The 115,343-nt window shown below is 35.9% G+C and carries 100 protein-coding genes, 15 tRNA genes and 1 pseudogene (1 of these 116 running past the window's edge); 30 read left to right on the forward strand and 86 right to left on the reverse strand.

The window, feature by feature from the left end:
* The 5 genes and pseudogenes from C1631_RS20115 to C1631_RS20135 all read right to left on the reverse strand — a co-directional run.
* Positions 1 to 1,018, reverse strand: a pseudogene (locus C1631_RS20115) (T9SS type A sorting domain-containing protein); the annotation flags it as partial.
* A 453-nt stretch (positions 1,019 to 1,471) separates the two neighbouring features.
* Positions 1,472 to 2,929, reverse strand: a complete 1,458-nt coding sequence (locus C1631_RS20120; protein WP_109713860.1) for a TolC family protein — start codon at positions 2,927 to 2,929, stop codon at positions 1,472 to 1,474.
* Positions 2,901 to 6,092, reverse strand: coding sequence for an efflux RND transporter permease subunit (locus C1631_RS20125; protein WP_109713862.1), 3,192 nt, complete (start codon positions 6,090 to 6,092; stop codon positions 2,901 to 2,903). The genes C1631_RS20120 and C1631_RS20125 overlap by 29 nt, the downstream gene beginning before the upstream one ends.
* Before the next feature lie 21 nt (positions 6,093 to 6,113).
* Positions 6,114 to 7,196: an efflux RND transporter periplasmic adaptor subunit gene (locus C1631_RS20130; protein ID WP_109713864.1), complete on the reverse strand. Its 1,083-nt coding sequence runs from the start codon at positions 7,194 to 7,196 to the stop codon at positions 6,114 to 6,116.
* 152 nt (positions 7,197 to 7,348) lie between these two features.
* The gene (locus tag C1631_RS20135; protein WP_103249340.1) at positions 7,349 to 7,735 is read right to left on the reverse strand and encodes a hypothetical protein; all 387 of its coding nucleotides are present in this window, start codon (positions 7,733 to 7,735) and stop codon (positions 7,349 to 7,351) included.
* 634 nt (positions 7,736 to 8,369) lie between these two features.
* Here C1631_RS20135 and C1631_RS20140 point away from each other — a divergent pair.
* Together C1631_RS20140 and C1631_RS20145 are read left to right on the forward strand one after the other, a co-directional pair.
* A complete protein-coding gene (locus C1631_RS20140) occupies positions 8,370 to 8,762 on the forward strand; it encodes a hypothetical protein (RefSeq protein WP_103249339.1) in 393 nt (130 codons plus the stop codon).
* Between the two features lie 32 nt (positions 8,763 to 8,794).
* Entirely contained in the window at positions 8,795 to 9,226 is a 432-nt protein-coding gene (locus C1631_RS20145; protein WP_109714080.1) for an META domain-containing protein, read from the forward strand.
* A gap of 64 nt (positions 9,227 to 9,290) precedes the next feature.
* Here C1631_RS20145 and C1631_RS20150 read toward each other — a convergent pair whose 3' ends face one another.
* The 9 genes from C1631_RS20150 to C1631_RS20190 all read right to left on the reverse strand — a co-directional run bounded on the left by C1631_RS20150 (position 9,291) and on the right by C1631_RS20190 (position 19,947).
* Positions 9,291 to 9,551, reverse strand: coding sequence for a SemiSWEET transporter (locus C1631_RS20150; RefSeq protein WP_109713866.1), 261 nt, complete (start codon positions 9,549 to 9,551; stop codon positions 9,291 to 9,293).
* A gap of 35 nt (positions 9,552 to 9,586) precedes the next feature.
* Positions 9,587 to 10,621, reverse strand: a complete 1,035-nt coding sequence (locus C1631_RS20155; protein ID WP_103249337.1) for an NAD(P)/FAD-dependent oxidoreductase — start codon at positions 10,619 to 10,621, stop codon at positions 9,587 to 9,589.
* Between the two features lie 137 nt (positions 10,622 to 10,758).
* Complete coding sequence (gene porN, locus C1631_RS20160) at positions 10,759 to 11,697, reverse strand: type IX secretion system ring subunit PorN/GldN (RefSeq protein WP_103247269.1); 939 nt, start codon at positions 11,695 to 11,697, stop codon at positions 10,759 to 10,761.
* A gap of 20 nt (positions 11,698 to 11,717) precedes the next feature.
* Positions 11,718 to 13,310, reverse strand: a complete 1,593-nt coding sequence (porM, locus tag C1631_RS20165; RefSeq protein WP_109713868.1) for a type IX secretion system motor protein PorM/GldM — start codon at positions 13,308 to 13,310, stop codon at positions 11,718 to 11,720.
* A 52-nt stretch (positions 13,311 to 13,362) separates the two neighbouring features.
* Complete coding sequence (porL, locus tag C1631_RS20170) at positions 13,363 to 14,061, reverse strand: type IX secretion system motor protein PorL/GldL (RefSeq protein WP_047489234.1); 699 nt, start codon at positions 14,059 to 14,061, stop codon at positions 13,363 to 13,365.
* Positions 14,062 to 14,115: 54 nt separating this feature from the next.
* On the reverse strand, positions 14,116 to 15,540 hold the full coding sequence (gene porK / locus C1631_RS20175; protein ID WP_103247267.1) for a T9SS ring complex lipoprotein PorK/GldK: 1,425 nt from the start codon (positions 15,538 to 15,540) through the stop codon (positions 14,116 to 14,118).
* Between the two features lie 108 nt (positions 15,541 to 15,648).
* Complete coding sequence (gene glmS, locus C1631_RS20180; RefSeq protein ID WP_109713870.1) at positions 15,649 to 17,502, reverse strand: glutamine--fructose-6-phosphate transaminase (isomerizing); 1,854 nt, start codon at positions 17,500 to 17,502, stop codon at positions 15,649 to 15,651.
* Positions 17,503 to 17,534: 32 nt separating this feature from the next.
* On the reverse strand, positions 17,535 to 19,163 hold the full coding sequence (locus C1631_RS20185; RefSeq protein ID WP_109713871.1) for a DUF4270 family protein: 1,629 nt from the start codon (positions 19,161 to 19,163) through the stop codon (positions 17,535 to 17,537).
* 13 nt (positions 19,164 to 19,176) lie between these two features.
* Entirely contained in the window at positions 19,177 to 19,947 is a 771-nt protein-coding gene (locus C1631_RS20190) for a glycogen/starch synthase (protein ID WP_103247264.1), read from the reverse strand.
* Positions 19,948 to 20,118: 171 nt separating this feature from the next.
* Here C1631_RS20190 and panC point away from each other — a divergent pair, with 171 nt between their 5' ends.
* Positions 20,119 to 20,967 carry a pantoate--beta-alanine ligase gene (panC, locus tag C1631_RS20195; protein ID WP_109713873.1) on the forward strand — a complete coding sequence of 283 codons (849 nt, stop codon included), beginning with the start codon at positions 20,119 to 20,121 and terminating at the stop codon, positions 20,965 to 20,967.
* A 311-nt stretch (positions 20,968 to 21,278) separates the two neighbouring features.
* Here the strand turns inward: panC and C1631_RS20200 are convergent.
* The 3 genes from C1631_RS20200 to C1631_RS20210 all read right to left on the reverse strand — a co-directional run bounded on the left by C1631_RS20200 (position 21,279) and on the right by C1631_RS20210 (position 21,600).
* Positions 21,279 to 21,351: transfer RNA gene (locus C1631_RS20200), tRNA-Lys, on the reverse strand.
* 55 nt (positions 21,352 to 21,406) lie between these two features.
* Positions 21,407 to 21,489: transfer RNA gene (locus C1631_RS20205), tRNA-Leu, on the reverse strand.
* Positions 21,490 to 21,527: 38 nt separating this feature from the next.
* A tRNA-Lys gene (locus C1631_RS20210) sits at positions 21,528 to 21,600 on the reverse strand.
* Positions 21,601 to 21,714: 114 nt separating this feature from the next.
* On the opposite strand from C1631_RS20210, the gene C1631_RS20215 reads away from it, so the two are divergent.
* Positions 21,715 to 22,230: a shikimate kinase gene (locus tag C1631_RS20215; protein ID WP_103247262.1), complete on the forward strand. Its 516-nt coding sequence runs from the start codon at positions 21,715 to 21,717 to the stop codon at positions 22,228 to 22,230.
* Between the two features lie 21 nt (positions 22,231 to 22,251).
* Here C1631_RS20215 and C1631_RS20220 read toward each other — a convergent pair whose 3' ends face one another.
* Positions 22,252 to 22,689: an RNA-binding S4 domain-containing protein gene (locus C1631_RS20220; protein WP_103247261.1), complete on the reverse strand. Its 438-nt coding sequence runs from the start codon at positions 22,687 to 22,689 to the stop codon at positions 22,252 to 22,254.
* A 56-nt stretch (positions 22,690 to 22,745) separates the two neighbouring features.
* Between C1631_RS20220 and C1631_RS20225 the strand changes: the two genes are divergently transcribed.
* On the forward strand, positions 22,746 to 23,510 hold the full coding sequence (locus C1631_RS20225) for a hypothetical protein (RefSeq protein WP_109713875.1): 765 nt from the start codon (positions 22,746 to 22,748) through the stop codon (positions 23,508 to 23,510).
* A gap of 47 nt (positions 23,511 to 23,557) precedes the next feature.
* Here C1631_RS20225 and C1631_RS20230 read toward each other — a convergent pair whose 3' ends face one another.
* The 5 genes from C1631_RS20230 to C1631_RS20250 form a co-directional block, all read right to left on the reverse strand.
* Positions 23,558 to 25,075, reverse strand: coding sequence for an FMN-binding glutamate synthase family protein (locus C1631_RS20230; protein ID WP_103247259.1), 1,518 nt, complete (start codon positions 25,073 to 25,075; stop codon positions 23,558 to 23,560).
* Between the two features lie 54 nt (positions 25,076 to 25,129).
* On the reverse strand, positions 25,130 to 26,476 hold the full coding sequence (gene mtaB / locus C1631_RS20235; protein ID WP_103247258.1) for a tRNA (N(6)-L-threonylcarbamoyladenosine(37)-C(2))-methylthiotransferase MtaB: 1,347 nt from the start codon (positions 26,474 to 26,476) through the stop codon (positions 25,130 to 25,132).
* 66 nt (positions 26,477 to 26,542) lie between these two features.
* Positions 26,543 to 27,133, reverse strand: a complete 591-nt coding sequence (locus C1631_RS20240; protein ID WP_103247257.1) for a DUF1572 family protein — start codon at positions 27,131 to 27,133, stop codon at positions 26,543 to 26,545.
* 87 nt (positions 27,134 to 27,220) lie between these two features.
* A complete protein-coding gene (locus C1631_RS20245) occupies positions 27,221 to 29,323 on the reverse strand; it encodes an FIDD domain-containing protein (protein WP_109713877.1) in 2,103 nt (700 codons plus the stop codon).
* Positions 29,324 to 29,482: 159 nt separating this feature from the next.
* Complete coding sequence (locus C1631_RS20250) at positions 29,483 to 30,280, reverse strand: hypothetical protein (RefSeq protein ID WP_109713879.1); 798 nt, start codon at positions 30,278 to 30,280, stop codon at positions 29,483 to 29,485.
* Positions 30,281 to 30,481: 201 nt separating this feature from the next.
* Here C1631_RS20250 and glgP point away from each other — a divergent pair, with 201 nt between their 5' ends.
* A complete protein-coding gene (gene glgP / locus C1631_RS20255) occupies positions 30,482 to 32,149 on the forward strand; it encodes an alpha-glucan family phosphorylase (protein WP_103247254.1) in 1,668 nt (555 codons plus the stop codon).
* A gap of 74 nt (positions 32,150 to 32,223) precedes the next feature.
* On the opposite strand, the gene C1631_RS20260 is transcribed toward glgP, so the two are convergent.
* Complete coding sequence (locus C1631_RS20260; protein ID WP_103247253.1) at positions 32,224 to 32,412, reverse strand: DUF6496 domain-containing protein; 189 nt, start codon at positions 32,410 to 32,412, stop codon at positions 32,224 to 32,226.
* 13 nt (positions 32,413 to 32,425) lie between these two features.
* A complete protein-coding gene (locus C1631_RS20265) occupies positions 32,426 to 32,899 on the reverse strand; it encodes a hypothetical protein (RefSeq protein WP_109713881.1) in 474 nt (157 codons plus the stop codon).
* Positions 32,900 to 33,020: 121 nt separating this feature from the next.
* Here C1631_RS20265 and C1631_RS20270 point away from each other — a divergent pair, with 121 nt between their 5' ends.
* On the forward strand, positions 33,021 to 35,150 hold the full coding sequence (locus C1631_RS20270) for a S9 family peptidase (protein ID WP_109713883.1): 2,130 nt from the start codon (positions 33,021 to 33,023) through the stop codon (positions 35,148 to 35,150).
* A gap of 70 nt (positions 35,151 to 35,220) precedes the next feature.
* Here the strand turns inward: C1631_RS20270 and C1631_RS20275 are convergent, their stop codons facing one another.
* The 5 genes from C1631_RS20275 to C1631_RS23865 form a co-directional block, all read right to left on the reverse strand.
* Positions 35,221 to 36,039, reverse strand: a complete 819-nt coding sequence (locus tag C1631_RS20275) for a GLPGLI family protein (RefSeq protein ID WP_109713885.1) — start codon at positions 36,037 to 36,039, stop codon at positions 35,221 to 35,223.
* Between the two features lie 8 nt (positions 36,040 to 36,047).
* On the reverse strand, positions 36,048 to 37,610 hold the full coding sequence (locus C1631_RS20280; RefSeq protein ID WP_103247898.1) for a vitamin K epoxide reductase family protein: 1,563 nt from the start codon (positions 37,608 to 37,610) through the stop codon (positions 36,048 to 36,050).
* Positions 37,611 to 37,682: 72 nt separating this feature from the next.
* Positions 37,683 to 37,871 carry a hypothetical protein gene (locus tag C1631_RS20285; protein WP_103247897.1) on the reverse strand — a complete coding sequence of 63 codons (189 nt, stop codon included), beginning with the start codon at positions 37,869 to 37,871 and terminating at the stop codon, positions 37,683 to 37,685.
* A gap of 193 nt (positions 37,872 to 38,064) precedes the next feature.
* Complete coding sequence (locus C1631_RS20290) at positions 38,065 to 38,892, reverse strand: GLPGLI family protein (protein WP_109713888.1); 828 nt, start codon at positions 38,890 to 38,892, stop codon at positions 38,065 to 38,067.
* Positions 38,893 to 38,964: 72 nt separating this feature from the next.
* Entirely contained in the window at positions 38,965 to 39,147 is a 183-nt protein-coding gene (locus C1631_RS23865) for a bacteriocin-like protein (protein WP_123966747.1), read from the reverse strand.
* Between the two features lie 249 nt (positions 39,148 to 39,396).
* On the opposite strand from C1631_RS23865, the gene C1631_RS20295 reads away from it, so the two are divergent.
* The 6 genes from C1631_RS20295 to recG all read left to right on the forward strand — a co-directional run bounded on the left by C1631_RS20295 (position 39,397) and on the right by recG (position 47,803).
* Positions 39,397 to 41,052 (forward strand): peptide MFS transporter, encoded by a 1,656-nt coding sequence (locus C1631_RS20295; RefSeq protein WP_109713890.1) that lies wholly within the window; start codon positions 39,397 to 39,399, stop codon positions 41,050 to 41,052.
* 133 nt (positions 41,053 to 41,185) lie between these two features.
* A complete protein-coding gene (locus C1631_RS20300) occupies positions 41,186 to 42,940 on the forward strand; it encodes a peptide MFS transporter (protein WP_109713892.1) in 1,755 nt (584 codons plus the stop codon).
* Positions 42,941 to 42,998: 58 nt separating this feature from the next.
* Positions 42,999 to 43,346 (forward strand): DUF1016 N-terminal domain-containing protein, encoded by a 348-nt coding sequence (locus tag C1631_RS20305; protein ID WP_228441395.1) that lies wholly within the window; start codon positions 42,999 to 43,001, stop codon positions 43,344 to 43,346.
* 184 nt (positions 43,347 to 43,530) lie between these two features.
* The gene (locus C1631_RS20315) at positions 43,531 to 45,006 is read left to right on the forward strand and encodes a peptide MFS transporter (protein WP_109713896.1); all 1,476 of its coding nucleotides are present in this window, start codon (positions 43,531 to 43,533) and stop codon (positions 45,004 to 45,006) included.
* Between the two features lie 41 nt (positions 45,007 to 45,047).
* Positions 45,048 to 45,581, forward strand: coding sequence for a thioredoxin family protein (locus C1631_RS20320; protein WP_109713898.1), 534 nt, complete (start codon positions 45,048 to 45,050; stop codon positions 45,579 to 45,581).
* A gap of 134 nt (positions 45,582 to 45,715) precedes the next feature.
* Positions 45,716 to 47,803 carry an ATP-dependent DNA helicase RecG gene (gene recG / locus C1631_RS20325; RefSeq protein WP_109713900.1) on the forward strand — a complete coding sequence of 696 codons (2,088 nt, stop codon included), beginning with the start codon at positions 45,716 to 45,718 and terminating at the stop codon, positions 47,801 to 47,803.
* A gap of 605 nt (positions 47,804 to 48,408) precedes the next feature.
* On the opposite strand, the gene C1631_RS20330 is transcribed toward recG, so the two are convergent.
* The 4 genes from C1631_RS20330 to dapA form a co-directional block, all read right to left on the reverse strand.
* Complete coding sequence (locus C1631_RS20330; RefSeq protein WP_103249570.1) at positions 48,409 to 48,855, reverse strand: response regulator; 447 nt, start codon at positions 48,853 to 48,855, stop codon at positions 48,409 to 48,411.
* Complete coding sequence (locus tag C1631_RS20335) at positions 48,848 to 49,429, reverse strand: helix-turn-helix domain-containing protein (protein ID WP_109713902.1); 582 nt, start codon at positions 49,427 to 49,429, stop codon at positions 48,848 to 48,850. The genes C1631_RS20330 and C1631_RS20335 overlap by 8 nt, the downstream gene beginning before the upstream one ends.
* Positions 49,430 to 49,725: 296 nt before the next feature.
* On the reverse strand, positions 49,726 to 50,229 hold the full coding sequence (locus C1631_RS20340; RefSeq protein ID WP_109713904.1) for a GNAT family N-acetyltransferase: 504 nt from the start codon (positions 50,227 to 50,229) through the stop codon (positions 49,726 to 49,728).
* A 129-nt stretch (positions 50,230 to 50,358) separates the two neighbouring features.
* Positions 50,359 to 51,231 carry a 4-hydroxy-tetrahydrodipicolinate synthase gene (gene dapA / locus C1631_RS20345; RefSeq protein ID WP_103248627.1) on the reverse strand — a complete coding sequence of 291 codons (873 nt, stop codon included), beginning with the start codon at positions 51,229 to 51,231 and terminating at the stop codon, positions 50,359 to 50,361.
* A 194-nt stretch (positions 51,232 to 51,425) separates the two neighbouring features.
* Here dapA and C1631_RS20350 point away from each other — a divergent pair, with 194 nt between their 5' ends.
* The 4 genes from C1631_RS20350 to recO are packed head-to-tail and all read left to right on the forward strand — an operon-like array spanning position 51,426 to position 56,083.
* Positions 51,426 to 52,184, forward strand: coding sequence for a 5'-nucleotidase C-terminal domain-containing protein (locus tag C1631_RS20350; RefSeq protein ID WP_103248626.1), 759 nt, complete (start codon positions 51,426 to 51,428; stop codon positions 52,182 to 52,184).
* On the forward strand, positions 52,184 to 53,134 hold the full coding sequence (locus C1631_RS20355) for a bifunctional metallophosphatase/5'-nucleotidase (RefSeq protein ID WP_103248625.1): 951 nt from the start codon (positions 52,184 to 52,186) through the stop codon (positions 53,132 to 53,134). The genes C1631_RS20350 and C1631_RS20355 overlap by 1 nt, the downstream gene beginning before the upstream one ends.
* A 1-nt stretch (position 53,135) precedes the next feature.
* A complete protein-coding gene (porZ, locus tag C1631_RS20360; RefSeq protein WP_185144685.1) occupies positions 53,136 to 55,397 on the forward strand; it encodes a type IX secretion system anionic LPS delivery protein PorZ in 2,262 nt (753 codons plus the stop codon).
* A complete protein-coding gene (gene recO, locus C1631_RS20365; protein ID WP_109713906.1) occupies positions 55,397 to 56,083 on the forward strand; it encodes a DNA repair protein RecO in 687 nt (228 codons plus the stop codon). Before porZ ends, recO begins: the two co-directional genes overlap by 1 nt.
* Before the next feature lie 87 nt (positions 56,084 to 56,170).
* On the opposite strand, the gene C1631_RS20370 is transcribed toward recO, so the two are convergent.
* The 4 genes from C1631_RS20370 to C1631_RS20385 form a co-directional block, all read right to left on the reverse strand.
* Positions 56,171 to 58,837, reverse strand: coding sequence for an MGH1-like glycoside hydrolase domain-containing protein (locus C1631_RS20370; RefSeq protein ID WP_109713908.1), 2,667 nt, complete (start codon positions 58,835 to 58,837; stop codon positions 56,171 to 56,173).
* A 36-nt stretch (positions 58,838 to 58,873) separates the two neighbouring features.
* A complete protein-coding gene (locus tag C1631_RS20375; protein ID WP_109713910.1) occupies positions 58,874 to 59,683 on the reverse strand; it encodes a glucose 1-dehydrogenase in 810 nt (269 codons plus the stop codon).
* A gap of 73 nt (positions 59,684 to 59,756) precedes the next feature.
* Positions 59,757 to 60,230 (reverse strand): GNAT family N-acetyltransferase, encoded by a 474-nt coding sequence (locus C1631_RS20380; RefSeq protein WP_103248828.1) that lies wholly within the window; start codon positions 60,228 to 60,230, stop codon positions 59,757 to 59,759.
* 2 nt (positions 60,231 to 60,232) lie between these two features.
* Entirely contained in the window at positions 60,233 to 60,850 is a 618-nt protein-coding gene (locus C1631_RS20385; protein WP_109713912.1) for a DUF1684 domain-containing protein, read from the reverse strand.
* Positions 60,851 to 60,982: 132 nt separating this feature from the next.
* On the opposite strand from C1631_RS20385, the gene C1631_RS20390 reads away from it, so the two are divergent.
* Complete coding sequence (locus tag C1631_RS20390; protein ID WP_109713914.1) at positions 60,983 to 62,563, forward strand: GMC family oxidoreductase N-terminal domain-containing protein; 1,581 nt, start codon at positions 60,983 to 60,985, stop codon at positions 62,561 to 62,563.
* A 2-nt stretch (positions 62,564 to 62,565) separates the two neighbouring features.
* On the opposite strand, the gene C1631_RS20395 is transcribed toward C1631_RS20390, so the two are convergent.
* From C1631_RS20395 to mqo, 3 genes are all read right to left on the reverse strand, one after another.
* The gene (locus C1631_RS20395) at positions 62,566 to 63,432 is read right to left on the reverse strand and encodes an AadS family aminoglycoside 6-adenylyltransferase (RefSeq protein WP_103246867.1); all 867 of its coding nucleotides are present in this window, start codon (positions 63,430 to 63,432) and stop codon (positions 62,566 to 62,568) included.
* A gap of 6 nt (positions 63,433 to 63,438) precedes the next feature.
* Positions 63,439 to 63,840, reverse strand: coding sequence for a hypothetical protein (locus C1631_RS20400; RefSeq protein ID WP_103246866.1), 402 nt, complete (start codon positions 63,838 to 63,840; stop codon positions 63,439 to 63,441).
* A 74-nt stretch (positions 63,841 to 63,914) separates the two neighbouring features.
* A complete protein-coding gene (mqo, locus tag C1631_RS20405) occupies positions 63,915 to 65,420 on the reverse strand; it encodes a malate dehydrogenase (quinone) (RefSeq protein WP_109714084.1) in 1,506 nt (501 codons plus the stop codon).
* 512 nt (positions 65,421 to 65,932) lie between these two features.
* Between mqo and C1631_RS20410 the strand changes: the two genes are divergently transcribed.
* Genes C1631_RS20410 through C1631_RS20420 form a run of 3 tightly spaced genes read left to right on the forward strand, consistent with a single transcriptional unit; the run spans position 65,933 to position 68,661 of the window.
* A complete protein-coding gene (locus tag C1631_RS20410; protein ID WP_109713916.1) occupies positions 65,933 to 67,039 on the forward strand; it encodes a phage tail-like protein in 1,107 nt (368 codons plus the stop codon).
* A 12-nt stretch (positions 67,040 to 67,051) separates the two neighbouring features.
* Positions 67,052 to 67,873 (forward strand): phage tail-like protein, encoded by an 822-nt coding sequence (locus C1631_RS20415; protein WP_103248171.1) that lies wholly within the window; start codon positions 67,052 to 67,054, stop codon positions 67,871 to 67,873.
* Between the two features lie 11 nt (positions 67,874 to 67,884).
* Positions 67,885 to 68,661: a phage tail-like protein gene (locus C1631_RS20420; RefSeq protein ID WP_103248172.1), complete on the forward strand. Its 777-nt coding sequence runs from the start codon at positions 67,885 to 67,887 to the stop codon at positions 68,659 to 68,661.
* A gap of 82 nt (positions 68,662 to 68,743) precedes the next feature.
* Here C1631_RS20420 and C1631_RS20425 read toward each other — a convergent pair whose 3' ends face one another.
* Positions 68,744 to 69,775, reverse strand: coding sequence for an NAD(P)H-dependent glycerol-3-phosphate dehydrogenase (locus tag C1631_RS20425; RefSeq protein WP_103248173.1), 1,032 nt, complete (start codon positions 69,773 to 69,775; stop codon positions 68,744 to 68,746).
* Positions 69,776 to 69,997: 222 nt separating this feature from the next.
* Here C1631_RS20425 and C1631_RS20430 point away from each other — a divergent pair, with 222 nt between their 5' ends.
* A complete protein-coding gene (locus C1631_RS20430) occupies positions 69,998 to 71,032 on the forward strand; it encodes a M23 family metallopeptidase (RefSeq protein ID WP_103248174.1) in 1,035 nt (344 codons plus the stop codon).
* A gap of 366 nt (positions 71,033 to 71,398) precedes the next feature.
* Here C1631_RS20430 and C1631_RS20435 read toward each other — a convergent pair whose 3' ends face one another.
* The 5 genes from C1631_RS20435 to bamJ all read right to left on the reverse strand — a co-directional run bounded on the left by C1631_RS20435 (position 71,399) and on the right by bamJ (position 75,327).
* Positions 71,399 to 72,574 (reverse strand): MBL fold metallo-hydrolase, encoded by a 1,176-nt coding sequence (locus tag C1631_RS20435; protein WP_109713921.1) that lies wholly within the window; start codon positions 72,572 to 72,574, stop codon positions 71,399 to 71,401.
* 22 nt (positions 72,575 to 72,596) lie between these two features.
* Positions 72,597 to 73,250: an NAD(P)-dependent oxidoreductase gene (locus tag C1631_RS20440; protein WP_109713923.1), complete on the reverse strand. Its 654-nt coding sequence runs from the start codon at positions 73,248 to 73,250 to the stop codon at positions 72,597 to 72,599.
* A gap of 59 nt (positions 73,251 to 73,309) precedes the next feature.
* Positions 73,310 to 73,720, reverse strand: a complete 411-nt coding sequence (locus tag C1631_RS20445) for an Rrf2 family transcriptional regulator (protein WP_103248176.1) — start codon at positions 73,718 to 73,720, stop codon at positions 73,310 to 73,312.
* Positions 73,721 to 73,786: 66 nt separating this feature from the next.
* Positions 73,787 to 74,737 carry a hypothetical protein gene (locus tag C1631_RS20450; RefSeq protein ID WP_109713925.1) on the reverse strand — a complete coding sequence of 317 codons (951 nt, stop codon included), beginning with the start codon at positions 74,735 to 74,737 and terminating at the stop codon, positions 73,787 to 73,789.
* A 155-nt stretch (positions 74,738 to 74,892) separates the two neighbouring features.
* Entirely contained in the window at positions 74,893 to 75,327 is a 435-nt protein-coding gene (bamJ, locus tag C1631_RS20455) for a BamJ family beta-barrel-assembly machinery protein (RefSeq protein WP_103247308.1), read from the reverse strand.
* A 261-nt stretch (positions 75,328 to 75,588) separates the two neighbouring features.
* Here bamJ and C1631_RS20460 point away from each other — a divergent pair, with 261 nt between their 5' ends.
* Entirely contained in the window at positions 75,589 to 76,602 is a 1,014-nt protein-coding gene (locus C1631_RS20460; protein ID WP_109713927.1) for a catalase family protein, read from the forward strand.
* 133 nt (positions 76,603 to 76,735) lie between these two features.
* Here the strand turns inward: C1631_RS20460 and C1631_RS20465 are convergent, their stop codons facing one another.
* The 10 genes from C1631_RS20465 to C1631_RS20510 form a co-directional block, all read right to left on the reverse strand.
* Complete coding sequence (locus C1631_RS20465) at positions 76,736 to 77,149, reverse strand: nuclear transport factor 2 family protein (protein WP_103247310.1); 414 nt, start codon at positions 77,147 to 77,149, stop codon at positions 76,736 to 76,738.
* A 4-nt stretch (positions 77,150 to 77,153) separates the two neighbouring features.
* A complete protein-coding gene (locus C1631_RS20470) occupies positions 77,154 to 77,681 on the reverse strand; it encodes a TetR/AcrR family transcriptional regulator (protein WP_103247311.1) in 528 nt (175 codons plus the stop codon).
* Between the two features lie 163 nt (positions 77,682 to 77,844).
* The gene (locus tag C1631_RS20475) at positions 77,845 to 78,876 is read right to left on the reverse strand and encodes a TerC/Alx family metal homeostasis membrane protein (RefSeq protein WP_109713929.1); all 1,032 of its coding nucleotides are present in this window, start codon (positions 78,874 to 78,876) and stop codon (positions 77,845 to 77,847) included.
* 89 nt (positions 78,877 to 78,965) lie between these two features.
* Positions 78,966 to 79,574 carry a TerD family protein gene (locus tag C1631_RS20480; RefSeq protein WP_103247313.1) on the reverse strand — a complete coding sequence of 203 codons (609 nt, stop codon included), beginning with the start codon at positions 79,572 to 79,574 and terminating at the stop codon, positions 78,966 to 78,968.
* A 134-nt stretch (positions 79,575 to 79,708) separates the two neighbouring features.
* Positions 79,709 to 80,509 (reverse strand): hypothetical protein, encoded by an 801-nt coding sequence (locus C1631_RS20485; protein WP_123966749.1) that lies wholly within the window; start codon positions 80,507 to 80,509, stop codon positions 79,709 to 79,711.
* A gap of 166 nt (positions 80,510 to 80,675) precedes the next feature.
* Positions 80,676 to 81,851: a toxic anion resistance protein gene (locus C1631_RS20490; RefSeq protein ID WP_185144686.1), complete on the reverse strand. Its 1,176-nt coding sequence runs from the start codon at positions 81,849 to 81,851 to the stop codon at positions 80,676 to 80,678.
* A 2-nt stretch (positions 81,852 to 81,853) separates the two neighbouring features.
* Positions 81,854 to 82,411, reverse strand: coding sequence for a TerD family protein (locus C1631_RS20495; RefSeq protein WP_103247315.1), 558 nt, complete (start codon positions 82,409 to 82,411; stop codon positions 81,854 to 81,856).
* Positions 82,401 to 83,225, reverse strand: coding sequence for a phosphoribosyltransferase family protein (locus C1631_RS20500; RefSeq protein WP_103247316.1), 825 nt, complete (start codon positions 83,223 to 83,225; stop codon positions 82,401 to 82,403). The genes C1631_RS20495 and C1631_RS20500 overlap by 11 nt, the downstream gene beginning before the upstream one ends.
* 6 nt (positions 83,226 to 83,231) lie before the next feature.
* Positions 83,232 to 83,900, reverse strand: a complete 669-nt coding sequence (locus tag C1631_RS20505; protein ID WP_103247317.1) for an HAD family hydrolase — start codon at positions 83,898 to 83,900, stop codon at positions 83,232 to 83,234.
* Between the two features lie 291 nt (positions 83,901 to 84,191).
* A complete protein-coding gene (locus C1631_RS20510) occupies positions 84,192 to 85,730 on the reverse strand; it encodes a SulP family inorganic anion transporter (protein ID WP_109713934.1) in 1,539 nt (512 codons plus the stop codon).
* Between the two features lie 631 nt (positions 85,731 to 86,361).
* Between C1631_RS20510 and C1631_RS20515 the strand changes: the two genes are divergently transcribed.
* Positions 86,362 to 86,790, forward strand: a complete 429-nt coding sequence (locus C1631_RS20515) for a transposase (protein WP_109713935.1) — start codon at positions 86,362 to 86,364, stop codon at positions 86,788 to 86,790.
* Positions 86,791 to 86,799: 9 nt separating this feature from the next.
* A complete protein-coding gene (locus tag C1631_RS20520; protein WP_103247320.1) occupies positions 86,800 to 87,138 on the forward strand; it encodes a hypothetical protein in 339 nt (112 codons plus the stop codon).
* A 1,517-nt stretch (positions 87,139 to 88,655) separates the two neighbouring features.
* On the opposite strand, the gene C1631_RS20525 is transcribed toward C1631_RS20520, so the two are convergent.
* Positions 88,656 to 90,173: a TROVE domain-containing protein gene (locus tag C1631_RS20525; protein WP_103247321.1), complete on the reverse strand. Its 1,518-nt coding sequence runs from the start codon at positions 90,171 to 90,173 to the stop codon at positions 88,656 to 88,658.
* A gap of 502 nt (positions 90,174 to 90,675) precedes the next feature.
* On the opposite strand from C1631_RS20525, the gene C1631_RS20530 reads away from it, so the two are divergent.
* Positions 90,676 to 91,122: a VOC family protein gene (locus C1631_RS20530; RefSeq protein ID WP_109713937.1), complete on the forward strand. Its 447-nt coding sequence runs from the start codon at positions 90,676 to 90,678 to the stop codon at positions 91,120 to 91,122.
* A 152-nt stretch (positions 91,123 to 91,274) separates the two neighbouring features.
* Here the strand turns inward: C1631_RS20530 and C1631_RS20535 are convergent, their stop codons facing one another.
* From C1631_RS20535 to C1631_RS20545, 3 genes are read right to left on the reverse strand one after another with little or no spacing between them, the layout of a single operon-like run.
* Complete coding sequence (locus C1631_RS20535; protein ID WP_109713939.1) at positions 91,275 to 92,621, reverse strand: SWIM zinc finger family protein; 1,347 nt, start codon at positions 92,619 to 92,621, stop codon at positions 91,275 to 91,277.
* A 3-nt stretch (positions 92,622 to 92,624) separates the two neighbouring features.
* Positions 92,625 to 95,321: a DUF6493 family protein gene (locus C1631_RS20540; protein WP_109713941.1), complete on the reverse strand. Its 2,697-nt coding sequence runs from the start codon at positions 95,319 to 95,321 to the stop codon at positions 92,625 to 92,627.
* Positions 95,302 to 97,833: a DUF6493 family protein gene (locus C1631_RS20545; protein ID WP_109713944.1), complete on the reverse strand. Its 2,532-nt coding sequence runs from the start codon at positions 97,831 to 97,833 to the stop codon at positions 95,302 to 95,304. Before C1631_RS20545 ends, C1631_RS20540 begins: the two co-directional genes overlap by 20 nt.
* Before the next feature lie 307 nt (positions 97,834 to 98,140).
* Between C1631_RS20545 and C1631_RS20550 the strand changes: the two genes are divergently transcribed.
* The 4 genes from C1631_RS20550 to C1631_RS20565 are packed head-to-tail and all read left to right on the forward strand — an operon-like array spanning position 98,141 to position 100,256.
* The gene (locus C1631_RS20550) at positions 98,141 to 98,566 is read left to right on the forward strand and encodes a MarR family winged helix-turn-helix transcriptional regulator (RefSeq protein ID WP_103249276.1); all 426 of its coding nucleotides are present in this window, start codon (positions 98,141 to 98,143) and stop codon (positions 98,564 to 98,566) included.
* A gap of 12 nt (positions 98,567 to 98,578) precedes the next feature.
* Positions 98,579 to 98,917: a GIY-YIG nuclease family protein gene (locus C1631_RS20555; protein WP_109713946.1), complete on the forward strand. Its 339-nt coding sequence runs from the start codon at positions 98,579 to 98,581 to the stop codon at positions 98,915 to 98,917.
* 4 nt (positions 98,918 to 98,921) lie between these two features.
* Positions 98,922 to 99,359, forward strand: a complete 438-nt coding sequence (locus tag C1631_RS20560; RefSeq protein ID WP_103249274.1) for a DUF1330 domain-containing protein — start codon at positions 98,922 to 98,924, stop codon at positions 99,357 to 99,359.
* Positions 99,360 to 100,256, forward strand: a complete 897-nt coding sequence (locus tag C1631_RS20565) for an alpha/beta fold hydrolase (RefSeq protein ID WP_109713948.1) — start codon at positions 99,360 to 99,362, stop codon at positions 100,254 to 100,256.
* Between the two features lie 18 nt (positions 100,257 to 100,274).
* On the opposite strand, the gene C1631_RS20570 is transcribed toward C1631_RS20565, so the two are convergent.
* The 25 genes from C1631_RS20570 to C1631_RS20680 all read right to left on the reverse strand — a co-directional run.
* A complete protein-coding gene (locus tag C1631_RS20570; protein ID WP_103248092.1) occupies positions 100,275 to 102,248 on the reverse strand; it encodes an AAA family ATPase in 1,974 nt (657 codons plus the stop codon).
* A gap of 120 nt (positions 102,249 to 102,368) precedes the next feature.
* Positions 102,369 to 102,920 (reverse strand): 3'-5' exonuclease, encoded by a 552-nt coding sequence (locus C1631_RS20575; protein WP_109713950.1) that lies wholly within the window; start codon positions 102,918 to 102,920, stop codon positions 102,369 to 102,371.
* Positions 102,921 to 103,009: 89 nt separating this feature from the next.
* Complete coding sequence (locus C1631_RS20580) at positions 103,010 to 103,558, reverse strand: 3'-5' exonuclease (protein ID WP_109713952.1); 549 nt, start codon at positions 103,556 to 103,558, stop codon at positions 103,010 to 103,012.
* A 68-nt stretch (positions 103,559 to 103,626) separates the two neighbouring features.
* Positions 103,627 to 104,190: a metallophosphoesterase family protein gene (locus C1631_RS20585; RefSeq protein ID WP_103248094.1), complete on the reverse strand. Its 564-nt coding sequence runs from the start codon at positions 104,188 to 104,190 to the stop codon at positions 103,627 to 103,629.
* Positions 104,191 to 104,352: 162 nt separating this feature from the next.
* Positions 104,353 to 105,366 carry an RNA ligase, Rnl2 family gene (locus tag C1631_RS20590; protein ID WP_103248095.1) on the reverse strand — a complete coding sequence of 338 codons (1,014 nt, stop codon included), beginning with the start codon at positions 105,364 to 105,366 and terminating at the stop codon, positions 104,353 to 104,355.
* Between the two features lie 4 nt (positions 105,367 to 105,370).
* A complete protein-coding gene (locus C1631_RS20595; protein WP_109713954.1) occupies positions 105,371 to 105,934 on the reverse strand; it encodes a DinB family protein in 564 nt (187 codons plus the stop codon).
* Positions 105,934 to 106,296 (reverse strand): cyclic-phosphate processing receiver domain-containing protein, encoded by a 363-nt coding sequence (locus C1631_RS20600; protein WP_103248097.1) that lies wholly within the window; start codon positions 106,294 to 106,296, stop codon positions 105,934 to 105,936. Before C1631_RS20600 ends, C1631_RS20595 begins: the two co-directional genes overlap by 1 nt.
* An 11-nt stretch (positions 106,297 to 106,307) precedes the next feature.
* A complete protein-coding gene (locus C1631_RS20605) occupies positions 106,308 to 107,084 on the reverse strand; it encodes an ATP-grasp domain-containing protein (protein WP_109713956.1) in 777 nt (258 codons plus the stop codon).
* A gap of 121 nt (positions 107,085 to 107,205) precedes the next feature.
* Complete coding sequence (locus C1631_RS20610; protein ID WP_103248099.1) at positions 107,206 to 107,691, reverse strand: ribonuclease H-like YkuK family protein; 486 nt, start codon at positions 107,689 to 107,691, stop codon at positions 107,206 to 107,208.
* 90 nt (positions 107,692 to 107,781) lie between these two features.
* Positions 107,782 to 107,852 (reverse strand) — tRNA-Trp (locus C1631_RS20615).
* A gap of 8 nt (positions 107,853 to 107,860) precedes the next feature.
* Positions 107,861 to 107,933: transfer RNA gene (locus C1631_RS20620), tRNA-Gln, on the reverse strand.
* An 87-nt stretch (positions 107,934 to 108,020) separates the two neighbouring features.
* A tRNA-Phe gene (locus C1631_RS20625) sits at positions 108,021 to 108,093 on the reverse strand.
* Between the two features lie 73 nt (positions 108,094 to 108,166).
* A tRNA-Leu gene (locus tag C1631_RS20630) sits at positions 108,167 to 108,242 on the reverse strand.
* A gap of 245 nt (positions 108,243 to 108,487) precedes the next feature.
* Positions 108,488 to 108,559 (reverse strand) — tRNA-Glu (locus C1631_RS20635).
* 725 nt (positions 108,560 to 109,284) lie between these two features.
* Positions 109,285 to 109,356 (reverse strand) — tRNA-Asn (locus C1631_RS20640).
* Between the two features lie 97 nt (positions 109,357 to 109,453).
* Positions 109,454 to 109,525 (reverse strand) — tRNA-Pro (locus C1631_RS24215).
* Positions 109,526 to 109,593: 68 nt separating this feature from the next.
* Positions 109,594 to 109,665 (reverse strand) — tRNA-Asp (locus C1631_RS24220).
* Positions 109,666 to 109,671: 6 nt separating this feature from the next.
* Positions 109,672 to 109,745, reverse strand: a tRNA-Arg gene (locus tag C1631_RS20645).
* Positions 109,746 to 109,747: 2 nt separating this feature from the next.
* A tRNA-Lys gene (locus C1631_RS20650) sits at positions 109,748 to 109,824 on the reverse strand.
* A 5-nt stretch (positions 109,825 to 109,829) separates the two neighbouring features.
* Positions 109,830 to 109,903 (reverse strand) — tRNA-Ile (locus C1631_RS20655).
* Positions 109,904 to 109,914: 11 nt separating this feature from the next.
* A tRNA-His gene (locus C1631_RS20660) sits at positions 109,915 to 109,987 on the reverse strand.
* Between the two features lie 571 nt (positions 109,988 to 110,558).
* A complete protein-coding gene (locus C1631_RS20665; RefSeq protein WP_047382249.1) occupies positions 110,559 to 110,687 on the reverse strand; it encodes a hypothetical protein in 129 nt (42 codons plus the stop codon).
* Between the two features lie 413 nt (positions 110,688 to 111,100).
* Positions 111,101 to 112,123 carry a soluble NSF attachment family protein gene (locus C1631_RS20670; protein WP_228441398.1) on the reverse strand — a complete coding sequence of 341 codons (1,023 nt, stop codon included), beginning with the start codon at positions 112,121 to 112,123 and terminating at the stop codon, positions 111,101 to 111,103.
* A complete protein-coding gene (locus C1631_RS20675; RefSeq protein WP_109713960.1) occupies positions 112,113 to 113,810 on the reverse strand; it encodes a hypothetical protein in 1,698 nt (565 codons plus the stop codon). The genes C1631_RS20670 and C1631_RS20675 overlap by 11 nt, the downstream gene beginning before the upstream one ends.
* Positions 113,800 to 115,343, reverse strand: the 3' portion of a protein-coding gene (locus C1631_RS20680) for a hypothetical protein (protein ID WP_103246696.1). It continues 832 nt past the right edge of the window; only the last 1,544 of its 2,376 coding nucleotides appear in the window; the start codon falls outside the window, past its right edge; its stop codon occupies positions 113,800 to 113,802. Before C1631_RS20680 ends, C1631_RS20675 begins: the two co-directional genes overlap by 11 nt.

The raw sequence follows: 115,343 nt of genomic DNA on the forward strand, positions 1-115,343 counted from the left end.
CGTTTAGGGCAATCAACCATAGATCAGTTCCTTCTTCGATGCCTACGGATTTGTTTCCTGATCTTTCCGATCTGGATTCACCACCAATGACAAATCCTGTAGAAGTTAGAGCCAATGTCCTGATATGATCATCGCCTTTCCCTCCAAAGTTCTTTTCCCATTCTACTTTTCCGTTTTTGTCAAGCTTTATAATCCAGTAATCACCTTCCCCGAAATTGCTGCTGGATTTTGAGTAACGGGATTCGGGATTCGGGGTTTTGATATTCAGGTCTGAAGTAACAGACTTCGCATCACGCACCCCGGAACCCGAATCACGAACCTCTGAACTCCTCGAATACATTCCCAATAACGCTCCTCCATCTCTGGTTGGAATCATCTTTTCAACTTCGTCCAGACCTTTCCCGCCTAAAATCAATTGAGAAAGTTCTTTTCCGTCTTTGTCGAGTCTGGTGATCCAGACGTCTTTTGAACCATAGCCTTTGGATGAGTTTTGGATATTTCCGGCCACAAAGAATCCTAAATCTGTGGTTTGAATCACTGCTCTGGCTTCTTCATCGGACGTACTTCCCAATGTTTTTTGCCATAATTCATCCCCAAATTCGTTGATTCTGATCAGCCAGATATCAGCTCCGCCTTTGGAATCATCTTTTTTGTCTAATCCCTTTCCGGAATAAGAGGTTCCCGCTAGTAAAAAACCACCATCCTGAGTGGTCACGGTAGCTGATAAATAGTCATGGTTGGTTCCCGAGAAATATTTCTCCCAGGCCTGTTCACCTTGTTGGTTCAGTTTTACCAGATGAAAATCATAGCCGTTGTTGGACGGTCTTCCAGCCTCCAGCTTCCCGCTTCCGGCCTGAATAGAACTCCCTGTAATAAGATACTGTTGATCAATGGTAGTGGTCACCTGGCTTAGAAAATCCTGGGTAGAGGATTTGATGTCTTTTTGCCAGAGGACTTCCTGTGCCGACATCTTTACAACTGCACATACTATAGATGCACCGAGATAAATTTTTTTCATATGTTTTGTTTTTTGAAAAAATAGGATTAATTACGATTTTAAACAATAATCTACTGTGTATTTTTATTGTAATTTTTATATGCAATAGTATACAATAACCGGATTTTGCTTTCAGAAAGTCCGGAAACCTCGTTGAGTATACAAGTTTACACCGTTGTTTTTATACTAAGTAAGCTGGAAAAATACATCCCAAAGGGATATCTTAAAGTGTTTTTTCATTCGTCTGTTATTTTTGAGAGGCATTCAATTATTAATTTTCCGCAAATTTACTCATTTTTGTGGTACAAAACATACTGACAAATCTCACAATCAATAGCTTAGTACTCATCATCATATTCTTAATCAAAAATACTCCCCGAAGACGACAAAACGTGACGCAATAAAAAAAAGAGGGCAACTCCAAAGAATTACCCCCTCAAAACATTAACTGTTTATTGACTGAATTATGATGTTTTATTTCCAGCCACCTCCCAAGCCTTTGTAGATATCCACTACCGTACTCAGTTGCTTTTGTTTGGCTTCTATCAGATCCATTTTAGCATCCAGCGCATCCCTTTGGTTCAACAGAACTTCAAGGTAATCTGCTCTGGAGTTTCGGAACAATTGGTTCGCAATATCAATAGACTGATCCAGGGCTTTTGTTTCCTGAGATTTCAATTGATAATACTGATCAATATTTTTAATTTTCGACATTAAGTTGGCTACATCCAGATAAGCATTCAAAATCGTCTTGTCATATTCATACAATGCCTGAACCTGTTTTGCATCTGCCGTTTGAAAATTGGCTTTGATCGCACTTTTGTTAATCAGTGGCCCGGCCAGTTCTCCAACAAGGTTATAGGCAATAGACTCAGGCATTTTAACCAAATAAGAAGGTTTAAATGCTTCAAGTCCTAATGTCGCAGAAATTTCCAGAGAAGGATAAAATTCTTTTCTTGCTGCTTCCACATCCAGCTTCGAGGCTTTTAATTCCAGTTCTGCCTGCTTAATATCCGGACGGTTTGCCAGAAGTTGAGACGGAATTCCGGTATAAATAGTTTGTGGAATGGTCGACATAAAGCTTTCCTTTGTTCTGACAATCGGTTGCGGATACCTTCCCAGCAATGCGTTGATCTCATTCTCTTTCTCTGTAATCTGCTGACGGATGGTATATTCTGCTGCTTTTGACTTGGCAAGCTCGGCTTCAAATTTCTTTACGGCTAACTCCGTGGCTGCAGCTGCTTCTTTCTGAATTCTGGAAATTTCCAACGCTTTTTGCTGAAGCTTGATATACTGCTGTATAATGTCCAGCTGATTATCCAGAGCCAGTAATTCATAGTAATCATCAGCAACCTCTTCAATAAGATTAGACAGTACAAAGTTTTTTCCTTCTACAGTAGAAAGATAATGAGCTACGGCCGATTCTTTTTCATTTCTGAGTTTTTTCCAGATATCTATTTCCCAGTTGGCCATTAAGCCTCCTCCGAAGTTCCCCAGCGGATCCGGCATTTCTCTTCCCGGTTCAATTTCTGTAGTCGCATCACCGGCTCCTTCACTGGTATAACGACCTGCTTTCTTCAATCCCGCACCTACAGAAGCCGAAACCGTAGGGCTCAGTTTCCCTTTTTTAGCTAAAACACCACTCTTGGCAATTTCAATTTCCTGAAGGGTAATCAACAAGTCCTGATTATTCTTTAAAGCCGTTTCGATAAGACTTACGAGATTAGGATCGGTAAAAAACTGTCTCCAGGGTGTTGTTCCGCTGTTTTGGCTGGCATCCTGCTGTTCTTCCTGATTGAAGTTTTGAGGTATTGTTTCTTTTACCTCGTCTTTTATGACTGTCGCCATGGGGGCTTTACAACTTGCCAGAACAAGAGATAAAGCAATGGTGGTGATTATATTTTTAGTCTTCGAATTTTCCATCATGTTCATAAGGTTCAGTTTGTTCTGTTAAAGGATTTTCTTCCTCATATCTTGCCAGTCTCGATTTGTCTGCAATGGTTCCGAAAATATAATACAATCCCGGAATAACCATAAGCCCGAAAATAGTTCCGATCAGCATTCCTCCCGCTGCAGCGGTCCCAATCGTCCTGTTCCCGACAGCTCCCGGTCCTGTAGCAACCACCAAAGGAATAAGCCCGGCAATGAATGCAAAAGAGGTCATCAGAATCGGACGGAAACGGATGGCAGCTCCTTCAATAGCAGCTTGTGCTACAGGGATACCTTCTTCTGCCTTCTTCTGTACGGCAAATTCTACAATCAATACGGCATTTTTCCCTAAAAGCCCGATCAGCATAACCATTGCCACCTGCGCATAGATATTGTTTTCCAGTCCTAAAAGTTTCAAGCATAAAAAGGCTCCGAAAATACCTACCGGAAGTGATAAAATAACCGGAAGCGGAAGAATAAAACTTTCATATTGTGCGGAAAGAATCAAATACACGAAGCCCAGACATACAAGGAAAATAAAAACGGCTTCATTTCCACGGCTTACTTCATCTTTTGAAATCCCTGCCCAGTCTATTCCAAAGCCTCTCGGAAGGGTTTTATCAGCAACCTCCTGAATGGCTTTAATCGCCTGACCACTGCTATACCCCAATGCCGGAGTACCACTCACTTCAGCAGAGTTATACATATTATGTCTCGTGATTTCCGATAATCCATATACTTTTTCAAGCCTCATAAAATCTGAATAAGGAACCATCTGATCTTTATCATTTTTCACATACAACTTCAATAAATCTGTTGGCAAGGCACGATACTGAGGTCCCGCCTGTACAATCACCTTATAAGGTCTGTCAAACCGAATAAAACTCGTCTCATAGTTTGAACCGATAAGGGTAGATAGATTATCCATAGCTTTCGCAATCGTTACCCCTTTTTGTTCTGCGAGATCATTATCTACTTTAAGCATATATTGTGGAAAACTTGCAGAATAGAATGTAAATGCTGATCCCAGCTCAGGACGTTTTTTCAACTCTTTTACAAAATCATTACTCACCTGTTCCATCTTGTGGTAGTCTCCACTTCCCGCTTTATCCAGTAAACGAAGCTCAAAACCTCCGGCAGCTCCATATCCCGGAACTGATGGCGGTTGAAAAAATTCAATATTGGCTCCCGGAATATTCTTCGCTTTCTTTTCCAGCTGTTCGATGATCTCTGCTGCAGATTCCTTGCGATCTTCCCAACTTTTAAGGTTAATCAGACAGGTTCCTGAATTCGATCCGGTTCCTTCTGTTAAAATTTCATATCCTGCCAGTGAAGAAACAGATTGAACCCCGTCAATGTCCTCAGATTCTTTCAAAAGTTCCCTGGCAATCTGATTTGTTCTTTCCAGAGTAGATCCCGGAGGCGTTTGAATAATGGCATAAATCATCCCCTGGTCTTCTGCAGGAATAAATCCTGAAGGAAGGGAGTTGCTCAGGAAGAAGGTACAGGCACAAAATGCCAGTAACAAAGGAAGCGTGATGGTTTTCTTCGTCACTGTTTTATTCAGTATCTTCTCATATTTCCCTGCTCCTTTTGTGAAAATAGTATTGAATTTATCAAGGAAAATGGTCACCGGAGTTTTCTTCTTGGCTTTTCCGTGATTATTTTTTAAGATTAAAGCACATAAAGCCGGAGTCAGCGTTAAAGCTACAACTCCCGATAAAATAATCGCAGAGGCCATAGTAATAGAGAACTGACGGTAAAATACTCCCACAGGCCCGGACATAAATGCAATCGGAATGAATACGGAGGCCATCACCAATGTAATGGCAATAATAGCCCCGCTGATCTCATGCATGGCTTCTTCCGTCGCTTTCAAAGGAGAGAGATGTTTCTCTTCCATCTTGGCATGCACAGCCTCAATTACTACAATAGCATCATCCACAACCACCCCGATCGCCATTACCAGAGCAAAGAGCGAGATCATATTCAAGGTAATTCCAAATGCGGACATGACGGCAAAAGTTCCTACCAGTGAAACCGGAACCGCCAGTGCAGGAATCAAGGTTGAGCGCCAGTCTCCCAGGAATAGGAATACGACAATCGCCACCAATATAAAGGCCTCAAATAAAGTATGTATTACCTTCTCCATGGAAGCATCCAGGAATCTGGAAACATCATAACTGATATCATAATGCATCCCTTTCGGAAAATTATTCTTTTCAAGATCTGCCATCAGGGCTTTCACATTCTTAATAACATCACTTGCATTGGATCCATAAGATTGTTTTACTGTAATCGCAGCAGATGGTTTACCATTCAATGTGGAATAAATATCATACATTGAACTTCCAAATTCAATATCTGCAACATCTTTCAGTCGTACAGACTCACCATCAGGTTTTGCTTTTAAAATAATATTTCCATAATCCTTTTCATTGTTGAAACGCCCCGGATATTTTAAAACATATTCAAAAGACTGGGACCGTTTTCCGGAGCTTTCTCCTGTTTTTCCCGGAGAAGCTTCCAAACTCTGCTCATTCAATGACTCCATCACTTCATCAGCTGAAATATTGTAGGCGGTAAGTCTGTCCGGCTTAAGCCAGATACGCATTGCATATTCTCTGGTTCCGAGGATATCGGCAAATCCGACACCACTTACCCTTCTCAACTCAGACATTACGTTGATATCCGCATAGTTGAAAAGGAATTTCTGATCTGCTTTAGGATCATCACTGTACAGGTTAATGTACATCAACATATTAGGCTCTTCACGGGTAATTTTCACTCCTTCACGTACGACCAGTGGTGGTAGTTTGTTCACTACTGAAGAGACACGGTTTTGTACGTTTACTGCCGCTACATTGGGATCCGTCCCTAAATCAAATACCATCTGAATGGAAGCTTCTCCATCGTTTCCGGCGTCCGAAGTCATATACTTCATACCCGGTACGCCATTCAGCCCTCTTTCCAGGGGAATCACCACAGATTTAATCAAGAGTTCATTGTTGGCCCCCGGATATTCGGCAGTAATATTTACTTTAGGAGGAGAAATAGACGGGAACTGAGTCACGGGTAGTTTTACTAATGACAAAATCCCTAAAAATACGATAATCAATGAGATTACGATAGACAGAACAGGTCTGCGAATGAATTTTTTAAACATACTTCTTCATTTTAGAGTCTACTACTCTGCTTTTAATTTCAATGATTGAAGAACCTTTTTGGGATCCTGGAATTTTGTTTTTACTTTTTGGTCATCTTTCACTTTCTGTACCCCTTCCAACAAAATCTGATCTCCTTTTGAAAGTCCTGCCCCTACTACATACAGATCCGGAAGTTCATATGCTACTTTGATGTTTCTGGATTTTGCCGTTCCATTTTTATCAATTATAAATACATATTTCTGATCCTGAATTTCATACGTTGCTTTTTGCGGGATAATCAAAGCATTATGAACAGGCATGGTCATCTGTACTTTTCCTGTTTCACCATTTCTTAAAAGGTTATTGGGATTGGGAAACTTTGCTCTGAAAGCAATATTTCCTGTTTCATTATCAAATTCACCTTCTATGGTTTGAATTAATCCTTTTTCAGGATAGATTTCACCATTGGCAGTGATCAATGATACCTGATCCGTACCTCTGTCAGCTACATGCGTCTGATAGCTTAAATATTCAGGTTCTGAAACATTAAAATAAGTATAGATATTGGTATTGTCAGACAATGAAGTCAACAAATCTCCCTCATCCACCAGGCTTCCCAATTTCAGAGGAAGTCGATTGATAATCCCGGAGAACGGAGCTTTAATATCCGTAAATGATAAGTGAATCTGAGCCAGCTTCATCTCTGCATTGGCAGCATCCAGTTTTGCTTTAGCCATTGCTTTTTCATTTTTGGAAACAATATTATTTCCGGCCAATGTAGTGGCGTTTTTCAATTCTATGGAAGCCTGTTCTACCTCTGCTTTTGCCTTCAATAATTCTGCCTGATACAGTTTAGGCATAATTCTGAATAATGTTTGTCCTGCATGTACATACTGTCCTTCATCGACAAATATTTTTTCAAGGAATCCTTTTTCCTGAGCCCGTACTTCAATATTCTTTACCGACTGGATCTGGGCTACATATTCCTTATGGATTACGGTATCCATCACTACAGGAGCAGTCACGGGATATACCGAAGCTTCTTCTTTTTCTTCTTTTTTCTTGTTGCAGCTAACCACCAATAGGAGAATACTTAGTGCAATGCCTGAGGCAACTCTTTTCATCATAATTCTAGAGTTTGTATAAATCGTTAATGTTTTGAATAGAAATAAAAAATGGTAATAAAAGAGAGGGACGAAGTGATGATTACCTGCATACACAACGCAAAATATTTCCACCTTGCAACAGGTAGAAAATCAATAGAAAAATTGAAAATTTAAATTCTTATAGAGCGGATCAGAATAAACCTTTTGGTTGTAAAACCAAAAACGAAACCATGAATATCCTGTCTAAAGCGCTTATAGCTTTTTAAACCAAAAATGTAAATAAGGTTAAAAACACCTGCAAATACAGCGATTGTTTGTAATATATCAGATAACTGAAAATCATTTTCAACAAGCTCCAGCGAAGAATTATCTACATTATCTGCTACCTGCTGAATGGAAAGCTTTTCAAAGGTCTGGTTAAGGCGGTTGGCCCTTTTGGGTAAATGATGAGAAACCTGACCGGAATAATCATTACGAAGTGTTTTAACATTAAGCCTGCTTTCTACTACAAAGAGCAGAAAAAGACCTGTTAAAAAATATACGATGTAGTTTCTCATTTTGAAGTTGCAAATGTACATTTACATTATCATATAATCATAATAGATTAACAAAATTTAACGAATATTTAAATAACCTGAACCAGATAATTTAATAAAAATCAAACATTGCTTATATATATTTTAAAACAAAAAATGAAAACAGATCCGGAAAACAAAGCCCCTATTTTTATCTTCGTCATTGTATCGATCAACAATAATTAAGTAATTTATTTTGTCGTTTTAAAAGAATTTTATTCCAAACTAATCACTTATTAAAGAACGACATAACGACTAGAAACTAACTTTTATCATGATTTCAATTTATTAACATACAGCTATTGTTATTCTCTTATTTTTGAATTATTTTTGCCGCAAGTACAACAACAAATGAACAATGAAAAAACAACTACTTATGCGATTGAAAAATAACTTCCCTCATACATACTCCTAACTGTTTCAATCCCGAATTCTTAACAATTATTATTATTTTTTCGATTTCATGAAAAGCGTTTTATGATGGGCATTACACAGCCATACAATAAAAGCACTTTGTTAGTTTATCTAAAATTAACATATTTTTATTAAAAATATTCGTATTTTTATATAGCATTAACACTGTAATTCATGAAACACTTTAAAATCACTTATCACTATGAAAAATTTATTAACCCCTATCCTTATCGGATTGGCAGTCTTTTCCTCAACAGCGTGTAAACATCCGAGCAAGGAAGCGGAAAGTATAACAGCATCTGCTCCTGAAAATACGGATAACATTTCCAAAAACGTATATGTCGACAGCTATGGTGAAAAAATAGAAGTCACCATCAACCAAACCAAAAATACAGCGACAATACACTTAAACGGCAAAACTTATGATCTTAAAAAAAGTGATGCTTTACCTGAGTATACTGCTTCCAATGAAGAGTACCAATACTCTGAAATTAAAGGCAATATCACTTTTTTAAAGAAAAATGTCGACATGGTTCTGTTTCATCTTAAACAGGCAAAAAAAGAATCGGGCCCCGCTAAAATGGCATCATATTAGCATATATTAAACAAATGTTTAAAATTAAAATTATGAAAAGCTTGTATTATTATTTATCAGCTCTTTTCCTTGCTGTATTCCTTGTTTCTTGTAACACACAGACTGCGCAGAAACCCACTACAGATATTACAGGAAAGACCTGGAAGCTTACAGAGCTTAACGGGAAACCTATTGAATTGAAAAATCCAAAAAACAATCCTCATTTCAAACTTGATTTGAACGGAATGAGATATGAAGGTCATGCCGGTTGTAATGGATTAGGAGGTACTTTTGAGATCAAACAGGATGTGATGAGAATTAAATTCAATCAGGGGATGTCTACGATGATGGCTTGTGAGGATCTGGATATTGAAAATCAATTCACAAAAGCTTTACTTTCAGCAGATAATTACTCTGTCAATGGAAATACACTCACTTTAAATAAAGCAAGAATGGCTCCTTTAGCTAAATTTGTTCTTCAATAATCGTATTTCAATTAAATAAAAAAAAGACGCTTCAATTCTGAGGCGTCTTTTTTTGTGTTAAACTTTAGTTCTTTTTATTGTAAATAAAATAGCAGATCAGTAGGCTGATATTGACCAGAACAGCAAATCCATTGGATAAAATAATAGGCATTTCGTCTTTTTTTATCCCGTACCAGACCCACAGCGAAAGTCCTGAAATAAGAACCAGAAGCATGACCAGAGAAATATCTTCCACATTCTTCTCTTTGATAACCTTCACAAGCTGCGGAATCATCGAAACCGAAGTAAGAAAACCGGCAATGATACCTAATACATTTACGTCCATAAGTTTTATGGTTTTGAATCTCTAACTAAGATATGCTATTGAAACCTTTTTGATGACACTTCTTCATGCAAAGGGATATCGTTTTCAATGAAACGGAATAAATCGCGTGAGAAATAGCATCCATTCAGGATACCACGGGCCCCCATTCCATTAAAGACATACAAATTATTTAATGTTGCATGTCTTCCAATAATTGGCCTTCTGTCTTTTACAGTAGGGCGGAAGCCAAAATGCACTTCTTCCACTTCAAAATCATAGGGATAGAACTCAGAAAGTCCGTTGACCAGTTGATTGACCGCTGAATCATCGATATGGTGATGAAGCTGATCTCTGTCGTAGGTTCCACCATAAAAATAAAGTCCGTTTCCGGTGGGAAATAAGAAGTGCTTCTTTTTAATAGTGATGTTTTCCGGAATCGGCTGGGAAAGCTTCGCTTTTATATGATGCCCTTTATTGGGAACCACAGCAATTTCTGAAAAGTAGGGATTATCTTTCACTCCCATTCCTTCGCAAAAAATAATATTTTTAAAATTCAAATCTTTATATGATGATCCGGTGGGATCCAACTGAGTATAATCAAACTTTTCTTTGATTAAAAAATTGTTATTTTCCAAATACTCAAATAAACCCTTGAAAAATCCATTTACATCAAGCCTGGCAGACTGAGTAACCTTTCCCGCCTGAAAATCGTTTTTTACGATATCTAAATGCTCGAAATTTTCATCAAGAAAACCTGACAATTCTTCGGTACCTGATTTTTTCAGCCATAGTTTCTGTTCATTTTCATCATGGAAAATTCTATGAATGGAAGCCTCAATAAGATAATTCTTCCTTGTATATGCTTCTATTTCTTTGAGACTGTCTTTAAGGAAATCGATCTGTTCCTGTGCTTTCCAGAATGTGGTAAATTTCTTAAGAACAACAGGGTTAATAATTCCTGCTGAAACCTGAGAAGCACTTTTTCTTCCTTCAGAAAAGATCACAAATGATTTCTTATTCTTAATGAGCTGATGGGCAAAAAAAAGCCCCGCATAGCCATCTCCTACAATAATATAATCTACATTCTTCATATGAGAAATTTCATTTATTTAAAGGTCATACGCTATCGCCTATGTCATTGATTACTGATGGGTAATAAACAAAAAACGATTTCATAAAAAAAACCTGAGTAAAAATACTCAGGTTTTGTATAAATATCAAGTGAAATCTAGTAATTCCACATATCATTTTCCATTTCAAGAATCTGCTTTTTGATTCTGTCACTCTCATCGATCTGATCATCAGCATCTTTAGGGATATAATCCTTAATAGTACCGTCTCCTAAACCGCTTGAAGATTTATAGATTACCGAAGAGAATCTTCTAGCATTGATGATATCATCGAAAGACAAATCTGCAGAAGAGTTCTTTCTGTTGAACACATAATTGTTTGCTAAGATATCTCTTGCATTAGGGTAGAAAATCCAGAATAAGTCAATAAGTTCGTCATTTCCGGCGATAGGCTTTCCATCAGGTCCGATAACTCCCTGTACTGCAGGATCTGGTCCCATAGCTGCAATCCCAAGAGGTCTGTATTTCATCTGCCCATCTCTCTTATCAACAAACCACATTCCCATAATTTTAAGAACTTTTACTTTATCAGTAGTCGTCTTAAATACGTCTGTATATTGTTTTTTCTCCTGTTCGGTTAATTGTCTTCCTGAGTTCAGGATATCAATAGCCGCATCATTGATGATTACTTTTTCCAATCTTTTCTGAATTCCTTCAGGAGAAAGTTTGATGGTAAAATTCTCATCATCATACACCTGCTCTATTTTACCAGTTAATGCTGCATCCAGCAATAACTGATATAAAGATCTTGTAGGAGTAGAAAGAAGACCGTCCGGATTGTCATAATAGAATGGTTGATTGATTTTGTCATTCATATCTATGATTTCCCAAACAAACATGCTTTTAAGGATATCTTTATCTTCAACAAATCCATATTCAAGAGGCTTTACTGTTTTATCTATAATAGTATCACCAACTTTTTGTTTGTTCTCCTCTCTCATCTTTCTAAACTCTTCTGGAGAAGAAGCGTTCAGAATAGTCTGGGAAAAAGCAAATCCCGAAACTAATACTAAAAGGGTACTAATATATTTTTTCATAATAAATTACAATTTTAGTCCTATTGAACATTAATTAATATAGGAGTAATATTTTTAATCTGTTGTCCTTCTAAACCTTGAGCTGTTGCTTTAATATCAAAGATTGAAACCACATCTCCGGTTCTCAGATTCTTCACTAATCCTGCTGCATCATTTAATGAGTTACCGTGGATTAATAATGCTGCCCTACCTGGTACTCTTACCATAAATTGCGTTACAGTAAATGAAACAGGGAAATCAAAGTCAGGAATAGCTGCCTGTACAGACTGATTCGGGATAGAAGTTGCCGGCATCGACAATACATTCTGACCTCTCATCTGCCCCTGAGGTGGCGGTACATTCTTAATTCTGTATTCAAATACCTGAGATACTGATTTTCCATAAGGATCGATTCCTGATAATGTTAACTTAACAGTTGTACCTGTTGTAGGTTTTACAATCCATTTACCTGGTCCGGTATTTCTTACAGAAGCTCCCGGAGCTGATAATGAAAGTTTAGAATTGTCTGCACCCAAGATTGATCCTGAAACAGGGTTCTCAAGTCCTCTATACATTACATTCATTTTATCAGCAGAAAGCAATAAGCCTTTTTCAAGCTTTACTTCTCTAGGTCCTGCAATTACATTATAAGTATGCGTCCAAGGGAAACTTTGTGGCTTACCTGAAGCATCTGTTAAAGTAATAGTTCCTCCCAATTTATGTTCTCCGATTCCGGCACCTGATATTGGAATAATACCTTTACCATTTTCTTGTCTGCTAACTCCTGAAATGTTAATCTTATTACTATTAGAATAAGTACCCAACATTACCTTCACTTCAGCCTGCTTACCAGCCTGAATATCTGTAGGTCCGGAAATGATTGGTTCATAGCTGGAGAATTTGATATTCGCATCTACTTTTTCCTGAAGTAATAAAGCTAATGCATCTGACTGCACATTTCTGGCATCATTTTGGATAATCTCCAGATTAGAAATTGCAGCAATCAGAGGTTGGTGATAAAATTTATTTTGAAACCAAGTCTTTTCATTTGGAGATTTTCCTTTAGGATACTCTGCAATAAGAGACTTATTGGCTCTTTCTACTAAATCTTTAAGCTGTGGATTACTACCAAAAGTTGCATTGATATAATTTCTTACATCATCAATTTTACGTTTTAATTCTAATGCATTATTTGAAGGTGAGTTTTCATCTCCTTCTTTAAAGAAGTATTCAGTAGTTGCTTCATTGTTATTCAATGCCGCAAAATTTTCACTTACATCAACATCTTTTCCTGTTTTAGGATCTTTGTCGTGAAACTCAGATTGTTTATTTAATAAAACTTTAATATCCTGAGCTGATTTTACTAAAATATCAATTTTATTCTTTAATACTTTGTAATCCTCCCAAGGTTTTGCATAAGTATCCGGAACTTGCTGCGCTTTAGCTTCAAGTGTTTTTTCAAAGATCTTTTCGTTTTTCTTCTCTGTTAAAGTTCTTGTTTCATTTAATGCTCTGGTAGAGTCATAATATGATCTGATGATTTCTGCATCAATATTGAGGGCCATCATCGCGATGAACACCAGATACATCAGGTTGATCATCTTCTGACGAGGGGTCTGTTTTCCTTGTGCCATTCTCTTTTCTTTGTTTTTTGATTAAGTAGTTAAATTTAGAAATGGTTAGGAATTAAGACTTCATAGCGGTTAACATACCACCATAAACTCTGTTTAAGTTATTCAGATTAGAAGTTAAACCTTGCAGCTCTTGGTTGAATTTTTCAGATTGCTCTGCGGATTTCTGCATATCAGCAACATACTTGTTTGCGTATTCAGATTGCTTTTTACCATTCTCAAGTTGCATTGTATATAAAGCATTCATGCTTTCCATATGCTGGGCAGCTTTATTAAGCTGATCATTATATTTATGAGTTGAAGCTGATACATCCACAGTTTGGTTGATTTGATCTACTGAATTTGAAAATTTATCAATTCCAGTTCTTAATCTATCAAATAACTGAACATCTAATTTAGCATCCTCAAGCATCTTATCTAATTTCTTAGAAAGAGAGTTTTCCAATTCAGCAAACTGAGCTGCAGCATTGTTATTTCTGGAAGAGACATTAGAATGTAAAGGGTTTGGGTTAGCATGCTTATCTAATAGTTCAGGGTAAACATTTTCCCATGCATAAGATTCTTCAGATTTTGGAGGGTCGAATGCAAAAATGATAAAGATAATTGCCTCTGTAATAAGCCCCACTGTAAGAGCAATATTACCATTAATAGGTCCCAGGGTAATGTGAGTAATTTTAAGCCAAGCTCCAAGAATTACAATTGCAGCACCGAATGAATAGAAGAAATTCATCCAAGCATCTTTCGTCTTAAACATATTGAGTTAGTTTTTTTAATGTTAAATAAAATTGTATTGAAAATAATTGTCTGGTTAATTTCTGTTAACTCTTCTTGGTTTAACAGCTGCTTCAGGAATATCCTGTACAGTTCTGAATCCGATATAGCTTCTTGCAGAATCTTTTCTCTCCCAATCTCTTGCTCCTGTCATTAGCGCATATCCTATATCTTTCCAAGATCCTCCTCTTACCGATTTTTTCAAATCCTTTTTATCTTTTGTAGAAGGATTTAATGTAGAAGAGAATCCGTATGAAGAATTGTTATAAGCAGATTCTGTCCATTCAGAAACATTTCCAGCCATGTCAAATAACCCAAATCCATTTTTCTTAAACTTCTTAACTGGAGCTGTATATGTATAAGTACCTTTTTTCTCGTCTTCCATGTAATTACCTCTCTTAGGTTTGAAGTTTGCCAGGTAGCAACCTCTGTCATCCATTAAATATGGACCTCCCCAAGGGTAAGTAGCATTTTGCATTCCACCTCTTGCAGCATATTCCCATTCGAATTCTGTAGGAAGACGAAACTGCAATGGTCTTTGTTTTTTTCTTTTTAAACTTTCGTTGTAGTCAGTTTTCAATTTAGATCTGAAGTTACAATAAGCTCTTGCCTGATCCCAGGTTACCCCTACTACAGGATAATTTTTGTACGCTTTATGCCAGAAATATTGTTCAAATAATGGCTCATTGTAAGCAAAGTGGAAATCTTTTACCCAAACCGTAGTATCGGGATATACCGCGATACTTTGGCTTTTAAGGTAATTTGCTCCTCTTTCGTTATCTGCAAGTGCAGCATCCATATCTCCCCAACGGTAAGTATATTTAAGCTTACTTACATCTAAAATTCTTTCGTTTCCTATTCTGGAAGAAGCCGGCAAATACATAGACTCTAAAACTTCTGCATATTCTACATCCGGATATTTTGTTGTACTCCAGTGTAAAGGAATTTTCCAGTCTAATCTTTTGCTTGCGTCATAACTTCCGTCATCCCGGCCACCCTGGCCTTCCATATATTCCTGATAAGGCGTTAAATTTTCTTCTTTTTTAGCAAGGTATGCATAATCTCCTATAGCAGCACCTTTACGTCCGCCTTCGTCACCACCTTCTCCGGCAGCTTCAGCAAGTAAAGTTCTCGCGATAGAATCTCTTACATAATTGATAAATACCCTGTATTCTGCATTGGTAGTTTCTGCTTCATCCATGAAGAAAGAAGAAACAGTAACAGTCTTCAATGATGCTTTTTCAGGTGTATTTGTTGGATCCTGGTCTGCTAAACCAGCAACAAATGAACCTGCAGGAATTGCGACCATTCCGTATGGTCTTTCCGCAACAAATGATTTAGTTTTTTCTCTTGGTATCAATTCTCCTTTTGTTCCAGGCTTCCCTACAGAAGAGCTGCCACCACCTGAACAAGATACCGATGCTACCGACGCAGACAATAATAAAAGAAATATCCTTTTCATGTTAATTTTTATAATTAAGCCGTAAATATATAATTTTTTTAAGAAACTTTTAAGATTTTTTTTGAAATAACGGAAGAAATCTAAATTTATTTTATTTACAACATTTTTTTATTCCACAGTTACAGATTTTGCCAGGTTTCTCGGTTGATCTACGTTCGCACCTCTATATACTGCAATGTAGTATGCAAGCAGCTGTAAAGGCACAGAAGCCACAATCGGAGAGAAGCATTCTGAGGTTTCCGGAATTTCAATTACATAATCTGCCATTTCGCTGACCTGACGGTCACCTTTATTAACAACAGCAATGATTTTTCCTTTTCTTGCTTTAATTTCCTGAACATTACTCACAATTTTATCATAGTGTCCTTTTTTAGGAGCTATGATAACGATCGGCATGTTTTCGTCTATCAATGCAATTGGGCCATGTTTCATTTCTGCTGCCGGATATCCTTCTGCATGGATGTAGGAAATTTCTTTTAATTTTAAAGCACCTTCCAAAGCTGCAGGATAGTTATATCCTCTTCCTAAATAAAGGAAATTCGAAGTACTTACAAAATCTTTTGCAATCTGCTGAATTTGCTCGTGAGTGGAGCTTAATACTTCTTCTACACGCTTAGGAATAGCATCAAGTTCAGCAATAAGACTCATAAAGTCTGCATTCCCTAAATTACCGTTATGTTTTCCTAATTTAAATGCTATAAGCGTGAGAATGGTAAGCTGTGCAGTGAAAGCTTTTGTAGAAGCTACCCCAATTTCAGGACCTGCGTGAGTATACGAACCCGCATCTGTAATTCTTGCAATAGAAGAATCTACTACATTGCAAATACCGTATATAAATGCTCCTTTTTCTTTTGCTAATTTCAAAGCAGCCATTGTATCTGCAGTTTCTCCTGACTGAGAAATAGCGATCACAACGTCTTTATCTGTAATAATAGGATTTCTATATCTGAACTCGGAAGCATATTCTACTTCAACAGGAATTCTCGCATATTCTTCAATAAGATATTCTCCGATAAGCCCCGCATGCCATGAAGTTCCACAAGCTATAATAATAATTCTGTTGGCATTTTTGAATCTTTCAACATGATCCCAGATTCCCGCCATTTTAATAACCCCTTCCTCTACAAGAAGTCTACCTCTCATCGTATCATGAATAGACTTAGGTTGTTCGAAAATTTCTTTCAACATGAAATGTTCGTAACCTCCTTTTTCTATTTGCTCCAAACTTAATTTAAGCTGCTGGATTTCAGGTTCGATTTTTGAGTTATCATTAATTGTTCTGATATCTACTCCATTTTCAAGAGAAATTGTTGCCATATGCCCTTCTTCTAGGTAAATGGCTTCTTTTGTAAATTCTACAAAAGGAGAGGCATCAGAAGCAATAAAGTATTCTTTATCACCAATCCCGATTGCCAAAGGAGATCCTAATCTTCCAACCACCAAGACCCCCGGATAATCTTCGTGAAGTACTGTGATTGCATAGGCACCATATACTTCATTCAATGCATATCTTACAGCAGTCGGGAAGTCAATTTCAGGGTTCAGCTCCATAAAATACTGGATTAAATTCACCAGTACTTCAGTATCTGTTTCTGACTTGAAAGTATAACCTTTTTCAGTAAGCATTGTTTTGATGGTATCATAATTTTCAATGATCCCATTATGTACAATTGCTATTTTACCATTATTTGACAAATGTGGATGGGAGTTTCTGTCACTTGGTACTCCGTGAGTTGCCCAACGTGTATGTCCCATTCCAATGTTAAATTTCCCTTTTAAATCTTTCGAAATATTCACCAAATCATCAACTTTGCCTTTTGTTTTTTCTACCTCCAATTTATTGTCTGGACCTTCTAAAACAATTCCGGCACTGTCATATCCTCTGTATTCCAGTCTTCTAAGCCCATTGATTACAATATCATAAGCATCCTGAAAACCTGTATATCCTACTATTCCGCACATATTTATTTTTGTCTAGTGTTGTTTATTGTGTTCTATTTTTTCTTCGCGTACGTAACCGTCAACTGAATTTTGTTAGGATTCGCATCTTTAGTTGTACCCGTCAGCACAGCTCTGCTCATATCAAATGCTCTGGACGTATACTTAGCACCAACAGCGGTTCCTGAAGCATTTCTTACAAATGCACCTAGATTGATAAGGAAAGGTTTGTTTACCTTATCATCGTCTGAACCTGTTCCTTCAATAATATTTTTAAGGGTCTTTGTAATCACAAAGTCATAATACTCAGGGGACTTGTTATAAGTATAAACATTAAATCCGTTTAATGCATCTGATGTGAACTGAGTAAGATCTATTTTTCCATCTTTTGTAATCATCGGAACAAGGGTAAACTTACGATCTCCGGTTATCGGATTAGCAAGATTGGTCCAGCTTTGAGGTTGTGGATCTACATATACTCTGATTCGCGCTCCTACAATACCGATTTTATCTTTTGCAAATGAAGCTTTAAGATCTGCAATTCTTTCATCAGGAATCTTCACATTTATAGATGGTCCACCCATTCCTTGTACATAAAGCTTGGCATCACCACCCACAGGGTCACTACTTGACAAAGCTGTAGAAACACTGGATCCCGTTCTGTCATATTCATATTGTCCCACATGGGCATTAGGGCTACCCATACTAAACTTCAATGTCGTCTGCGGATGAGTTACTACTCCATTGTTGGTTACATCATATTTATAATACATAATCAATTCCATATCATCCGGTGCAAACTGGAAAAGATAGCCGTCATTATTTTCTGTAGAAATTCTAAGCCCTTTGATGTATCGTACAAAGTTTGAGGCATCCTGAAGCTCAGGCTTCCCTTTTTTAGCAATGATACGGTTTTGGAAGAAGGCTGTATTATCAAGCTTTATTCTATATCCTAAATTACCTGTAAATACATTGGTATTATCAGATTTTTTCGTAACGGTAACAGTACTTACATTTCCATCAAAAGTACCTGATCCCAACAATTCACCAAGACCAACACTCAGATTGGAACGTGTAAGGCTTTCTGTATTGGTATCCAGGAAGGTGGTAATTTCATGTACGTTTATTTTCATTGATTTAATGGTTTTGTAGTTACCATATTTACGTACAGGATATGATTTTTTCTCAATTGAAACGGCTACTTTTTCGTCACCTACCGGGAAGTCATTTTTATCATATGCTCCCGGTGCTTTGATTGAATCACTAATATAATAGGTATCATCAGCCGTATTAGCAGGAGTTCTTAATACCAATACCACAGAATCTACTTTTGCATTTGGACCGTTAAAATCAAAATTATCGGTAGGCATTCTGAACTGTGTAACATAAGAAGCTCTCTGCATTCCAAACTGAGATTCCTTAAAAGCGCCCAATACTCCAACAGAGATTCCACCACCTGTTGTGTTCAGTGAGTTGATAAGCTTGGATGCATCACTTCTGATTGAATCGTTATTGTTGACATTGTATGCTATAACAGGATATGAAACTTCCGCACCGTTTGCTGCATCATTATTAAACAGCTGCTCTCCAAGAGAGTCAGGATCCGGTTCACAGTTATAAAGGATTGTACTTCCGAAAATCGCCAGTAAAAGCATGGCAAAGGTCCTTTTAAGAGTATGAGTCATTAAAAATGTGTTTTTAATAAAGTTGGTTTATAGAATCTACATCAAGATACTCAGATTTTTGAGTAGCAGTTTCTTTGAAAGCCTCATCCAGGTCTTCATCCAGAAACTCATCTCCTTTCACTACAGTATTTACATAGTTCATACTTTCGATAACAAAACTTTTAATTGTTGGGTTATCTAACGCTTTTAATCCTGAAATATTATCAAATTTCAACTTTTCATCGATCTTTTTATCAAGATCTGCATCTTTCTCATTGTACAGAGAAAGAACAATTTTCGCATCCTTGAAGTAAGTATCTGATTCGTAATAAGTTTTAAGATAAATCGGAACAAAAGAAGACATCCATCCGTTCAGATGAATTACATCAGGAACCCAGTTCAGCTTCTTGATGGTTTCAATAACTCCCCTTGCAAAGAAAATAGCTCTCTCATCATTGTCATCGAAAGGATTTCCTTCGTCGTCAACATAGTATTGTTTTCTTTTGAAGTATTCTTCATTGTCAATAAAGTATACCTGAAGTCTTTCCCCCGGAAGAGACGCTACTTTAATGATTAAGGGTTGATCCAGGTCATTGATAATAATGTTCATTCCTGAAAGACGGATCACTTCATGAAGTTGGAATTTCCTTTCACTTATTTGTCCAAATCTTGGCATAAAAACTCTTACATCATTGCCTTCATTGTGCATCTTAAGTGCCATTTTGTTTACCACTGCAGCCATATTTGTATCTTCCTGATATGGATACATCTCTGTAGTAATGTACAGTATTTTTTGATTCGGCATAAACTTTCTATCTAATTTTTGTAAAAATGCTTTAATGTGCAAAATTACAAAAAAACATCCAACATTATTTTAATTAACATTTTTTTACGAAATTTTCGTTTTTCAAATTATTAAAAACACATATTATTATGTGATATTTTTAGTAATTTTGAATTAGTATTAAAATAAACTATGGAAGTTATTAAAAACAGTAAAGTCCTTAAGGATTTCATTGAAAGACAGAAGGAAATGGGAAAAAGAATCGGCTTTGCTCCTACGATGGGCGCGCTTCATAAGGGCCATCTTTCTCTCTATGAGGAAGCCCGGAAAGAAAATGACCTTGTTGTTTCTTCAATTTTTGTAAATCCCACTCAATTCAACAATCCTGAGGATCTTGAGAAATATCCGAGAGATATCAACAGAGATATTTTAATTCTTGAAAATTCAGGACTGGTAGATGCAGTTTATATTCCGGAAGTAACGGATATATATCCTGAAAAAGCAGAAAGCAAGCATTATGATTTTGATGGACTGGAAAATGAAATGGAAGGAAAATCAAGACCGGGGCATTTTGACGGAGTAGGAACTGTCGTAGAAGAACTTTTCAGACAAGTACAACCTGACAATGCGTATTTTGGGGAAAAAGATTTTCAACAGCTTGCTATTATCAAGAAAATGGTTGAGAAAACACAACTTCCGGTCAAAATAAAAGGAGTTTCTATCTACAGAGCAGACAACGGACTGGCTTTGAGCTCCAGAAACCAAAGATTACATGAGAACCGCAGGGAAGCCTCAAAAATCATTTATGAAACTTTAGAAAAGGTAAATGACTGGTTCAGAACAATCAGTATTCCTGAAATCAAAGAAAGAGTTACAGATATTTTTGATAATCAGCAGGGGATGAAACTGGAATATTTTTTAATAGCAGATGAAAAAACGCTACAGGAAACTGATTTTTTCTATAAAGACAGAAATTTCAGAGCTTTTATCGTAGTCGTTGTGGATGGGGTAAGATTAATTGACAATATGCATTTAGACTAAGACCTTACCATATGTATATTTTATAAAATACAAACTCTGATGGTGACTGTCAGAGTTTTTTTTGATTGATAATAATAAGAGCAACCGGCCCAATAACCAATGGAGAGAAAAACAGTACTGCAGAGCATATTCCCGTTGCAATATCACCACTACTATCATGCGTGCTCATCCTTACCGGTTATACGAATATCGCTCATATTTTTATGTTCTTTCAGTTTGAATACAAAAATCAAAGGCCTCCGGAAGGAAGCCTTTGAAACACCAAATCACAAAATATTAATATGAAAAAAATTTACTTTTCAGTAAACTTGTGACCCGGCTGGGATTCGAACCCAGGACCCATACATTAAAAGTGTATTGCTCTACCAGCTGAGCTACCGAGTCGGCCACAATTAAAATGAAATAAATTTCACTATTAATTATTAAATTTTCTTTGCAGTGCCTGCGACTGGACTCGAACCAGCACATCCTTAGGAAACCACCCCCTCAAGATGGCGTGTCTACCAATTTCACCACGCAGGCAATAAAAATTACAAAAATCCAGTAATTTTTTTTGCTTGTGACCCGGCTGGGATTCGAACCCAGGACCCATACATTAAAAGTGTATTGCTCTACCAGCTGAGCTACCGAGTCGGTCACTTACTCATCAAGTTTCATTGAAGTAATGTCCCTTGTTTTAAGTGGTGCAAAGATATGACTTTTTTCTTTATCTCAAAACTTTTTCGCAAATTTGTTTAAAAAAAATTCATGATAGTTTCACTGATCGGATACATGGGGAGTGGCAAATCTCACATTTCCAAAATATTAAGCGAAAGAATCAATTTTAAATTAATTGACCTCGATAAAGAGATTGCCCGAAAGAATAAATTAACGATCCCCGAGATCTTCGAAAAAAAGGGAGAAATTTATTTTAGAAAGCTGGAAAGAGAAGCCCTTGAAGAGATACTGGCTTCTGAAGAAAATGTAATATTAAGCCTGGGCGGAGGAACTCCTGTTTATTATAATAACATGGAGATTATTAACCATAATTCAAAAAGTGTTTTTTTAAGAACTTCAGTGGGTACTTTAACGGAAAGACTGTCTAAGCAGAAAGAAAAAAGACCATTAATTGCCAATATATCTGATGAAGATCTTCCGGAGTTCATTGCTAAACACCTGTTTGAAAGAAATCAGTTTTATAGTAAAGCTCAATTTACGGTAGGAACAGATTCCCGCGAACCGGAAGATATTGTCAACGAAATAATAGAAAAGCTCTATCCCTAGAGCTTTTCTATTATTTCGGTTTTAATCTTCAACTTCTGTATCATCATCTGTTTCTCCAAAAAAATCATCCCAATCTGTAAAATCTGAAGCAATATCATTACCTACATAATCATCCATTTCTCTTCTGTCTTTTTTGGTAGGCCTTCCCTCCCCTTTATTTCGATAGTAATCCTGTGACATTTTACGAAGTTTCAGTAATTCGTACTGTTCTTTATCGGTCACATCCTGAATGTGAAGAGGAACCAATTTTGCTCCTATTCTGCTTTTAGGAATCTGAATAACCTTTATTTTGTAATCGATTTGATTTTTACGAATCCTGATAACATCCCCCTCTTTTACCTCTTTAGATGACTTTACGGCAGAGGTTCCGATAGAAACTCTATTTTTTTTAATCTCCTCTGTTGCAATACTTCTTGTTTTATAAAAACGAATGCTCCATAAAAATTTATCTATTCTCATAATTTTTTATACTTTTGCCGTTATATTATTTGTAAAGTAATTAAAAGTTTTTTGAAATGAAAAAAATATTTTTATATACCCTTGTAGGATCTTTATGCTTTTCTGCATGTAAAAAAGATGATGAAGTGGTAGGCTATCAGGAACCTGCGGACATTGCTACTCAGGATAGCTATGATGATCAGTCTATTAAGAAATTTATGGACGAAAACTATCTTGATGTACAAGGGAATATAAAACCTTTCAGTGCGACTGATACTGCCGACGATAAAGAGAAAAAATTATCTGCATTACCGTATGAGACATTACCTTCAGGAACTATCTACATCATGAGAGAGGGTGCACAGCCAACTACTTCCCCTCAGACAATTAAAACGGATGATGTTATTAAAATCATGGGTAGAGGGTATTCTTATCTGGCTGCTCAAACGGACGGAAAAGTAGCATTTGCCTCTCAGGCTGTTTTTTTTAATACAATAGACGGATATGCCATTCCTTCTATTGATCCTATGTATTACTATGTGAAGAAAAAAGTAATGGACGATGCAACATTGGCAGATGCAAAAAAAGCAAAGTACTACCAGATACCGGGATTCAGAGAAGCATTACAAAAGTTTAGTGCTTTCAATAATTTACCAAGTGAAACTCCCTATAATCTACAAGGTGTCATCATTGTACCTTCCAGAGCTGCTTTTGCAAGAAACCCACATTATCCTTATTTAACAATGTCTTACAGAAACAGATCGTTTGTGTTCAACTTCCAGATTTACGGAAGATCAGACAGACCAGCTGATCAAGCTCAAACACCAGAACAACAGCAATAAAAACATACAATAAAAAAACCGTCTCACGACGGTTTTTTTATGCTTTCTTAAGATCTGGCTTTTTGTTTGACATTTCCTAAAATATCAGGGAAGTATAAATCTGCAAGATGATCAAATTCATCTCCTCTCATAAACATAGTGGCATCTACTTCTTCATAAGAACTTCTTCCTGCAGCTGCAATAAGTTCATTGCAGGTGTGAAGGGTATTTTTATGGAAGTGATATACTCTTTCGCTTTTATCCGTTACATCAAGTCCTTTGATCAACATTTTATCCTGTGTTGCCACTCCTGTAGGGCAATTGTTGGAATTACATCTCAAAGCCTGAATACACCCTAAAGAGAACATAAATCCTCTTGCGTTGTTGCACATATCTGCCCCCATTGCAATGGCTCTTAAAATGTCGAGACTGGTAAGAACTTTACCACTGGCTATAACTCTTAATTTATTTCTTACGTTATAATTATTCAAAGTTCTGTTCACAAATATCAGGGCTGGCTCCAAAGGCATTCCTACCCCATCTGAAAACTCCGGCGGAGCAGCTCCTGTTCCCCCTTCTGCACCGTCAATGGTGATAAAGTCAGGATAGATTTTCAGAACATTCATCTGTACACAGATATCTTCAAATTCTTTAGTATCTCCTATACAAAGCTTAAAGCCTACCGGTTTACCTCCTGAAAGTTCTCTTAACTCCTGTACAAACTTTAATAAGCCGGCAGCATTGGAGAAAGAAGTATGTGATGGCGGCGAAATCACGGTCATTCCGGGTGTCACGTGACGGATAGCAGCAATCTCCGGAGTATTTTTAACTCCCGGAAGCACCCCTCCGTGTCCTGGCTTCGCTCCCTGTGACAATTTTATCTCAATCATTTTCACATTGGGAAGAGTTGAGTATTTTTTAAATAATTCAGGGTTAAATTTACCTTCTTCATCTCGGCATCCGAAGTATCCGGTTCCAATCTGCCAGCATAAATCACCTCCTTCCAAATGATAGGGAGAAATCCCTCCTTCTCCGGTATTATGATAAAAATTCCCTTTTTTTGCTCCTCTGTTCAGTGAAATCTGAGCCCTGTCACTTAATGCACCAAAGCTCATTGCTGAAATATTCAACAGAGAAGCATGATACGGTTGTGTGCACTGCTCTCCTCCTACCCAAACTCTTGGAAGTTCTTCTGAAGGTGACTTCGCATAAATAGAATGTTTGATCCCTTCATATTTTCTTTGATTCACTTCCAATTGTGTACCAAAAGCTACTGTATCACTTAAGTTTTTAGCTCGTCTGTATACTGCAGAACGCTGGTTTCTTGGAAAAGGTTTTCCGTCTGTTTCCCTTTCAATAAAGTATTGCTGCATTTCCGGTGAAATACTTTCGAAAAAGTACCTGAAGTACCCCAGAACCGGGAAGTTCCTCAAAATAGCATGTTTCGATTGGTAAGCATTATATACTCCCAATGCATAGATAGCGGATAACAGCGTCGGTATCCAATAATGCGCTCTGATCAGTATTGCTATAATCCATGTAGCAATGACTAATACAATTCCCCAAGATAAAAACTTATCTCTCATGAATGTAGTATTTTAAAGTTTAAAAATAAATTTAGTGGAAATTTTGCAAAGAGCCTATGCTTTTGCTAAAAAATTTTGGTAAGAAGATTGCACTGAAACCGTGCCATCTGACAGGATTTTTTCTAAATTTAGAAATTCAATTTGATTAACGGAGCCAAGATCAAAGTCTTTCTGAACTCTCACATAATTTTCTGTGAAGCCAAACATTTTTCCGTCTTTATTCTCATGCTCCCAAAGTACAGGAAGTGTTTTTCCGAGTTGGGTCTGATAAAATGCCATTTTCTTCTTTTCAGAAAGAATTCTCAGCATTTTATTACGTTTTTTTCTTTCTGCTACCGGAACTACACCATCCATAGTAGTTGCTTCTGTATTTTCTCTTTCAGAATAAGTAAATACGTGCAGATAAGTGATGGGAAGTTCGTTAAGGAAATTATACGTTTCCATGAACCTTTCTTCTGTTTCTCCCGGGAATCCGACAATAACATCTACCCCAATAGCAGCGTCAGGCATCACCGTACGGATCTTGTTTACCCTGTCATTGTAAAGTTTAGTCAGGTAACGACGTTTCATTTTTTTCAATAAATCATCGCTTCCGGATTGTAACGGAATATGGAAATGAGGAACAAAGCTTCTGCTTTTGGAAACCAGCTCAATACTTTCATCCTTCAACAGGTTGGGTTCAATGGATGAAATACGGATTCTCTCAATCCCTTCTACTTTATCAAGCTCCGAGATCAGATCAAGGAAAGTATGCTCATGTCTCTTGTTTCCAAATTCTCCTTTTCCATAATCTCCAATATTGACTCCTGTAAGAACAATTTCTTTAATATCTTTTGCTGCAATTTCTGTGGCATTCCGAAGAACATTTTCTATAGTATCGGAACGTGAAATCCCTCTTGCCAGCGGAATGGTACAGTACGTACATTTATAATCACAGCCATCCTGAACTTTCAGAAAAGCTCTGGTTCTGTCCCCGATTGAGTAACTACCGATAAAGAAATCTGTTTCTTCAATCTCACATGAATGAACAATCCCTTCATGTTCTGTCTTTTCCAGATCATCAAGATAGCTTAGAATATTGAATTTTTCTTTAGCTCCCAATACAAGATCTACACCTTCAATTTGTGAAATCTCTTCAGGTTTCAACTGAGCATAGCAACCAACAATCACTACTAAACCTTCAGGATTGGCTTTCATTGCTCTTTTTACGTGAAGTTTACATTCACGGTCAGCATTTTCAGTTACCGAGCATGTATTGATAACATATACATTTGCTTTATCATCAAAACTTACCTTATCATAACCTGCATCTGTTAATTGACGGGCAATAGTAGATGTTTCTGCAAAGTTTAATTTGCAGCCAAGTGTATGATACGCGGCAGTTCTTTGAAAAGTAGACATGTGTTACTCCTGAATTTTATGGGTGCAAAGATAGTAATTTTAATAAGAACTCAAGATTGATTCAGTCTATTGCTTGTATTCATCCCTTACTTCGGGGCTGTTTTGAAAACATACAGGGGAAGAATTAACATCCGTTACATCTTTTGAAATTTTATTTTTCATCTCATTATTAAACTCCTGAGATTTATTCCTGGCAATGGAAAGTGTTTTCCACTCTTCATTTTTCATCATTTTGGCAATATAAACAATCTGACCAGTATGATAAGGGTAATGAGCTAACTGTCTGAAGACTGCATCAATAACAGAATGCGCTTCTCCTCTTATATAAATTGTTGAATATATATTTTCGTCATTAATTTGGCTCAAAGCTTCAAATAAACATTTCCATCCTTTTTCCCAATAGTCCAGAACTTCTTCTTTTGTTTTAAAAGTGTTGAGAAATTCTTCATCGCGATGACGCCAGGATTTTTCACCATCTTCTGTAAGGAAGTTTGTCCATCTTGAGAGCATATTTCCGGCAATATGTTTTACAATAACTGCAATTGAGTTGCTTTCTTCATTATATTGCCAGAATATTTGTTCATCAGACAGCTGTTTAAATGCTTTATCACCAAGCGATTTATAATATTCAAAACGTTTTACAAACAGGTCTTTCATTTTCTCTATTTTAACCACTAATGTAAAATTTAAAAAAGACAAAAACCACCTCTTAGAAGTGGTTTTATCTATGTATTTTATTGACAATTATTCTCTGTTTTTAACCAGTATCCAACCTGTGAATTTAATGGCTGTACTATTTTTATCATTTTCGCTCCACGTTACGGAATACCAATAAGTTCCTGTAGGCACTTTTCTTCCTCTCTGGGTACCATCCCATTTATATCCGCTCAACTTGTCCAACTGGTGAATTTTGGTTCCATATCTGTCAAAAATATTCATCACAAGATTCTGCTTACCTGCCAATGCTGAATAATCAATTACATCGTTGATGCCATCAGCATTCGGGGTAATGACGTTGACAAGATTTGGCACTACAACTCCGATTACTACAGGATCACAATTATAGGAATCTTTTACATATATTTTATGATCACCTCTTGCCACATTATTGAAAATATTAGAATCCTGCCAGATTATATTGTCCATTGAATATTGATAAGGTGGTGTTCCTCCGATTGCAGTTATCGTAACCGTCGTACTTCCAATATCAACCATAGAAATAACCGGTTGTTCAGAAGCGTATACTTTTACCGGTTGCGTGATCACGCATTCCCCGGTTTTAAGCTTTACCCAATAGTTCCCTATTCCTACAGTAATGGTTTGCGTTGTTGCTCCGGTACTCCACTCATAGCTTTTAAATCCAGGACCTGCGTCTAACGTAGTTTTAGCTTCTGCACAGATGATTTTATCTTTAAGAATCTCTGAATACACAGGCGCAATAACCACCAATGTGATCTTTGCCACATTATAACATCCCTGAGCATTGGAGACTCTTACATACACTACCCCATTGGGAGCAATATAATTGTTAAAATTTAAAATTTCATTAGTTTGATTGATGGCATCTGTTATGGATGGATAATATTTTTTGATCGGATTTGTCTGACCTGTTACAGAGGCATTTCCAAGATTAAAAATTCCTGTGGAAAGGTTGGTTTCCAGAGCACAGGATCTCAGTACGGAATCATTAACAACCACAGCGGGATGGAATTTTAAATTGATCTGAGCGATAGCTTTACATCCAAACTCGGAAGTTACTTTCACATAAATAATTCCTTCCGCTGATACAAAAGCAGTAGGATTTGTAATCTCATTTGTATTAGCGTTAAGATCAGTCATACTCGGAAAGTATCTTACTATTGCATTTGGATTTGTTCCCAGATCAGCCGTTGTGAGATTAAAAATTGCAGTTCCTGCATTATTATTGTTACATTCAGTCAATATCGCATTTTTAGCTGTGATAGCTCCGTTTTTAAATTTAAAGGCTCCCACCTGCTTACATTTGTTGAGGGGGTTATTAGGATTAGTTGCATCTGTATAACTGATACTATAATAATACACCGTGGTTGTATTGACTGTTTGTGGCGTAGTAATAGGATTATTACCTGTTAAAGCATCATTTTGACTTGCATGATAACTTACTCCAAAATGTTGATTCCCATTGAGAATCCCGGAAGTAAGTAAAGAAAAATCGAATAGCTCTGTAGGACCACAAATCACTACTTCTCTGGGGTCAGCAGGGTTTGCAGCAGGAATTCCGGGAGGCATAAACGGATACAGCTGAATATTTGGATCTGTAAACGGAGAAGCAAGTGTTGCCGTTCCTCCCCACGTCAAAGAAAACGGAGCTGTTATGCTACTCGTAGCACTTACCCAGTTGTCTATAAATAAATAATAGGTTTCACCGGGCAAAACATCCATATACTTACAATAAGGTGTAGGAGAACCTCCGAGAGCATTGGTAATTGTACTTGTCATATTGAGCCCGGTGGCTGCTCCCACTCCCACCACTGTAGCGGCATTACAGCGTATCGGAGATCCTAAACTGCCACAATTTACATTAGGTCCGAAAATAGCCCAATCGTAGTCTGCACCGGGATTATTGGGAACAAGGTCGAATGTAAGTGTTCCTCCGGTCGCAATGGTTATTTTATACCAAATCGAATTATGCTCCCCTGAAGAGTCTATGCAACTTCCGGAGTTTTCCAATTCTTTAATATTCCCATATCCTGAGGGGCTATACGTAATATTTGAATTTCCACATACAGCCAATGCTGTGGCACAATCTTGCTGAGAATAAAAAGTATGGAATACCGAAAAAAAGATAAAAAGTAAAAGTTTTCTCATAGATATATGTTTTTATGGTTGAATTAGTTGTGATCTGATTGACTGCCAACATATACCAAATATACCTATAATTTAATTACAAATAATATATTTCAAAATTATTTGAAGTATTCTAAATATAAAGCTTGATTCATTACATAATACACCTTTTAAACAGGCTTATTTTATACTTGTAATATTCCCACATAGATTTTCAAGGTGAAAAATTTTATGAAATGGACTTTTTACCTCTTTTAAGTGTTCCTTATCCTGAATAAAGGTATATCTTGAAGCAATAGAATTCATATCAGACACAATGACCAGCCAACATTCATCAACAGATGTATCATAATAAGGAAACTTTTCATTTTTCTTTTCGATCAACTCGAGAATTTTTTCGGAACATAATTCATCAAAAAGATTCATACTATATTCATGAGTGATAAATACATTTCTTCTGTGGAAGGATTTTCTAACGCTTTTCACACATCCAACAGGTTTATTTTTTTTGATACTTTTATAAATATTAATGATATTTTCCTGCTGTACTTCCAGATTATCAAATTTTACATTTGGATGGAATTCTAAAAAATAAACACCACGATATTTCGTAGTGTCCTCTTGTTCTAATAATATTTCTGCCTGACGGAATATTTTATTTAAAGTACTTTCCACCTTTTTCATTTCCAGATGGTTAATCACTTCGGTAAGTTCTATTCCGATTTTTTTGTCGTTTAGTTTAGCGATAAAGTCAGGGCTTTCGCAAGTAAGGTTTTCAAATTTTACTTCGGGAAAATGATGCATAAAAGAGTTGAGAAGAAGAATCTCCGACTTCTTTCTGTATTTTTCACGATCATGAAGCGGGGATTCATCTATAGTACGGTGATACTTTTCTATAGGCTTTTTTTTCAAATGCCTGTTCAGATAATATAAACTTAGGTTTTTAATCAGATCTTCATCAGAAAATGTCTTTTTCATGTGTGATTTTTTTATTTAATTAAGAACACATGTAGCCATTGGCTTTCACCATTAAAAGTTTTTGATAATCAAAAATTTACCTATTAAAGGTAAGTAAAAAAACAATCCAATATTCAGTTTTACTATTTATTTATCAATTAATTAATGTAAAGTTTATTTTCATTATTGATACCTTTGTTGTTTCTAACACAAATCAACATTATGGATTTTAGGAATTTTAAAATACCTTACAACATCAATCCCCAATTTTCAAAAAAAACAGTATACTTTTCTATGGAATTTGCTATAGAGCAAGTACTTAAAATATACTCTGGTGGTCTCGGGTTTCTGGCAGGGTCTCATATGAGAAGTGCTTATAATCTGAAACAAGATCTTATAGGAATCGGCATTCTTTGGAAGTTTGGTTATTATGATCAGGCAAGAAACCATGATCAGACTTTACAGCCGGTCTGGACAAAGAAAATGTATAGTTTTCTGGAAGATACCGGCATAAAATTTCAAATCGAAATTCACAGTGCACCAGTTTGGGTAAAAGTTTGGTACCTGAATCCGGAAACGTTTAATACGGCTCCTATGTTTTTACTTTCTACTGATGTCCCGGAAAACGATCATGTTTCCAAAACCATCTGTCACAAATTGTATGATGCCAATGAGTCCACAAAACTTGCACAATATATTTTATTAGGAAAGGGAGGTGCTAAGTTATTGGATGAAATGAATATTGAAAGGGAGGTTTACCATCTCAATGAAGCCCATGGACTTCCCGCTGCCTTTTATTTATTAAAAAAATACAACGGTGATTTGGGCAAAGTGAGAGAAAAACTGGTTTTTACTACCCACACCCCGGAAGAAGCAGGAAACGAAAAGCATAATCTGAAATTATGCTATGATATGTCCTATTTCTCAGGATATAGCATGGAGGAAATTAAAAGCATTGAAGGATCTGGTGATGATCGTTTCAACCACTCCCTGTGTGCCCTGAAGATGGCAAGAATAGCTAACGGAGTCTCTCAGCTTCATGGCGAAGTCTCTCGAACGATGTGGAGCAAATATCCGGGACTCTGTGAAATCACCTCTATTACGAATGCCCAGGAATTCAAATATTGGGCAGATAAACCTCTTTACAATGCAAAAGATGAAAATGACGAAACCGTTTTTGATTACCGTAAAAAGCATTTAAAGAAAAAGTTATTCAGTATTGTCGCTGATCAGACAGGAAATTTATTTAATCCCAATATTTTTACCATTGTGTGGGCCAGAAGATTTGCAGGCTATAAACGCGCTGACCTTCTTCTGCATGATAAGGAAAGATTGTACAGACTTTTAAATCATCCAAAATATCCGATACAGATTATCTGGGCAGGAAAGCCTTATCCAATGGATTATTCTGCTATTTCTACATTTAATACATTGGTTGAAGAAAGCAAAAATCACAAAAACATGGCTGTTCTTACAGGGTATGAATTGTCATTAAGTAAATCTCTAAAACAAGGCTCAGATCTGTGGCTCAATAATCCAAGAGTACCACGGGAAGCCTCAGGAACTTCCGGAATGACGGCCGCTATGAATGGTTCAGTAAATCTATCTACAGATGACGGCTGGATACCTGAATTCGCAAAACATGGAGAAAACTCTTTTGTAGTCCCTAAGGCAGATTATATGAATATGAGTATTTATGAACAGGACAATTATGATCTAAATACATTATATGAAATCCTTGAACATGAAATTCTTCCAACCTATTATGATCATCCGGATCAATGGAGAAAGATTCAGTATAATGCCATGAATGATGTAAAAGATCATTTTAACAGTGACAGGATGGCTGATGAATATTACAGACTACTTTATCATGAACTGAAGCAGTAAAATTTTCACTTGTATGACGATCAACAAAACCGCCTGATGAAAGCTTTCATCAGGCGGTTTTTATTGAGAATTAATTATTTACTTTTTTTCTTTGCAGGCACTTTTAAGCCTTTTTCTCTTGCTTCAGAAATACCAATGGCTACAGCCTGTTTTCTGCTTGTCACTTTTTTACCGGAAGAAGATTTCAATTTCCCCTCCTTGAATTCGTGCATCACTTTTCCTACTTTGTCCTGAGCTTTGTCTGAATATTTCGTTTTGCTCATGATCAGATTTTTTTTAAGATTTTGGCAGGGATACCCCTAGTTCATAAACTCTGGCGTGCTTCAAATATTTTGAACGCTCTCTCGAAGTTACCGATTGGAAATGATCGTTTTTGAGAACAATAATCGGGTCTTCTATGTTTTCAATTTCGAAATTAGCAAAATACCGTTCATCCGGGCTTGTTTTATCATTTTTGGCTTTTATTTTTTGCAGCTCTTCAGCATACTTTCTAAATCCCGGATCGGAAGAATGGATAAATTTATATTCTTCCCCTGCATACACATAATAATGAAGTTTTTTTTCAATTAAACCTGCTTCATCTGTGATTTCGGGGTTGTCATTTCCATCCTTAAAGCCCACTTCCACTAATGTTCCACCTTTTTTATGGGCACATTCTTCAGCATCCTTAAAGCTGGAAAAACCAGTATAAACAATGTGATCGTTCAATACGTAACGGTTCAATTTTTGGTTATAGGCATTCGTTTCCATAATTATTATTTGATTTGATTATACTTAATTATATTCAATTTTTTTGCCAAAAATTATATTTGAAAAGCTTTTTTACACATTTTAATAAAATTATTATCTTTGAAATTGATTAATGCTAGAAATGAAAAAACTACTCTTAACTCTTACTATAGCGGCTGCATTTCATAATGTATCGGCTCAGGAAATCACTTTAGACAAAATATATTCAGGATACTACCGTGGCAAAGGCATTGCAGGGATCACATCCATGAAAAACGGTGAGAACTACCTTGTCATAGAACCCACAGGAATTGCTAAATACAACTACAAAACTTCCCAGAAAGATGGAAATCTTGTGGATGGAAAATTTGAAAGTTATATTTTTTCTGATGACGAGTCTAAAATACTTTTACAGGTAGGAAAACAACCTATTTACAGACATTCATTCCTTGGAAAATTTGATGTAAAGGATTTAAAATCAGGAAAAACAATGAGTCTGAATGACGGAAAACCTGTACAGGAGCCTAGTTTTTCGCCAGACGCTACTAAAGTGGCTTTCATTGTTGATAACAATTTGTTTTATCAGGATCTGACTTCAGGAAAAATTACACAGATTAGTAATGATGGTAAAAAAAATGCCATTCTGAACGGATTGGCAGACTGGGTGTATGAAGAGGAATTCGGACACGCAAAACAATATGAGTGGACTAAAAACTCGGATGCAATTGTTTTTGTAAAATCTGATGAAAGCCAGGTACCGGAAATCTATATTCCTATCTATGGTAAAAACCTTTATCCGGTTGAAATGCGCTATAAGTATCCTAAAGCAGGAGAAAAAAACTCTGTGGTTTCAGCACAGTTATATCGTCTTGATAGTGGAAAAACAATACAACTGAACTTAGGTTCTTTCAAAAACTATTATATTCCTAATGTTTTCCAAACGGCAAAACCTGACGAAATGGTTCTGATTACTTCTGAAAGGATCCAGAACGCATCTGACATTTTGAAAGTCAATACTAAAACAGGAACCGTTCAGAAACTCTTTACTGAAACGGATGAAAAGTGGATTGATACCGACAGTCCTACTTTAGAGTTCCTGGAAGACAATTCCTTTCTTTGGTCTTCTGAAAGAGATGGAAACCGTCATTTATATTGGTATGACAAAGATGGCAAGCTTAAAAAGCAAGTTACTAAAGGAAACTGGGAGGTAACTGATTATTATGGTTTTAATCCAAAGTCCAAAGAAATTTATATTCAGACTACTGAGAAAGGAAGTATTAATAAAGTGGTTTCTAAGGTAAATATCGAAAGCGGAAAGTCTCAATTGATATCGAATGCTGAAGGAAATAATGCTGCCAACTTCAGCAAAAATTATAATTATTTTATTGAAACCTCTTCTACAGCCTCAAAACCATACACTTATGTATTGAAAGACGGAAATGGTAAGACCGTAAAAGAGCTTCAGAATAATAATGATCAGTTACAGAAATTAAAAGCTGATAATTTTACTGAAAAAGAATTCATTACTATTCCTAATGCTGCCGGTGATCAAATGAACGCCTGGGTAATGAAACCTAAAAACTTTGATCCTAATAAGAAATATCCATTATTCATGTTTCAATATTCCGGACCGGGATCTCAACAGGTTGCCAATTCGTGGGATAACGGGAATGCCATGTGGTTTAATCACCTAGTACAAAAAGGATATATTGTTGCTTGTGTAGATGGGCGTGGAACAGGTTACAAAGGAGCAAAGTACAAGAAAGTAACGTACATGAACCTTGGTAAATACGAAATTGAAGATCAGATTACCGCTGCAAAATGGTTCGGAAATCAGTCCTATATTGACAAGACCAGAATTGGTATGTTCGGATGGAGTTTCGGAGGATATATGACAAGTTTAGCAATGACAAAAGGAGCCGACGTTTTCAAAGTAGGAATTGCGGTAGCACCGGTAACCAACTGGAGATATTACGATTCTGTATATACTGAAAGATTTATGAGAACACCTCAGGAAAACCCTGATGGTTATGATAAAAACTCACCTACAGAATATGCTAATTTATTGAAAGGAAAGTTCCTTTTAATTCATGGAACGGCTGATGACAATGTTCATTTCCAAAACTCTATGGAATTATCTGAAGCGTTGATTCAAAACAAAAAGCAATTTGACTTCATGGCTTATCCGGATAAAAACCACGGTATCTTTGGAGGACAGACAAGACCACAATTGTATCAAAAGATGACTGATTTCATCTTGAATAACTTATAATATTACCCGTTAATATAAATTACAAATCCCTTTCAGAACTTCTGAAAGGGATTCTTTATAAACACATTCATTAAGGATATTTAACCGCCTTATCCAATTCTACAGGGTTATTAAAGGATTTTATTTTTTTCCGCTCCCTATCTTCTGCAGGTTTTAATTCTTCTTTGGATAAAACGGTTCCATCATCCAACAACAATTTCTGCCCTTCGCGCATGGTCAAATTTCCATTCAATACATATTTAAAGGGATTGGAATAAAGATCTAGTTTCAGTTTATTCAATTCTTTCAGGGTCACAGGAATTGCCCTGGATATGGAAGCATTTAATGAATTACGTTTATAATCATCAGAAATCTTTTCACTTTTAATGACATTAAAACGGTAATTCTTTTTGGTATCATATAATTCCATAATTAATCCTGGTAATCCGTTAAATTTATAGGGTCCGTAAGGGATTGGAATATCTTTAGTAAACCATGCTTCCCAATTCCGGCCTCCAAATGTAGTCGTTGCTTTTTGAAGCCGGAGATTATTGGAAACTTTTACACTATCCGTAATATTCCATTGTTGTTGGGATTCTTCAGATATTTTATAAAAGTTTACATCCCCGATATATTCATAGTTTTGATAGACATTGCTATTGTTCTTTTTGATAAGAAAAGAAGTCAGCCTACCAGGTGTATATTGCCCGGTAGCACTAAATATTGAATCATTAATATAATTCAGTCTGTTATAATAAGCTATATCTTCTTTTGTGACATCCAGATAATAATTCTCTATGGTAATATCTTTTAACGTTGAATCTTTTTTGTATTTCATTTCATAAATGAACCTGTTGTTCTGGGAAAAAAACATCACCGTTCCCAGCAATATAAATAATAGGCTTTTCATAGTTGATTTTAATTTTCAGATAAAAATTCAGGAATAAAGTATTCCAGATCTGCTCTTTCGTACTGGAGCGGATATTCCATATCATTGAGGAAAAGGTTGGGAGTAAAATGTACCCCATTACTTCTCACCCATTTTTCATGGCCTTTTAATAGGTTAAGAGCTGCTTTTGAACTTTCGAAGTATTTAGAGTATTTCTTATACCATCCGTTTTTGTTTTTACTATACCCCTGCACGTCGTACCAATTACTAAGAGCTTCTAAAAACTCTGTTTTATCCTCACTATTTATGTATATATTGGTAAGATTAATATGAACGGCTCTATTATCCTGATCATCTCTGCTAAGATCGATATCAAAGAAGATATTAATTCTCAGTTCGTCAGCATACCTCTTAACCAACTTGAGGAAGACAGGATAAAATTCTTTACAATGCTTACAAAATGGATTGGTAACAAACGTCAGATTTCGATCCGCCCTGTCATTTCCATAGACAAAAGCACCGGAGAAATCAGTATTAACCAACCTTTTCTGCAAAGACAAATTGTTTTTGAAAAACAAATAGTTTCGTCTGAATTTCAAATTTCGTTTAATGATATTTTCGTTTTTCTGGGCATTCTCATTTTTCATTCTCAAATTCAACAGTAGTATTAATGAGCTGAAAAACCCGATTAAAAATAAGGTTGTAGTACCTATACCAATATTTTTACGATCAAAAGAAATGATATTAGAAGCTATTAATTGAATAATTACACAAATTATAATGATCATACATACCGGGCAATATTTTTTAACAACAAATACCTGATAAAATAAGGATAAAAATCCTATTGGTATAAAAGCAAATAATCCATATTGATAGACACTAAAAAAGAATTCTATATTTTTTGAAAGAGAGAATAAAACAAAACAAGCGAGTTGGCTGGTAAAAAAAAGCAATGAAATTTCAGATAAGTCTATTGTGTTAAAAATCTTCCATTTTTTTGAATTAAAAACCATATCACAATCTGTATTCAGGTACTCACTTTTGCATACGCCAACCGGAATAAATGTTCCTTTTCCATGAGTTTTTCTGTAGGCTTCATAGGCAAATATGAACCCAATTAAAGAAGTGACTACAAAGATTAATTTTAAAGTCAAATCAGAAGAGTCATATGCCAAGAGAAATAGAAATAACACTATAAAAACTCCCCAATTAATATAGGTATAATCAAATTTTGGTTTTGCACCCGGGAATTCTCTATCTTTTTCTACAACAAGTATTATATTCTCCCATTTTCCAAAAAAATCATGTGCAGGAGAACCATTGATTGTAAGTTGATTATTTTTATTATTTACAAGAGCCAGTTCTCCTTCTACCAAAGCCAAAAAATCTTCAGGTAAAATATCTTTTTCATCATTATCTATTCTGTAACTATAATTTTCAATATTAAAGAAGCTTAGTGCATCAGAAAATGCCAAAAGACTAGGAAAGTCAGGATGTCCTTCAAGTTGAAGTCCAAATTCATCACGGTCAATATATATCCTATTATAGTCCAGGTAATTGATAACAGCAGTATAACTTTTGAGTGTCATAGTAATACATTTTTTACGTTTCAAAAAAATAGCAACAGTTTCCTGTTGCCATTTTTAAAGGATTCTCATTTATTATCCACAACAAAAAGTACCATTGCAATACGAATCTCCATTACCATTATGGGTATTTGCACATGCTGCATTCGTACAGGCACATCCCATACTTCCGCCATTATCGGGCTTTATATAGCCTCCTTTAATCATTCTCTGCTCATCTCTGGACAAGCTTCCTTTCAATTTTTTTAAATCAATTTTTTTCATGATGTTTTTTTAAATAATTATTTGCCATTATTGACATCACCGAAACTAGACAACAAATGTCACAATAAAGAGAATTAAAATTGCGTATTTTGTGTACAAATAGCTATTTGCAATATGTATTAAAATTGTACACGTTAATTTTAATAAGGGAAAGTTCGGTTTGAATTAAAACTTTATACTTATTTCAGAAGATTTATTTGTATTCCAACAAGTCGATCTCAATAATGTTATTATCTTTTTTAATTCTTTCCTTTGCTTGTATATCTACTTCCCTTACAATTTCCAAACCTGTCCGAGAATTCCCAGAAGTATCTTTCTGGTCCGGAATCCTACCCATCATATATAACCTTCTGGTTTCAGCAGCCGGATCTTTTCTGTATTTTTTAAACAATTCAATAAATTTTTCCTGTGTTAAGTATAGCTCGTCAGATCTTGCAGATAACTCAGGATATTGAATATCTTTTTCAATATTTTTGATACCAACTAACTCAAATTTATGGCTATTCGTAGAGTCTTCAATCTTCACGATTAAGCCAGGAAGTCCATTAAATTTATAAGGACCATCCTGAATTGGAAGATCAACAGTAAACCATGCTGTCCATTTTCTTCCACCAAAACTACATTTTGCTTTCTGCGCTGTAAATTTTCCTATCTTTTCTTTGTCAGGAAGAATTTCCCAATTTATTTTTCGATTATCTTCTACTTTTATTTTTCCAATGCCATAATCAATCGTTTTAAAAAAAACTTTACTTGCTTTTTTTTCTATTTTATACATTATATCTGCTTTTGGAATATAAAATTTTCCTTTTTTTGCTTCTGCAATTGATATAGAATCTTCACTATACTTATATTGACTGTAAAACAATGATTCGTGATTTGTTATATCCAAAAACATCAGATCTCTAAGTATATTTGCTTTATCCGTTGAATCCGGAACATATTTATATTCATAAATAAATCTTTTACTCTGAGCGTGTAAAACATGTGTAAAAATGAACATGTATAGTATAATATTTTTCATATTTATGACTGTAGAAATAAAAAATACAGCCAATAAAAATTATTAGCTGTATAGATTAACATTCATTCAAAATTAAACTGCTACTAAATGTGATCCTGAAGAGCAAGAAACACTCCCCGATTGTTCTATAGGAACCGTCACTGAACCGCTGCATATTTGAGGGTTTCTATCCGAGCAGCATTTATAAGAACATCCCTCATCACCACCCTTTACATTTCCAAGTCTTTTTCTCGAAAGTTTTTTTAAATTTTTCATAACAATGTTTTTTATTATTTGCACTATTGACACCACCGAAAATAGACGACAAATATCACATCAAAGAGAATTAAACATGTACATTTTATGCATCTTATTTATTTGCAAATTGTACACGTTAATTTTAACACGCAAAAAGTTAATCTGACTTTATATTTTTATTCATTTCATTAATCGTTTACGAAAGAATTATTTATTTTATCAATTGAAATTAAAAACCTATTTTTGGGAAATTTGAAAATTGATTATATGAAGACTAAACATCCTAAAGGGCTGCCCTTTCTCTTTTTCACAGAGATGTGGGAGCGTTTCGGGTACTACCTGATTCTTGGAATCTTTGTTTTGTATGTTATTGAGCCAACTGGTATGAAAGGAGGGCTTGGACTACCTGACAAAACAGCTGATGACATTTTCGGAACTTATATTGCGCTGACTTACCTCACTCCTTTCATCGGAGGATTTTTGGCAGACAGAATTTTAGGATATATCAAATCTATTTATCTGGGCGGTTTTTTAATGGCAGCAGGATATATAGGTATGGGAATTTTTAAGGATTTGCCATTATTTTACTCTTCTTTGGCGTTAATTATTATAGGAAACGGTTTCTTTAAACCCACTATTTCAACTCTTTTAGGAAACCTCTACTCTGAGGAGCCTTACAAAGCCAATAAAGATTCCGGATATAATATTTTCTATATGGGGATCAATATCGGAGCATTTATCTGTAACATTATTGCTGCTTTTATGCGTAATAAATTCGGATGGGGTGAAGCGTTCATCACTGCCGGAGTAGGGATGCTGATTGGAATGGTAATTTTCACAATCGGAAGGAAGCATTATATTCATGCTGCACAGATGAAACCTGTACAGGAAGGAGATACCAAGCTTTCTGAAATTCTGATCAAAGTATTCGTTCCTGCTATCGCTGCCGGGGCAATTGGTTGGTTTATTCCTAACAATATTTTCGGAAGTGATAGTACAGACGCCTTTATTTTTGCGTGTATTCCTGTTATTTATTTTTATGCTTCTCTTTATTTTAAAGCCAAACCAGATGAAAAAGCATCTATTGGCGCATTGCTATCTGTATTTTTGATCAGTATGTTCTTCTGGGCGGTTTTCAAACAAAATGGTACTGCATTAACGAGATGGGCAAATTATTATACAGACAGAAGTGTTCCTGCTTCCCTGGAAAAACCATTGGAAGGAATTTATATGGTGGACGGCAAGAGCTATGAAGATAAAGAAACACCTGTTTATGACAATCAGTTCAGATCTCAAAAGGATGACAACGGAGATACAAAAAAGGAAACAGGTAAAGATGTTTATTTTAAAAATATATCTGCTGAACAACGTGCTGCCTTAGAAAAAAATCCGGAAAGTAAGGTATACCTGTATAATACTGAACTTTTCCAGTCTATTAATCCGTTCTGGGTAATTGCACTGACTCCAGTGATTGTCGGATTCTGGGCACTTTTACGAAGAAAAGGAAAAGAACCTTTAACACCTACAAAAATTGTGTTAGGTTTATTTATTTCAGGTTTATCCTGTCTGGTAATGGTGTTGGCAGTAATAGCCGGAGACAATGGTGCTGTAAAAGTTTCTCCATTGTGGCTGGTTGCCAGTTATGGAGTAATCACCATTGGGGAACTATGCCTTTCACCAATGGGGCTTTCTTTTGTTTCCAAACTTTCACCTGCAAGAATTACCGCATTGATGATGGGAGGTTTCTTCCTTGCCAATTCTGTAGGAAACAAGCTTTCAGGAATTCTGGCAAGTACATGGTATAATTATGAAAGCAAAACGAATTATTTCCTTGTAAATTTCGGTTTGTTAATATTTGCTACGCTATTAGGTCTTTCTATGTTAAAAAGATTAAATAAAATCATGAAGGAAAAAGGGCATTAATCCTTTATATTGATAACAAATATCGAGCTGCGGACTGGTTCCGTGGCTTTTTTGTTTAAAAATAAAATTAAAAACTTGTCAAAAACCCAAAATAAACTATATTTGTCAGTCTTAACAAAAATTAACAATAGAAATGGATAATATTGAAGCATTAAGTCCGAAACCGGATGAATTTGTGGAGAATAAGAATTCCAGACATCCAAAGGGATTATGGGTTCTTTTCGGAACGGAAATGTGGGAGCGTTTCAACTTTTATGGAATGAGAGCGCTTTTGACGCTTTTTATGGTAAATTCCTTATTAATAAAAGAAGCTGATGCTGCAATCATCTATGGTGGATTTTTAGCTTTATGTTATCTGACCCCGCTTTTGGGAGGTTTTATTGCTGATAAATATATCGGAAACAGATTTGCAATTATTGTAGGGGGATCCCTTATGGCAATTGGACAGTTTTTATTATTCATCAGTGCCTCTACGTTCTCTGCGGATCTTGGAAGTGCTAAGCTTATTATGTGGTTGGCTTTATTTGTTATCATTTTTGGTAATGGATTCTTCAAACCAAACATTTCCTCAATGGTGGGAAGCCTTTATCCAAAACAGGAAAAGTCTAAACTGGACTCTGCATTTACCATTTTCTATATGGGGATCAACATCGGAGCATTCCTTGGGCAGTTTATCTGTCCTTATGTAGGTGATGTAAAAGATGCAACAACGGGCGTAAGAGATATTTTCGCCTTCAAGTGGGGCTTCTTAGCGGCTTCTATTGCAATGGTAATCGGAACTATAACATTCTTTATTCTTAAAAATAAATATGTAGTAACCCCTGAAGGAAGACCTATCGGAGGATTACCTAAAAATAATACCAGTGCGGATTTTGAAGAGGGAGAATCCCAGACAGCAAAATTCTCAGGAATATCTTTAGGAGTTACCGGAGCTATATTTATTATTTTATTCTTCGCTTTCCGATATTTATTGGTAGGAGAAATTGGATTTAAGGCTGTAGAAATGGGGCAACTGATCAAAGGAATTATTTATCCTTTTATTTATGCAGCGGGTATTGCCCTAGCCTTCCTTATTATGAGTTCTGCTGAGAACAAAATTGAAAGACAAAGAATCTGGGTAATTTATATTGTTTCATTCTTTATTATCTTTTTCTGGGCCGCTTTCGAACAGGCAGGTTCTTCATTAACATTTATTGCAGATAACCAAACCGATAGAAATATTTTCGGATGGAATATGCCTCCTTCAATGGTTCAGATCTTTAACGGAATTTTCGTAGTTCTGCTGGCAGTTCCTTTCAGTTTATGTTGGGATAAGCTAAGAGCAAAAGGAAAAGAGCCTGTATCTCCTTTCAAACAGGCAATGGGACTTGCATTAATAGCTTTAAGTTATTTTATTATAGCACATAATGTAAAAGATTTAGGAAACTCAGGTCTATTGGCTATAAAATGGTTAATGCTTTTATACTTTATCCAAACGTGTGGGGAACTTTGTTTATCTCCAATCGGATTATCACTGGTAGGTAAATTAGCTCCAAAAAGATTCGCTTCATTATTATATGGTGTTTTCTTCATTTCCAATGCCGCAGGATATGCTTTGGCAGGTTCATTAGGAGCTTTGATCCCTGCAACAGGTGATAAATTTACTAAAGCACAGGAGTTAGGAGTGAATCTTCAGGATGTTTTGGATAAAAAAGTAACCTTAACAGCAGATCAGATAGCAGCTTTCGACAAAGCTCAATTGCCATTACATAACCCTACTTTTGCCGGGTTTGAAATTCATAATCTATTTGATTTCTTCATGGTATTCGTTGTACTTTGTGGTATTGCTTCTGTAATCTTAGGTTTACTTTCACCTGTTTTAAAGAAAATGATGCACGGTGTCAACTAATAGCATTAACAAAATATGAAAAAACCTCTGCTAAGTCAGAGGTTTTTTTTACTTTCGTATGATGGAAATTTCCGAAGATTTTTTATTCCAATCCGTAAAGGAAATTATTAAGCAGTCGTGCGAAAAAGTTTTTCGGATAGCGAATTCTACCCTACTGCTTACCTACTGGAAAATTATTGGACAGTTTATTGTTGAAGATGAACAACAAGGCAAAGAACGTGCTGAATACGGAGAATATATGTTAAAGAATCTTTCTCAAAAACTTACCTTAGAATTTGGAAAAGAGTTTGATGAAAGTAATCTAAGGAATATGCGTTCTTTTTCAATATGTGATGCAGTGCGTCACGAATTAAGCTGGACTCATTATAGATTATTAATAAGGCACCGGAATTCTCTTATACTCTGAAAAAAACAAGACTATTGTAAAATACTCAGCACTCAATGATAAAAATAATTTATTCACCGGCAAATACCTGCTGTACCTCCCGAAAGAAGAAGAACTAAAACAAATTACTGATCAGGACAGAATTCGTTTTGAACTGGATCAGGAAAATAAAAACCCTTAATTAAAAACTTAATCATACAGTGCTATGAGCTTAACTTTAGAAGAAATACAAGACTTTAAAGGCAAATATCCAAAGCAACTTTGGACCTTATTCACAATAGAAATGTGGGAACGTTTCTGTTTTTATGGGATGCGCGGCGTCCTTACTATTTTTATGGTAGATCAATTGGGATTGTTGGAAGACAAAGCCAATTTACAATATGGAGCCATACAGGCTTTCATTTATGCCTTTACATTTATTGGAGGAATTTTTGCCGATAAAATTTTAGGATTTAAAAAGTCTCTTGTTTTTGGAGGAATTATTATGGCTGTCGGGAATCTGATTATCGCACTTTCTCCACATGACTTCTTCTACTTGGGAATTACTTGTTCTATTATTGGCACAGGGTTCTTCAAACCTAATATTTCTTCTATGGTAGGTGAACTTTACAAAGAGGATGACCCTAGAAGAGATGCAGGATACGGCCTTTTCTATGCTGGAATTAATATTGGCGGACTTCTAGGTGGCGCTTTATGTGTTTATCTGGGAAAATATCATTCGTGGTCATGGTGTTTCCTGGCTGCTGCCATTGTAATGGTTTTAGGTTTAATTACTTTTTTTGCCACCAGAAAGACGTTAGGCCCTATTGGTGATTCTCCGTTACAATTCATTCCCAAATCAAAGAGAACATTACGCGAAGTTCTGGTATACATTGGTGCATTATTAAGCATGCCCCTTATTTTCATCATGGTTAAAAATACAAGCTTTACAGACTATTTCATGTACCTGATTGGTATTGCAGCTGTAGGCTATTTCATAATGGAAACTTTAAAGCAAACTTCTTCATATCAAAAGAAACTGATTGCAGCATTTATATTTATATTCATGTATTTTGTTTTCAATTCTATTTATGAACAAAGTGGCGGATCTCTATCTTTATTTGCAAAAGATAACCTTGTACACAATTTACTAGGATTTGGCATGGATCCTAATGTAATTAATAATAGTGCCAATTCGTTCTTTATCATCATCTTCAGTCCTCTTATCGGATTAGCTTGGGTAGGTTTAAACAAAAAGAAGCTTGAACCTAATACAATCAATAAATTTGGGATTGGATTTTTATTTCTGGCAGCGGGATTCTTCTTGTTCTATAGTTTAAGATATTTTGCCGGTGCTGACGGAAAATCCTCACTTAATTTATTTACCTTCACATGGCTTGTCATTACTTTTGGAGAATTATGTTTAGGTCCGATAGGTATGTCTATCATTACTAAGCTATCTCCTAAAAAAATGTTTGGAATGATGATGGGATTATGGTTTTTAGCAAGCGCATTCGGACAGTTTGCTGCGGGAAAAATCGGAGCAAGTCTATCTGAATCTAATACAGGAAATACCAATATGAGCAAATTGCTGGCTTACACAGACGGGTATAAAACCTTGGGTATTTATGCTTTAGTTGCAGGAGTGGTATTAATATTGCTTTCTTCACTCGTAAAAAAATTAATGCAGGATGTAAAATAAAAAATAAGTAATTATGCTTATTTTTATACAAATATCAAATTATGAAGAAAATTTTAAGCATAATTCTCTTATTCATATTAAATTTTAGCTTTGCACAGGTTAAATGGATGACGATTGATGAAGCGTTAAAAGCGCAAAAAGTAAGTCCAAAGAAAATCCTCATAGATTTCTACGCAGACTGGTGCGCCCCGTGCAAAATCATGGATAAAAAAACATATGGGCATCCTGTTCTTGCACAAATTCTGAATGACAATTATTACCCTGTAAAGTTCAATGCTGAAGAGAAAAAATCATACAATATCTTTGGAAGAACATTTTCCAATCATGATACTGAGCATAAAAAAGGAAGAAATTCTTTGCACGAGTTTACTCAATATATGAATGTAGGAGCAGTTCCAAGTACTGTTTTTCTGGATGAGCATGGTGATCCTATTACCATTCTTCAGGGAGAATTATCTGCCAAAGAGCTTGAGCCTTATCTTGAACTGATCTCAAAAGATTTATTTAAAAAGATCAAAACCAGAGAACAATGGGAAGATTACCAAAAGAAATTTAAATCTAAAATAAAAGATTAACAGGCAAACTTCTGCTTACCTTATAAAAATCAGACTTCCATTTTTTTGGAAGTCTTTTTTATTTTCCCGAAATTCGAACCTTTGTTTTTCCATTCAAAAAAATAAGATCCGGAATCACGGATCTCAGATAAAAAATGACTTTAGAAACCTCCATAGAATACGTAAAAGGAATAGGTCCGGAAAGAGCCAAACTCATTAAAAGTGTATTGGGACTTTCCACCGTAGAAGATATGCTGAACTTCTACCCTATACGGTATCTGGATAAAAGCAAAGTCTATAAGACCTCTCAGCTTCATGAGGAAACAAGCGTTGAAATACAACTGAAAGGAAAAATCACACAAGTACAGGAAATTCAGACCGGGAAGACAAAAAGACTTTCTGCAAAATTCAACGATGAAACCGGCAGTATGGATCTGGTATGGTTTCAGTACTCAAAATGGCTGAAAGAGCAAATCCCGATCAACCGTGAAGTGTATATCTTTGGGAAGATTAATGTCTTTAACCGACAGTTTTCTATGCCTCATCCTGAAATTGAAGTGGAAGAAAATAAAGAAAGCGATCATCGGTTGAAGCCTATTTACCCGAGTTCCGAAAAGTTAACAAAGAGAGGATTAAGCCAAAAATTTTTTCAGAATGCATTAAGAAATATCTGTAAAGAAATTCCTAATCTGATCGAAGAAAATTTTCCGGAATATATGATGAAAACTTTTAAATTCATCTCAAGACAGCATGCCTTTCTGAATGTACACTTTCCTAAAGATATGGAACATTTTCAAAAAGCCGATTACAGACTAAAATTTGAAGAGTCCTTCTTTTTTCAGTTGGGCTACGGCCTGAAAAAGCTTCATCATAAAACACAATCATTTGGTAATCCGTTTCCCATTATAGGTGATCATTTCAATGGGTTCTATGAAAACCATCTTCCTTTTGAACTCACCAATGCCCAGAAAAGGGTCTTAAAGGAGATCCGCATGGATATGAAAAAGCCTATACAAATGAACAGGCTTCTGCAAGGAGATGTAGGTTCGGGGAAAACTATGGTCGCCTTACTTACCATGCTTATTGCCATGGATAACGGATTTCAGAGTTGTCTGATGGCTCCTACGGAAATTCTTGCCCAGCAACACTATAATGGCATTAAGGAATTATTAGAAAATACGCAAATCAATATCCGCCTTTTGACTGGTTCTACGAAAGCGGCAGAAAGACGAATTATTCATGAGGAGCTTGAAAACGGTACCCTTTCTATTCTAGTGGGAACTCATGCGGTCCTGGAAGATAAGGTTAAGTTTAAAAATCTGGGACTGGCAATTATTGATGAGCAGCATAGATTTGGAGTGGCACAACGAGCAAAGCTTTGGGCTAAAAATAAAATTCCACCGCATATTCTGGTGATGACCGCTACGCCTATCCCAAGAACTCTTGCAATGAGTTTCTATTCTGATCTTGATGTCTCGGTAATTGATGAGATGCCGGTAGGAAGAAAGGCTATTATCACAGCTCATAGGCGTGAAAAAGACAGGCTATATGTTTATAATTTCTGCAAGGATGAAATTAAAAAAGGCAGACAGATTTATTTTGTATATCCGCTTATTGAAGAATCTGAAACTTTAGATTACAGGAATCTTATGGAAGGCCTGGAGCACGTTATGGATTATTTTTCAGAATATAATGTAACAATGCTACACGGTAAAATGAAACCGAATGAAAAGGATGCTGCTATGGCCTATTTTGCGTCGGGAAAAGCAGAAATTATGGTCGCTACAACAGTTATTGAAGTGGGTGTAAATGTTCCTAATGCCTCAGTAATGGTAATAGAAAGTTCGGAAAGGTTTGGTCTTTCTCAGCTTCATCAGCTTAGAGGACGGGTAGGAAGAGGTGCTGAGCAAAGCTATTGTATTTTGATGACCTCTGATAAATTATCTAAAGAAAGCAGAACCAGAATTCGTACAATGACTGAAACCAACGACGGTTTTAAAATCTCTGAAGTTGATATGCAGCTTCGTGGTCCCGGAGATATTTTGGGGACACAGCAAAGTGGTGTTGTAGATTTTAAAAGACTGGATCTTATCAAAGATTCCGTCATTATTAAAACAACAAAAAATACGGTTGAAAAGATTTTAGAAGCAGATCCCTTACTGGTAAGACCAGATAATTTACTGATCAAGAACTATTATCTCAGGTACTACAAAGGAAAAAATAAATGGAGTAAAATTTCATAAAAAAACCGCAGAAAAAATTTTTCCTGCGGTCCCCTTATAAAACTGTTATTTAGAAGAAATTACTTTTAATCTTCCTAAAAAATTTATTTTAATAGTTTAGGCTTAATATTTTGTGATGTGGTGTGAAAATATATATATACTATTTGAATAGGTGTAAGGCCGCCACTATTAAAATAAATTTAAAAAACAAAATGAATTATTTTTCCAACTTGCTTATTATAAAAACTAACTGTTCAGAGGTGAAGACGAGGGAATGAAACGAATAAAAAAGTCTCCAACACTCTTAAGTTTTCATGATTGTACCGTTTTGTTTAAAGATCTTCTATGCTTTAAAATTGGAAATTAATATAATTCATTTTGTTTGCTAACATCGTGATTTATTTAATTCTTTGTTTGCAGAAACAATTACTTTTCATTCATCTGTATTTTCGTATATGGTCAAATTTGTGTCACTGATTTTATGATTACAAATGTCAGAATATTAATTGATTTTTTTTTATATCATTTCAATAATTAATTATAAAATTTTCACTTTTGTGTGAATAGTATGCATGAAATATTATCCAATATGAATAAAAAACGAAAATATATAAACTTTCAATTCATCATATTTTCAGGATGAAATTATCTTTATTTAATCCTGAAGTGTGATATTGCCAATTAATTGTAATAATATCGGTAAGGACCTTCTTTAAACTCTTAAAATCTTCAGGTCTTTTCATATAAATATTGGCACCGGCTACAAAAATATCTTCAATCTCATTTTCAGAAAGCTGATCAGAAAATATAGCAGTCACCATATTATTGAATTTTGGATTTGATTTAAATTCCTCAATACACTCCATGCTGTTTTTGTCAGAAATTGAATATTGAATAAAAGCAATTTCAGGAACCACTGCATCTTCATTATTCAAATACTCCATCATCCTACTTCCTGTATTGAAGCATTGAATTTTTATTGAGATTTTTAGCTCTTTGAATATATTTTTAAAAAAAATTAAAGTGTTTTCATCGTTATCTGTTACTATTACGTTAAGGAATTCTTTATTCATACTGCATTTTAGGATTTATTACCGTGCTTTGGGCTCTTCTTCTTTTTCCTATGATTTTTTGAAACTGGGATGGAGTAATTCCTGTTGTATTTTTAAACTGCGTGCTCAGATGAGCTACACTGGAGTAATTCAACTTATGAGCAATTTCAGTAAGACTGTGTTTGTTTCTAATAATTAAAGCTTTTGCATGTTCAATTTTTTGCAGAATAATAAAATTCTCAATGGAGGTGTAAGCTACTTCAGAAAACAGGTTGGACAAATATCCGTAGCTGTGATTTAGTTTTTCAGAAATATAGATAGATGCTTTTACAGGAATAATCTCTTCGGAAAAAACAAGTTCAACGATAGCATCTTTTATTTTCTGTACCAAAGCCGTTTTTTGGCTTTCTATGATCTCGATCCCATAATCTCCAAGATTTTTCTTGAAAAGATTATGCTGCTCTTGCGTAAAGGGCTCATAGAACTCTACCTCACCGAAGTTCAGCAGCCGATATTTCAGCCCGTGCTCTTTAAGTTTTTCGTCCAATACCTTTTTACAAAGGGCATTGAAATCAAATTTTACATACATTTTCATCCTAGTAATAAATAAGCCAATTTTTTAGTAAATATAATGATTTATTTCAATTGAATGTGAAATAGAAATATATTTTTTTTAACATAATTATAGAAAAAAAAACTCCTGTATTCTAGAATACAGGAATTTAAACACTAAGGATGAAAAAAATATACTGATAAAAAGCTAAAAAAGCTCAAAACCAAGCATATGAATGTATTATATTATAAGTGATTTGGTTCTGGAGCAAAGATGCTCCAAAAAAAGAAATCACTTGTTATAGAATTACATTTTAAAGTTACAGAATTTTAAGTCAATCAGGTGTGAATTAGAAATTCCATCAGAAAATCATCCATTACAAAACCATTTCCTATATCAAATACCCCCTCATCATAAACCTTGTATCCTTGGGATTCATAGAAATTTCTGGCTGCATTATTTTTATTAACATTTAAAATAATTCTCTTATTTCCGTGTTGAGATACCTTTTCATTTAAAAATTCAAGAGCGCTTTTTCCCAGTCCCTTTCCTTTACTTTCGGGAGTTAAATAAATGCGATGTAATTTTGTTGTTTGATCTTCATAATTGTGTTCATATCCAATAAAACCCTCATATGAATCACTATTTTCATCCAGAATCAAATAATAATGATAGTCCGGATTTTCTAGTTGGCTGGTAATTTCACTTTCTGAATACATCTCAGAAAGCATATAATCCATTTGTTCAAGAGAAAGTATATCCGCATATGCACTCTCCCATGAACGTCGAGCTAAATCTTGAATTAAGGGAATACTTTCTTTGGTTGCTTTTATTAATCTCATAATTAAATAGTATTATAATAATAAAAAAAGTGAAAAGTATACACTTTTCACTTTACAATATTTTCAATAATGAATTGCAAATTTTGTTTGACGAGTGAAGAGTAAAACCCACTGTCGACAGGCCAGCAATTATATCTTGCTCATCTCTGCCTTAATTTTTGCATAAAGAGCTTCAGATGCGGGTACTAAAGGAAGTCTGAGATAGTTTTTAATGATCCCTTTTTCAGCCAGCACGACTTTTATACCACAAGGATTGCCTTCAGCAAAGATCAAACGGGTCATATCAACTAACTTGTTGTGGATTTCATAGGCTTCTTTCACTTTTCCTTCAAAAGCCAGTTGTACCATTGTAGAAAACTCCTTTGGATACCCCTGCCCGATCACAGAAATTACTCCGTCTCCTCCAGCTAAAGTTACAGGAAGAGTATACTCATCATCTCCTGAAACAAGAGAGAATCCTTCAGGTTTCTTTCTTAAGATATCAAAGTATTGCAAAATGTTAGGGGCAGCTTCCTTGATCATGAATAAATTCGGAAATTCTTTTGCAAGACGTAAAGTTGTATCCGCCTCAACATTCTGCCCTGTTCTTGAAGGAACATTATAGATGAGGATATTTTTTCCTGTAGAAGCTAAAGCTTTATAATGCTGGTAAAGACCTTCCTGATTAGGTTTATTATAGTAAGGGGATACAGAAAGTACAGCTTCAAATGCAGAAAGATCTGCTTCTTCAATTTGTTTCTTGACTTCAAGGGTATTGTTACCGCCAATTCCTAATACAAGAGGAAGACGTTTATTATTCACCTTAATGATATGCCCGATTACCTGTTTCTTCTCTTCATCAGAAAGCGTAGCGGCCTCTGCCGTAGTTCCCAGTACTACCAAATAATTGGTACCGTTCTCGATATTATATTCAACAAGTTTTGTTAAGCTATCGAAATCAACGGATAAATCTTCATTAAAGGGTGTTACCAATGCAACACCTACTCCTTTTAAAATGCTCATCTGTTCGAATTATTTTTGTCAAATTTAATCATTTACACCAAGAATTTATAATAAATAATAATGTTTTATTATACATATAGTTATATTTGCATATACTAAAAGATAGTATGAAATCGCTATCAACAAAATTGTTTGTAAAAAACACCGGAATGACCGGCGATTGCATATGATCTTATAATAATAATTTGCAGCATATGAAAAATAAATTCTTGTTAATAGGAATTGCTCTGGCATCTCTTACAGCATGCAAAACTGCTTCTACACCGCAGCTTGTAAATGTAAAGACCCAGAAAAACATTTCTATTAATAATGAGCTAAAAAATGATGAGGAATTTGTAAAATTTATTGAGCCCTACAAGCAGAAACTGGACAGAGAGATGAATCAGAAAATCTCCCATACCAGTACTGATCTCACAAAACAAGGGGATAACAGTAATCTGGGAAACCTTTTAGCTGACTACACCCTTGAAGGAGGGGATCAGTGGACAAAGACCCACCTTAAACAAAGAGTAGATGCTGCCTTAATTAATATTGGAGGAATTCGCACAACTATTGGAAAAGGTGACATTATGTTGAAAAACGTTTTCGAAGTGATGCCTTTTGAAAATGAATTGATCATTGTAAAAATGAAGGGAACAGATCTCCCTGGTCTTTTTGAGTATTATGCAAAAACACAGGTAAATAATCCTGTTTCTCACCTATATATTGAAACAAAAAACGGACAATTAAACCAATCTTTAATTAACGGAAAAGCAGTAGATCCCAATAAAGATTACTATATCGCTACTTCAGATTATCTTGCGCTGGGAGGTGATAATATGAAATTCTTTGCTAAAGGAGAAGCAATACCTACCGGAATTAAACTCAGAGATTTATATATTGAATATTTCAAAAAGAATCCTGAAATAGTTCCTGCTACAGATGTTCGTTTAAATTTTATCGGTAAAAAGTAATGGATAGAAAAAGTTTTTTAAAAGTGATAGGTAGTGGATCTTTAGCAATAGCTATGGCTCCTAATATGATGATGGCGGAAGAATTAAAAATTCTTGATTTAAAATCCACAAACAAACTGACCATTCTTCATACTAATGATCAACACAGCAGAATAGAGCCTTTCGATGCAAGCTATACCAAAAACCCTAACCAGGGAGGGTTTGCAAGAAGAGCAAATTTAATTCAGCAAATCAGAAATCAGGAAACTAATGTCTTACTTCTTGATTCGGGAGATATTTTCCAGGGAACTCCGTATTTTAATTTTTTCGGCGGAGAGCTGGAATTCAAATTAATGTCTATGATGAAATACGATGCTTCCACCATGGGAAATCATGATTTTGATAATGGATTAGACGGATTTCTGAAGGTTCTCCCTAATGCAAAATTCCCTTTTATCTGTTCCAATTACGACTTTAAAAATACAATCCTTGACGGAAAGACATCTCCTTACAAGATTTTCAATAAAAACGGAATCAAAGTAGGAATCTTTGGAGTAGGAATTCAATTGGATGGTCTCGTAGGTAAAAAACAATATGGAGAAACAGTGTATTCTAATCCTATTGATGTTGCACAACACTATTCAAATTTCTTAAAGAAAGAACAGCAATGTGATCTCGTTATTTGTCTCTCTCACATCGGTTACGATTACGGAGACGAACCAACCAAGATAAGTGATAAAATTTTGGCTGCCAATACAGAAAATATTGATATTATTTTAGGGGGCCATACTCATACATTTCTACCGGAACCTCAGACATTCATTAACAGACAGGGCAAAAATGTTCTTGTCAACCAAGTCGGATGGGCTGGCCTTCTTTTGGGTAGAATAGATTTCTATTTTGATACAAACAAAAATGTAAAACATATCTCCTGGAACAACCAGGTAATCGACAGCAGTATAATAGCATAATATGAAAAAACTTTCTATAATTTCTCTTGGTATTTTAGCAGCTCTTCAGGTGGCAAAAGCGCAGGTTATTTCATCAAAAAAATGGGCAGACCTTTTTTCCTACAACAACGTCTTGGCTATGAAAGAAGACAATGGGAAAATAATAGCCGCAACCGAAAGTGGAATATTCTATTATACCATATCAACGGGAGAAGTTACGAAGTTATCTAAAGCGAACGGTTTACATAATGTCGGAATAACGGCTTTTGATTATAATCCAAAGACTAAAACAGGTCTCATAGGTTACGAAAACGGTTCTTTGGACGTTATTACTCCAGACGAAATAAAATATATTGTTGACATTCCTATTGCAACCGGTTATAATGGAAGTAAAAAGATCAATCATATTTCTATTACCGGAGATCAGGCAGTAATTTCTGTAGGTTATGGACTTTCTCTATTCAATCTTAAAAAGAAGGAATTCGGAGATTCTACTTTTTTCATGCAAGCCGGAGTTTATCAGGCCAGTAATGAGGCTGTTATTTTTGGAAATAAAGTGTACACAGTTACCAACACAGGCTTAAAAAGTCATGAAATGAATACCACTTTCCCGGTATACACAACATGGACAACAGATGTTCCCGGAGCTTTTAAGCATATCGACTCTGAAGCTGATATTGTTTTCTCAAATGCTACAAATGCTTTTTTATTTAATAATGGTACTCCAACTCAGCTTCCAACCAGTTTTACAAACATCCAGGATATCGTTATGACTCCTGACAATATTATCGTTACAGACAACAGGATATATACGTATGGAGCAAATGGCGTTTCTTTGAATGCCATTAGTCTCGGTGAAGACTGTAATACAGCCCTGATGGCAGGCGGAAAAGTATTTGGAGGAACAGTATTTTCAGGGATAAAAGACGAAGGGAACAACACGTATAAACCATCAGGACCCTTTTATAACTATGCATACAAAATAAATTTGTATGACAATAACAGACTACTTGTTTCTACGGGAGCAAGAACCGAAACTTTTAATTATCCGGCTTACAACCCAAGAAAACCCGGCTTCTATTACTTTAACGGCACGGAATGGCTCTATTCTTCCTTCTTTATCAATAATCCCAGAGAAAACATTAATGTTCTTGACGCTATACTCAATCCTCTCGATAATAATGAAATATTTTTCACCAATTATGCGATGAGAGATCAGGGGGTTTACAGAATGAAGTACAATGCTACTAATAAAGATTTTGAACTGGTTAAGTATTATAATTTAGGAGCTCAACCGTATTTAAGAAGAGCAACAGGGCTTGCCACAGATTCTCAGAATAATATTTTCGTTTCTGTTAGTTTTGATAATGATGGAAATCCTGCTATGGGAATTTATGATAAAGCCAGCGATGATTTTACTTTAAAAAAGATTGTTCTTTCAAGTACCGGCGTACAAAAACCCATTTTACATGAAAGTATGCTGTGGGTTCCTTTACCAAGAACCAATAATTTCTGGGTATATGATTATAAAAATGCAACAAACCTTTCCGACGATTCAGATTACATCCTTGGAGAACCCAATGGACTCCCAAGCAGTTCTGCTGGTGCTCAGGCAGTTGCTTTTGATAAGTCCGGAGATGCCTGGATAGGGACAGATAGCGGGTTAAGAGTAATGGCTAATGCAGCTTCAGAAATAAAGTCTTCAAAACCCAAAATGGAAGCTATAGTTATTGAACAAAATGGTATCCCGGAAGAATTATTTAAAGATTCAAATATTCTTCAAATTGAAGTAGATGGAGGAGACTACAAATGGGTTTCTATTGATGGAGGGGGTGTTTATTATCTTTCTTCTGACGGGCAGAAAACCATTAAACATTTCACAAAGGAAAACTCCCCTCTTCCTACGAATAGCGTTACCGATATTAAAGTAGATAAGAAGACAGGAAAAGTATATTTTGCTACCTATAACGGAATTGTGACCTACCAGAGCGATGTTTCCGATGTAACCTCTAATTTCGGAGATGTAATGGTGTACCCTAACCCTGTTGTATATTCAAACTTTAAAGGAAAGGTAACTATTAAAGGTCTTGCAGAGAAGACCAATATAAGAATCGCAGATGCTGCAGGAAATGTGGTGCATTCAGCTGTGGCCAGAGGAGGGTATTATGAATGGGATCTTAATAACCAGAAAGGGGTGAGAGTAGCATCCGGAATTTATTTCGTTCTGATGACTAACGAAGACGGATCTGATAAAGCTACAGCAAAAATAGGGGTGGTTAATTAATGAATTCGCAAAACGGTTTTTTACTTTCATTTATCAAATATGGTGAAAATGATGCGGTATTGCATTGTTTTACAGAAGAAGAGGGTTTTCAAACATATTTTCTAAAAGGAATTTATTCTAAAAAGAATAAAAAGAAAGCCCTGTTACAACCTTTAAACCAACTTAATTTTTCTGTAACCTTAGCAAGGGGAAACGGAATAGCATCAGTGTCAAAATTTGAACTGGTAAAAAACAATGACATTTATACTGACATCAGAACGAATACAATCATTTTTTTCATTTCAGATTTTTTGAATCAGATTCTTAAATATGAAAATAAAAACATTACTATTTATCAAAGTATTGATGCTTTTATTACCGAGTTAATGAATAAAAATTATCAGGCACATTTACTGTTCCTGGTGGCTGTTTTAAAAATTCAGGGAGTTGCTCCTTTACGGGGTGAAGGAAATTTTTTAGACCCTGAAACCGGAACTTTTTCACTAACTCCCATTCACCAATTGTTCAACGAAGAAGTTTCGATGATATGGAAACATATTCTTACTACCGAAAATCTATATGCGACAAAGATCCATCCTCATTTAAGAAAAAACTTTTTGGACAGTCTATTGGTATATTATCATTATCATATTGCCGATTTTAAAACACCTACATCATTAGAGGTGATACAACAGATATTTGAATAGCGTAAGAAAGCCAGTGAGCAAAGTATAAAAACAGCTATAGGATTTCTGCTTCCATCAATATAAATATTCTCGATCACCTCAGCCTTCTTAGCTTTTTTTATTTGCAGCATCTTCCGGCATCTCAGTCTCAGATTCAGCAATTTCTTTTTGTGAGAATCGGGGCTGCAGAATTTTAGCAATAAGTCCCGTCCATCCAGTCTGATGAGAAGCTCCTACCCCACGTCCGTTATCTCCATGGAAATATTCATAAAATAAAATATAATCTTTAAAATCCCGATCGGTCTGAAATCTCTCGTATTGGCCATGAACAGGTCGCCTACCATTTTCATCCTGCAAGAAAATATTAGAAAGTCTTTTATTTAAAGAATTGGCAATCTGATCCAGGTTTGAATATTTTCCACTACCGGTGGGATATTCAACAAGAAAATCAGGACTGTAATAAAAGAAAAAACGTTGAAGACTTTCAATGATTAAAAAATTAATAGGAAACCAGATAGGTCCCCGCCAGTTGCTGTTTCCTCCAAAAAGTCCGCTATCACTTTCTGCAGGAGTATATTTTACCGTATAATCAATATCATTAAGATTTAACGTGTATGGATTTTTCTCATATTCCTTAGACAGAGCCCGGACTCCGTACTCACTTAAAAATTCATCAGGATTCAACATTCTGCTTAATAGTCTTTTTAAACGATGCCCACGAAGTAAAGACAACAGGTGCTTGGAGTCCTGACCTTTGACTTCCCATCTTGAAACCAAAGATGCCAGTTCCGGCTTATTTTCCAGTACCCATTTCATTCTTTTCTTAAAATTAGGAAGATTTTCAATCATCTCATCGTCGATAACCTCAACAGCAAACATAGGAATCAGTCCTACAATAGTTCTCATTCTTAAATACATATGGGTTCCGTCACTGGAGGCAATAGCATCATAAAAGAACTCATCTTCTTCATCCCATAGACTGAAGTTTTCTTCCCCCATATTATCTAATGAATTTGCAATAGAAAGAAAATGTTCAAAAAACTTCATCGCCATTTCTTCATATACATTATTATATAAAGCCAATTCTAAAGCAATCCGCATCATATTCAGGGCAAACATAGCCATCCAGCTTGTTCCGTCCGATTGCTCAAGTTGTTCACCGTTGGGAAGGGTCGTATTTCTATCAAATACTCCGATATTATCCAATCCCAGAAAACCACCTTCAAAAATATTATTTCCGTTGAGATCCTTTTTATTGACCCACCATGTAAAATTCATCAACAATTTCTGAAAAGCACTTTCTAAAAATTCAAGATCGGGTTTATCATTTAAATACTCATCAATTTTGAATACACGGAATACTGCCCAGGCATGAACCGGAGGATTGACATCACTGAAATTCCATTCATAAGCCGGAAGTTGTCCGTTAGGGTGCATATACCATTCAAACAGGAAAAGTTTTAACTGATGTTTGGCAAAATCAGGGTCTATCAGTGAAAAACTTATGGTGTGAAATGCAAGATCCCAGGTTGCATACCAGGGATACTCCCATTTATCAGGCATGGAAATAATATGTTCATTATTCAGATGTCTCCAGTCATAATTCCTTATTTTTTCACGGGATTTTGGTGGGGGTATTTCAGCCGGATCACCTTTCAGCCACTTTTCAACATTGTAATGATAGAACATTTTATTCCACAGCATTCCTGCAAATGCCTGCCGTTGTACCAGTTTCTCATCTTCTGATTCTATTCCTTTTTGGATTTCAGTATAAAATTCATTTGCTTCCTTACTTCTTAGATCAAAAATCGCATCAAAATCGCGAAACGGTTCTTTTAAGTCTTTGTCTGTAATTCTAAATTCAAACGTCCTGGATTCCTTGCCTGTAAAGTCTTCATCAATAAAAAAAGAAGCTTTGGTTCCTGTATTTTTAGGATTAACTGATTGAGAATTTCCGGTAAGAATAAACTGATTGATTCCATCCTTACAGTATTCCGTCTCATTAGAAGACTGATACAATCTGTGATTATTCGTTTCATTGTCACAGAATAATGTTTTTAAAGATTGTTTTGCATACAGGTTTTTTATTTCAAGATCTTTATGATCTATTCTGATATGCGTGGATTCTTCTCCCGAAAGTTGTGGTTTATAATCATCATAGCCCCAATTCCAGGTATTTCTGAACCAAATAGTAGGTAGCAGGACGAGAGAAGCTTCATTTTCAGATTTATTGACAATGGTTATCTTAACCAGGATATCATTCTGACTTTCTTTAGCATATTCAATGAAGATGTCAAAATATTCATTATGATCAAAAATCCCGGTATCAATAAGCTCATATTCAGGTTCTTCTTTACCTCTTTCTGCATTGATCTTTATCAGATCTTCGTAAGGGAAATAGTTTTGAGGATATTTGTACAACATCTTCATATAAGAATGGGTTGGAGTAGAATCCAAATAATAAAAATATTCCTTTACATCTTCTCCATGGTTTCCCTGTCCGTTAGTTAGACCGAAGAAACGTTCCTTCACCATTTTATCTTTTTTATTCCAGAAGCCTACAGAGAATACCAGCTTTTGAAGGTCATCACAGATTCCACATATCCCCTCCTCACCCCATCGGTATGTTTTGGCTTCTGCTGTATCGTGGCTGGTATAATTCCAGGCATCTCCATTTTCGCTGTAGTCTTCACGTACAAGCCCCCATTCGCGGTTACTTACATAAGGACCCCACTTTTTCCATGATACATCTGAAATTCTCTGTTTTTCTGACATAAGCAATAATTATAAGTAATGAGTAATACGCAATTCTTAGCCCCCTGTAGAAAAGCTTTCAAATGTTGTCATTCCCCCGTCAACAAAAATACTGGTTCCTGTAATATAGTCTGCAAGGTCGCTGGCCAGGAATGCAGCAAGGCTTCCTATGTCTTTCGGTTGCCCGATTCTGTTATAAGGTATAAGGTTAAGAAGTGAGCTCAGTGCTTCCGACGTACTCCATGCATCTTTGTTAATAGGTGTCTGAATAGCACCGGGACAAATAGAATTCACACGGATTTTATCGGCTCCATATTCCTGCGCCAGAGTTTGCATGAGCATTCTGATTGCTCCTTTACTTGCAGCATAATTGGCATGTCCTGCCCATGGAATAATTTCATGTACTGAACTGATATGAATAATTTTTCCACACGCAATGGATCGTGAAGGATCTATACCTCTGCGTAAAAATTCTTTAATGGCTTCTCTGGCACATAAAAACTGACCTGTAAGATTGATCCCGATCACTGTATTCCACTGATCAAGGGTCATTTCCGTGAATTTAGCATCCTTTTGCACGCCGGCATTATTTACCAGAATATCTACTGTTCCAAATTGTGAAACGACATCCTGAAACATTTTAACGACCTGATCTTCTTTGGATACATCGCAAGCGTAAGTTATTCCGTTCCCTCCTGCTTCTGTAATTTCTTTCAGCACAGCTTTTGCTTCTTCGAATGATCTTTCTGAGGAATGATTGACAATAACTACAGCACCTGCTTCTGCTAAAGATTTTGCAATTCCGGAACCTATTCCACTGGATGCTCCGGTGACTACAGCCACTTGATTACGAAGTGATATTTCCATATTTTGAAATTTGATGTTACTCAAAGTTATGGAAAGAAATCAGCAGTAAAGAAATTATGATTTTAAAATTTTATTAAAGTTTTTTATACATCAGGTATTGGGGTCCGCTTCTTCCTATCCTGGTTTTACCTTCATAAATATATCCGTTTTCAAGGTAAATATGGTATGCAGATTCATTTCTCTGGTTCACAGCCAGTACAATTTCATTACAGTTTTGAAAATTTTCCCTGACAAAATCATCTACTTTCATCATAGCACCTTTTCCAATTCCTGTCCCTTGCATTTCAGGATTAACAGATAATGATCTTACTAAAACAGAATCTTTATTATCGGTCAATTCAAATTTATCTTCCCCAAAATCAAGCACAAAAAAGCCTGCAGGCGTATTGTCCTTCATAATCGTAATGGGAAATGCATCGTTATCTTCTCTTCTTTCAATATTCAGCAGAGCTCGCTCCACCGTTGCAGCAAACTGCGACTGATTTTCATCCAAAGCATAGTTGAGCCTGGAAAAATCTTCCTGAGTAAAGAACTGTAAGTTGATCATGATTAATGATGATAGATGTCTTCATACATTACCCCGGCCCGTATTTCTACAGGAAGTCTATTCTCTTCCGGAACAATAGGACAGTTGTAATCGTAAGCATTATAAGCACAAAACGGTTGATAAGACTGATTAAAATCCAGCAAGATGGTGTTCCCTTTTGGGATTTGCAGGTCCATATATTTTCCGCCTCCGTAGGTTTCTTTTTCATTGGTTAAATCTCTGAACGGAAGGAAAAGATAATTTTTGTATTTTTCTTGTTTAATCAAATCAAGGCTTTGATATAAGGTCACTGTATAGGGTTTTCCATCCAGGTTAAAGGTGGCTTTTCCATATTCTCTATAAGACTTTGTTTTTCCTGAAGAAGTTGGCAGCTCGAAAGGTTTTGGATCTTTTGTTTTAACAAATGTAGCAGTTATCCTATATTTAAGTTCAAACGGAAAAAAAGGATGAGCTTTAAAGTTTTTAAAGTTATCACCTCGCAAAGGTGTCGTTTTAGGATTCAGATATTCTTCATTGAGCTCGTCCTGAAATTTTTTCACATCCATTACTTCCTGAGAAACCATTTTTTGAGAAAAAGCCCATAGCGGCAGGAGTAAAAGGATTAATATATATTTTTTCATGAATCTTAAATTATAAGTAAAACTATGAATTTTTCATCGGAAACATCGTTAAAATTGTAATAAAAAGTAATAATCTGTTTTAAATAAAAGACAGCTTCATTTATCTAGCATACTTTTTGAAAAATAGTTTTCATGGATAGAAAAAGATTCATTAAAACAAGTGTATTAGCTTTATCAGGTTTTTATTTTCTGTATTCCGATATATTTCAGGCAGCACAATTTCCACATATTGTAACAGAAGAAACCATAGAAGCACCCATTATCATTATAGGTAGTGGATATGGTGGCGCTGTATCTGCATTGCGTTTGTGTGAAGCCGGAAAAAAAGTGATACTTCTTGAGATGGGGCTTCATTGGGAGAAAGCAGGAATTCCTTATTCCAATCTGTTGAAACCGGGGAAAAGCTCAGCCTGGCTCAAAAAGAAAACCATTGCCCCTTTTATGAATATTTTTTCTTTAACTCCATTTACCGGAACATTGGATCGTCTGGAATTCGACAATATCAGCATATGGGTAGGAAGAGGTGTGGGTGGTGGTTCACTGGTAAACGGCGGTATGGCTGTTACTCCGAAAGAATCTTATTTCAGGGAAGTTTTCCCAGATCTTGATTCTGAAAAATTTTACAATCATTATTTTCCTTTAGTACGAGAAGAGCTTAAAGTAAATGTTATTGATGAGCAGTTTTTAAAAGATTGTCCGTATTACAAATTTACAAGAGTAGGTGAAGAAGAGGCTCACAAGGCCGGTTTTAAAACAATAAGGGTTCCCAATGTGTATGATTTCAAGTATATGGAAAAAGAATACCGGAATGAAGTTCCCCGATCAGCACTCAATACAGAAGTAATCTATGGAAATAATTACGGCAAAAACAGTTTAGACAAAACCTATCTTAAAAAAGCACTGGAAACGGGCAATCTTGAAATCCTTGACCTGCACAAGGCTGATCATATTCAACTCAATGATGATAAAAGCTATACAGTAACCACTCAACACATCAATACTTCCGGACAGGTATTGGCTCATAAAACATTCCATTGTAAAAAACTGATTCTTTCAGCGGGTACTATGGGAACATTACAGCTTCTGTTGAAATCAAACACTATAAATAATCTGCCAATCGATGAAAAAGTAGGAAAAAACTGGGGTAATAACGGGAATTTCATGACGGGCCGAAATTGGGTAAGACCTTTGTCCGGTGGAACAGGATCTAAACAATCCACCATCCCGGTGGGAGGAATTGATAACTGGGAAGATCCGGAACATGCTTTTTTCACAGAAATTGCCCCCTTACCGATGGGAATGGATGTCGCAACCGCTCTCTATTTATTAATCAACAGAGTTGATAAAAAAGGTGAAGTAACATTTGATAAGACCAATCAGGCTTTACAATTGAACTGGAATGAAAGCCATACAGCTAAAATGAAGGAAAATGCAAAATATTTTGTCAGAAAAATGAATAACGCCAATGGAGGAACACGAAGTCATTTTCTGTTCAACAATGGTTTTGGGGCTGATATTTGCTACCATCCTCTTGGCGGCTGTGTCCTTGGAGAAGCTACTGATGCATTTGGAAAATTAAAAGGGCATGAAAACCTTTATGTGTTGGATGGGTCGCTCATTCCCGGAACAATTGGGGTAAATCCGTTTGTCACTATTACAGCTATTGCAGAATATTGTATTGAACACTTGATTAATCAGAATGAATTTACCTGAAATCAAGGCATCAACCGCACCTCAGCAAGATAGTTCCGGATATCATGTTCCAGTTTGAAGGGATATGTAAAATTGAGTTTTTGAGCCAAATCAACACCTAATTCATGGACAAGATCTGCAAAAGCAAATAATGCGTTCCAGTTTTCTTCAATATCACTTCCTGAGAAGGTAGCTTCGACCTTATTCCATACATCTGCAGAAAGATATTTTTTGAACAGTCTTCCGTGTTTGTTGGTTGTGATATTATTCCAGTCATGAGATGCCGCAATATACCACTCAATAAGAGGAACCAGATAGTCTGTTCTTAATATATTCTCGGACATAAATTTTGCGTAAAAAATATCTCTACGGTTAAGGCATTTGGCAACATAAGTGGTATCCCACCAAAAGTCATTGAGAAGTTGCTGAAATTTCTTTTCTACGGGTTGATGAATCATGATGGATTGATAGGTCGGAGATTTCATCCCTTTTGTGAAACCGTCTTTATCAATCAAAACTTTGTAACCGACATCCCAGTCTTCAGGAAGGTTTTCTTCTTTAGCTTCTGCAATAAATTCTGACAGCTGATACAGTTTAAAATCAATCTTTATATGATCTCTGTATAATACCATTTTCATGGCATGTTTTCCGTCAAAAACATCATCCTTTTCTTCTACCATAGAAATAGGATCTCCAAAAAGACTGACCCATGTATTATCCTCTTCATAAGCTTTTCTCTTATCAAAAACCAGCTCTATATCAAGGTCACTGAAATCATCTACGGGAGCATAAGGATTTACCAGAGAACTGGTCAGAAGAACGACACGAACATCAGGATTATATTCTGCCCAACGGACAATCTGTTCTAGTTTTTGTTCTCTTATTTTCATACTAAGTTAATAGGATTCCGATATTTTCACACGGTACACGTCTGTTGAATTTCTTTTAATTGATTCTACGAAAAATCCTCCCTCTTCAGGAATGACTTCTTTTAAATCAAAGCTTTTACAGTCTTTGGGAAGTCCTGAAAATATTAACGTAAACCAAAAATCCTGCATAAAAGGAACAGGTGTCCAATAAGGAGAGATTGAAATATTTTCAGCATGAATCAGCTTGCTCCTGTGTTCCGACTGATTATCAAAAAGATAAGTGGAATGCCAGATTCTGATCAGATTTCCCAAAAATGGTGATGCAGGAAAACAGCAATGAACAATAACCTGTTTTTCCTCTTCTACTTTGGTCTGAAGAGATTCAAGAAGTTCTTTTGCAATGACCGGCTTTATAACAATTTCTTCCACCTTTTATAAGTAATGAATGTAAACAATGAGTAATGCATTTTATTTGATGTATTACCCATTGTCCATTGATGATGTTAGTATTCTAATTCTAATTTTTCTTTTGTATAATTTCTTAGCTCTTCCGTCAGTTCAGGATGTTCTGCTAAATTTTTTCCGTAAGAAGGAACCATTTCCAGTAATTTACCTTTCCATTCTCCATTCAATTTTTCAGGGAAACATTTTTCAATAACATTCAACATAGCATGTACAGCTGTAGATGCGCCCGGGGAAGCTCCTAAAAGAGAAGCAATAGTACCATTCTTGTTGACCACTACTTCAGTTCCGAATTCAAGTTTCCCTCCCAGTTTATCATCTTTTTTGATAATCTGAACTCTTTGTCCTGCAACTTTCAATTCCCAGTCTTCTTCATTGGCATCTTTGATGAATTCTCTCAAATGTTGTATTCTCTGAGACTTGGTCATCGCTACCTGCTGGATAAGATATTTTGTTAAAGGAAGATTATGCCACCATGCACCGAAAAGTGATTTTAAATTTTTAGTATTTACACTTTCGGGCAGATCCAGATAGCTTCCTTCCTTCAGGAATTTTGTTGAAAACCCTGCGAAAGGTCCAAAAAGAAGGGCTTTTTTTCCGTCAATAATTCTAAGGTCAAGGTGAGGAACAGACATCGGTGGTGCATCTACTGTTGCTTGCGTATATACCTTAGCCTGATGCTTTTCTACCAATTCCTGATTATGAGTCACCAGCCATTGTCCTGAAACCGGGAAACCTCCATACCCCTGGCTTTCTTTGATATCTGAACTATCCAATAACGGAAGTGCATATCCCCCTGCTCCGATAAATACAAAATCAGCCAAAACTTCCTGTTTGTGGTTGTGTATTCTGTCCTTTACCTTCATCTCCCATTTTCCATCTTCCCTTGGGTCAATATCCTTTACTTCGTGATATAAAAAAACTTCCACATTAGAATCTTCAAGTAAATGCCTTCCCATCTTTCTGGTCAGTGTTCCGAAATTAACATCGGTCCCCATATCCATTCTTGTAGCTGCCATCACTTCAGATTTATTTCTTTTACTCATCACCAAGGGAATCCATTCTCTCAATTTCTCATGATCTGTAGAAAATTCCATTCCGGAGAAAAGCACAGACTCAGACATTTTATCATGACGTCTTTTAAGATAATCGGCATCTTTTTCGCCAAATACCAAGCTCATATGTGGACAAGAATTGATAAAATCTTTAGGTTCCTGAATGTAGCCCTTGCTTACCAGATAGGACCAGAATTGTTTTGAGATTTCAAATTGTTCTGCAATACTCTCTGCTTTTTTGATATCAATTGTTCCGTCTTCTTTTTCAGGGGTATAGTTTAGCTCACAAAAAGCCGAATGACCTGTTCCGGCGTTGTTCCATGCTGCTGTGCTTTCTTTCGCAAATCTTCCTAGCCTTTCGAAGATAGCAATTTCAAGACCTGGATCAAATTCATGAAGCAGCGTTGCTAAAGTGGCGCTCATGATTCCGCCGCCTATCAGTACAACGTCGTATTTAGGTTTCGGTGTTCTGCTTGTAAGCGATTGTGACATAATTTTAAATTTTACCTCAAATTTCGGGAAAAGTTTTAAAAACAGAAACGCGTTTAACGATTTTAACATGTAATTTTTCGAAGTTAAAACACTTCTTAATTACACAACCCGTTATCATGGAAAGTTTCAATAAAGTTTCATTGAAATGATTAACAAAGACAATGATGAAGTATGAAATCTTAGTAAAAAAAGTACCACATTTTCATATTATTTAATTCACTAATCAATGAATTGTTCAAAGACATAAATTTTATGAAAACTTAAGTTTATTTAAGTTTACAATAAAAAACACTTTAACCATAATGATTTACGTCATTATATTTTATCAATAATAAGTGATAAAGTATTATTAAATACAAACATAAAGTCACTTTTTATTGAAAAATACGTAATTTTATAGATAAAAATCTATTCAAAAACAATAAAATACTGGTATTTTATATGTATCTTTCAATAAATAAATACCATATTCCAGTGTATTTAGTTAAAATTATTTCGTAAACATTATAAAGATGAAAATTGTCAACTTCGTATGTACATTTTTCGCAACAGTGGCTTTAGCCCAGAGCGGAAGTGTAGGAATCAACACGTCCAAACCGGACCCCAGTGCAATTCTGCATATCGAAAATTTCAATGGAGTTTCAGCGACTGCAACCGCCACGATATCCGGTGGTGCTATCACTGGAATTACCATAACAAATGGAGGAAGTGGCTATTCCACTGTTCCCACAGTCAACTTTTATGGAGGAGGTTCTGTTGTCAACGGTGGTACAAAAGCCCGCGCTACAGCAACACTTACCAACGGTGTGGTAACAGGTATTACAATCAACAACGGCGGAAGTGGTTATACAACAGCTCCAACAGTGGTGGTATCCGGAGGGAATAAAGGAATGTTATTTCCAAACCTTAATATTGCCAACCTCAGCAGTACAACAACTCCAGTAGCTTCTCCAGCCAATGGTTTGCTTGCATACAATGGAGGAGCCAATAGTAATAATAAAACACTGCATACTTTCAACAGTACTTCCAATCAATGGCAAAGTACTATTGATGCTGAAAATACGCCTAAGGTTGCATATCTTGATTTCACAGGATCTTTATCTGCCCTAGATAATGCTGTAGCGGGTGCTAACACTCAGCTTATGGTAAATCCTCCGGCTATTTCCGGGGTATCAAACATCAATGGGTTTAAAGTTGTTCAGAATCCAAGCTCAGGAGGTTATTCTTTGGTTCTTCCTCAGGGAAATTATCTCGTAGAAGTAAATCTTAATTTAAATTCACCTCAGGAAAGTCCAGCCGGACAGGGAGGAACCGCTCCTCTTTCAGGCAGCACCTATTATCTGATGGGATATTTTATAGATTTTACCAATGATATCTACAATAATACCAGCAACACATTTACCGGAGGAGCCAATACCAGAAAAGAAGTTCCTATCGTATCTAAGGTAAATACTAACCATCTGGCAACCTGGTCTTATTACTACAGTGTTCCTGCAAATGCTGATGCCAATATCATCGGAGGACTAAGGCTACGCTTAGGAAGAATGCAAAACAGTACCTTTTACGATCTCGTTAATGTGATTCCTACCGGATCTTATATTAAAATATCACAACTTTAAAACAACCAACACATGAAAAAAAGTTATATCCTGCTATTATTCATTATAGCACAGACAATATATGCACAAGTTGGAATAGGTAAAACAACTGTTAATAATTCTGCCGTGTTGGAAGTATCCGAATCTACCAACAAAGGAGTTCTACTTCCAAGAATTGATATCACAGATATATTAAACAAAACAACACCTGTCAATAATCCTACAGATGGCCTTGTTGTTTACAATAAAGGAAATTCAATCAGCCCGGGTATTTATATATGGAAAAACAACAAATGGACTCAGATGGCCGATACCTATAACCTGGTGAGCTATATGATGCTTCAACGTACAACAGATTATACGATATTGGGAAATTTGGCTAATGGTACATTTAAAAACTTTACTGACGCTGCTTTTACCGTAGTATCCAATGATATCGGAGCAACTTATAATACAGGTTCAGGAGCCATTAGTCTTCCCGGAAACAGTGGTTATTTAGTTAATCTATGTCTGAATATAAGAACGGCTCTTGAAAGTGCCAGCGCAGGAATAGGAGGAACTCAGGTTCATCTGCATCAGTATCTGGTAAAGCTCGTAGATCCTGTAACCGGTACACAATATGGAAAAACCATTAGTATTAATGCTCAATCCATAGCAAGCAATAAAACACATACTCTTAATATGAGCTTTTCTTTTGTGTCTACTTCAGCAACTCCTATTACATTGGTTCCATCCATTGCTCATGATGCAGGAGGTACGTATCAAAACGGGGCCGGAGGTGCTGCTCCCAACAATGGAGAAATTATTATCACCAACACCAAAGTAGATATTCAAAGATCTGCCCTTAACCAATAATTAGTATTATCATGAAAAACTATATTTATATTGTTTGTATGTCTGTCATCTTATTCGGCACGTCCATTAATGCACAAGTTGGCATCAATACAAGCACCCCCAATACAAGCAGTGTTCTGGAAATTAATTCTTCTAATAAAGGAGTTCTTTTTCCTCAATATGACCTCACTGTACTCAACAATACAAGTACCCCTATAGCAAACCCGGCTGATGGATTAATGATTTATAATAAAGGAGGAGCCTCCACTTTTCCGAAAGGGTATTATGTTTGGATCAGAGACCGCTGGCAGCGAGCTATCCTTTCAGGTTCAGAACCTCAAACAATGTCTTTGATTATTAATTCCGGGGTTTTAATTCCTACGGGGAGTACCAATAATACTTTGACCAACTTTAGTGTTGCCGCTAATAAAATTACCGGAGCGTCTCTGGGAGCTGATACTTCTACCATTACGTTACCGGCCGGAACTTATATTCTCCGATATTCGGTGGATTCAAGTAATGCAGGTAACAACAATGGAACAGCTAATACACAATATTTGTCCCAGAATTTCACCTGTACACGATCTTATCTTATTAATGCCGCTACCAGTGCAACAATTACGGAAACCAACAGAATGTGTCAGCTATCCAGCTCTTTTACATTCTTTCAGGGAAGTTATTTTTTAACATTGACAGCACCGACTACAATCCGACAAAAATTTGAATTTGATACAGGAAATGGCTTTACAGCGAGCAACCTGAATGTAAGATCATCATTGGCTCTTATCATCACAAAAATGAGTCAATAAAAAAAACTTAAGCATAGGTTACGCTTAAGTTTTATAAATATTTAATATAAAATAAGGTTCTCATTGTGGAACCTTATTTTATTTAATTCAGTTTTGCAGTCAGTTTTTTGAATTGTTTTTCTGCATTTTTACCTTCATAAAGAATGGCATACACCGTTTCAATGATAGGTAATTTAAGATTTTTTTGTTTTGCAGTTTTATAAATAGAGTCTGCAGCATAATACCCTTCTGCCACCATGTTCATAGACTGAATTGCTGATTTCACGGTATATCCTTTTCCGATAAGATTTCCTAAGTTTCGGTTTCTTGAGAAAAGAGAATAAGCTGTTACCAGAAGGTCTCCCAGATAAGCACTTTCATTGACATCTCTCGGAGCTTCATAAATAGCTTCCAGGAAAGTCTCCATTTCACGGATTGCATTAGAAACAAACACCGCAGTAAAGTTGTCACCATACCCTAATCCACTTGCAATACCCGCTCCGATGGCAAAAATATTTTTGAGAATTGCGCTGTACTCGTTTCCTAAAATATCTTTACTGGTTTGTACTTTAATAAAATCTGAACTGAAAACCCCTTCAAGTTTTTCAGCGACCTCATCTTCCACTGTAGCAATGGTAAGATATGACAATCTTTCCATAGCAACTTCCTCTGCATGACAAGGTCCGGCAATAACGGCCTGATTTCTGAAACCTATTTTAAATTCATCACGCAGATAATGTGCTACTACATCATTGACTCTTGGAATAATCCCTTTAATTGCAGAAACGAAAATTTTATCCGAATAATTACAGGTCATTTTATCTAACGTATCCGCAAGATAAATGGAAGGTGTTGCCAAAACAACGACATCGCAGGCAGACACTAATTCATTAATATCTGTGGTAAGTTTTAAATTCTTAAGATTAAAATGGGCCGCTGTAAGATACGTCGGGTTATGTCCGCGAAGCTCAATAGCTCCTTTTACAAATTCACTTCTTACACACCAGTGTACTACTTTGCAATTTTCAACCAACATTTTTACAATAGCAGTTGCAAAACTTCCGCTCCCTACTACCCCTACAGAAATATTCTTTTTTGGATTCGAAGATTCTGAAATTATTTTCTTTTTAGCCATAATTGGAATGTGAACTGCAAATATATTAAACATAGATTTAACAGGAGCCTGGAAAGCATGATAAAAACCATATTCTTAAAAAAACACCATCTCAACACAATTAAATAAACAATTCAGCGTTAGATACAGAAAAAACTGAATTTTAGATAAAGATAACTCACAAAGATTATTTTTAATTAAATTTGCAGTCTTAAAAAACCGTTTTACCCATACTGAAGAAATATGAAAAAATTTCTAAACAGCAAAAAGAACGTAAATATTCTTCTCGGAGGACTTTTATTAGTAGTTTTTGCACAAGGTATCCTTATTGCCAAGCTGTTTTCTGAAAAAGATAACAAAAACTATGAGGTCAACCTTGTTAAGATAAACACTGAAAAAGACAGTGTAGATTATTTAAAAATGAAAACAGATCTTACTCTGGTAGATCAGACTGTTGCTGAACTTAATTCTTTTCTGAAAGCCAAAGACATTGTGAATCAAAAATTAATGATGCTCGATCAGGACAGTATTTCAAATTCCATTTACCTCTCCAAACAAGCCAACCGATATAGCCAATACTTAATGGATCTCCAGAAGAAACTAATGGAAGTTCCACTGGGAATGCCTACGGACGGATATATTTCTTCTAATTTTGGAGTAAGAAAAAATCCTATCCCTTTCAAAACAGTGTATGCTTCAGTAAAGTCTCCTGCTGCTAAAGCAGAGCCCGCAGCTGTTGCCGCAGCTCCTAAACCCGAAGTAAAAGCGGAACCGGTGGAAAAGATTATTGAACTCACAGACAGCTATGGAAATAAAAGGGAAGTAAAAGTGATGGTTACTCCTAAAGCAGCTCCTGTTGCCACAACAACCCCAGCTGCTTCAACAACGACTAAAGCAGTTGCTGCTAACGGTACAGGCAAAACTGTTCCTGCTGAAAAAAATAATCCTCCGGCTGAAGCAGATCAGATGCAGTTTCATAAAGGACTGGATATTGCTGTTGCCTTTGGATCTGATGTAAGAGCTGCCGCTGCCGGCACTATAATTTTTTCCGGGCAAAAAGGAGGGTATGGAAACTGTGTAATCGTTTCTCACGGCAATGGATTAGCTACACTTTACGGACATTTATCCCAACTTATTTCTAAAGTAAATGACAAAGTAAAAGTAGGGCAGGTCATTGCCAAATCCGGAAACTCCGGACGCTCTACAGGGCCTCATCTTCATTATGAAGTACATAAAAACAATACACCTGTCAATCCGAAATTGTTTATGAATTTATAAAATAGAAAGCTGTCTCTGATGAGGCAGTTTTTTTTGGCTTTAAAGGATAATGTATTCGCGGGCAGATTGCGCAGATCAGGCTGATTTTTAAGCTTGCACATCTGCTGAAGATTTTTCTAGTATACTATTATGTGAATTCTTTTTTAAAACACAAAGACACTAATAATTTCACGAATAGCACAAAGACAGCTCTTGATTAATAAATCTGCAAAATCTGCGTGAGATAAGTTCATTGCAAAGTTTTTATAATCTTTTCCTATGATTTTAAGTGAGCGAAGAACGAAATCAGCAAGCTGATCTGATGAAGCTTTGAAAAATATCTTTGATTAAGGTTACATAAAAACGGCTGCCTTTGGCAGCCGTTTTTTATTTTAAAATCTTAAAGGTTCCTTTAGGATGAGTAAATGTACCGTCAGAACCGGCAATATTAGAATACACAATATTCTTATTGTAATCCTGAATATGGGTTACATTGAAACCCAGATGAGGCTCATGCCAGTATACCATAAAAACATTCTTTGCCACTTCTACGGCTGTATATTCTACAGTATCCGTACTGTTCTTTGAGCTTCCGGCCGTTCCGGTGAATGTCATAGTTTTGTTATTTTTAAAATCCAGAAGGAATTTGACCGCTCCGAAATCTACTTCAACCTTTCTGCCAATGGCGGGGTAAGGTGATTTTAAATCCCAGTCCATTTCTCCACGGAACACCTTCACTCCCATTTCCAGTTCATCTTTTCCCGGAAGGCTGGGATATTTTTTAACCATAAAATCTACAATAGCAGGAGTTGTTGTATTTTCTGTCACTGCTTTTTTATAGTTTTCAAGGTAGCTTTTCACAAAATCAAGCGATTGAGGTGACAAGGTTTGCTTTACAAAGTGCGAAGGTATTACCTGTTCAGGATTCAATGTTTTCATTGCATTGATTTGTCCGATCCATTGGTCAATCGCCTTTACATTTTGAGTATCCGCCATCCAAAGATGCGAATCTACTGAAACTGAGATCCCTCCTGCAATTGTTTTAATAGATGGAATCCAAAGAAAACTGTGAGCAGGATCTTCAGGATTCTGTTTGATCTCAATTGTATTCCCTTCAAGATCAGGAATAGCAGTTACTGCTTCCGGAATGATAATTTCAGAAGGGGCATCTGCTTTCAACTGCGGTTTCCAGACAGTAAGTTTATCATCTTTTGAAGCGGATATCAGATAGGCTGTCTGAGCTGTTGAAATAATCCTTACATTAGGAAAAGCGTTTTTAATCACATCCAATCCAAAGTAAAAATCTGGATCACTATGAGAAATAAAAACAGTCTTCAGGTTTTTACCGCTTGCCTTTATTTCTTTCACCAACTGTTCCGCATATTGCTTTTGAAATTGAGCATCAATAAGCATTGCGTCTTTGTCACCATAAACAATAGTAGAAGTAATAGGAAAAATAGCTTTGGTTCCCGGGTTATATACCTTTATTTTTAGATTTCCGGCCCATACTAAACTTATAAAACCCAGTACGGCTATCAACGATAATAATTTCTTTTTTACCATTTTTGTTCTTTTAGATTAAAAACTAGTAAGCTGCTGTAAAACGTTCGCGGATATGGTTGTTTTGTTCCAATTCATCTACTAAAACTACCGCTACATCTTCTACCGAAAGACGGCTTCTCCCATTTTCATCAAATACAGGAGTTTCCAATGAAGTTCTGTATTTCCCTGTTCTCTCTCCTACGTTTGCCTGGTTCATTTCTACTGCAGGGCTAAAGAAAGTCCAGTCTAATGTATTGTTTTCTTTGATTTTATTTAAATAATCTCTTGCTGCCGTCGCTCCTGGCTTGTATGCATCCGGGAAATCAGGGGTATCCACGATCTGTATGTTATCCGGTGTATAAAGGCTTCCTGCCCCTCCAACTACGATTAATCTTTTCACACCAGCTTCTTCTACCGCTTTTTGAATATTTTGAGAACCATTTAAGAAATCATTGTAAAGATTAGGATTTGTCCAGCCTGCATTGAATGCACTGATTACCGCATCACTTCCTTTCAGAACATCTGCCAGCGCATTTACATTGTTTACGTCTACGCTTTTTGCCGTTACGTTCTCTTGTGTTTTTACCTTTGATGCATCTCTCACCAAAGCTTCTACAGCATAGCCTCTATGAGCAAGTTCATTTACTATTTGTGTTCCTACAAATCCGGTTGCTCCGATTACTGCTACTTTTTTCATAATGTTTTATTTTAAAATTAAATTGTAATAAATTTTGTTACATTTAAGGGTAAAAAATTTTAGTTGAAATGGTTGGTAAATTCCTGCAATGACTTGTCTCCTAAAAAATTTGTTACCAATTGATCTGTTTCTTCAAATAAAGTATTTAAATGAATATTAATTTCTTTTCCTACACTACACGCGGGATTAGGATTTTGGTTTTTCTTTCCTAATACTTCGGTATTTTTTACTGCTCTGTAGATTTGTGAAATGGTGATCGCATCAGCATCTTTTGCAAGCTGGCTTCCTCCTTCTTTCCCTTGTCGGCTTATGATCAGGCCTGCTTCTCTCAATACACTGATTTCCTTTCTCACAATCACCGGATTTACATTAATACTACCCGCCATCCATTCAGAAGTAAGCCACTCCTGAGGACTTTTTGCCAGTAAGGTCATAATATGTACTGCCGTAGCAAATCTTGTATTATTCATTTCAATTACATGGCAAAGATATAACTTTTTTTAAATGTAACAAATTTTATTACAGTTAATTTTTTCTTAAAGTATTAATTTGTCCAGATCTAAAAGTAAATAATTGATATTTTGATTGATCGTTCTGGTGGCTGATTGCATCTGGTTAAGCATTGCCGCACGGTTATGAAGGTCATCAGCACGATAAAATCCGCCATCACTGAAAATAACTGATTGATCCGCTGCTGCTTTATCATCATCAAACTGGTAGTGCAGCCATCGTGTTTTCATATTACTGATCAATGAATGTTCTTCTCTGTTGGAAAACTTTTTCTCCGTATACATATACCAGATAAATGGCGGGAAATTCGGAGACTCCAGCCTTTCTCTCCAGATATCCCTTAAAAGATTTCTCTGATGGATAAATTCTACTTTCTTTCCTTTTGGGTTAAGTGTTGCCAAACCAAACCCCGCTCCCAAAATACCTCCGCCGATTCCGATCGCATTATCCCAACCATCACTTTTTACAATTCCTCCTGCGATAGAAGAAGCAGCCCCGGCAATGATTGAATATAAAATAAGTTTATTATTTCTGGAAGAGTTGAGATTATCCACATAATTTCCAATCTGAGCCACCCTTTCTCCTTCACAGTCGAACTCAGCCGCTACAGCATCCAGTTCGGTCAAAGCAATTGTAATCCGGCTGTTGATTTTGGTTTTGAGTTGTAAAATTTTCACCTGTGAAGCCAGAGATGAATCTTTTTTAAGCTCAACAATTTTATGAACCTCATCCAGATTATCCAGTGCATTCAAGATGAGAATACTCTGATCAGAGAACATGGTTTTTAAATTTTTATTCGCTTCTACAATAGAATCTGAGTTATAAGAAGGAAGCCTGTTACTATAGTTGTATTTAAAAGGAGCTTTACAGTAACTGTCTTTGAGAGTCAGAATATTTTGTTTAATAGCCTGATTTTTCTTGGAAACACAAGAAATTAATAGACTAAAAACAGCAAGAAGATAAAAGAGTTTTTTCATTCATTCCTATTTTTTGTGTGATACACCTACAAATTGTAAACAGATTGATATTCAGGAACCATTCAATTCTTATTACAATTCATCAATACGAATATAATACAAATAAAAAAATTTACCTGATATCAGGTAAATTTTTAATCTATTTTTAAGTTGGATTATTTAATATCCAGCAATTCCACTTCAAAAACCAACGTACTGTTGGGTCCAATTTCTTTACTGATTTGCTGATCTCCGTATGCCAGATGCGGAGGGATGATCAATCTCCATTTACTTCCAACAGGCATTAACTGAAGAGCTTCTGTCCATCCTGCAATAACTCTGTTTAGAGGGAAAGATGCAGGAGTACCTCTTTTCACAGAGCTGTCGAAAACTTTACCTGAAATTGTAGTTCCGTGGTAGTGGCATTTCACCGTAGATTTAGGCCCGGGTTTTGCCCCGTCTCCTTCTGTGATGATCTCATACTGTAAGCCACTTTGTAACTGAACAACACTTTCTCTTTTACCATACTCTTCCATATATTCTTTACCATCTTTCAGGTTCTTTTCTGCCAATTCTTTTTTACGTTTAAATAACATGTCTGCTACTCCCATAATTTTATTTTTTTACAAAGATAGTGCTTTTTAAGATTAAGGGTAAAAGTCTAATTAAGAGCAAAGGAATGAAAAGGTTATTTTAAAATCATAAAACATTCTGAAAATCAAATTTTTAAACAATTATTAATTCAAAATAGACAAGCTTTAAAATCATACCTTGAGTATTTCATACTTTCTTATCCATAAAATTCAAATAATTGTAATACTCTATTAACACAGAATCCGAAACTTGGCGTTATAATTGGATTTAAAAACTAAATGCCAGATCCATTAAAATATAATAAGAAGTTCGACGAACTGAATGAAGAGGAGAAAAAGCTACTAGAGATTAACAAAAAATCTATAGCAGATTTCGTTGAACAATCTTCCTCTATCAGTGACGTCAATTATGCTACCAGAAACGCTCATGCAAAAACCTATGCGGTAGCAAAAGGTATATTTTGGGTTGATAAAAATATCCCTGAGTGGGTGCAGCCCTTTTTTGATAAAGACCATTTTGACCTTATCATCCGGTTTTCGAATGCACAGCTCAAAATAAAAAACTCCAGGAAAGATATCCCGGCTTATGGTTTTGCGATACAGATCAAAGATGAAAAAGGAGGGTTACTGGCCAATTATCCCCTGGTTAATTTTCCCTTATTCCCCATTAACTCGGTTTCTACTTTTCTGAAACTGTTTACCGCTATTAATCGGTCATATATCAAAAAAGGAAGCCACCTGTTCTCTATCGCAGGCCACATGATCAAAATAATACCTTCAGTTTTAACGGGTTCATTTATCAAAAACACTATAAAGTTATTTCAAAAACGGAACGATTTTCTCCTTTCATTTGATTATTACTCTGTCGGGGCTTATCGTCTCGGAGATTATATGATTAAAATTAAGCTGGAACCTCAAACAGTTGACAGGAATATAGGGAAGAAACAAAATATAAAAAAGGCACTGAAGAACTACTTCCACACCACAGATTTTATGGCAGATGTTTTCATTCAATTTTGTTATGACCTCAAAGACCAGCCCATCAATAAACTGAATGTAGAATGGAAAAATTCCCCATACCTTAAAATTGGTGAAGTCAGAATAAACAAAGATTCATTGCTGGATACCCGTGCTTGCAGTAATGAGCTGGTATCGTTTAATCCATTTGAGAGTAAAGCGATTTTTCAACCGGTAGGTAAGATTCAGAAATTACGTGATGAAGCGTATAAAGTATCCCTACAGACGAGGAGAAAAATCAATAAGCTCCTGCATGGAAAGGGTACAGATTTATAGATGCCAATGTTGAAAACCTCAAGGGCTCAAAGATTTCATCTCCGATAAAATAAGATTGGTTACCATTCCGTTCTATGAAATGAAAGCCACGAATATACTTTATAATCTTTCGTGCATCCGTGGCAAAAAATTATTACCGGAACTTTCTATCTTCCTCACGGATTGCAAGATCATTGATACTTGCATACCTTTTGGCCATCAATCCGTTTTCATCAAATTCCCAGTTTTCATTTCCATAGGCCCTGAACCAGTTTCCTTCTTTGGTTTGATATTCATATTCGAAACGTACAGCTATACGGTTATCAGTATGAGCCCAATATTCTTTCTTAAGCTTATAGTGCAGCTCTTTTTCCCATTTCTTTTGAAGAAATTCTACGATCTCTTCTCTTCCACTGACAAAAGTATCCCTGTTTCTCCATTCACTATCGGTAGTATATGCTTTAGAAACCCTTTCAGGATCCTGACTGTTCCAGGCATCTTCTGCCAACTGAATTTTTTCCTTAGCCGTTTCTAATGTGAAAGGCGGAAGCGGATGTTTCTGTTCCATCGTTTTAATATATTAAATTGGTGACTATTTGTTTTGATTTTTCAATCAGTTCATTGGATTTGAAAAGTTGGCTTTCTATAATACTGCTTTCAAAAAGCATATAAATATGGTCAGAAAGCGCATCGTCTTTCAACAATTCTAAAAAGTAATTCCGGAGATCTGACTTATGAGATTGTATAACACTCAGGATTTTAATATTGTCTGCAGGAATTTCAGATAGAATATTCAGAAAACTGCAACCTCTGAAATGCTCTTTCTCATTCATATAAATCAGAAAATCAAAAGCTTTGATTAATTGATTCTGAAGGTCTTCAGCCTGGGATGAAAAATCAATAAGCTCTTTAAACCAGTATTCATGTCTTACATTCAGAAACTCTACACAAAGATCTTCTTTAGATTTAAAATGCTGATAAAAGCTTGCCTTTGCCACTCCCGCTTCTGCAATAATCTGGTTGATGCCTGTAGAATTATATCCTTGTTTGCTAAACAAATCAAAGGTTGTTTCTACAATTCTTTGTTTTGGTGATCCCATATTCCTTTTTTTGTAAAGCAAATGTAATACAAAAAATTAAAATAGACAAACCTGTCTGTCTATTTTAATTTTAAAAAAACTATCGTCCAGCCTCTCTCTACACCACAAAAAAAGCCCCCGGGATAAATTCTCAGGGGCCATTTATATATCAAAATAGTATCTACTACTCTTCTACTTTCTCTTTTTCCTCTTCTTTATCAGGGAACATAATGGATAGAATAACAGAGATAACCAATACTCCACCTACAATTCCTAATGAAACAGGGGATGAAATGTGATACCATGGTGCAATCAGCATTTTAACTCCGATGAACGAAAGGATAATAGCCAGCCCGTATGGAAGTTTGCTGAACATGTGAATAAAGTTGGCCAACAGGAAATACAATGATCTAAGACCTAAGATCGCAAAGATATTCGATGTATAAAGGATGAACGGGTCATCTGAAATGGCAAAGATCGCAGGAATGGAATCTACGGCAAAAAGAACGTCTGTAAATTCAATTACCCCTACCACAACCAAAAGAGGTGTAGCCATCTTGATTCCGTTCTGAATGGTGAAGAACTTATCTCCATCGTAGTTGTCTGAAACTTTCCAGAAACTTTTGATCAGTCTTGCACCGGCTGTGTTGCTGTAATCTTCGTCATCGTCATCATCACCGTCACCCCAAGATTTTATACCCGCATATACAAGGAATAAACCAAACAAGGTCATGACAATGTTGATCTTTACTGCTTCTCCGAAAATATGCATTTCAGGAAGATAGGTCAGGTTAATCAGCCCTACTCCCGCAAAAATAAATATTGCTCTGAAGATCAATGCTCCGATAATCCCCCAGAAAAGAACTTTATGATGAAGATATTTAGGTACTTTAAAGAATCCAAAGACGAGGATAAATACGAATAAGTTATCCACAGAAAGTGCTTTCTCAATCCAATAGGCGGCCTGATATTGTGTAAACTTTTCTACCGCAAGTGCATGCCCGTCTGCTTGATTGAAAACCCAGTACACCACTCCTGAAAACACCATAGAGAGTGAAATCCATACGATAGACCAGATGGTAGCTTCTTTGGACGAAACTTCGTGACTTTTTTTGTTGAATACTCCTAAGTCCAGGAGCAGCATGATAACGACCGTTATCGCAAATCCCCAGACCAGACCCGGGTGCAATTCTAAAATACTCTGATGTTTTTCCACTTGATTAATGTGTTATTATATATGATAAAAGCAATATGTGTACAAGGTACAAATATTGCTGTTTATTTTATCTTTTGATTGATAATTAGTTACAAATAATTCATCTGCACAGTCTGGACAGTTTGTTCCAGCTTTCTGTCGGCAGTAGGGTCTCCGATCGCATTGAATTTCCATTCTCCGTTTCTCTTATAGAAAACTCCCATTACCATGGCTACATGTCCGCTGAAAGAAGCATCATTGGCAATATCATATTTTGCAAAAACTTCTCTTACATTGGTAGGGGTTCCTTCGTAGATACGGATAGAAGCGAAAGGAATTGTTCCGAAATCCTGCCCTCTGTAACTGTTCAGAACCATGGCAACGTGCTCTACATTAGGCTCCAGTTTGCTGAAATCTACAGTGATCACCTCGTTGTCCAGTCCGTCATCCCCGTCAACATCTCCTGTAAGATCATCTCCACTGTGTCTTACAGAACCGTTTCTAGATTTTAAGTTACCGAAATAGATTACTTCCGTTACATTTTTGTTTGAATCATATAAAATACAGCTTCCATCTAAGTCTACTGCTTCTTTTTTAGTTCCGAAAAATCCTTTTTTTTCAATTGCTCCCCAGTTGATTCCTACACAAGCCTGAGAAAGCTCAGCTCCGTTTTCTTTTTTAAGGTTAATTCTTTGACCCTTTTGTAAGTTGATAGCCATTTTTTTATGTTTTGTTGTTATTTATATTAGCGAAGAAAGCTATTATACCAAGAAAGCTGATAGGATATTTTACATCTTTATCACTCATTACTTTCTCAACTTTTCTTTACTTTCTTTACATTTCAAATTTCGACTTAGTTATTATTGTTCAAATTTAAATTAAGCATTGCCCGCAAGATATTTGTTTCTTCGTCAAAATCAAATATTTTGCTCATGATGTCTATATTTTCAAGGTTTCTGAGATAATCTTTCAAAACGTTTTCTACCTCTGTTGGTAAAATTCGTTTTCTTTCGTTCATATTGCTTTCGAGGTGTTCATTTTTCCTTTTCAGCTGATCGATGATGGTTGTCTGATTAGACTGGTTTTCAGAAACGTCCAGTTTACCCAGATCTTGATCAAAAAGATACAATTTCTTTTCATCTACACTGAAAATAAAATAATCATCAGACTGGAAGATTTTGAAAAGCTCATACTCATTGATTCCGTTCAGATAACCACAGACAAAACGAACTTTAAAACCTTGTATATTCAATCTTCCCAGCAGTTTCCTTTCAATAGAATAGTCTTTGTACTGATAGGCTGGAAAAGATCCGGTTTTCAACAATGACTCATCTGAATCTGTTCTATAAAATTCCTTCGCATATTTTTTATGAAAATACAGGACATTATCCCAATTAGCGGTGAAAACCTCTTCTGTAAAATCTTTATAAACGTTTTTCAGATGTTTCGAAAATATACCGCTATACATTTTCCGGTCTGTTTCAAAGCTATCGACCTGTCTCTCTTCGAAACCTGAAATATATTTGTTGTTGATGTCAATTTCATTAATGACTGCCAGCATATCATTTTCCTTCTGTCTTTTAATTTTGGTTAAAAGCTCGATAAGGCTGTCGGTATACTGAAGGTGGAAAAGTTCCAGTTTATTGTAATCCAAAGCCGCATTTTCCTGGAACAAATTGTGGATAATATCAGTTTTAATATAAATTGATATAATGTCAATATGTTCAAAAAAATTAGCCAGAAGTTTAAGCCTTGTTAATCTTCTTTTGCTCTGTGACAATATGGTTGCTGCATCATCCCCCACCTTGGTCTCCTATAAATTAACCTCTGACATTTGCTTTCAATTCATGCTCTAATGTCTGAAGATCCTGATCCAGTTTTCTTCTGTTATCAGCCCCTTGTTTCTGAATTTGTTTCACTTCATTCAAGGTATTGATCAACATTGAAGTGGTTTCTCTCAATGTTTCTACAGAAACGATCGTTTGTTCATTGGCTCTGGCAACATTCACTGAATTCTGCCCCAGACGTTCTGCATTTTTTCTTAAGATTTCCTCTGTGGTAGAAGATACTTTCTGCTGAATTTCAATATTCTGCTGTTGTCTGTACATGGCCACAGCAAGTGAAAGTTGATTTTTCCATACAGGAAGTGTCGTCGTCAGAATTGTCTGTGCTTTTTCAGCAATTGAAACGTTGTTATTCTGCACAAGTCTGATTTGTGGAAGTGACTGCATCATAATGACACGTACCACCTTCAGATCAGCCATTCTTCTGTCTAATCTGGCAATAAAATCCCTCTTATCTGCAATCTGGTAATCCTGAAAGTTCTGAGGAGCAGCTTCCATTTGAGCAAGTTCTACAGCAGCTCTTTCCATTCTTATATTTCCTGCGATTACAAGGTCTTCAATTTGCTTAATGGAGTTCACATTACTTTCAAAAATAGTCTGCAGAACCGCATTGTCTTTTGTAGAAGTAATAATTCCAGCATTTACTTTATAAGAGATTTGCTCGATATTATTGATGATCTTATCGTATTTTGCAAATAGATTTTCCACCTGAGTCATTACCTTTTTCATAAAGGGTAACTTGCTCAGAAAACTTTTCACTTTATTCCCGTTAAGTTCCTCTACATCAACATAGTTAAGCTCTACCAAAAGATCATTGATAAGCCCTCCTACCTCACCTGAATTTGATCTTCTTACATTTCCTAAGAAACTATCACTCTGATTGGTCAGGGTTTTCTGAAGTTCTGCTCCGAAATTAACGATTGAACCGGGATTGGCTTCATCAATAGAGTTCGCAAGAACTTCATATTTCTGGCGTTCTTCTGTCTGCAACTGAGTCAGATTCACATTTCCCTCTCTGTCCACAAGAACTGCCGGTGCTGCATTTTGAACAGGTTGAGCCGGTGTTGGCGGAACCATAGGTGTTGGTTCAAATGTTTTAAGAGGTTCAATTGATCCTAGTGGATCTATCGGTTGATTTTCCTGATTATCCATGATTATTTCTGATAAATTGATACAAATTTTTCAAGGCCGTCTCTTTGTCCTGCACCAACAGCCTCAAATTTCCACTCTCCGTTTCTGTTGTAGATCCTTCCGAATTCTACCGCAGTTTCGATTGAGAAATCTTCATCCAGTTCATACTTTAAGATTTCTTCATTCGTATCTGTATTGAAAATTCTGATGAAAGAATTTCTTACCTGTCCGAAATTTTGTCTTCTTGAATCTGCATCATGAATGGTTACTACCACAGTAATTTCAGTGACCGCAGAGTCAATTTTTGTAAGATCAATTTTGATCTGCTCATCATCTCCCGCTCCTTCACCTGTCAGGTTATCACCAGTATGAATAACCGCCTTATCCGGAGATTCAAGATTGTTGTAAAAAATAAAGTGATTATCTGATACTAACTTTTTATCATCTCCCAGCAAAAATAAAGACGCATCAAGATCGAATGCTGTTCCTGTAGAAGTATTATTGATATCCCATCCTAAACCTACAGTAAATTTAGGTGCGTTAATGTTTTCTCTTTGTCCTTTTTGTAAGTTAATAGCCATAATATAATTCCGTTTGTGTTAAAGTATTGATGTTATTTTTATATTCTTTTATTAAATGATAATTATTGCTGATGGCCAGTTCTAAAAGAAGATCCATCTGCTCTTTTTTTACTTTAGACGTAAGATAGTCAAAATTACTTGATTCAAGGCCTAAAATATATTTTACAATTCTTGTATTGAACTCAAAACTTGGCTTCTCCATTACCTCTGCAATATGGTTTACATTTTGCACTGCATAGTAATTGAAATAGTTCTCGATCTTCGGATCAAGATCAAAGTTCATTAATTCAGCATAATACAGGAACATAAAATCAGCTTCTACATGATATTGATCCAGGATTCTGTTCACCGTATATTCATGACTTCCTGTAATTTTTATATCGTCAATAAAAATACAAAGTTTTCCTCTCAAAAAGTCTTTATCAATATAATACGTATCATTGGAAATCAGATTTTTGCGATCTTCAAAGCTAAGATTACCATAATCTGTGATATAGGTATGATTTCTATTAATTTTTGATAAAATACTCGATTTTTTCCCTTTTTGAAAAAGATAAAAATCAAGATGCTTTTTAAAGAAAAAACATAAAAAATTGGAAGCTGTTGGAATGGCCATGTATGGGCTTGGCAGCACTACAATTTCTTTATCTGCTTCTAAAAGGGCCTCATGTCCGGAAATAAACCCGTCAAATAATTCTTTTGCAAATTTCTCAGCATACGACTTATCGCCATACTTGAAATAGCTGTATTCAGCCGGTGAGAATGTAAACTCATCTGCCGAATGAATGTGGTGTAAGCTGTATCTTTTGTTCATGTTATATTAGTGTTTAAGTAAATGTGCACTGAAACCGAAGTCTTGAGCTCCCTTATAATCTGCCACCGGATTATCTCCGATGTGCAACACTTTTTCAAGAGGCAGATCCTGATCTTTCAGTTGATTTTTCACTTCCTGAAAAATGAGGGGATTCGGTTTGGAACAGTTGATTTCATCAGAATAGATATGAAAATCAATGTACTGATCCAGGTTTTCATGAATCAGAAATTTTCTCATCGTTGTTCCTTTGATAAATCCTGTGTTGCTCAGGATGTTAATGGTTTTTCCCTGATTTTTAATATCGTCAAAAAAATCATGGATATTTTCAAAAATAACAACAGGCTTATATTCTAAAAACAAGTCTTCACTTTTCAAATAAAATTCGTTAAGTTTTTCTTTGTTTACAAGTTTTACATCCACTTCCAGAGCTCCGAGAATCATCAGATAAATTTCAAAAGTATCTATATTTCCTCCTGTTACTTCATTGATTGTATTGCAAAGATCATCATAATATTTTACGGTTTTAGCAACTTCATCTATAGGCTTATTAACTTTAAAAAATGAGGAGAACAGCTCAACTCTTTTTGCTTTAAATTCAGGATGAGATTTGATTAAAGTGAGCCACAAGTCAAAGGAAAAATGACAGTGGTTGTGAATGTCGATATCTGTTTTCAATATGTTTTAGTTAAAAGTTTTATGTAGCTTTTGTTGAAAAAGATTTACTAATATTTTCTCATCAAAAAGTGTTTAATTTTCTATTCTTTCCAAAGATAAAATTTTTATCAGAAATGCATTACTTTAGTTTTCTGTTTTAAGATATTTTTATGATTTAAAATAAAAAAGACAAAATGTAAAAAAAAAGAACCACAAATAACTTTGTGGTTCTTGTCTGATTATTATAGAGTATTGTTTTTAATGGATAATAATATTTCTTATCTCTTGGTCTCTCGTCTGAAATCTCTCTCTTTATCTTTCCGGCATAACCTTATAGGTAGGGTCTTCCTGTATATTCACTTCTATCACGGCTTCAGCATTCTTTAGCATTTTCCGGCAATCTTCGCTGAGATGGCGCAGATAGACCACTTTACCTTGTTGCTGGTATCGTTTTGACAATTTATCCAAAGCATCAATGGCACTCATATCTACAATGCGGCTTTCTTTAAAATCAACCACAATTTCCTGAGGGTCATTCATCGCATCAAACTTATCGGCAAATGCCGTAACGGAGCCAAAGAATAAAGGTCCGAATATTTCGTAATGCTTAATTCCCTGTTCATCAATATGTTTTCTTGCCCGGATTCTTTTCGCATTATCCCAGGCAAAAACCAATGCGGAAATAATCACTCCGATCAAAACCGCCAGCGCAAGATTATGCAAGATAACGGTAATCAACGCTACGGTAATTCCGACAAATATATCGGACTTCGGCATTTTATTAACAATTCTGATAGACACCCATTGAAATGTACTTAACGCAACCATCATCATCACCCCCACCAGGGCAGCCATGGGTATTTTTTCAATAACAGGAGCACCAAACAGGATGATTATCAAAATCATAACAGAAGCAATAATCCCTGATAATCTGGCTCTTGATCCGGCGTTAAGATTCACCAGCGTTTGTGCAACCATAGCACAACCTCCCATTCCACCAAAAAATCCATTGGTAATATTAGCAAGCCCCTGGGCAACAGATTCTTTATTGGCATTTCCCTTCGAATTGGTGATCTCATCCACCATTGATAAAGTCAGAAGCGATTCAATCAGTCCTACTCCGGCCATAATCATCGCGTAAGGAAAAATAATTGAGAAGGTTTCCAGCGAAAAAGGCACCTGAGGGATATGAAAACTGGGAAGATTTCCACTGATGTGGGCAATATCTGCAACTGTTTTTGTATTGATATTAAATCCTAACACAACGGCGAATACTACAATAATTGCAACCAGAGAAGCCGGAATAGTCTTTGTAATTTTAGGAAAGAAATATACAACGGCAATCGTAAGAGCTGTTAAACCAGCCATCACATATAAAGACATCCCTTGAAGCCAGCTCGTAACACCGTTGTGGTCTGTAATTTTAAATTGTTCAACCTGTGCCATAAATATAATAATGGCCAATCCGTTCAGAAAGCCATACATTACCGGTTGCGGAATAAGCCTTACAAACTTCCCCAACTTAAATACTCCAACAAACATTTGGAAAAATCCAGCAAGAGCTACTGTGGCAAAAAGATATTCTATTCCATGGGATTGTATTAATGCAATCAGGACCACAATAGTTGCTCCGGCCCCGCCAGATACCATTCCCGGTCGTCCACCTAAGACAGCCGTAACCAATCCCATTATAAATGCGGCATAAAGTCCGGTAAGTGGTGAAAGTCCGGCCAGGATAGCAAATGAAAGAGATTCCGGAATCATGGTCATGGCTACGGTAAATCCGGCCAGTAACTCATTTTTATAGTTTATTTTTTTCGAGAAATCGAATAAGCTGATTGTATTTTTCATTGCGTTGCAAAGTTATACACTTGCTCAATTCTATACAATTTTTTTATTTTCACCCTTTTTGTTAATATTTTTTCAACCTATCACGATAATTCACACATGCGTTTACATATTATGTTAATTTTAATTAAAAACAGATAATAATTCTACTTTTTTACAAATAATCTCATTATTGCTTTTAATTTTTGTTTAAATTTGAAACTCATAAAGCAGATTATTTATTGCCGATTTAATAAAAACATGCAAACAATTGGTTGTCAACAGTTACAACCCGGCAATACAATCACAGTTTAGTAAATAGAATGGCATGACAAAACTTTAATAGGTTATATATTATTTACACAAATGGCAAGAAAAAGAAATTTGTAGGAGAAGAAAAGTTATAAACCCATTGAAAATAAGGAATATATCCTGCATACATTAAAGTAACAACAAATACGTTTTTTACGACCCTAAGTTATCCTGAAAATTTTCGATTTCATGATCTCTTTGAATGTATTCAATATTCTTAAATAATGATTTTCACTTTTCACAATTTCAAAAAAATGTGAATTATGCCTCAATAGACATAATAATATACTACCTTTTTCGTTTTTTGATGCATAAATTTTAATAAAAGACAATATTCAATAAAATGTTATATAAAGAAATCCATATTGGAAAGTTTATAAAGGAGAGGGTTGATGAAAATGAGATACCAATGGAGAGGATATGCAAATTCCTGGGTAAGGATGAAGAATCTGTTGAAAATATGTACAAGAGCAGATCATTGGATGCTGATCTTCTTCTACGATGGAGCAAATTACTGGAATATGATTTCTTCAGACTCTATAGTTCACATTTAATTTTATATGCCCCTCCGGCGGCAGTTAATAAAAGTCAGCATAAATCTGAAAAAATTCCTTATTTCAGGAAGAATATTTATACTCAGGAAATTAAAGATTTTATTATGAAAAGAATTCTTTCCGGTGAAATGACGCAAAGTGAGGTCATTAAAGAATATTCTATTCCTAAAAGTACTCTTCACAGGTGGCTGCAAAAGACAGATAATACTAACGGATAAAATAGATTTATGCGTCCCAATTATAAAAAAATTTACCAGGATATGCTGAAAATGGAATATCCGGAAAAGTTAAAAGATCCTAAAGTCAAGGAGCTTCTTGGCAAACTCAATACAACGGAGGATATCCTTAAGTTTAATGATAAACTTTTCAAACCTTCAAGAGAAAACCAGAAGCTCAAAACGTATGACAGAAAAACGATGTTAAAGCTTCTTCAATATCAGAAAAAACATGGGCATTCTACCAGTTATATGTCAAAAAAATATAAAATAAGCAGAACAACCCTTTCAAAATGGAAGGGGATGTTTGAAGAAGAATTAGAAAATACTACAAAAAATGCCGGTAAATAAAATACCGGCTTTTTTTATTAAAGGTAAAATGATCGGGAAAAAAATGAAGGTTATGTATGGCTGAATCGTACCGGATGACCTTGCCAAATTAGTCGGCTACCCTATTCCTTCCCAATTGCGTACAATAAATTTCTTCCGAACGACACTTTGTTATACGTTAAAGAAACCGGAGGCGGAAAGAATGGAAGTAATTGTAAAAGACTGAAAGAATACTCTCTCTGGCTTTGTAGAAAATTATGTTACAAAGATGATTTCCATTTTCCCGCTTCCGGTTTCCAATTATAATAAAACAAGGCAATCGATGAACGTGTAATGTCGTGCTCTAACCCGCTGAGCTACTCTTCCCAAGCAGTTGTACTTTAAGTGGAAGAAACGGGACTCGAACCCGTGTCCCCGTCGTGATGATCGAAGTAACACTATTCTACGGCACTTGTTGATTTGTAATCAAGGTAATAAGGTCAGAATCGTTCGTGCATTTGCTCTACCTGCTGAGCTACCTCTCCTTTTCGAGGGAAAAGGCAGGATTCGAACCTGCGACCCAATGTTTACTCAATCCCGAAGTATGATTCTGAGACGACACTTGATTATGCTGTATGTTTTATAACATTTTTAATAATAGCCAAGGTAAAAAATTAGAAATCTTTCATAATCATCTGCTCTATCCTATTTTGAGCTACATGCTGTTGGCAACAGTGATGACAGGATTCGAACCTGCAACCTGATGAACCGGTCGAAGTATGATTTCTTAACGACACTTGGTTAAAGTTTTTTATAGTTATCCTTATATTTTAATAATAAAGAGGCAAGAGGTGAAAAGACTTTTAGAGATCATTTTCATGATCTTTTGGAGTCGAACCAATATCATAAGATTTACCGAAGTAAGCCTTTCCTACGGCACTCTTTTATATAAGCAAGGTAATAAGTCAAACAGAGACTTACTGGCGGAGTGTTACCATTTTCACTACCCTAAGGACAGGATTTGAACCTGTATTGCCGCCCTGAAAACGAAGAAACTCTGTTTTACGACACTTGCTTTAATCAATATTCTAATTTACTAGTTTTATTACCGCAAATCTATGTGGCTACTGCGTAATCTTTTTACACACTTATTTTTTTATTAAAAACCAAGCAATTGATTATAAGAGTCAATGATAATTCAATTGGAAGTTGACGATGAAACTCTTATCTACGGCATTGGTTATGACTACCGGGCAATCTGGCAAAAGACTCTGTCAATTTGGATTCGAAGAACGTCTTTCTTACGTCACCGGTAGTATTAATACTGCAAAATTAGGAGCGAAGTACGCATTCTTTTTACGCAGTTAAATTTTATTTATTTTTTGTTCGTTTTACCTTGAAGAAAAAGAACCAAAAGTTATTTCCTAGCCCCGATTGCAACGGTATCCTTTTTCTGAAATGGCTTTGCAAAAAAGCAATGGCGAAAAAGATAGAGTGGAAAGCGGGAATAAGCTTCTTAAAAAATTAAGGGTTATTAGTTTTTATAAAAGCAGTGCCCGTTACAGCACTACTTTTTGTATAATTTGCATTGCAGATTTGCGGTCTTCCAATGCATTCAATACATTGAAAATTTTGTCTGACCAACCTGCAATAAGATATACATCATTTTTTCTGACGTCGAGAGGCTGTCTGCCATATCCCGCCAGGTCAAAAATATACAATTTTGCATTGGGAGCTATTCTTTTATAGTGAGTCCACAAATCTTCAAAAGAATTTCTGCTTCCGGTACTGTTCCACATCTGGGTATCGGTGAACAACATTACTTTGTCTACTTTTTCCTGTCTTTTGATCAGGTCTTCCAATACCAGGTAACCATTTGTTGAGTAACCCACTTCACCTTCCCGTTTGTAGAAGGCGTCTACGTTTCTCAGAATACCACTTTTAGGCATTGGAATACGCAACCATCGGTCTCCAAATATACCTGTCACCACATTTTTACATTGTGACTGCAGGATCATAGACATCAGCAAGCCGATATCGTACAGCAATACTTTGCTTTTTTTAGAGACCGGTTTTTGCATAGAACCAGATACGTCTGCTGCAATTACTACCGAAGTTTCAAAACCGAAGCCTTTGATATTTTTGGCACTTACTGTAACGGCATCTTCCAAAGCTTCCAATACAGAGGATACGTAAGGAGAATCTATATCTTTTAATTCTCTGTATGCCGCCAGAAATCGGAACGGGAGCTGTTTTGAACCGGATACAGCTTTTTCATCGGACAGATATCTGCATACTTTGCTCATTGCATCAGATGAAACGCCTGCTTCCAGAATGTTTCTCAGGTTTCTCAACGTCGCCATGTAGCCCAGTTTATTGCTAAAAATAAGTTCTTCCCATTTATCTTTAAAAGCAGATTTTCTTTCGGCATCGGTTGCAAATTTCTTCTGACCTAACGTTGAGAGCTCTACTTCCCATGTATAAGGGGTTTCCAACATATCGTTTACGATTTTGTTGAAGATGGTCTGCTGATTTTCATCTTTAGCTTTCGGGTGAACCAAAAACAAGGCATCTTTCAAAGTAACGTCTGCCTTTCTGTTATATTTTGCAAACTGGTATTCATCAAATTTGTTGAATGACTTCATCAAACCTTTCTGAATCTGTTTGGATAATTTATTCAGTTTTTTGGTTTCCGTCCTTTCATTGGCAAGCTGATAGTAAGCCAGCAATTCTGTAATTTCATCTGCTCTCTGAACAACACCATCTACGGTACGGCTTACTAAATCAGTCCCTGAAACCTGCTTTGCCAATTCAGTCGTCAAAACCAATGGAATGGAACGCAGGTACATATCTTTTCTGGCATATACCGCCAGCTTTGCCACGAATTCGGGATCATTTTTTTTGATCAGAGACTGGATTCTTTCTAATCTGTCATTTCCCTTTTCATAGGTTGTATCTGACAGTCCTGTTGTAACAACAGCACTATATAATTCTTCTGCAGGTGTCATTGTGTATGCTTTTGCACCTTCATAGTTCAATACTACTTTATTTTCTTTTCTTAAAAAATTAAATTTCATGAGTTACTGTTTTTTTTGTTAAACATTTGGAAGACCACTTCCTCTCTGATTTCTGATGCAAAGTAATGACGCTATTGCGCAATCATTTTGCGTAGTTAATTTTTTATGTAAAAAAATTATTTTTTGTTCTAATGGGGTCGAAATGATTTGTTTTTGAATTGTTTCTATATTGATATGAAGAAGCGCAGTTATCTCCCGCAGAATCTGCAGATGGCACAGATATTATTTGTGTTTAATTTAGGTTCAGACTAAACTAAAGCCGTATGAATTGATATGATTATGATTGAGCGGGCTAAAGCCCACTCTTATTGTACTCCCCTTATCAATCATAAAGACGGTATTTAATGGTAATATCAATTATCAATTATCAATTATCAATTATCAATTATCAATTATCAATTATAATAAAATCCTTCTATCATTCATTTTCATGAAAGAAATCGGTATTATCAGGCATGTGGGAAGGTGTTTTTATAGCTTTGTATACATTAAAAATTAAGCTATGATTACAGGACTTTATGAAACGCATGTTCAGGTAAGTAATTTGGAAAATGCCATCAGATTTTATACCGAGATATTAGGATTAAAATTGGCTCATAGAGATGAAACAAGGCCTATTGCTTTTTTATGGATTGGCGAAGGGAAAGAATTTATGCTGGGACTGTGGGAACAAAAAGAGAATCTTCAAACCAGACATTTTGCATTTACAAGTACGAAAGAAGATATTCTAAATTACGCTGTAGATTTCCTAAAAAACAAAGATCTTGAACCTTATAATTTTCTGAAAGACGGATCTGTGCAACCTATGGTTTTTGCATGGATGCCGGCACTGGCCATTTACTTTAATGATCCGGACGGCAATCAGCTTGAGTTTATTTCTATTCTGGAAGGTGATAGTAAGCCTGGATTGGGAGTGCTTTCTTATGAAGAATGGATAAATTTTCAATAAAAATCAAGTGAATTCTGAACCATTTTATATGAATATTTTCGGTTAACAAAATTGGGCACCGGGAAATAAAAACAGATACTTATTTAATACCTTCATTATTGTAACGGAATCCGGCAAGCCCTTGGGGCTTGCCGGATTATATTAAATATTTACTAGAACTGGCTCATTACTTTTTTCACTGCCAGAACATGTTTACAAGGACCTCTTTCACCCTGATATTTGCTAAACCATTCACAGGTACATCGTTCTTTTTCTTCTTCAACAATCACGGTATGGTGTACTCCTGTTCCTTCCACTCTGGCTTCAGTTCGTTCTTTGGTATTATTTAAGATCACAACTTTTCCTTCATCAATCAGTTTTTCTGCATTTTTCATACGGGGATTCAGGCCGTTAGTCCTACTCAGCTTAAACGGTAATCTCCGATAGAAGAACTCCTGATCATCAAGATCATATCCCAATAAGCCCATCGCAGCAAGCCTACCCGTAAGATTATCAGCCATGGTTAGACTGATACTTTCCTGTACAGCCAGCATGGTTGCATTGAATGACTGATTGGCATACGCGTATTTATCCAGTGCATCAATCCATTCATCAGAAATATCCGGGATGAGACTATCCAATAGAGCACCTTCTCCTGAAAATCCTCTCCAGCATTCTCTGGATAAAGAAAAACTGAACTTTATATTCCCCATATAAAGTTGCCATGTGGTAGATTGCATATTGGGATGAGCAAAAACCTGCATACTGTCGATATAAGGGAGCAAAGGTTCCAGCAAACGAAGGCGATGAAGGCCTCCGATACAAATTGCATCCATAGATCTTACCGGAGAAAACATAGTCCTGTTTCCTCTTACAATAAGATAGTAATCGGATTTCAATATCCCTTTGGGCATGCCCCTGAATAATTGTTGCGCCTGAATTTTATTGAATGTGTGTCGTTTTTTAGATTCAGATAAATATACCTGAACCGTTCCAAGTCCTTTAATCCATTTTACAGGCAAAGGAACTTTCCTTTCTACCACTTTTTTTTCGTCTTTATACAATCCAACCTCCTTTTCACCCACTGATAGGATAATTTTTTCATTGGGTCGAATGCTTCCCAAAGCAGTGATCATTGTCTGGTTAAAGTCTACGTTTGTTGTTCCATTTTCCAAAAACTCTCCATCTAATCCCTCAGGCAAAACATCTACTCTCGCATACACTCCTGCACAATGAGAAAAACCCTCAAAACGAAGCCTTTCATTTCCTGCTGTGACAATCGGATCTTTAAGCATTGCCATCTGAAAAGAAGACAGATTAAAACTGGATTTTACAATATTGGAAAGTGTAATCAGACATCTTGCCAAAATAAACGGGTGGCTCACATTTCCCCAGAAAAAGCAGGGAACATCAGTATTTTTCTGTATCTCACTATATTTGGCAAGAAACAGTTCTTCAAGAGCATTCTTCTTTACCAACGATGATGATCTTGAATAATTATAAATAAGCGTATCTTCCATAATCTATTTTTTAAGAAGAAGATTGCAGATTTTTTTCAGGCTCGAGTTTTCTTTCCAGTCGTTTAATTTTTCTTTTACATTTTGATCAGCTTCCGACTGGTTTAAAGCTAATATCTCATGATACACATCCAAAAGCTTTTTCAAATTGGTAACCGGTTTTTCCATTTGAAGCAATATATTTGTGATCAGTTTTTCTAGGGCAATATTATGGTTTTTGCTGACATTCAGCATATGATTCTGCATAAGATCTGTTAATCTTTTTACAGGTGCCCATTCTAATTTTTCGTGCAAACCTATTACTTTTCCTAGCCGTTCATTATCGATCATCTGATGAGAAACATGTTCCAGCCAGATTTCAGCTGCTGTTCCCCGGATGGTCTTATCTCCGTCAAGAAAAATCGTTCCCAGAAACAGATACCCCATTTCATCCAAAGGTTTTTTGATTTGATACAGAGCTTTGGTTGTATTCAAAACCAGATTTCTTTCATAGACTTCAGCAATTCCGGAATAAAACAGGCAGTATTTAATTACTTTGGCCAGCGCATTTGCGGGAGTATTGGGAAAAGACCACATCAAAGCAGGTATTTCGGAAAGTTCTTTTTGATCAGCCACAAAATATTCCATGAATAAAGGATCTTTTCTTTTTTCCAGATGATATTTTGGGATGGCAATGCTCAATTCAACAGGATAATAAGAATTCTTTTTGTTATCAATTGTTTTCCAACTGTAAGCTCCCGTAAAAAATTCTGTTGGAATATTATCATATCCAAAATGACTGAATTCTTTAAAAACAGTTTGAGGTGAGCGTGTAATCCCGGCAGTCATCCACCATGAAGGGTGCTCAAATTTCCCTGTAGGTTTAGCATTTTTATCAAAGAAGAAGAGTAGCAGTTCTTTGTATTCTCCTTTTAGTTTTTCTTTAGCCAGTTGTAATGCTTCAGAAGTATCATCCAATGCACAACGTTGCAATGCCAGCTGAAAATCCAGATGATCAGGCTGTACATTTTTATTTTGATAAATTTCGAGTCTTTCTACTAAGGTAACGGGAGAAATCCAGCACGGAGAATGTGTTATGGTAAACAACAAAGGGATATGATCTCCTCTTTTCACTTTATGGTTTATATATATAGCAAATTCTTTAAACGCCTTTGCTGCAGGGCCTTCTACACCCACTTTTTCTACCGGACCTAATTTTTTGTTATAATTGGAAGAGGCCTCTCTTGTCGCTTCATCTTCTTTGGTTTTCTGATATATTTTTTCCAGGTTTTTGAGCTGCATCGGGTATTTTTCAAGCAGACTTAATCCGTAATTAATAATCAGGTTACACAATAAAACATTCAGATAGGGAACCTCCCATTTAGAAATTGTTTTACAGGCTTTTAAAAACACAGGTTCTATCAATTTTACAGATTCCGCATTAATTTCATTTGCAAAACGGACTAGCCCTGCTAAAGCAACATCACAATGATAACTATAAGGATCATCTATGGCCAACGGAAGGAAGAACATTAAATCTTCGAAACTTTCAAGTTCTTTAAGCTTATTTTCTTCTGTAGTCAAAAATAATTTTTCAGAAGATATTGCTTCCAGCTCAGGTTGTTCTTTTTCTATATATAGTACTAAAGATGGACGCACATTGGTCAGAATATTATCGGCATAATGAGAAAGAGCTTCTTTTATACTTTCTGAAACAGGAATATATTTCAGAATAATCTTTGCTGTCTTTGACTGAATGCCGTCGTCCTTGCTCACAAATGCCGTACTCAAAGCAATCCCTAACATTTCGGGGTCAAGCCTCTTATGTTGAAAAATTTTTTCGGTTAAAGTCAAACTTGAAATAACTACAGTTTTTACTTCAGAGCTCAACAGGTTGGGAAGATAATGTGAAAATTCATCACTTTTAAAAGCAGGTGTAGCCACTATCTTTTTCAAATGGGTCAGTATAGTGTTGCTTGCTTTTGATTGTACAGATGCCAATCCTGCAAGAAGTTCATCCTGCAGATCAACCAATTCCTGATCTGTAGGCTTCAACGCTGTAAATGCATCCATAAACCAACCAGTAACATTTTTATTAAAATTTCTGTTGGATGCCAGCAAGCATTCTCTTAAAAATCTTTTCCGTTCAATTTTTTGCTCTGTCACCAACTTCTGAACTATCGGAAACCATTCTTTACGGAACGGTAAAGATTTTGAAGGATATTCGCACAAATACCAAAAGTGTGTGTTGAGGGTTTCAGGATGGTGATCCAGATCGGCAGGATAATTACTTAGATGATGTCCCCATAACTCGGGCTTTGGTTCCACATATCCTTTCTCTGTCCATCCCAAAATATCCTGATAGTTAAAAGCCGTAAATTCGGCATCTATGGATTCATTAATAAAATTAGAGAACCAATTTGGGCACCCCCATTCCAGAATTTCTTCCGTTTGTTTAATATTTCTGAAAAGGCTCCAATAATTTTTACCGAAGTTTTTCTGATCCATGCAGACAAATGACGCAATATCAATAATGGAATGCTGGTTGGCCGAGCCTGCCGTATGATAAGAATTCTTGGTCATGATGATCTTGCTGATCTCGCGATCCATTTTTTTTATCGTAGGCACTAATGTTTTTCTTTCCTCTTCTGTGAGTTCTTTTAGAAAAGGGATAATCTCATGTATCTTCTCCTCATTAAGGATTTCATATAGTCTTTCTTTCATTTGTTTTAATTTGGTGAATAGTTTTTTTCAGGTTATTTTGTTTTCCCCATTCATCAAGCTGATCAAAAATTGTTTTATCTGCTTCAGATTGGTTCAGGGTTATTAGTTCGTTATAAAGCTCCAGCAGTTTTTTGAGATTAAACACGGGTTTCTCTACTGCTGAAAGAATAGCTATCAATAATTTTTCAAAGACGTGGTTGTGGTGAATACTCAAATTGATAAGGTCTGACAATCCGTCTGTAAATCTTTTCACGGGAGCCCATTCAAAACCAATCTTATTCCCTATCAGTTTACCCAATGTCTGCACTTCAAAATCTTCTGAAACCGCCCTGTTTACAAGCGCTTCAAAAGCCATACCAGAGAATGTCCTACCTTTATTAAACAGACCTGCGGACAGAAATAAATAGTGAACAGGTTGAAAAGGTACATTCAGCTTCATCCAGGCATCAAAGAACCGTACATTTCCTTTAATATCATATTGATAGATAGAATTTGACAAAGTCTCATTATATTTTTTACCAAAAACAGAACCTGAAAAATAAGGAGTCGCATATAAAATATAAATCAGGTCATCATCAGAAACATGGTGAAAAGAATTGAATAAATGGTCAAGAAAATCTGCATTTTTCGGAAGCTCCTTCCGATTCTCCATCTGGATTACTATCTGAGGTATTTCTTCTGTTCTATCCCACTTGTGTATTTTTCTGTAACTGAAATCCCACTTGAAACTTCCGTTCAGATAGACATTTTGATAGTGATCTTTGAAATAATTCGCTTCAAAAACGGGTTTAAGAAGATCAACATACTCTTCGCTAAGTTTCTCTTTTGCATATTTTTCTGCTTCTGCAAGATTTTCTTTTCGGGTACGAAGCAGAGCGATCTGAAGATCAAAAGGAATTGGCTGCTCTTTTTTTTGTTGATACACAACCAGCTTATCTACCAGATTTTGAATAGTGATCCAGCATGGTGTATAATCCGGTACAGAAAGGAGCGGAAGGTTGTTATCTTGTTTTAAAAATTCAAAAACACCTGAAAGAAGCTTGTGAAACCCTTTAAAAATCAAAGGAGTTCTTTTTTGAACCCAATTGTCAAGATCCGGGAAAGCCAGCCGGGCCTCTGAAAGGATATTTGATTTCTTTTTTTGTTTTAATAATCCGTAATTTATAAAAAAAGTCGCCCATAAATGGTGTAACCCTGGGGTATCTTTTAATGCAAGAGCAGCTTTAAATGCCGGTTCAAGCTGGTTAAAATGCTCTTCGTCAAACTTGTCATTAAATCTTATTAACGCATCCAGAAAAAGGTCTGAATAATAGGATTCATGGTGATTGAATATCCGGGGAGCAAAAAAAATAAAATCATCAACTGTATCAATGGGCAAAATGACTTCCGGTGTGTACCATGAAACAGATTCTTTACTTTTTCCTATCGTATTTTCTGTTTCTTTTTTCACTACAAACTGCTCCAGCAATATACTTGCATCGGAAAGCAATGATCCGGAATAAAGCTTTAATTCTTCACCTAATTTTTCGGATTTGAAATCTCCATATTTAGCAATAATCTTTGCTCCTTTTACCTGAACGGATTTATCCTTGTTCAAAAAAACAGGCATTACCAGCAGACAGATTTTTTCAGAATATGATGTATGAATACCTGCAATTTTTTCAAAACTTTGAAGCAACGGATTGATAATATTCTTCGTTGAAAGAGTTGCCAATGGCGCTACAGCCTGCAAAAATTCTTCGGTTTTAATTTTTTTTTCTGTGATTACCGGATGGATGATCTTCAAAACACCCGGAAATAATGAAGATTGAGTAGAATGAAAAATAAGAAATAACTCCTCCTGTAGGTCTACAATTTCATGACCGGAAGGTTCCAGAGAAGTAAACAGCTCCAGAAACCAGGTATTATGCTCTTTCGAAAAGTTCAAATTAACAGCTTTGAGACTTGATTGCAATACCTTGAAGCGATCAATTTTATTATTCTGAACGAGTATTTTCAGAGTATCTTTCCAATTAACATCACGGGAACGGGCAGTAACACTACACTCATATTCAAACAAAAACCAGATATGTGAATCTAAAATCACCGGATATGAATCTAGCTGATCTGCTGGAAGTAATGAAGAGGAAAGTAATGATGCACTTATTTCATCATTTAATCTGAAGTATCCTCTCTGTTCCCATTCCAAAACTTTTAGATAATCCACCTCACTTAAGAACGGATAGCTTTCGCCAACCCATACGGGAACGTAAGATTCAAAAAGTTCTTCGATAAGTTCTATCGGTAAAGAATAATATCCAGGGCTTAATTTTCCAAATTCCTCTTTTGTGGTACAACATGCCAAAGCAGCTAACACAGAGATAGTGTTGTGGCCCCATTCTTTATTAATCCGTTTCTTTAATACGACCGCAACTTCTTTTTTATCTTTTGGTGTCAGCTTTTTGAGAAAAGGAACAATTTCCTTGATTTTATAGTTAAGATAAATAGCCTTAAAATCCTCTTCAATAAGCATAAATTCATTCTTATCAGCTAAAATAGCAAAAAATGATCTACAGGGATTAAATTATCCCTAAAAAGTGAATTTTTTAACAAAAATTTATGCTTTTAACACTAGCCTGCGGGGCATTTTCAAAAATTATCATGATCAAACATTATTTTATTTTACCAAAAAACACACTTTTTAGTGTGTTAATAAGCGTTTTTATTTACAAAAATGAAAATGCACAGTTTTATTTAAAATTTTTCCGAAAATAAATTTCAATTCATTAAAATGCATATATTTGCACAACACAAATACTTGACAACTCAAATACTTTTCAATGATAAGCAACGAATTATTATTTTTAATCAGCATCAACAAATTACAGTCTGTCATTTCAAGAAAATTTGATTCTTTGAGTGTACATGGATTGGGGTTTAATGATTTTGTCATTCTTTATATCCTGATCACTTCTTCAGAAAGCAAGATGCGAAGGATTGACCTCGCCGAGAAAATCGGGTTGACGGCTTCGGGAGTTACCCGTTTATTGAATCCTCTGGAAAAAATCGGGTTAGTTTCAAGAGAGATCAATGAAAGAGATGCACGGGTAAGCTATGTTGTTATTACACCTGCAGGCAAAAACCTATTTGAAGAGGCAAAAAATACTGCAGAAAATAGTACAAAAGATATTCTTAGTACTAAAAAAAGTAAATCGTTAAAAGTCTTTACCGAGCTTTTATCCGACCTGGGCGGGAATATCCAATAACCGGTTATTGATATGAAAAATATAGTAAAAAGAGAACTACGGGAAAAAGCGAAAAACCATAAAACAACTATGGGAGTGCTTTCTGTTACCAATACATCAAATGGCAAACAATATATTCAGGGGTCATTACACCTTGAAGCTTTGGTCAATAAGATGAAATTCCTTCTGAACGGGGGATCATTTACCAATGCATTGTTGCAAAAAGACTGGATAGACTTGGGAAGTGAAGTCTTTATCTTCGAATTTGTTGTCATTATTCCTGATCAGAATAATCCTTATATCAATTATCGTCAGGAAATATCAAAGGCAGAAAAAGCCTGTATTGCTGAAACAATCAGCAAATTATACTAAAGTCATGTCGAAAAAATACCTTACACCCACTTTTGAAGCAGGAAAGCATCTGTTTCTTAAAAACATACAGGGTTCTGTCATTAATCTTAATCTTATTAAATTAAAGCAAGAAGCCGATTATTCTGAATATCCTCATCTGAAACCCACTGAAAAAATAAGTGGATGGGATGCTTATTTTAAATATATCAAAGAAGCTGAACCATTTTTACGGGCAAGTGGGGGAGAAATTATTTTGATAGGAAAAGGAGATCAGTTTCTGATTGGCCCTCAGGATGAACAATGGGATATCTGTATGCTTATAAGGCAGAAAACTGTTGCCGATTTCTTCAATTTTGAACAGGATGAAAATTATATGAAAATCACAGGGCATCGGATTGCGGCCATTGAAGATTCAAGGTTATTACCTCTGGAAGAAGTATTGATGAATACTAAAGAAATATAGATGGACATTATTACACTTTCTCAGGCAGACTTGTGCTACGAGATCTTCGGGAAGGAAAACCAAGAAACTATGGTACTGATTTCCGGATTGGGAAGTCAGATGATCTGTTGGGAAACTTCTTTTTGTAAGATACTGGCAGATAAAGGTTTCAGAGTAATCCGTTTTGATAACAGGGATTCAGGAAAATCTGTTTTCACGGCTCAACCAACAGTTGCCACGGGCAAAACTATTGAAGAAATGTTTGCCACAATGGAGACCAATGATATTCCATATTCATTAATGGATATGGCGAAGGATGTGATTGAATTACTTAATTATTTACATATTGAAAAAGCACATATTGCAGGTCGTTCCATGGGTGGAATTATTGCCCAGCTATTAGGTTCTTACTACCCTGAAAGGATTTTATCTCTTACTATCATCATGTCTACCTCCTTGAATCCGGCTCTGCCAAAGCCCGATCCTGAGATTATGGCAATGATGATGACGCCTGGTGCTGATCCCAGTACACATAAAGAAGCTTATATCAAAGAAAGAATAGATTTCGCTACAAAAATTTCCGGTAGTTTATATCCTCTCGACTCATACCATGAAAAGACAATGATTGAAGAAGAACTTCAGCGTTCTCAAACCAAAAACGGGATCATCAGACAACTTTTGGCGATGGGTTCTTATCAATATACCTCCGGTATTTTGAAAAACCTATCAGCTCCTGTCTTAATCATTCATGGAACAGATGATCCCATCTTCCATCCGGATTGCGGAAAGGATATTGCGAATTCTATTCCGGATTCTGAATTAATTATTATTGAGGGTATGGGACATTCTATTCCGGAAGTACTTTACCAATCAATTGGCGAATGGATCACTCATTTTATCAACCATAAAAATTATTAGAAAGATGGCTGCAAAAAATTACATTTTAAAAGTCTTTTCTACTTCTGTTAATCCCATTTTGGTCAAATGTCTGTATACTGTTGCCAGAGTAATATTTCTTTTTTCTGCAATTTCAAAAGGAGGCATTCCTTCATCAAATAATTGAAATGTAACAAGATGAGTGGGCTTTTTTACAATAATTACAGAAGTATCTCTTTCATTTGTTTTGTCAAAAAGAGGAATTCCGAGCAGAAAGCAGTCCTTTAACCTGTCAATATAATCAGCAAGATCATAGAGGAATGTTCTGGTTTCTTCATTAAAGGTTTTCAATCCTTTGGTACCTGAAGTTTCGGAATAAAAATCTTTTAGTGGAAGAAAGAAATAATCGACTGTATTCTTATAAAAAAAATTGACAGCCCCCTTGCATTTGTCTTCAATTTCAGACCACTGCTCCTCTCCCACCGCAAAGTTCCTGGACATCTGTTGAATGATTATCCTAAACTTTCGGGCAATATTATCCAGCCTTTCGCTTTCCTTTTCAAAATTTTGCAGGAGCATCTTTAATTTTTTCTGATCCGGTACTTCTGCCGGCATAGCAGAAATTTTCCAGTGTGATACAGCTTCCTTCAACCAGCCAGCATATGCAGTCATCTGAACTTTATGCAAACTATGATCATATTTTTCCTGTTCGATGAGCTGCTCTAAAATTCCATTGGCATTTGTTGACTGTTGGAAATGTTCAATCCTTTGATCACAAAAGATAACGTCCGGAGTAATTTTAGATTTCAGAATAATTCCTTCCAAAGTACGGCATCGGCTGAGCGCTACATAGACCTGTCCGCTGGCAAATGATCTTCCTGCATCAATGATGACACGGTCAAAAGTTAATCCCTGGCTTTTATGAATGGTAACCGCCCATGCCAGCCGTATCGGGTATTGTTCAAAACTTCCGATAATGTCGGTTTTTATATTCTTTTCTGCATCGAGACTATATCTTTTCTGCTCCCACACTTCTTTGGTCACTGTAATTTCAGTTCCGGTTTCCTCAAAAACAGCTTTGATCAGGTCTTCTTCAACATGTGAAATGGTAGCAAGCTTCCCATTATAAAACTTCTTTTCAGGAGATGAATCGTTGCGGATGAACATAATTTGAGTCCCTTCTTTTAGTTCCAGAATTTCATCATTCGGATATTGGGTTTCTTTGAATTCTCCAATCACTGTAGCCTGATAAAAATGAGAAGATCCCGATAATTCTCTTAGTTTTTTCTGATTGATATGATCCGCAATACGGTTATGAGAGCAAAGATGAATATAGGCTTCATATTCAGGTTCAAAATCAGGTTGATACCGGGAATTAAGTTTTTCAAAATCAAGATTACGGATATCCGCATGTCTTACTGCATTGAGAATTTCCAGGAATTCTTTATTCTCCTGTCGATATACCTTCATCAATTCCACGGTGACTAAAGGAAGTCCCTGTAATGCTTTGGCAGAAAAGAAAAAGGGAGTTGGATAAAATTTTGACAAAATTCGTTCTGAATCCTCTCTCACCACGGGAGGCAACTGGTACAAATCACCTATTAACAGTAGTTGTGCACCTCCAAATGGCAGCTGGTTTCTTCTAACTCGTCTCAGCGAATGATCCATCATATCGAGCAGGTCAGCTCTTAACATTGAAACCTCATCAATAATGATCAATTCAATTTCACGGAAAAGATCGAGCTTATCTTTACGGTATTTAAAATGAGGAAAAAGTTCATTGATATTCATTGCCACATTGGGATCCACTGGTTCTGAAGTGGGTACAAAAGTCCGTAACGGAATGCCAAATAAGGAATGAATGGTTACGCCACCTGCATTGATGGCTGCTATTCCTGTCGGCGCAACGATAATATGTTTTTTACGGGTCTTTTTTACAAAATCATTAAGAAAAGTAGTCTTTCCTGTTCCTGCTTTCCCTGTTAAAAATACACTTCTGCTGGTATGTTCAAGCAATTCAACCAGTGCTTCCAATGCATAGAATTTTCACCAAAGTTAATGGATAAAAAACAAAAATCTCACATCTGCCCAAAAAAAGACTCCCTTTCTCAAGGGAGTCTGCCTCATTGATATCATTAAAGATACAAGATCGTTTTAATAATTTTTCAGGCACCAATGCAGAATTTTCGCAATATTTTTTGCATCATCTACTCCTCTGTGGTGAGTACCTTCCAATGTCATTCCGAGCTCACCTAATGCCCTGTTCATTCCGACACTTTTCCTGATCGTAGGATGTGTTTGTCCGAATAAGGTTTTTACATTGATGTGATCATCGCTCATCGGATAATCTGTATAGAATCTTCTGGATTGATCCTTAAGCATATTCAAATCGTAGTTTCCGTAGCTTGCCCATGTAAGCTCTTCAGAGTCATATTCTGCCCTGAGGATGTCAAATGCATCATCGAGCATAATGCCTTCGTTATCCAGCATATTCTGTGTAAGCGTAGTCAATTCTGTACAAAACGGACTTACTTTTGAATACTGGGGTTTTACCAGAATTCCTTCATTTTTAGAGATTTTACCGGTCTTTGCATTCATAATGCATACTCCTATTTCGATGATCTCACTTTCCTGGCCTCTTGGCGGTCGGTTTTCCCAGCATGTTGCCTCAAGGTCTACAATTAATATATTTTCTGTTGTTTTCACTTTGTTTATTTTTTTTAAAGCCTATAATACAGAAGTAAGGGGTTTTGTTATTTTTTTACATTTCCGGCTTCTGTCTTCAGACCTGATTATTATTTCTCCAGAATCTTACTTAAAATTCTGGCCGTATTATACGCATCATCTGCACCACTGTGGTGTTTTCCTTCAAAGTCCATATTCAGATGATCCAGTGCTCTTTTGAGCCCTATTGATTTATAGAGTCTGAAGTGTCTTTTAAATTCAGACATGACATTCAGATACTGTTCTGAAAAAGGGCTTTCTATTCCGAGCCACTCGCATTGCTCTGTGATTTGCTCTCTGTCAAAGTTTCCATATCCTGCCCAGGTTAACGGGACAGATTGGTATTCATCTCTGATTTTATCGCAGGCTTCTTCGAAATAGATTCCTTTTTCTTCAATGAGTTTGGGAGTAATTCCTGTCAGCTCTGTGCAGAACCTATTGATTTCTGATCTTTCAGGGGTTACATAAATACTTTGCTTTTGGGAAATTTTCCCGGACTTCAGAGCCAGTTTGCAAATCCCTATTTCTATAACATCGACCTTTTGTCCCATTGGAATTCTGTCGTTCTCCCAACAGGTAGCTTCCAGATCGATGATAATGATTTCATTTGTTGTTTTCATAGTGTTTAATGAGGAACCGGAGATTAGAAGTCCGTCAGATATTCAATCTCCTCTATCCTCCTATTTCGTTAGTTTCTTGGTTCAAAGGGAGGTGTCCATTTTTTCTTCTTTATGATTTCTTTGACCTCTTCGTAAGAGATCGGATAAAAATCGTGGCAATCTACTCCTACGTCAAAGCTCAATGCCATTTCATCATCCGGTAATGTTCCGTGTGAGTGGCCGTACAATTGCCATATCCCACGATGCGAGCCGTTCCAGGTACGCATGGCGTAATGAAAAAGAATGATTTTCTGTTTTCCGTTACTGTTTTCCGGTTCATCGACTTTCAGTTCATGATAATCCCTGATGGAAGCAAATCGTTTGGGATAGGTTAAGGCAGCACCTTCATGATTCCCTTTGATCAAATGAATATTGCCGTTCAGCCGATCCAGAATTTCTTTTGTGAAATCAGGTTTTCCTAAACTGAAATCGCCTAAATGGTACACGGTATCACTGGGTTCAATTTTTTCGTTCCACCTCTTAATGAGTTCTTCGTTCATATGTTCCGGAGACTCAAAAGGTCTTTCGGAAAATCGGATCATATTTTCATGACCAAAATGATGGTCAGCTGTAAAAAATATATTGGGTTTCATTCCTTTAAATTTTAATTTTTACCGTAAAAGGAGTTGCCCCATCCAATCTTCAATGTGCTGTCCTTCCAGAAAAAGGGAATTTTTACATTTTCAATTGTAAAACCCCATGATCCTTTTACGGTCTTGTTATACATAAAAAAGTTTCGGCAAAATTTACCGAAACTATACTTTAATAGTCATCAACTCTTCTTTTATACAATCAATGACTATAGAATTCAACTTTTTGTTGATTCTCTTCTGTTCTTCTTTTTCAATGGTTGCAAAAACTGCCGGAAAATCTTTTTCAAAATCTTCGAGAATATCCTGAGCAAAAAGCCCGATTACTTTCCCTATCATTTTAGGTTCAAACTCGCCGATCTTGCTCACTACATTATTCAATCTGTTGGTCGTTACATAGTGTTGGATTTCTTCCCAGATATTCTGAGCCTGTTCACTAAAATGAGTTGGTTGATAAACAGTTTTTGTCTGTTTTTTCACCATTTTAGATTTCTCAATCCACTTTTCATTTTTATTTTTTAGAATGACTCTTGCGCCGTTGCCAAAATATCTGGTTTTCAAAGTTTTTACAATAGTTCCTTCACACATATTGTTCATTTCCGGAAGTCCAAGCCATGCCGGGATCTTGGAATTGAAAACGTTCGGGAACTTTAAAGCCTCTTCCAACGTACCCTGAAACAGGGTTTTAGCAAAGAAAAATCCTGTTTTGTCAAAAATAGTATTGATGATATCTGTATCCAGATAAGTAACTCCATTCAACTTAATGTCGAAGGCATAAAATTCGTTGTAAGGAGCATACTCAATTCCTTTCTGCACTCTTACAGCCTGTTTTACCGGCTCTACTTCTTTATGCTGGTAACCGCCGCCAAACAATTCACCATAGATGACTATGGTTTCAACATTCGGATGAAGCATCTTCACAGCATGGAATGCTTCAATGACATTTTTTCTGTAACGATCCAATATCTGATGGGCATTGAAAAATTTTTCATCTTTATTGATGAATGCAGTCCTCTTCGCGATTTTAATTTCTTTTCCATCGGTAAAGAAAGAGAAATTAGCCCCATGAACTTTCTCCTGCACAATGAAAACCTCATCCCCAAAACCTTGTAGTCTGATCTGCTCGATCACGCGGGTTTGGTAAGCATTTTCTATAGTGTTATATGTTTTAAAAATCATTTCTTTAGTTTTTAATTGTTTCCAATTCGTTATTTTTCATCTGAGTAAGGTGTCTTTGTGCATGAAGTGAAAGAAAATAGATGTACTCATATACATTAATTTTTCCCAGTCCATTGACCGTCATTGTAGTTTTACAAAGAACTCCTTCCCCGTTTTTCATGGTATTGAGATAGAGCAAACATTGATGATACTGTTGAGTAATTAAATTCCTGATTTCAGATAAGCTTAATTTTCCCTGAGGTTCCATATGTTCCGGTCTGATCCACTCAAAAGCTCCATATTCACCTATTCTTCCAAAGTTTTCTTTACTGAAACTGTAATTTTCTATTTCCGACTGCAAATCAAGATTCAAATAATTTCTCATTGCTTTTTTTGAGCCTTTTTCAATAAGGATCAGCAAAAAGAAATTCGTAAGATAAATATGTTCTAAGATTTGGTGAACCGTCCAACCTCCGTTTGAAGGTTGAAAATTCAACGTCTTTTCATCTTTATCAAACCATTCGTCTACTTTATCAAAACCAGATGTCAAATGTGTTTTTATTTCTTGAATCAATATGAAAATGTCCATTACATTTTTTTAAAGTTTTTTAAAAGGCTTTCAATATTTTCCTTTCCTACAGGGTTCATAGAATGGCAATAGAATTTAGGGATATTCAAAGAATGATCCAGGCAGTATTCTATCAACCATTTGGCACAATCGTAGCCTGTTTTTTCAACAAATTCCGAAGAATCCTGTTTCAGATCAGCAAGGTCATGGTCAAAAGAAATCATTTCCGGAAGTCCTTTTTCCAAAATCCTGTTGATAAACTGCCCGTAATTGCGAACGATATGCCAGTCTTTTCTGAGGAAAATATCCTGTTTGGTATACTGATATGCTTCAACAGGATATCGTATATCATCCAGAAATAATAATCTTTTTGTTTTTTCCATGATTTAATTTTTTAATTGGAAAAATAAATGTTCAATGCTTTAATCACGCTTTTCACATTGGTGTTTGGATAAAATCCGGAACTGTTGATGCAATTTATTTCAACAATTTTCCAACCTTCATTTGTCAAACAAATATCCATGACAAAAGCTTCTTCAAGATTAAAAAGTCTGATCATTTCATTAGCGAAACTCAATCCGTCTTCTGAAACTTTTTTTTCAAAAGGAGCATCATCATTAAATTTATAATAACCTCCATCAATAATTTGTCCTCCAACAATCCAAAGTCTTGCTTCTTTTATCGTTCGTTTTGCTTCAGAAACCTGGATCAATGAACCTTCATTTATTCTATTATTTTGAGATTCCAGAGCTTCAAATACAAAATCTTTCCAATCTGCTTCCGTGAAAACTTTTCCTGTAAAAATTTTTGCTTCATTATATGGTTTAATGAATTTTATTTCATCTTTTTTCCAATTTAACTGCCCGGAAATTGTATGAACAGAAATATTGCAATTAAGAAGATTTTCACCATAATACTTTGAATAAACTTCATACAGATGATTTCCTCCGTAAAAAGAACCCGGAAACCAATCTTTATTTTGTTTTGCCAATCTTGCAATCGTCACCGAACCATATACAAAAACATCTTTCCTATCTGTTTTAAAATCTATTTTTTCTGCGGCAGAAGGAATATTAATGACTTCATAATCAATATTCAATTCTTCCAATGCATCAAAAATTTTATAATGATCCGGATCTAAATACACATTAGCCTGAAGTAGAAAATACATGGTTACTTGTTTTTTAAGGTTCTTTTATTAATTTTTTAATGGTAGTTGGAAACTGGATGGAAGAGGTTCATTTTCATATCCTTAAAAACTTCCGGCTTCAATCATCCTGCTTCCAACTTTATTACACCATCATATCAGCACAATTGGAACTTGCAAAGGCAAAAGGTTTTGCTTTAAATACATACCCCATTCCGAGAATGTACCCCATGGCATCTTTCAAAGCCACATTGGATTTAAAATCCGGATCGGTATTAATGTCTGCGTGTACCTCCATTTCTACTCCATAAGTGTCCAATACAGAACAGATTGCGTATGCAATTTCAACAGATTTGTTGACCTCGTTCAGCATTCGCTCCTTGATACTGATACTCTGTATTTCTCTTTCTTTTCTGATAAAGGTAAACGCTCCTTTTCCCTCACGAATAAATACTACTGCCGTAGCATAATTAATAGCATCTCCGTATACATGAGAGTCTGATCCCACACATACTTTCAGACGATGTCCGTTTGCCTGCTCGCGAATGATGGCTTCTTCTACCAGCTGTGTGATAGAGTGATGGAAAAATTTTCCATTCATATTCTGCCATGTTTGTTGTTGCGTTTCCATTTTTTCTACATACTTTAATTTATAATTGATACATAATTGTTAATACATGATAACCTGTTGCTATATTCCAGCCTCTGGTTTCTATTTTTGCACTCCGAACCGGACTCGAACCAGTACCATCAGTTTTGGAGACTGAGATGCTACCATTACACTATCAGAGTAAATTGTGTTAATTCATCAGGACTCGAACCTAAACTCCAAGAATCAAAATCTTGTGTGCTCGCCAATTACACTATGAATCAATTTGATGAGCAATAAGTAATATTAAAATTATACCTGATAACCTGTATTGTAATTATTACTCATTGCCTGTTACCTATTATATTCTGCGGAACAGACAGGAATTGAACCTGTACCTTTAGTTTTTCAGACTAACGTGCAGACCTTCTACACCACTCTTCCGGATTTTTATAAGTAATGATTAATATGACTATTATTCCCCCCAGTGATTACTCATTACTTATCATTCATGTTTTGGTACGGGAAGAGGGATTCGAACCCCCAAAAGCTTGATCCTAAATCAAGAGTGTCTACCATTCCACCATTCCCGCAGTTTTATGAATAATGAGTAATTTGGTAATAGATAATATAGCTCCCATCCTTTTATTACACAGCATTCATTGTTTTAAAAGTAAAGGCTGTCTGTATTTTTATTGACTAAAGATCTTCTGCTCTTGACAGCCCTTTTCTCTTTTCTTCATTTTTTTTGAATGGTAACCGGCCAATTTATTTTTCAAAATTTGAACTTTCATGGTATTATTATCAATTTAAGATTGACCGGTCCATTCATATCCAGTACTCTATAAGGGAATCGAACCCTTGTTTTCTGCTCGAAAGGCAGGCGTCCTTACCGTTAGACGAATAGAGCAAAAACCAACTGACTGGGAATCGAACCCAAACAACAAGAGTACATTTCCTGCATGCTGCCGTTACATTATCAGTGGCATAGTGGAAGTAGTAGGATTCGAACCTACTCAGTGATGAAACAACAGATTTTAACTCTGTATTTTCATTTTTTAAGGAATCGTTCAATCCGTTCCTCATGTCAGTCTGCCCCAACTCTCCGACTTTGATGTACTTCCATTTTCACGAGGAATTAGTAGTTTTTCTAATTTCCCGGCGGAGCAAATAAAGCTTGTCTTAATTTTTTTTGTTTGATATAAGAACTTCTATGCCCGACAAGCTTGTATTTTTCTCCTGAACTAATCTCATTTTAGTTATTTGAGATGGTTATGGGATTTAAACCCACTCAGTTTACACAACGGTTTTGCAGACCGCCCCGACTCTTCCACTTCGGCGAACCATCAGATGATAAATGATGACTGATACATATTCAATGATCATCATTATTTTTTTTCTTTTAAAAAAAAGCCTGTCTGTATTTTATTAAAGACCTTCTGCGCTTGACAGACTTTTCTTTTCTAATAAAGGATATTTTATAAGAGAAATCTTCTACTTCCTCTTTTTACATTTAATTAGATAATAATGTGGAGAAACAAAAGCTTGTCTGTGTTTTTTGTGTTTGGCGTAAAGATCTTCTGCTCTTGACAAACCTTTATTTTCCTCCTGAAACAATTAACATTTAGTTATCTGCGATTTCGGAAAGATTCGAACTTTCGACTTCCGGTTTAACAGACCGACGCTCTGCCATTGAGCTACAAAATCATTTTAATTGGTGAATAAGTGAATGGGTAATCCGCCTGGCTGTCAATTTTCAAATTTACTTGCGAAGCAAGATTCACCATCAACTTATTTTTTTTTGTCTGGAAAATAGGGTTCGAACCTATGACCTCCCGCGTCCAAGGCGGGTAAACAACCACCGTTATCTTTCCAGTTTTACAGATTCACATTATTATTCTTTTCCGGGAGACAGCCGGAACTTAATTCATTAATGAATCTTTGCGGTCTATGCGAGAATCGAACTCGCAGTGCCCAAGAGACAGTCGGGCAGGTTAGCCATTACCTCAATAGACCTTTTTGTGATTCCGAGAGGGATCGAACCTCTAACCCTGGGTTTAGAAAACCCATACTCTATCCCATTGAGCTACGGAACCGTTGGTAATCCCAGAAAGATTTGAACTTTCAACCCCCGGTTTAAAAGACCGGTGCTCTAACCATTTGAGCTATGAGATTTTTTGTAATCCCAGAAGGACTCGAACCTTCAACCTTCGACGTATCAGGTCGATGCTCTAACCAATTGAGCTATGGGATTTTATACTTTTGGGGTATCTCCGGGGATCGAACCCTGTTCTCCGGTTCCACAGACCGGCGCTTTACCAAATAAGCTAAAGAAACCATAAAAAAAGCGCCTCTTTTCGGGAGGCGCTCTATATATTTTTACGTAAAAGATCATTAGCTGACCCACGTATATAAGCACCTTTTATCCACAATTTCACGATCAAGAATACACAGACTTACTGCCGGCTTTGGTCCGAATAGTCTTGAGTACTGATTGAATATGTTGTGTAATTGTTTCATTTTATTTTTTGTTTGTTTTTAAATTATTTTTTTTGTGAATCCTGAAAACCTGTTGCTTTCAATTTTCGGTTGCAAAGTAAATATGAATTTTTGAGACCACCAAATAAATTTTATAATTAATTAATTGAAAATCAATAATTTACGACACAAATAAAGCGTAAGGAATAAGTGTCCGCATTATCTTGCAGATACTATAATTACCTAAATGACTGTCTCTCATCGGGTTGCTTATCACTCTATTTTATCGTATTAAAGTTTCATTGTTTATTAAAAAATTTTCATGTTTATGGTTATTTTTTTTCATTCTAAATAATTTCTGACCTAAAAAACAAAAAACGCCTCGAAAAATCGAGGCGCTTTTGCAATATTTTGATTAATTTTTTACGAGTTTACAGTAAATAATTTCCAAAGTCAGCACATTTCGCCTCATTCCATATCATCTCATCATATCCGAATAATCCTTTATTCGAAGGACTTTCGCATAGTTCTGCATTGATATGTGCTCTTTGTATTGTCATAATTTTCTGTGGCAAAGATAAATCTTTTTTGTTATTGTTTTATAATTTGTCCAGGAGGAGAATATGAAACATGGCCTTAATAGAGTATTTTTTAAAGTTTACATGGTCTGAATTTCAAATTCAAAGCTTATTTTAAAAGTGATTATTTTGAGGGATCAGAATAGATAACATGAAACTGATGTTTGATTTCTTTACGGAAAACATCAGGTTTTGGCTAAAGCCAATACGACATGACGATTTCTGATGGAGGCTGGGCTAAAGCCCAACCCTATTAATGGTGATATTCGGATGAATAACAGCTATAACTAATGGCTGTTTAAAGACAAGATCTTTTATCTTTTATCTTTTATCTTTTATCTTTTATCTTTTATCTTTTATCTTTTATCTTTTATCTTTTATCTTTTATCTTTTTACTAATTTCTAAACATCCTATTTCTTCCGGTCTTGTATCTTGAGATATCTTTTAAAATAACTTCATCATCCGGGTTGAAATATTTTAATTCGTTGACAATCTCTGAGCGGCTTTCTACTTTTTCTGCAATAATTTCATAGGCTATGTTTCGGGTAACGGCTTGAAGCTTCGGATCTTTTTTAAACTCATACTTCATGGCATCCAGATAAATAAGTTTTTTGAAAAGAGGAGTTTTTTGGTAGAGGTCACGAATTTGTGTTTCCAATTCTTTAACATCAGAGATATTGGCAAAGTAGTTATTCAAACAGTTGAAGGCATCTTTATTTTCTTCCCAACCTTTCAATAATACTTTTTGGGCTTCTTCTGTATTCTCCATTTTCTTCCGGTACAGTAAAGAAGCTTTCACCATTTGATTATTTGATATATAGTCATCAGCAACTATTTGATAATAAGTATGGGCATTTTCCAGCTCATTAATTTCTTTATAGAGGTCTCCTACTTTCTCCTTCTGTTCCATTTCTTTATAGAGTTCAATGGCTTTTTTATACTGTTTAGCTTTTTCATAACAGTTTGCTGCATCAGATTTATTTTTTAATTTTTTTAGATACACGACAGCAGCTTCATTATAAAAACCTCCATCTTCCAATGTTTTGGCTCCTCTGTAATGATCCTGAAGTAGATTCATATAGACCTTTGCAGCCTTTTTATACTCTTTTTCGGCTATATATTTTTCAGCAAGCTCTTCATACTTGCTTCGGATCTTATCAAATAATGATGTTTCCAGATAGAAATTTCCCCCACCACCAGCTCTTCTTCCTGAATTTCTTTGATTCTGTTCTTTGTCCTTTAAGGCAGCAATCACCATAAGAATAATAAAGGCTACAATAAGAAAAATAATCAAGGTTCCTACAACACTCCAGAAGCTCTCATGGAACAGTTGCGCTACGATTCCGATGATCTTAAACATGGCCAGCAATACGAATGCCGCCATAAATTTGTCTATAAATTTCTGTCTATTCATCATCTTCTGAGTTTAAAATTGTTTTATCTTCTCTGAACAGACGATAAAGGAGTAACATTACCCCAATCACAAGTACCCATACAAACCAGTTGTAGCCAAACATTTTCACCAATGGATAAAAAAGATAGACCAACATGGCAACAAGTATTGCAATCAGCAGAAACTTTATCCAACCCGGTACATTATCTCCCCCAAGATTAAAGAATTTACCTTTTGCTATAAATGAATATATTCCTACAGCTCCAATCATGAATATAACCAGGTAGAGGATATCTGAAACCGGAGGATCTTCATTTTTCACACCTGTGCCGGTATCAATTCCGGTAACTTTTGAATTTTTACCATAATATCGGGAAGGATCAGAAAGGTCAATGGTGCCGTAGAGTCTTCCCAGCGAATCTTCTATAAGGGCTTTTCTTTTCTTTAAAAGATATTTGACGACCTCACCATTTACAGGTTTTCCTTTGGTGTATTGTTTCAGTGAATCTGAAATTTTACGTTTTAAATTCTCTGTTTTTTCTTCAACATGTTTTTTAATTCTTTTGGTATAAATGATTTTAAGTGAATCCCGGCTCATCTGCTCTTTACTCCCAAGTTTTTCAATATCAATTCCTATTTCACCTACATTCCTTCCTCCGGATTTTTTATATTCTTTCTTTTCTTTTTCATTTTTAGCTTCCATCATACCTGCAGTAAGAAGTTCATTCGACAAACCTCTTCTTTTCTGGAAGTACATAGAATCTATTTTCTGGTCAATCTCAGAAATTCCGGATTGGAAAGCAATCATATCTGACGGTGCTTTTACAGCATCTGTCAAAACAGTTCCCGAAGATCTTTTAGTTTCCTCCTGACCGGATTTATTTTTATCTGAGGGTAATACAATCTTTAAAACAATAGCTATTGCAATCACAGCCCAGAATATCTTACGAAAGTTTCTGGTACCGGCTGTTTCCGGCTTCCCCTCTGAATTAACACCAAATAAGCCTTCCAGCCAGGTAAATTTTGCAAAACCATCTCCTCTGGAGGCCCCCATGATATCAAGAGGAACACCAAGTTCTATTGCTCTCTCAGGGTATTTTTCAATATATTTTAAATACTTTTCAATTTCTTTTTTATTTCCTGCCATTACTTTTTTAAGATCAAACGGCAGATTATTCATCCATTCCTCTTCGGTTTTTCCCGGTTGTAATGTTTCAAGAACTTTCTCGTCGTCCATTTCAACGGTATAACTTTCTATCTTTTGAGGAATTTTAACGCCATTTAACGGCTTTCTGATCGTCTCATTTATTTTTCCGGGATCGTGAATGAGTGCCATCCAATCTATGGATTCGGATAGTTTAAACAATCCAAACTCAGGATGCATTATGATGAAAGAGGCATCAAGCTGTTGCCAGTCTTCGGGATTAATCCGGGGATAAAATATAGTATTCTCAGGGATAAAAAGTCTGTCGTCTACACACTGAAAATAAGCATTTCTCCCAATTTCCCGGGGTGTATGATCATTAAAAATAAGAAAACATCCGTACAAAACATTGGGTTCGTTGGCAGGAACAGCGTATGATTTTACATGGATAAGGTCAATACCTAGTATTTCCATTTCCTGAAGCCAAACCATAGGTGAAGAGCCTTTAATTAAAAGCCCTTTTTTAGGATAATTATTTTTAGGAAAAGGTTGTATTCTAAGCTCCATAATTCAAAATCTGCTCTATAAATGGCTTTAAAAACCGGTCACACATTTCATCCATTGTTTTTACTTTCAGCAAAGCATGTTCCGGAAGATAATATTCTGATCCACCAAATTCAGTGTAGGTAGCCAGAGCCAGAAACCCGTTGGCTGTAGAGGGGATATAAAATTCTTCAATGCTTTTGTTACTGCTTCTGAAAGTAAGCATTCCACGGGAATCTGTGATAATTTCACTTCCGTCGGGAAAAGTAAATTTATTTTTATTCCTTTCAGCAAAAAAGGCGATTTCAAACTTATTTTTAGAGAAATTTAATGTATTCTCGGAAGCACTGAAAAGTTTGTTTCCTGAAATGACAAGATCATGATATTTATTGATCCCGATTCCGTTAAAGTTGTTGATCATTTTCAGCCCACTCCTATTCAGTTTGGCCACTTCTGCCTGTGCTTTCGCATTGTTTTTTTCAATTTCTTTATCTTTATGGGAGATCATTTCTACCGAAATTTTTCCGTCTATATTTATTTTGTAGATAGAATCGCTTCCGGGATCATGCAGATAAAAACTTTTCCCAAAATAAATCAAATTATAGGATTCCGGAATATGCAATCCGGTCACATTCTGCTCTGAATATTCTCTTGTATTTAAATTCAGCTTGGAAATTAGCTTTTGATCATATTGATACTGACACAAAATGAAATGTTGCTGTTTATTTTTTGCCAACGCAAATTGTCCTCTGGGTTTTACAGAGATATTTTCAAATAAGACTTCACAACCATGGTAGGTTTTATAGTAATCATATGAGTGTCTGTCGTAATAATTATCTGAGAGGTAGGTTTTCAGCAGCTGTTTTTTGGAGCTGAGGATATAGAATTCACCTTCATATAAAAACTGTTCTATTGTATTGATTGGTGTTGGAAATAAAATAGGATAGTTTTGCGGAAGATCAGTTTTCTTTCCATTACCCTGATCTGCTTTATATTTCTGTTGTGGTGGATTAGACCATAATTCTTTAAGAGGGAGTTTTATTTTCTGAATATGTTTCCTTGTCCCCAGATGATGTTTATAAAAATTAATCTCACCATCGGCGGCAGTTGTTACTAAAAACTTAAGTCTGTCCCTGTTCTGATGAACCACTTTCTGAACTTTTTCATCTTCCATATTCTCCGGATGGGTAATGAAAAACACTTCAATATCTTTTTCCGTGTGTTGTTCATTAAAGAATTTCTCCAATGCCTCTGATACTTCAAGAACAGGACTTACCTGATTAAGACTTTCAATAACTTCTTCTACTTTATTCAGAGAAATGGGAATTCCTGCCTGGCCTAAGGCAAAAACCTTACATTCTGAGTGTGCTTTCGGGTGTTTTATAACTGCTATAGCAGATGCAAATGCCAATGTTTTTGGTGTTCCCCAATTTCTCAAAGAAGTATCGATTAAAATTATTCTTTCAAAAATATTCTCTTCCGGCGGTATTTCTCTTTGGATGTACAGCACTTCATTATTGGCTACACGATTCATAAATACTTCATCATCATTGGCAA

Origin of the sequence: Chryseobacterium phosphatilyticum (assembly GCF_002899825.2) — a bacterium.
Classification (GTDB): Bacteria; Bacteroidota; Bacteroidia; order Flavobacteriales; family Weeksellaceae; genus Chryseobacterium; species Chryseobacterium phosphatilyticum.

Bases quoted from the DNA above. Each gene is read 5' to 3' on its own strand.
- C1631_RS20120 (WP_109713860.1), bottom strand. From the start codon at position 2,929: ATGAACATGATGGAAAATTCGAAGACTAAAAATATAATCACCACCATT.
- C1631_RS20125 (WP_109713862.1), bottom strand. From the start codon at position 6,092: ATGTTTAAAAAATTCATTCGCAGACCTGTTCTGTCTATCGTAATCTCA.
- C1631_RS20130 (WP_109713864.1), bottom strand. From the start codon at position 7,196: ATGAAAAGAGTTGCCTCAGGCATTGCACTAAGTATTCTCCTATTGGTG.
- C1631_RS20135 (WP_103249340.1), bottom strand. From the start codon at position 7,735: ATGAGAAACTACATCGTATATTTTTTAACAGGTCTTTTTCTGCTCTTT.
- C1631_RS20140 (WP_103249339.1), top strand. From the start codon at position 8,370: ATGAAAAATTTATTAACCCCTATCCTTATCGGATTGGCAGTCTTTTCC.
- C1631_RS20145 (WP_109714080.1), top strand. From the start codon at position 8,795: ATGAAAAGCTTGTATTATTATTTATCAGCTCTTTTCCTTGCTGTATTC.
- C1631_RS20150 (WP_109713866.1), bottom strand. From the start codon at position 9,551: ATGGACGTAAATGTATTAGGTATCATTGCCGGTTTTCTTACTTCGGTT.
- C1631_RS20155 (WP_103249337.1), bottom strand. From the start codon at position 10,621: ATGAAGAATGTAGATTATATTATTGTAGGAGATGGCTATGCGGGGCTT.
- porN (WP_103247269.1), bottom strand. From the start codon at position 11,697: ATGAAAAAATATATTAGTACCCTTTTAGTATTAGTTTCGGGATTTGCT.
- porM (WP_109713868.1), bottom strand. From the start codon at position 13,310: ATGGCACAAGGAAAACAGACCCCTCGTCAGAAGATGATCAACCTGATG.
- porL (WP_047489234.1), bottom strand. From the start codon at position 14,061: ATGTTTAAGACGAAAGATGCTTGGATGAATTTCTTCTATTCATTCGGT.
- porK (WP_103247267.1), bottom strand. From the start codon at position 15,540: ATGAAAAGGATATTTCTTTTATTATTGTCTGCGTCGGTAGCATCGGTA.
- glmS (WP_109713870.1), bottom strand. From the start codon at position 17,502: ATGTGCGGAATAGTAGGATATACAGGTTTTCAGGATGCTTATGATATT.
- C1631_RS20185 (WP_109713871.1), bottom strand. From the start codon at position 19,163: ATGACTCATACTCTTAAAAGGACCTTTGCCATGCTTTTACTGGCGATT.
- C1631_RS20190 (WP_103247264.1), bottom strand. From the start codon at position 19,947: ATGCCGAATCAAAAAATACTGTACATTACTACAGAGATGTATCCATAT.
- panC (WP_109713873.1), top strand. From the start codon at position 20,119: ATGGAAGTTATTAAAAACAGTAAAGTCCTTAAGGATTTCATTGAAAGA.
- C1631_RS20215 (WP_103247262.1), top strand. From the start codon at position 21,715: ATGATAGTTTCACTGATCGGATACATGGGGAGTGGCAAATCTCACATT.
- C1631_RS20220 (WP_103247261.1), bottom strand. From the start codon at position 22,689: ATGAGAATAGATAAATTTTTATGGAGCATTCGTTTTTATAAAACAAGA.
- C1631_RS20225 (WP_109713875.1), top strand. From the start codon at position 22,746: ATGAAAAAAATATTTTTATATACCCTTGTAGGATCTTTATGCTTTTCT.
- C1631_RS20230 (WP_103247259.1), bottom strand. From the start codon at position 25,075: ATGAGAGATAAGTTTTTATCTTGGGGAATTGTATTAGTCATTGCTACA.
- mtaB (WP_103247258.1), bottom strand. From the start codon at position 26,476: ATGTCTACTTTTCAAAGAACTGCCGCGTATCATACACTTGGCTGCAAA.
- C1631_RS20240 (WP_103247257.1), bottom strand. From the start codon at position 27,133: ATGAAAGACCTGTTTGTAAAACGTTTTGAATATTATAAATCGCTTGGT.
- C1631_RS20245 (WP_109713877.1), bottom strand. From the start codon at position 29,323: ATGAGAAAACTTTTACTTTTTATCTTTTTTTCGGTATTCCATACTTTT.
- C1631_RS20250 (WP_109713879.1), bottom strand. From the start codon at position 30,280: ATGAAAAAGACATTTTCTGATGAAGATCTGATTAAAAACCTAAGTTTA.
- glgP (WP_103247254.1), top strand. From the start codon at position 30,482: ATGGATTTTAGGAATTTTAAAATACCTTACAACATCAATCCCCAATTT.
- C1631_RS20260 (WP_103247253.1), bottom strand. From the start codon at position 32,412: ATGAGCAAAACGAAATATTCAGACAAAGCTCAGGACAAAGTAGGAAAA.
- C1631_RS20265 (WP_109713881.1), bottom strand. From the start codon at position 32,899: ATGGAAACGAATGCCTATAACCAAAAATTGAACCGTTACGTATTGAAC.
- C1631_RS20270 (WP_109713883.1), top strand. From the start codon at position 33,021: ATGAAAAAACTACTCTTAACTCTTACTATAGCGGCTGCATTTCATAAT.
- C1631_RS20275 (WP_109713885.1), bottom strand. From the start codon at position 36,039: ATGAAAAGCCTATTATTTATATTGCTGGGAACGGTGATGTTTTTTTCC.
- C1631_RS20280 (WP_103247898.1), bottom strand. From the start codon at position 37,610: ATGACACTCAAAAGTTATACTGCTGTTATCAATTACCTGGACTATAAT.
- C1631_RS20285 (WP_103247897.1), bottom strand. From the start codon at position 37,871: ATGAAAAAAATTGATTTAAAAAAATTGAAAGGAAGCTTGTCCAGAGAT.
- C1631_RS20290 (WP_109713888.1), bottom strand. From the start codon at position 38,892: ATGAAAAATATTATACTATACATGTTCATTTTTACACATGTTTTACAC.
- C1631_RS23865 (WP_123966747.1), bottom strand. From the start codon at position 39,147: ATGAAAAATTTAAAAAAACTTTCGAGAAAAAGACTTGGAAATGTAAAG.
- C1631_RS20295 (WP_109713890.1), top strand. From the start codon at position 39,397: ATGAAGACTAAACATCCTAAAGGGCTGCCCTTTCTCTTTTTCACAGAG.
- C1631_RS20300 (WP_109713892.1), top strand. From the start codon at position 41,186: ATGGATAATATTGAAGCATTAAGTCCGAAACCGGATGAATTTGTGGAG.
- C1631_RS20305 (WP_228441395.1), top strand. From the start codon at position 42,999: ATGATGGAAATTTCCGAAGATTTTTTATTCCAATCCGTAAAGGAAATT.
- C1631_RS20315 (WP_109713896.1), top strand. From the start codon at position 43,531: ATGAGCTTAACTTTAGAAGAAATACAAGACTTTAAAGGCAAATATCCA.
- C1631_RS20320 (WP_109713898.1), top strand. From the start codon at position 45,048: ATGAAGAAAATTTTAAGCATAATTCTCTTATTCATATTAAATTTTAGC.
- recG (WP_109713900.1), top strand. From the start codon at position 45,716: ATGACTTTAGAAACCTCCATAGAATACGTAAAAGGAATAGGTCCGGAA.
- C1631_RS20330 (WP_103249570.1), bottom strand. From the start codon at position 48,855: ATGAATAAAGAATTCCTTAACGTAATAGTAACAGATAACGATGAAAAC.
- C1631_RS20335 (WP_109713902.1), bottom strand. From the start codon at position 49,429: ATGAAAATGTATGTAAAATTTGATTTCAATGCCCTTTGTAAAAAGGTA.
- C1631_RS20340 (WP_109713904.1), bottom strand. From the start codon at position 50,229: ATGAGATTAATAAAAGCAACCAAAGAAAGTATTCCCTTAATTCAAGAT.
- dapA (WP_103248627.1), bottom strand. From the start codon at position 51,231: ATGAGCATTTTAAAAGGAGTAGGTGTTGCATTGGTAACACCCTTTAAT.
- C1631_RS20350 (WP_103248626.1), top strand. From the start codon at position 51,426: ATGAAAAATAAATTCTTGTTAATAGGAATTGCTCTGGCATCTCTTACA.
- C1631_RS20355 (WP_103248625.1), top strand. From the start codon at position 52,184: ATGGATAGAAAAAGTTTTTTAAAAGTGATAGGTAGTGGATCTTTAGCA.
- porZ (WP_185144685.1), top strand. From the start codon at position 53,136: ATGAAAAAACTTTCTATAATTTCTCTTGGTATTTTAGCAGCTCTTCAG.
- recO (WP_109713906.1), top strand. From the start codon at position 55,397: ATGAATTCGCAAAACGGTTTTTTACTTTCATTTATCAAATATGGTGAA.
- C1631_RS20370 (WP_109713908.1), bottom strand. From the start codon at position 58,837: ATGTCAGAAAAACAGAGAATTTCAGATGTATCATGGAAAAAGTGGGGT.
- C1631_RS20375 (WP_109713910.1), bottom strand. From the start codon at position 59,683: ATGGAAATATCACTTCGTAATCAAGTGGCTGTAGTCACCGGAGCATCC.
- C1631_RS20380 (WP_103248828.1), bottom strand. From the start codon at position 60,230: ATGATCAACTTACAGTTCTTTACTCAGGAAGATTTTTCCAGGCTCAAC.
- C1631_RS20385 (WP_109713912.1), bottom strand. From the start codon at position 60,850: ATGAAAAAATATATATTAATCCTTTTACTCCTGCCGCTATGGGCTTTT.
- C1631_RS20390 (WP_109713914.1), top strand. From the start codon at position 60,983: ATGGATAGAAAAAGATTCATTAAAACAAGTGTATTAGCTTTATCAGGT.
- C1631_RS20395 (WP_103246867.1), bottom strand. From the start codon at position 63,432: ATGAAAATAAGAGAACAAAAACTAGAACAGATTGTCCGTTGGGCAGAA.
- mqo (WP_109714084.1), bottom strand. From the start codon at position 65,420: ATGTCACAATCGCTTACAAGCAGAACACCGAAACCTAAATACGACGTT.
- C1631_RS20410 (WP_109713916.1), top strand. From the start codon at position 65,933: ATGAAAATTGTCAACTTCGTATGTACATTTTTCGCAACAGTGGCTTTA.
- C1631_RS20415 (WP_103248171.1), top strand. From the start codon at position 67,052: ATGAAAAAAAGTTATATCCTGCTATTATTCATTATAGCACAGACAATA.
- C1631_RS20420 (WP_103248172.1), top strand. From the start codon at position 67,885: ATGAAAAACTATATTTATATTGTTTGTATGTCTGTCATCTTATTCGGC.
- C1631_RS20425 (WP_103248173.1), bottom strand. From the start codon at position 69,775: ATGGCTAAAAAGAAAATAATTTCAGAATCTTCGAATCCAAAAAAGAAT.
- C1631_RS20430 (WP_103248174.1), top strand. From the start codon at position 69,998: ATGAAAAAATTTCTAAACAGCAAAAAGAACGTAAATATTCTTCTCGGA.
- C1631_RS20435 (WP_109713921.1), bottom strand. From the start codon at position 72,574: ATGGTAAAAAAGAAATTATTATCGTTGATAGCCGTACTGGGTTTTATA.
- C1631_RS20440 (WP_109713923.1), bottom strand. From the start codon at position 73,250: ATGAAAAAAGTAGCAGTAATCGGAGCAACCGGATTTGTAGGAACACAA.
- C1631_RS20445 (WP_103248176.1), bottom strand. From the start codon at position 73,720: ATGAATAATACAAGATTTGCTACGGCAGTACATATTATGACCTTACTG.
- C1631_RS20450 (WP_109713925.1), bottom strand. From the start codon at position 74,737: ATGAAAAAACTCTTTTATCTTCTTGCTGTTTTTAGTCTATTAATTTCT.
- bamJ (WP_103247308.1), bottom strand. From the start codon at position 75,327: ATGGGAGTAGCAGACATGTTATTTAAACGTAAAAAAGAATTGGCAGAA.
- C1631_RS20460 (WP_109713927.1), top strand. From the start codon at position 75,589: ATGCCAGATCCATTAAAATATAATAAGAAGTTCGACGAACTGAATGAA.
- C1631_RS20465 (WP_103247310.1), bottom strand. From the start codon at position 77,149: ATGGAACAGAAACATCCGCTTCCGCCTTTCACATTAGAAACGGCTAAG.
- C1631_RS20470 (WP_103247311.1), bottom strand. From the start codon at position 77,681: ATGGGATCACCAAAACAAAGAATTGTAGAAACAACCTTTGATTTGTTT.
- C1631_RS20480 (WP_103247313.1), bottom strand. From the start codon at position 79,574: ATGGCTATCAACTTACAAAAGGGTCAAAGAATTAACCTTAAAAAAGAA.
- C1631_RS20490 (WP_185144686.1), bottom strand. From the start codon at position 81,851: ATGGATAATCAGGAAAATCAACCGATAGATCCACTAGGATCAATTGAA.
- C1631_RS20495 (WP_103247315.1), bottom strand. From the start codon at position 82,411: ATGGCTATTAACTTACAAAAAGGACAAAGAGAAAACATTAACGCACCT.
- C1631_RS20500 (WP_103247316.1), bottom strand. From the start codon at position 83,225: ATGAACAAAAGATACAGCTTACACCACATTCATTCGGCAGATGAGTTT.
- C1631_RS20510 (WP_109713934.1), bottom strand. From the start codon at position 85,730: ATGAAAAATACAATCAGCTTATTCGATTTCTCGAAAAAAATAAACTAT.
- C1631_RS20515 (WP_109713935.1), top strand. From the start codon at position 86,362: ATGTTATATAAAGAAATCCATATTGGAAAGTTTATAAAGGAGAGGGTT.
- C1631_RS20520 (WP_103247320.1), top strand. From the start codon at position 86,800: ATGCGTCCCAATTATAAAAAAATTTACCAGGATATGCTGAAAATGGAA.
- C1631_RS20525 (WP_103247321.1), bottom strand. From the start codon at position 90,173: ATGAAATTTAATTTTTTAAGAAAAGAAAATAAAGTAGTATTGAACTAT.
- C1631_RS20530 (WP_109713937.1), top strand. From the start codon at position 90,676: ATGATTACAGGACTTTATGAAACGCATGTTCAGGTAAGTAATTTGGAA.
- C1631_RS20535 (WP_109713939.1), bottom strand. From the start codon at position 92,621: ATGGAAGATACGCTTATTTATAATTATTCAAGATCATCATCGTTGGTA.
- C1631_RS20540 (WP_109713941.1), bottom strand. From the start codon at position 95,321: ATGAAAGAAAGACTATATGAAATCCTTAATGAGGAGAAGATACATGAG.
- C1631_RS20545 (WP_109713944.1), bottom strand. From the start codon at position 97,833: ATGCTTATTGAAGAGGATTTTAAGGCTATTTATCTTAACTATAAAATC.
- C1631_RS20550 (WP_103249276.1), top strand. From the start codon at position 98,141: ATGATAAGCAACGAATTATTATTTTTAATCAGCATCAACAAATTACAG.
- C1631_RS20555 (WP_109713946.1), top strand. From the start codon at position 98,579: ATGAAAAATATAGTAAAAAGAGAACTACGGGAAAAAGCGAAAAACCAT.
- C1631_RS20560 (WP_103249274.1), top strand. From the start codon at position 98,922: ATGTCGAAAAAATACCTTACACCCACTTTTGAAGCAGGAAAGCATCTG.
- C1631_RS20565 (WP_109713948.1), top strand. From the start codon at position 99,360: ATGGACATTATTACACTTTCTCAGGCAGACTTGTGCTACGAGATCTTC.
- C1631_RS20580 (WP_109713952.1), bottom strand. From the start codon at position 103,558: ATGAAAACAACAAATGAAATCATTATCATCGATCTGGAAGCTACCTGT.
- C1631_RS20585 (WP_103248094.1), bottom strand. From the start codon at position 104,190: ATGAAACCCAATATATTTTTTACAGCTGACCATCATTTTGGTCATGAA.
- C1631_RS20590 (WP_103248095.1), bottom strand. From the start codon at position 105,366: ATGATTTTTAAAACATATAACACTATAGAAAATGCTTACCAAACCCGC.
- C1631_RS20595 (WP_109713954.1), bottom strand. From the start codon at position 105,934: ATGGACATTTTCATATTGATTCAAGAAATAAAAACACATTTGACATCT.
- C1631_RS20600 (WP_103248097.1), bottom strand. From the start codon at position 106,296: ATGGAAAAAACAAAAAGATTATTATTTCTGGATGATATACGATATCCT.
- C1631_RS20605 (WP_109713956.1), bottom strand. From the start codon at position 107,084: ATGTATTTTCTACTTCAGGCTAATGTGTATTTAGATCCGGATCATTAT.
- C1631_RS20610 (WP_103248099.1), bottom strand. From the start codon at position 107,691: ATGGAAACGCAACAACAAACATGGCAGAATATGAATGGAAAATTTTTC.
- C1631_RS20665 (WP_047382249.1), bottom strand. From the start codon at position 110,687: ATGACAATACAAAGAGCACATATCAATGCAGAACTATGCGAAAGTCCT.
- C1631_RS20670 (WP_228441398.1), bottom strand. From the start codon at position 112,123: ATGATGAATAGACAGAAATTTATAGACAAATTTATGGCGGCATTCGTA.
- C1631_RS20675 (WP_109713960.1), bottom strand. From the start codon at position 113,810: ATGGAGCTTAGAATACAACCTTTTCCTAAAAATAATTATCCTAAAAAA.